This is a genomic window from Deinococcus hopiensis KR-140, from assembly GCF_900176165.1.
Lineage (GTDB): Bacteria > Deinococcota > Deinococci > Deinococcales > Deinococcaceae > Deinococcus > Deinococcus hopiensis.
Map to the genome: position 1 here is coordinate 2,713,215 of NZ_FWWU01000009.1, position 112,964 is coordinate 2,826,178.

Consider the following 112,964-nt stretch of genomic DNA (forward strand, 5'->3'; position numbering starts at 1 on the left):
GAACTGGAGATGTGGCAGGCGTCGGAAGACCTCGACTTCGAGCGGGCAGCGAACCTGCGGGACCAGATCCGCGCCATCGAGGCCAAGCTGCAGGGCAAGGAGTTCAAGCAGGCGACGGTTCCGGGGCAGAAGGTGCGGAAGAAGGGAAGGCGATAAGGAGGCGAAGGGGCCGGGAGCAAGAGGGCATGGACGAACTGTCTACGGCCTTATTCTTCCGCCTCTTTTCCTCTAACGCCGCGTGAGCGTGCAGGTCCCCAGCCGAAGCTCTGCCGCAGCCGCCTTCAGGTCCGTGGGAGTGCGGGCGACGCTTGCCACCCCGAAGGCGTCTCCCAGGCGGGCCGAGACTTGCGCCAGACCACCGCTGACGAGGACACCCGGCCAGGAGGTCTGGCCCTTCGCGGGCGACAGACTCACGCAGGCGAGGGCCAGACCTCCGGCTTTTGCCTCCACCGTATCCAAGGCCACCAACGAGGGCACCGACGCGTCATACAGCAGGCTTCCCCGGTCGGCGCGGTAGGTCCAGGGCTGGCCTTTCGGGGCCTCGCGGGTCAGGCGCAGTACGCTCCGAAACTGCTCGCCATCGGCCGTCACGCCGGCCAGGATCCAGACCTGACCGGACTGCACCGGCGAGGGCTGTGCCTGGGCCAGCGCGGGCGAGGAAAACAGGAGCAGCGAAAGGAGCAGGGCGCGCACACTTCAGGTTACGCCCCAGCGGGGAGGACGCAGCGTCCTCCCCGCCGCACCTGTTGGCGCGCTTGTCCTCGCCCACGTGCAGGTCACGGATTACTGCACCCACGACGCCCTGCACTTTCCCCCTGGTTTCTGGGACGGCGTGACCGAGGAGAAACGGGCCGCCGACTGACAGGCGTGGCGAGGGGAACACCCGGACGACGCCCTGCGGACCGGGACGAAAAGGCGCGTGGTGGGCCACGTGCTGCCGCAAGCGCGGGGCCAGGGGCATGGAGCGGCCCTGCCGCGGCGGTTCGGACGCCCCGAGAACAAGGTGCGGCGAGCGCCGCCCTTTTCACACTGCAGGAGAGCCCGGTGTGGAGCGCTGGGCGGTCAGGAAGTCGCCACGCTGGAACAGGACGTGGTGGCTGGCAGGTACGGGGGGTGGTCTCCCTGTGGCCCGGCTCCGGCCCGACGCTGACGCACTGCTGGAGCGCCTGACCGGGCACGCACAGGAGGAGGGGCCCGCGCTGTACCCTACCCCCACGGCGGAACCTGCCTTCCAGTGAATCACCGAGAAAGAGGACCTGCGGACCGAGGCCAAAAACCCCTACAAGCGTGAGGATGGGGCGGGCTTCGTGTACCGGCTGCACCCGCAGGCCCGGGACAGTGAAGAACGCTCCTCTGGTTGCGGGCAACATTGTCGCGGCCCTTCACGCTGACGCTCCCAAGCATGCAGGCCGCCTCTTCCCCTCCGGCGTGAAGCGCTCCGCTGAGGAGGGCGCCACAAGCAGCGAGCATCTGCCTCCATGCGGCGGAGCGGGGTGGGTACTCAGGGAGTTGATCGGTCACGGCGAGTTCTTTCTGCCCTGCCTGAACCGTACGCTGACCACCGACGGAATGTACGGCGGAGTCCTGTGGCCTGTCCCAGACGCTACCCTACCCCCATGAACGCCAACGCCAAGGGAGACCTGATCGCGCGCCTCCTCACGCTGGGGCTGGGCACCCCCACCTTCGAGGCGGTGGCCGAGGGACCGCCACACGACCGCCACTTCCAGGTCACGGTCCTGACGGGCGGGCATCCGCTCGGACAGGGCGAGGGCCGCAGCAAACGCGACGCCGAACGTCAGGCAGCCGAGGCGGCTCTGGAGCGGCTGGACACACCGGGCATGCTCCCCACCGCTCCGGCAGGACGCTGGCCCATCTACGCGGCTGTCCTGGAAGGAGCGCTGGAAGTGGCCCTGGACCTCGCCCCCGAGGAGGCAACGCTGGACGACGTGCGCCGGGACGCGGCGCGGCTCTACCGGGAGCTGCTCGCGGACCTGGGGCATGGCCCGGAAGGAGGGGAAGCGTGACCCTGCCTCTTCCCACCCGCCCAGCGGGCGTGCTGTTCGACATGGACGGCGTGCTGACCGCCAACAACCTCTTTCACCGCCAGGCGTGGCAGGAGGTGGCCGCCGAGGTCCTGGGCCTGCAGCTTACCGAGCACGATCTGGACACCAAGGTGGACGGGGGCCGCAATCCCGAGATCATCGAGCGCCTGACCGGGCGGTACCCCAGCGAGGCGCTGGCCGCACGCTTTCATGAGGTCAAGGAGGGCCGTTACCGTGACCTCGCCCGTGGGGCGCTGCGCGAGGTGGAGGGCCTGAGCGCTTACCTAACAGCACTGGAGGAACGGGGCATTCCCTTCGCCCTGGTCACGAGTGCGGACCGGGTAAATGTGGAATTTGGGATGGAGGCGCTGGGCCTGGGCCACCGTTTCGGGCCCCGGATTCTGGGCGAAGACGTGACGCGCGGCAAACCGCACCCCGAGCCCTTCGAGCGCGGGGCGGCGCTGCTGGGCCTCAACCCCCACACCTGCCTGGCCCACGAGGACGCCGTCAATGGAGTGCGGAGCGCGGCGGGCGCGGGCTGCACGGTGGTGGCGCTGACCACCACGGCCACCGCCCCAGCCCTGCTGGCCGCCGGAGCCGTTCAGGCCGTCCCAGACTTCACGGACTGGACATCCTGGCTGACGTGAGGGGTAGGGCATGCAGGGGGCAAGACCGCCCTCGTGACGCGGGAGGGCGGGGTACTGGCGTTCACCGAGGTCCGCCGCTGAGGCCCCGCGCTGCCCCGACCCACCTGGTCCGTGAGCACGGCCGTAACGATTTGCCCTGCCGCCTGGAAGTGCTGACCACCGGCGGCCCGCCCCAGAGAGGCAGGTAAAATCGTCGCCGCTGGAGGGCTAGAACGCCGGGGGAGGGTCCTGCTCGCCGCCGCCGTCCTGTGAAGCGGCACCGGGAACGGTGGAGTCGTCGGCTCCGCCTGCGTTCTCCGGCTCGGGTTCAGGGAGCGGCTGGGGGTCCTCGGGCTGCACCTCCGTTCCGCCCAGGGGCACGGGCGTGGGGAGCGGCTCGGGTTCGGGGGTTTCCGGGGGCAGGACCGAGGGGTCTGGGCTTCCCTGACCCGCGTCCGCTGGCGTGGATGGCTGCGACGCTGCGGTGGAAGGAACCTCCTGACCAGCGTCCTCGACCGCAGCCCCAGGCGCGGCCTCCGGGGTAGAGGTGTCCGGCGTGGGATCCACCTGAACCGGAGTTGCCTGATCCTGCGCCGGGTTCAGTCCTCCTGCGCTTACCCCTCCCGCGCTCACCCCTGCCGAGTCCGGCCCTTCCGAGTCCGGCCCTCCCAAGTCCGGCCCTTCCGAGTCCGGCGCGGGCTGCTGCGCGGTTCCGGGTTGCTGGGCGGAGGGCTGGGGTACGGGTTCGGGCTCGGGCGTGGGGGCTGGGTTGGACCGGCGGCCAAACAAGCCTCCGCCGCCCGAATCCCTGCGGGTGCCGTCGTGCGCAAGCTGTTCCTCGCCAAGCTGTTCCTGCCGGAAGGCCATGTTGACCTGCCGCACCACCTTGTACCCGATGCCCGGCGGTTCCAGGAAGGTCTGCCGGGGTTGTCCAGCGAGCGCACCCGCCACCGCCTGCTGCCATACGGGCGTGGGGACGTCGCCGCTGTAGGCCCAGCTCGGCAGCGAGCCGCCGCCCTGCTTGCCCACCCACACGGCCCCCACCACCATGGGCGTGACTCCGGCAAACCACAGGTCCTTCACGTCGTTGGTGGTGCCGGTCTTGCCGCCCACGTCCCAGCCGGGAATCTGGGCTTTCGTCGCGAGGCCGCCCTGGGCAGGCGTGAGGTCATTCACCACGCCGCGAATCATGTCCAGCCCCAGCCACGCGGCCCGAGCGTCCCACACGCGCTTGCCTGCAGGAGCAGAGCGGGCGTACAGCACCTGCCCGCGCGCGTCCTCCATGCGGCGCACCAGTGAGGGCGCGTAGTACAGGCCGCCGTTGGCAAAGGCGGCATAGGCGGCGGCCATCTGCAGGGGGCTGGCCTCCAGGGTGCCGATGCTCAGCGACAGGCCCGCGTCGGGGGGCGGCGTCAGGCCCAGCTCGCGCAACTTGGCTCCGAAGTCGTCCATGCCCACTTCCTGCCCGATGCGGACGGTGGGCAGGTTCAGGCTGTGGTCCAGGGCGTAGCGCATGGTAACGAAGCGGCCCGTCCAGCGTCGGTCATAATTCTGCGGCTGATAGCTGCCGGTCAGGGGCGAGTCGAGCACGGTATCGCTCTGCTTCCAGCCCTTTTCGAGCGCCAGCGTGTACAGCAGCGGCTTGATGGAACTGCCCACCTGCCGCCGCGCCTGGGTGGCGTTGTTCCAGTCGCTGGGCCGCCCGCCCACCAGCTTCTGCCCCACCAGGGCGAGCACTTCGCCATTTCTGGGACTGACCAGCGCCGCGCCGAGGGTGGCTCCACCGGGCAACTGTGCGTTCAAGCTCGCCTTCTCGGCGGCCTGCTGGGCCTTCAGGTCCATGCTGGTGTAGATTTTTCCGCCGCCGTACAGGGCCTTGCGCCCGATTTTCGGCAGCAGTTCCCGCTCTACGGCCTGCATGTAGTGGAGGTACTGGTACCGGTTCACGCCCTGGGCCTGATCCGAAGCGGCGATGTTCTCGCGGATGCGTTCGGGGCGCTCCAGCCGTGCACTGGTGACGGTGCCGTCTCCCTTCCAGGCGATGCGCCAGCCCGCCGGGTAGATGGGCGTTTTCCACGCGGCTTCGGCCTCGGCCTGGGTCACGCGGCCGTCCTCCACCATGCGGGCCAGGAGGTTTTTCATCAGGGGCCGGTACGCCTCGAAGTTCTTGTACCGCCGGTTGGGTGCCGGCACGATGGTGGTGAGGTACACGCTCTCGGCGAGGTTGAGTTCCGACGCGCTCTTCTTGAAATAGGCCCGCGCCGCTGTCTCGGCGCCGATAATGTCGCTGCGTCCCCCGTTGCCCCAGTAGATGACGTTGAGGTAGGCGTTCAGAATCTGGTCCTTGTTGAAGTTGCGCTCCAGCTGGTAGGCCAGCACCGCTTCCTTGAACTTGCGTTCGGCGGTGCGGGCGCTGTGCAGGTCCGAGAGCAGCGTGTTTTTCACCACCTGCTGCGTGATGGAAGAGCCGCCCTCCAGATCGTTTTTCAGTACGCCTTTGATCAACCCGCGCGCGATGCCGATGTAGTCCACGCCGTGGTGCTCGTAGAAGCGGCGGTCCTCGCTGGTTACGATGGCCTTTTGCAGCCAGGGGCTGACCTCTCCGAGTTTGAGCAGATGGCGGTTCTCGCTCGCGCCGCTGCCCAGGCTGGGCGTCAGGGTGCCCACGAACGTGCCCTGGCGGTCATACACCCGTGTCTGGCCGCTAAACTCCAGCACATCGAGGTCCGAAACGCTGGGCAGGTCACGCCCCCAGGTCCACCACAGGCCGCCCGCGCCGCCCACACCCAGCAGGAGAAGAACACCCAGGCCCGTGAAAAACCGCATGGCCCTCATCTTACCGGCCGGGCGTGTGGGGCCGGGCGGTCCGGGTCACGGTGGGGGCAGCGAACGGGTGGGAGACACATCTTGCTCCGCAGCGTAGCTGCGCCGGGCCGGGCCCGCATCCACCCTTTGCATGACTTCCAGGGTCCCCTCTCTGCGGGCTGTTCCAGCCGCCCCTGCGCTGCGCGCAGGGGCCTTTTCCAAGCCAGCAGGACGCGCAGCCGCGCCTTCAAGCGTTGGAGTCAAGCAAATTGACGTTCCCCGCCATCCTGGCGAGCGCAGCGACAAGCTCTTCCCTGCCCTTACGCCTCCTCGTCCTCCTCCCCTTCCCCCGAGGGCACTGACGCCGCCTGCACCCGCCGGTTCTTCCCGATCTCCCGCACCCGCCCCGAAAACCGCCCCTTGATCTCCTCGTACATGGGATGGGCGCGGATATCACCGGGACGGCCGGGCGCTGCCGTTTGCACCGGGGCTGGAGCCGCCGCCCGGGGAGCCGGAGCAGTCCGCATAGGCACGGCGTCGGCAAAGGGCGCGTCTTCCAGGGTGGGGGGCGGTCCCCCCACCTCCCCACCGATGTCCCCCCAGTCGGGCTCCTCGCTGATTGCCTCCACGATATACAGATCGCGGACTGCACCCAGCGGGGAGAGGCGGTCCCCCCCCTGTGCGTCAGCGGGCGCGGAAGGACCAACCGCGTGTTCCCCCTCCCAGGGCGCGTCTCCGGCCTGGGGCAGCGGTGCGGGAGCCACGTCGTCCGGGCTGGGCGGCGGAGCGGGACGCAGGGGCGCGGGCGAGTCGAGGACAGCGGCAACGGCGCGGACCTGGGAGCGCTCGGGCTGGGCAGCGGACGTGGTCCTTTCCAACGGCTCGAACGCCGGACCCCGTGAGGCACGTGGGCGGCCCGTCGGCTCAAAGGCGGGAATCTCGGCCGCGACCTTCTGGGCAAGTGGCGGGGCGGCGGGTTGTGGCTGGGACCGGGTGGGCGCAGGCGCAGTCTGAAGAGGCGCAGCCTCGGCCACCGGAACGGGTCGTCCCCCTCCCCCACCGCCCGGGCCGTCCAGGTTTACCCGCCGTCCACCCTCAGGGGCAACCAGCTCGAAGGTCACGGGTCCAAAGACTTTCAGTACCAGTCCGGCCACCTCGTCGAACTTTCCGGCGATCTGCTTGGCGTGGAAGCTGCTCTTCTCGTCGTAGGACAGGCTGACGTAACCGGGCTCGGCGTGCATCCGGGCGGGCTTGAGAAAGGCGCGCAGCTGCATGCTCGCCTGCCGGGTCACGTCCGCCCAATTGCCGGAGACGTGGGCCAGGGGTGAAGCCGCTGCACGGGTGGAAGGAGGCGCAGGATCGGCTTCCGGGGCAGGCGCACGGCCGCGCGCTGGCGGGGGGAGGGGCCCATCGGCAACCGGGGCCCGGGTCCCCTCGGCGCGCAGTCCGGCGACTTCCTTTTCCAGCCGCGCGAGGCGCTGCGCCACATCCGCCGGAGCGCTGGCACTCGCCGCAGCCCCTCCCCCATCCATCCCCGCCTCGGCGGCCAGGAGCGCGTGCGTCAGGGCCAGTTCGAGGCTGAGCCCATCCGCCGAACGGGCAAAGCGCGACTCCTGCTGGTCCAGGGCGGCCTGCAATTTGAGGAGTCGGGGCACGTCGGCCCCCTCCAGCCCCTGGCCTTCCAGGCCGAGTTCGGCGTGCAGGGCGTCCGAGAAGGCGGCCACCAGGCCCTCTACCACCGTGCGGGCCGCGAAGCCCTCGCGGTAGAGGGTGGCCGCGCCCGTGATCGCCGCGCCCGCGTCCCCCAGCACGAGCGCCCCGGCAATGCCGCGTACCCGTTCGCCGGGCGGTAGGCCGAGCGCCTCCTCCACCGCCGCCTTCGTGACCGCAGTGCCCGCCGCGAGCATCCGTTCAAGCAGGCTCTCGCCGTCGCGCATGGCTCCGTCCGCAAGGCGGCCGATGAGGTGCAGCGCGTCGCTGTCGGCGCGCATCCCTTCGCGCTCGGCCAGGCCCGCCAGTTTCCCGGCGATCTCCTCGGGGGTCAGGCGGCGAAAGCGGTAGTGCTGGCAGCGCGACAGGATGGTGGGAATGATCTTTTCCGGCTCGGTGGTGGCCAGGATAAAGATGACGTGGCCGGGCGGCTCCTCCAGCGTCTTGAGGAGGGCGTTGAAGGCCGCGCGGCTCATCATGTGCGCCTCATCGAGGATATAGATCTTCTTGCCGCCGCGCATGGCTGCCAGCGATACCTTCTCGCGCAGGTCCCGCACGTCGTCCACCGAGTTGTTGCTGGCCGCGTCGATTTCCAGCACGTCGGGGTGCGATCCCGCCCGCACCGCGAGGCAGCTCTCGCACTCGCCGCAGGGTTTGGGCGCGGGCCCCGAGCAGTTGGCGGTCATGGCGATCAGGCGGGCGGTGGTGGTCTTGCCGACGCCGCGCGGTCCGGAAAAGAGGTAGGCGTGTCCCACGCGCCCGGCTTCCAGCGCCGTCCTGAGAACGTCCTTGACGTGTTCCTGCCCCACCACCTGCTCCCAGCGGACGGGCCGGGCGCGCTGGTAGATGGCGCTCACCTTGGCCTCCGGGCCAGCAGGGCGCAGAGGGCGGAGGGCCGAGGGCCGACAGCCTCTCCCCGTGGCGTTTTTTCTGCCTGTCGCCTCGCCCTGACCATGCCTGACCCGTTCACCTGCCCAGTGTAGCGGCGCGCGGGCGCAGCCTGCCGTGAGGCAGAACACCCGGGGCCTGCTACGTTGAGGACATGTACCGGTTGGGCGGGGGGCCATACGCGAGGGGCATGTTGAGCGGAACGCTCGCCGGAGTGGGTTACGGTCTACTCGTGTACCTGTGGCTGCACCGGCTCAATGGGAGCGTGGGCGTGATGGTGGCGACGTACCTCTTCGCCGTACCGTTCGTGCTCGGCCTCCTGTCGGCGCAGTTCGTTTCCCGGACGCTGACCGTGCCTTCCCCGCCCGCCCCCGCGGAGCGAGAGTCCAGGGGAGACGCGCCGCCAGCGAGCGGCGCCTGGGGAGAGACGCCCGCGCCGCCAAGTCCCTTCGTGGAAGCCCTGAAACTCTCCGCCGTGACGGTGACCTTTTTCCTGGTGGTGGCGACGGTAACGGGCTTTGAAGGCGTGCTGTGCGCCGTACTCGCCGCGCCTGCCATGTACGTGATGGCTGCACCGGGAGCCCTGCTGGGAATGGCGCTGAGGCAGTGGCGGCAGGGGCCCCGGACCGGCGCGCTGCTGTTTGCCCTCTCGCTGCCCGCCGTACTGGGTCCTCTGGAACAGACGCGGCCTCTGGGCAGTGAGTACCGCACCGTCGCCAACGACATCACCATTCAGGCTCCGCCCGGCGCGGTGTGGACGCAGATTCGCTCCGTACCCCGGATTGAGAACCGCGAGATTCACGCGGGCTGGGCCCACCTGATCGGCCTGCCGCGTCCGCGTGAGGCGGTGCTCGTGGGCTCGGGCGTCGGCGCTGTGCGCATCGCCACCTTTGACGGGGGCCTGCGCTTTCGCGAGACCGTGACCGACTGGGCCCCCGGACGGCGGCTCTCCTTCCGAATTCAGTCGCAAGACCCCGGTAACCTGGACCCCCACGTGCGGGTGGGCGGACGATTCTTCGATGTGCTGAGCGGCACCTACACCCTGGAAGAAGTCCGGCCCGGCGTCACACTGCTGCATCTCAGCAGCACGCAGCGCGTCAGTACGCATTTCAATGGATACACCGCCTTTTTCACGCGGGCGATCATGCACGATCTCCAGCGCACCATTCTGCACGTGATCAGGACGCGGACCGAGGACGACGCCAGGACCGCCTCAGCGCCCGGCCGAGCGCCCGACACCGCCAGCGTCCCAGCACGGCCCCTGTAGGAGGGACGGCGCAGGCGGCCCGCAGTTCGGGCAAGACGTCGGGAGTCACGCGGGCCGCCCAGCCCTCCAACCGGAACAGTTCAGCGGGCCGGGCGCCATGGGACAACAAAGCGAATTCGCAGGGAAGGGCGGCGCGAGGACGCCCGCAGTTCCCCGTCGCCATTCCTTGAACTTTGCTCCCCCTGCCCTCTCCATGCCCGTACACTCGGAGGATGGACCCCCTAGCCACACGTTTCGCCATCACCTATACTCAGGCGAGGTTGTTATGCTCCTAGCAGAAATTATCAGTGTAGGAACAGAGCTGCTGTTTGGCGAGATCGTCGACAGCAACGCCGCCTACCTTGCGCAACAACTCGCGGCGCGCGGCGTCACGCTGCACCGCAAATCCGTGCTGGGGGACAACCTGGCGCGGGTCACAGACGGCATTCACCTGGCCCTCTCCCGCGCCGATCTCGTTATCCTGGGCGGCGGCCTCGGCCCCACCGACGATGACCTGACGCGCGAAGCCATCGCGGCAGCCCTGAATGAAACGCCGCACGAGGACCCCGGGCTGCTCACCTGGCTGGAAGGACTGTATTCCAGCCGGGGCCGCGCCATGCCGCAGGTAAACCGCAAGCAGGCGTGGTTGATTCCCAGCGCCGAGGCCCTGCCCAACCCGGCAGGCACTGCGCCGGGCTGGTTTGTACGCACCGCAGGCAAGATCATCATTGCCCTGCCCGGCCCACCCCGCGAGATGAAGCGCATGTGGCAGGAGCAGGTGCTGCCCCGGCTGCCGCTGCCCACGCAGGCGCTTTTCACCGTCACCCTGCACACCCAGGGCATTGGTGAGAGCAACGTGGCCGAACTGCTGGGTGACCTGACGAAAGCCGCCAACCCCAGCGTCGCCACCTACGCGCGCAAGACAGGCGTAGACGTGCGGGTGGCCGCGAGTGCGGCCACGGCGGAGGAGGCGCAGGCCCTCGCTGCCCCCGTGCTGGACGCGGTGCGAATCAGGCTGAAGCGCTGGACCTGGGGCGAGGACGGCGATACGCTGGCCGGAGCCGTCACCCGCGCTCTGGCCGGACGCAGCCTCGGCGTGATCGAGGCCGGAAGCGCTGGGGCGCTCTCGCTGCTGCTGGCCGACGAGCCCGGCTTTCTGGATGCGGCGGTTACCGTGGATCACGCCCGCCTGATCACCCTGGGACTGACCCCCGTGACACTGCGCGATCAGGGCGTGGTGAGCGAGGCGGCGGCGCTGGAACTCGCGGTGGGTGCGCGGGAACACCTGGGGGCGGATGTGGGCCTCGCGGTGGTGACTGCGCCGGGCGGACAGGGCGCTGGGCAGACGTATGCCGCCATCTCGGGGAGAGGCGTGGAGCACGTCATTCACGTCAACTGGCCCGGCGACGCGGCGCAGATCCGGGAACGCGCTGCCGTGGCGGCCCTCGCGCTGGCCTTGCGCAGCCTGCGTCCCGCAGAGGTGCAGGCATGAAGATTCGCAAGACGCCGCGCCCGACGCAACAGGCAACGGGTCAAACCGTGGAACGTCCGGCGGTCAGACCGCAGCGGCCAGGGCCCGAAACCCCCGCCGCCTCCCCCGAAGCGCGGGAAGCCTATACGCCCACCCTCCGCCTCTTTTTCGCGCTCAAGGTGCCCAGTGAGATTTCCGCCGCGCTGGCCGAGGCGCAAAAGGGCCTGCGTGGCAACTGGCGGGCGGTCCGCGCCGACCAGCTTCACATCACCCTCGCCTTCCTGCCTGGCGTGCCACCAGAGAAGGTGGATGATCTCAAGCGGCTGGGCGCGGCGCTGACGAAAGGCGTCCCGCCCATGCAGGTCCGGCTGCGCGGTACCGGTTACTTTCCCAACGAGGGCAGCCCCCGCGTGTGGTTTGTGAAAGTGGAGGCCGAGGGGCTGACCGAACTGGCCGCCGCCCTGCGCGTGGGCCTGGCCGAGCTGGGCATTCCCACCGACGAGCTGCCCTTCAAGGCACACGTCACGCTCGCGCGCAAGAAGGGGCCCGCTCCCCGGCTCTCGCCCCTCACCTTCGATCTGGGCTGGCAGGCGGGGAACACTGTGCTTATCCGCAGCACCCTCCGTAAGACTGGACCGATCTACGACACCGTGAGTACATTCCGCTTTCGCGGAGCGGTCAGTGACCAGCGGTCAGCCAGCAGCGAAGAAACCACAACCGACTTCCCAGAATCCACCCCCCTCACCCAGGAGACGCCATGAGCAAGGACAGCACCAAGGAATTCGGCACCCCCGCGGACAGCAAGGAGCGCACCAAGGCCATCGAGACGGCCATGAGCCAGATCGAGAAGCAGTTCGGCAAGGGCAGCATCATGAAGCTCGGCGCCGAGAGCAAGCTCGACGTGCAAGCGGTCAGCACGGGCAGCCTGAGCCTCGACCTCGCGCTGGGTGTGGGCGGGATTCCGCGCGGGCGCATCACCGAGATTTACGGCCCCGAGTCGGGTGGCAAGACCACGCTGGCGCTCTCGATCATCGCCCAGGCCCAGAAGGCGGGCGGCACCTGCGCCTTTATCGACGCCGAGCACGCGCTGGACCCCGTCTACGCCCGCGCCCTGGGGGTCAGCACCGATGAACTGCTTGTCTCGCAGCCCGACAACGGCGAGCAGGCGCTGGAAATCATGGAACTGCTCGTCCGCTCGGGCGCCATCGACGTCGTGGTCGTGGACTCCGTCGCCGCATTGACCCCCCGCGCCGAGATCGAGGGCGAGATGGGCGACTCGCTGCCCGGCCTCCAGGCCCGCCTGATGTCGCAGGCCCTCCGCAAGCTGACGGCGATCCTGTCCAAGACGGGCACCGCGGCCATCTTCATCAACCAGGTGCGCGAGAAGATCGGCGTGATGTACGGCAACCCCGAAACCACCACGGGCGGACGGGCGCTGAAGTTCTACTCCAGCGTGCGCCTGGACGTGCGCAAGATCGGCCAGCCCATCAAGGTGGGCAACGACGCGGTGGCGAACACCGTCAAGGTCAAGACCGTAAAGAACAAGGTGGCCGCGCCCTTCAAGGAAGTTGAGCTCGCGCTTGTCTACGGCAAGGGCTTCGATCAGCTCTCGGACCTCGTGACGCTGGCGGCCGACATGGACATCATCAAGAAGGCCGGCAGCTTTTACTCCTACGGTGACGAGCGCATCGGCCAGGGCAAGGAAAAGGCCATCGCCCACATCGCCGAGCGCCCGGAGATGGAAGCCGAGATTCGCGCCCGGGTTTTGAACAGCATCAAGGAAGGCCGCGTGGGCGACGTGGCGAGCGTGGCGGCCGTCGCGGAGTAATGCCTCCGGGAAGGGGACCCCTCCCGGCACGCCTCCACCCGTTGGGGGTAGAGGCGTGCTTTACATTGGGCGGGTAAGGAAAACGAGAGGCTGGGCGTGCCATCTTCGGTTCATCTCAGTTCACGGAGGTCTTCCCCATGATTCAACCGCGTGCCCCCTGGTCCTACACCGAAGCGCAGAGCCACCTGCAAGAGCTGCTGGAACGTGCCGCCGACGGCGAGCCGCAGCGCATCGTACAGCCTGACGGCAGCGTCATCGTCGTGCTTGCCACCCGCACTTCGCAGGGTGCCCGGCTGATGCGGAGCACCACGGTCAGCCCCGCCACACCGCACGTCTCGGACGAGTAACCCGACGAACCGCCCGGGAGAAGCAGGAGTCGCGCTTTCGGGCGCGATTTTTGCGTTCCCGCTCTGGAGCGGGCTACGCTGCCCGCACCTGATTGCGCCCGGCAGCCTTTGAGGCGTACAGGGCCTCGTCGGCGCGCCTTAGCAACCCGCTCACGTCCTCGCCGGGGAGGGCCTCGGCGACGCCGAAGCTGGCAGTGACGTGCAGGCCCGGCCCATAGACCACCTCGGCGACAGACAGCCGCAGCCGCTCGGCCACCACCGCGCCGTCTGCCAGGCGGGTGCTGGGCAGCACCACCAGGAATTCCTCACCGCCCCAGCGGCCCAACAGGGTGTCCCGGCGCAGGGCCGCCATGCCTGCCGCGACCGTTCCGCGCAGCACCTCGTCGCCCGCGTCGTGCCCGAAGGTGTCGTTGACGCGCTTGAAATGGTCCAGATCGAACAAGATCACCGTCAGGGGTTCCTGGCGCTCAAGGCCCGCCGCCAGCCCCTGCATCAGGCGGCGGCGGTTGGGTGCGCCCGTCAGGGGATCGAGATAGGCGGTGCGGGCCTCGCTCTCGGCCTCGCTGATGGCCGTGACGTAGCGGTCTTGCAGCACGCCGAACAGCACGAAGAAGCTGATAAAGGTGACGTGCGCCAGAAACACCTGCACCAGCAGCGCCGACTGGTCCCGCTTGACGTCCAGGGGAATCTGGTCCGAGAGGCCAAAGGCCACCCCCACGCCCGTAAGGACGGCCAGCAGCGACGCCGATGCCCCCAGCGCCACTCGCCCCGGAAACGCCAGAAACGCCACGATGTAGGCCAGCGGCAGCCAGTACGAGTAGATGCCCAGGCCGTTGGCCGCCTGCTCGAACAGCAGGGACCGGGCCAGCTTCCAGACCCCTGCCCCCGACAGAATCAGGAAGTACAGCCCGCCCACCAACGCCGTGTGCCGGGGAAAACGCCGCAACCACAGCAAAAAGAACAGGTTTTTGACCGCCAGAACGAACAGCCCGATTTGGTCCACCACGCTCCAGCCGATGGGAAAGGCCACCAGCACGGCGAAGACCGAGGTCGCCAGCGAACTGAACAGGATGGCCGTCAGCGCTGCGTGCCGGAACTTCTGCTCGTGCGGAGCCTGAGAGGTGGTGCGGCGCGGAGACCAGAACACGTTGCCTCAGGGTAGGGCAAGGCCCCTGACAGAACCCTCGCAGCTCCCCAACAGTCCCAGATCCAGCAAAAGGGAGGGCAAGTGAAACCGGAGGGGCCTCAGCAGTCTTGCTGGCCTGCAGGGAACACCGGAGCCGGGGCAGACCCCCATGATGCGCGAGAACGCTCTGGCCAGGTGGAAACAGAACAGCCGGTTCATCTGTGCCCCGGTCTCCAGGAGGGCCGCCTCGACGGGCCAGGCCTTCTTGTCCGGACGCTCGCTGGTGAGGGCACCGAAAACGCCGCACACGGAAAACGCCCGTGCCAGGAAGGGGATGCTTTCTCCCGCCAGCCCCAGGCGATACCCGGGGCCGTCCCACCATTCGTCATGAAATCCGGTCACGTCCAGCGCCGGCGCGGACATGTTTGGAAGGCGCAGGCCCCACCAGGCACGGGCCCTGCGCCTGGTCCCGCTGGAACCCTTCGAGATAAACGAACAGACCGTCCACACGGGGCGCGACCACCGCGCGAAACCAGACCTGCGCCTGAGAAGTGAACGGGACGGTGTCCAGGGGCTGTTCGGCGGCGAGGGCCTGCTGCGCGGTCAACGCGTCGCCAAGGGCGCGGCCCAGCATGGCAGAAGCCTCCCGCCGCAACGTGGCCGCATTGGCGAAGGTGACGCGCAGGTCGCGGTCCAGACCACAAACCGCCTCCGGGAGATGCTGGGGGCGCCCCTCAAGGGCTTGAAGGGCCGAGGGCTGCACACCCACTCCCGAAAAAACGGCTGGGCTTGCGGTGCTGGGGAGCCCCGGACTGGCGGAGCGGTCCTCAACAGGTCTACAGCAGGGGGGCCGGAAACCGCAGCGGCCCCGTGGGAAAGCCGCTGGAGGCCCCTGATCCGCGCCGCGCCCAGCAACCCTGTTGATGTTCTTGCGCCCAACACATCAACCTTTGGGCGGACGCCTCCGCCGGGAGACGGCGAGCAGAATGGGGCTCTACGCTCCGGGGAGGCCCCCGCACGTGAGCGCACCAACAACCCACAAGGCGACAAGGCCCCCTGTCAAGAAAAGGGGATAGGTTTGAAGCTCTTTTTCAAGTCGCTGAATTATTTTAGAGCATTGGTTCGAATGGCCCCCCGGGTGGAAGGGCAGCCCTCACGGCGTCATTCTCCCCCATGCCCATTCAAGTTCGCTCACCGGGCTCGGTCAAAAAGAAGTCCACCCCTGGACACCTGCTCGAACTGTACTTCGGGGAATATTCACAGGCCGCGCAAAAGCCAGCCGAGACGGAACCCGGCCTTGTCGGCCTGAGCTCTCAGGAGCAAATGGTGCTGTGTTAAACCCCCGGATCTGGGTTTCACGATTGGCGCCGTGACTCCATTCCTCCGCCAGGCGGAGGTGGACGACGCATCGTGGCCCTTCACCGCCAGTCCCTGCCCTCACGGACAGAGGGCGGCGGCAGCTCAGCGAATGGGCGCGGGGCCTTGCGACGCGAGCGAAAGTCGTCCTGCTGAGTGCGGAGAAACCGGCGGCCACCCTGGGTGAGACCGGTGCAGTGGTGGAGCTGTGTGATGACACGGCAGGGATGCGGCGCAAGAGGTCCGCGCAGGACCGACGCGCCGGTCTTCCAGATGCACCGAAGCGTGGTGCCCCTCGGACCAGAGGAGACGCAGACGTCGGGCGGGTGGTCCGACTCACGCTGGACACGCTCCCGGAGAACGCCACACACTGGAGTACGCGGAGCATGGCGAAATACAGGGGACGGACGCAAAATGCGGTGTTCCGGATCTGGAAAGCGTTTGGGCGCCGTCCTCACCTGTGTCTTCGTTCAAGCCGTCAAAAGATCCGCTGCTGATCGAGAACGTGCGGGACATGGTCGGCGCCACCCGACCCGGCCGTGCGGTGTGTGGACGAGAAGCCCCAGAGAGCGGGCAAGTCTGACGTTCCCAATGCGTCCTGGGCAAGAGGAGCGGACGGGGCACGACTCTGTCCGTCATGGCACCACAACCTTGATTGCTGCGCCAGGTGCCAAAGTTGGAACGGTCATTGCGCAGTGCTCTGGCAGACACCGTGCCCCCCAGTTCAGGAACTTTCCCGATGTCGTCGGTACTCGGCGAGGTTCACGTCATTCTCGACGATGACGTCACACAAGGCCAAAGTGATGCAGGACCGGGTGCTTGCCCATCCCCACTTTCACTTCCATTTCACGCCCACGGGCGGTTCCTGGCTCAATCTCGTGGAGTCCTGGTTCTCGTTACTGAGCCGCTTGCGGCTCAGACGGGGACACTTCAAATCGAAAGGCGAACCCGAACGAGCAACTGAGGCCTTCGTCGCCCAGAACAGCGAGCACCCGACATCTTCCGTATGGACCAGGTCTGGCGGTGACATTCTTCAAAGCGTCAAGCGCTTTTGTGAGGGCCAGCTTCCCCTGCAAAACACCCAGGAAACCTCCCCATCAAACCACCGAGTACGTATCTTTACAGAAGTAGAGCAACGCGCTATATGCCATTGGATCCGGCGTTTCTCCTCCACCGGGCCTGTGAAGGGCCTTCCTCAGTGCCAGGTGCTGGACTCGCACATTTTCTCGTGGGGGTTTCATTCGCTCAGCTTTTCCGCCCTCCAAGCTTCCCCACCACCTCTACATCCCCGCCATACGCCGTCACCCTCTCCCCTGCCGGCGTCCGAATCAGCAAACTCCCCTGTCCATCCAGATCCATGGCCACGCCGCGCAACTCTCCGCGCGGGGTGCTGACCTTTACTTCGCGTCCCAGCGTCACGCTCGCCGCCTTCCAGGCATCCAGCACCTCGGTGGCGGGGGCGGAGAGCCAGCGCTCCAGTTCGGCCAACAACCGGCCCAGCAGGGCAGCGCGGGTGAGGCCGGGCACCCATTCGGTGAGGTGGGCGGCGTCCATGGGGGCAGCGGAGACGTTCACGCCGATGCCCAGCACTGCCCGCCGCGCTTCCTCACCGCGCAGATCGGCCTCCAGCAAAATGCCCGCCAGCTTCCGGCCATCCGGGGCCAGCAGGTCGTTGGGCCACTTCAGGCCGCTGGGTGTGCCAAACGAAGCGCAGGCGGCGTGCAGGGCCACCCCGGCTGCCAGCGGCATGAGGGAGAGTTCCGGCAACGCCAACGGCCCCACCAGCAGCAGGCTGAAAGCGAGGGTGCCGTGTGTGGTGTCCCACACCCGCCCCCGCCGCCCGCGCCCGGCTGCCTGCCGCTCGGCCACGACGACAGCGCCGTGGGGCGCAGGGTCTTCAGGATCGTCCGCCCACGTCCGCGCCTCATCCTGCGTGCTGCCCAGGGTCCCCCGGTAGCGCAGCGACCGCCCGAAGGCGCCCGTGATCGGCACGAGGCCCGGAGCCGGCGTGCCCGGCGCGAGCGCGTACCCGCCGCGCGTGGTCACGATGGGCACACCTTCCTCGCCCAGACGCCGCGCCAGCGTGTTCACCGTGACCCGGCCCACGCCCAGCCGCTCGCCCAGCGCCTCCCCGGACTGAGGCAGATCGGTCAGCAAGGGCAGGAGTCGCTCGGGCATCCCCCAAAGTGTGCGCGGAGGTGAGGCCAGGAGGCAAGCAGGTCTGGGACGAAGGACCCAGGCTGTGGGATCAGCGGGGCCTCGGCGAGAAAGGCGCTCCCCGCGTCGTCGAGGTGATCGGGCCCCGCAGTCTCCTCTGCGCGGAGGAGGCGAACGCCCTCGGCGGCCTCACCCACGTTGCGCCGCGAAATGGCGAGCTGAACCGCGGCCCGCCGTTCGCCGGTCAGCCCCAGGTCCAGCGCCTCACGGCAAAGGCCAATGGCCCGGTCCGGGTGGCCGGTGGAGTCGAAGGTGGCGCCCGCCCCCAGAAGGCCACAGCACTGCCTGCGGACAACTCGGTCGCCAGCACATTCATGCGCTCCAGAACCGCGGAAGCATCGAGTTGATCCAGGGCGCTCCACAGGGCCGCGGGGCGCGGTCAGGAGGGGTTATGCCTTCACCGTGCTGGTACATACCCGGAAACGCAGCCGCTGGGCGCCCCATTCCCCACCCCTCTTCCAAACCGTGACCGCCGCGTCAGGCACGCGCCGAGGCGTCTGCTATCCTCGCTTCATGACGATGCTGCGCCAGACCCGGCAGAGACAGGCCGTCATCGAGGTGTTGCGCGCGTCGCGGGCACACCCAGATGCCGCCTGGATTCACAGCCAGGTGCGCGGCGTGCTGCCCAGCGTAAGCCTCGGCACCGTGTACCGGACCCTGGACGCCCTCGTGCGCGACGGGGTGGTGGTCACCCTGGAGCGCGCCGGGCAGGCCACCCGCTACGACTATAAGCGCGCAGGCGAGGACCACCACCACGCCGTCTGCCGCACCTGCAGCGCGATTTTCGATGTGGACGCGGCCCTGGTGCCGGCCATCTCGCCTGCGGGCCTGCCGCCCGGCTTTCAAGTGACGGCCGTGCGGCTGGAATTTATGGGGGTATGCCCCGAATGCGCGGGGATGGGGCAGGGAGTCAAACCATCTGAGGGTCACACCATCTGACCGCCAAAAGTGGTGGCATGTCCTCACTGTAAAAGCCGGATCTCCTCGTTGGCCCAGTTGCCCACCACAGCCAAGCCGCCCACATCCCGGGGCACCTGACCTGCCCCCCCCCGCGCTAGCCTGCCGGCATGACCGCACCCGCCGCGACGCGCTTCTCCCTGCTCCCGTCTTTTCTGCTCGGGTGGGCCCTGGGGGCGGGGCTGTTCCTGCTGGTGCGTGCGGCTGGGTTGGCCCTGCTGCAGGGCCCCTGCCAGGGGCGCACGATCCTGGCCCTGCTGATGCCGCTGCTGCTGGGGCCGGGCGGGCTGGCCCTCACGGCAGCCAGCTGGACGCGGGGGCAGGCGCGGGGGGCCGTGTTCGGCCTGGGCCTGGTGGTCGCCTCCCTGTTTCCGGCGCTGGGTGTGGGCGCGCGCGACATCGGGCTCCTGCGCGCCTCGGGATGTGCGGGAGGGTACATGCTCGTGCTTCCGCAAGGAGGCGGCCGTTCGCTCAGCGAGGTGAACGTCGCTCCGGGAGGAACGCTAAACCTACGGCTGCAGGTGGGCGGATATACTCCGCAGTCGCACCCCGGCTCCTTTGCCCTGCGGGCTGCCAGCCCCCAACCGGGCCTGACCCTGACCCTGCCCCAGGCAGAGGCGCAGGCCGGGGAGAACGTTCCGCTGCAAATCACGGCGGCGCGGAGCGTTCCCGTCAACACCTACACCCTGGACCTTGAGGGTGTGCAGAAACGGGCAGGCCAGACCTACCAGGCCTCGGGGACCATAACGGTGAACGTGCGGCCCTGACTCCGGGAGGGGGACGTGTGCCCGCCAGGAGGGGTGGTACGGTGGACGGTGTGCCCGGCCCGCTGCTCTCCCCCACCATGACGCGCCCCCCCCTCTCCGTGGGGAGGTTACGGCCATGAGCAGCCTGGCGCAGCAGGTGATCGCCACCACGTCCCAGACCTTTTTAACGATGCTGGTGGTGATGGACCCGGTGGGCCTCGCCCCCCTCTTTATCGGGCTGGCGGGAAACCGGCCCGCGTTCGAGCGGCGTCGGGTGGCCCTCAAGGCGACGCTGGTGGCCGGAGGCATCATTCTGTGCTTCGGGCTGTTCGGGCGGGCGCTGCTGGAGCACCTGGGTATCAGCCTGAGTGCCTTCCGGGTGGCGGGCGGCATCCTGCTCTTCCTCATTGCGCTGGACATGGTGTTTGCGCGCCCCAGCGGCAGCAAGGAAACGCCGGAAGAGGAGCAAGAAGCCCACGAGCGCCAGGACATCAGCGTGTTTCCCCTTGCCATTCCGCTGATCGCCGGACCCGGCACGCTGGCGAGCATCATGATTCTGGCCGCCGACGCCCATGGGCAGCCGACGCTGCTGGGCGTGGTGTTTGCCGTGACCTTCGGCGTTCTGCTGCTGTGCTACCTGGCCCTGCGCCTGTCGGGGCAGATCGCGCGCGTGATCGGCGTGACGGGCGTGCACGTGGTCACCCGCGTGCTGGGCGTACTGCTCGGCGCGCTGGCGGTGCAGTACATCGCCGACGGTACCCTCGAATTCCTGCGCGGCAGCGCGGCGGCGAGCGTGCGGGGCGGGGGCCTCTAGCCGTTTGCCTTCAGCCCATCTAAGCGAACTGGCTCAACATTGACCTGACCCCCGCGCCGTAGACTGCCCCTTGTGAACCCGTTAGCGAGCGTGACGAGAGAGGAGGCGCGCGGCCTGCGTGTGGTGCCGGACCTGAACGCGCCGCGCGTGCTGGTGCTGAACGCGTCGTACGAACCCCTACACGTGACGAGCGCCAAACGGGCGATCACGCTGCTGCAGTACGGAGTGGCCGAAACGCTGGAATACAGCAGCGACGTGATGCGCTCGCCCAGCACCATTCTGCGCGTGCCGTCCGTCATTCGCCTGCGGCGGTATGTACGCCGCCCCCGCGTGCATCCCATTCCCTTCAACCGCCGCAACGTGCTGAGGCGCGATACCTTCACCTGCCAGTACTGTGGCTCCGCCGAGGACCTCACCCTGGACCACGTGATGCCCCGGTCCCGCGGTGGGCGGCACAACTGGGACAACGTGGTGACCGCCTGCCGCCCCTGCAACCAGCGCAAGGGCAACCGTACCCCTGACGAGGCCGCCATGCCCCTGAGGACCCGCCCCCACGCTCCCTCCTTCGGCGTGTATGCCCACGGCCAGTTCGCCTACTGGCAGCCCGAGTGGAGCCGGTACATCGGGCAGTAAAAGCGCAGGGAGCAAGGGCAGAGGGCCTATGCACAGGCCCTCTGCCCTTGCTCCCCCCACCTGCGCTCCCCGCAGCCACGCCCAACCCCAGAAGCTCTGGCAGGACCGGTGCAGCAGCGTCAGCAGGGCCAGTAGGGTCTGCACGCGCCGCTGAGCGTTCGAGCGCATGTGTCCAAGTGCGGACTTCTTTCTGACCGGGCCCGGCGAGCGAACTTGAATGCCTATGGGACTGATCACGCCGGGGGCCATGCGCCCGCCACCTTGCCTACAGCCGCACCGCTCGGTCCTTACCACATCCTCCTGACTTCCCGCAGGACGCCTCGCCCCTCCCCTACACTGCCGCCATGAACCGTAATCAGGCCTATGCATTGATGCTCGAACACACGCCCTCGGCGTCGCTGCGGCGGCACATGCTGAATGTGGAAACGGCGATGCGCTGGTATGCCCGGCACTGGGGCGAGGACGAGGAACAGTACGCTGTGACCGGCCTGCTGCACGACTTCGACTACGAGCTTCATCCGGATGAACACCCCACCTGGGGCGTGGCGTACCTGCGCGAGCATACCGACGCTCCGCCCGAGGTACTGGACGCCATCCTGGGCCACGCGACGTACACCGGCGTGCCCCGGGAAACGCGGCTGGCAAAGAGCCTCTTTGCGGTGGACGAGCTCACCGGACTGGTGCAGGCGGCGGCGCTGATTCGTCCGGACCGGGACGTGCGAGGAGTTGAACTGCCGAGCCTGAAAAAGCGCTTCAAAAACCGCGCCTTCGCGGCAGGCGTCAACCGCGACGAGGTGGAGCAGGGCGCGCGGGAACTGGGCGTGGACCTGGACGAACACCTGGGAAACGTATTGAGGGCCATGCAGGAGGCCGCAGCGGTGGAAGATGAAGGCCCCGGGCAGGCCACATGAAGGGCACCTGGGCCCAGCGCTCAGGAGACTGCCATCTGGGGAAATCAGACTGGCGTCAGTAGATGCGCCGCCCTGGCGGGCGCCTCAAGGAGACCCCATGAACAAGACCCTTCTTAGCCTGGCCCTGATCCTCGCTGCACCCACTGCCCTCGCCACTGCACCCAGCGGACAGTACCTCCAGGTGCAGGACACCAGCACCAGCAGCACCGACACGACGGGAACGGACACCACAGACACCGGCACGGCCGACGACACCGGCACCAGCGACACCACGGACACGGCCAGCACCACCACAGACGCGCCCACCGATGCCAGCGGCACCACAGACACGACGGGAACCACGGGTACGGACGGCAGTGGCAGCACGGCGGCCAGCGGCTCCACCGATGCGAGCAGCACGGACACGGGCTCTACTGACGCCAGTTCCACGGACGCGAGCACGACGGACACCAGCAGCACCGACGCGTCGAGCACGGACGCCAGCACCACAGACGCGAGTACGGCCACGAGCAGCACCACGGTGAACAACGACAACGGCCCCGGCTTCCCCTGGGGCTTACTGGGCCTGCTGGGTCTGGCCGGACTGGCGGGCCGCAGCCGCCCCACCCCCACGGTGCACACCACCACGACGACCACCGGCAGCACCCACAACAACGCAGACCGCCGCTGAGAGGCGAGAGGCAAGGTGCTCCGGAACAGATCTGTTCCGGGGCACCTTGCCTCTCGTCAATTCTGCGGTGGAGGCCTTCAGGCGCGGGGCGGAAAGCGCACGAAGGTCAGCCAGAAGTCCTCGAAGGCGCGGATGGCCTGAAGGAAATTGTCGAAGCCCACGGGCTTGACCACGTATCCGCTGGCGTGGCGGCTGTAGGCTCCCACGACGTCATCTTCGGCCTGACTGGTCGTGAGCATGACCACGGGAATGGTGGACAGCTCGGAATCGGCCTTGATCTCGGTCAGCACCTCCAGGCCGTTCTTGCGCGGCATGTTGATGTCGAGCAGGATCACGTCCGGGCGCGGAGCCTCGCGGAATTCGCCTTCACAACGCAGGAAGCGCAGGGCCTCCACGCCGTCGCGCACCACGTGAACCCGGTTGGGCACCCGGGCATCCGCAAAGGCTTCCTGCGTCAGCAAGACGTCCGGCTCGCTGTCCTCCACAAGCAGAATTTCGATAAAGGGGCGGGAGACGGGCGAATTACCGGGCGACATGAGCATCACGGGGAAAAGGGGACACGACCATTAGACGGGCCCATGGTACGGCCTGTCCCCAGGTGTCCACCCAGATGGGGGCAAAAAGACCTCTGCCCCACGTCATGCTTAGCCTCGCAGCGCGTAACCGACCCCACGGACGGTCCGCAGCAGGCCGTAGCCGTCGAGGTCGCGCAGCTTGGCGCGCAAGTTCGCCATATGCACGTCCACCACGTTACTGCCCTCGGGAAGGCGGCCCTGCCAGATTTCCTGCCCGATCTCCTGGCGCGAGTACACCCGGCCAGGCTGGCGGATCAGCAACGCCAGAATGTCGAACTCCTTGGGCGAGAGCCGCAGCTCCTCGGCCTTGTAGGTCACCAGACGCTTTTGCGGATCGAGCGTCAATTCACCCATGGTCAGGCTCTCGGAGATGCGCTGACGCAGCTGCACCTTCACGCGGGCCAGCAGCTCGTCGGGGTGAAAGGGCTTGATCAGGTAGTCGTCGGCCCCGAGGCCCAGCAGCCGGACCTTCTCGTCGATGGTGTCGCGGGCGGTCAGCACGATGATAGGCACGGCGCTGTTCTTGCGCAGCCTCTGCACCACGTCGCCACCATCGAAATCGGGCAGGCCGAGGTCGAGCAGCAGGAGGTCCGGGTGGTCTTCACGCGCCCGAATCAGGCCGTTCATGGCCGAGTCGGCGTGTTCGACGGTGTATCCGGCGTCGGTCAGGTCCATCCTCAGCACGTTGGCAATGTCGAGGTCGTCCTCAATCACGAGAATCCGTTGGGCAGTCACCCGTTCATGATAGCCGCCCCAAGCCTCCATTTCCGTCTCACGTCTCTGATGGGCACCAAGGAAACGGGCGCACGCCGACGCGCACACGCCGCGCCGCGCGTTTTCCCGGGGTGATGGCGCGCGGGCAAGGGAACGGCACGGCCCGGAAGCCCTTGTGCTACCCTGGGTGCACTGCGCCCACACGCGCCTCAGGTGCCTGGGTGACACAATCCGCTGACCTGGGCTGCGCCACCGCGCGCGGCTGCACCATTCAAAACGCACCGCCCAACGCGCAAGACATTTCTATTTCTGCACGAGGCACCTCGCACAAGGCACTCCCAGCGCTGGTCTTCAGCCCCCGTCCGAGGTGCCGTGCCCCCGGAGAACCACATGACCCAACCCGGCAAACCCTCCCAGAGCCGCCCGAACGGCGGGGCCACGCCCGATACCGCCCCGCACCTCGAAGTCATTCCGCTGGGCGGCATGGGCGAGATCGGCAAGAACATCACCGCCTACCGCTACGGCGACGAGATCATGGTGGTGGACGGCGGCCTCGCCTTTCCCGACGCGCACCAGATGGGCGTGGACCTGATTATCCCCCGCATCGACTACCTCCAGCAGCACGCCGGACTGATTAAAGGCTGGATTCTGACCCACGGCCATGAGGACCACATCGGCGGCCTGCCCTACATCCTGCCCCGGCTGCCCCGGGTGCCCGTCTACGGCGCGCCCCTCACGCTGGGCCTCGTGCGCGAGAAGTTGTCGGAATTCGGCATCAAGCCGGGTGACGTGGACCTGCGGGAGGTAGACCTCGACGCCAACGTCAAGATCGGCAAGAGCTTTCAGGTGCAGTTCGTCCGCATGACGCACTCCATCCCCGACAATGCGGGCTACATTCTCACCACCCCGGTGGGCCGGATCGTGCACACGGGCGACTTCAAACTCGACGAGGAACCCAGCGACGGCAGGCTCAGTGATCTGGCGCGCATCGAGCAGGCGGGCCGAGAGGGCGTGCTGCTGCTGATCTCCGACTCCACGAACGCCGAGCGCCCAGGCCGCACCGTCAGCGAGGCGGAGGTGGCCAGGAACCTGGAAGACCTCATCAGCAAGTGCAAGGGACGCGTCTTCATGACGACCTTCGCGTCCAACGTCCACCGCATCGGCAACGTGATCAAAATTGCCCACCGCCAGGGCCGCCGCGTGGTGATGGAGGGCCGCTCCATGCTGAAGTACGCGCAGGTGGCGCAGGGCCTGGGGCTGATGGAGCTACCCGAGCCGCTGCTCGCCAACGACGAGGTGGGCAGCCTGCAAGACCAGCAGGTGCTGTACGTCTGCACCGGTTCGCAGGGCCAGCCCATGAGCGTACTCAGCCGACTTGCCTTCGGTAACCACGCCAAGATCGCGCTGCGCCGGGGCGACTCCGTGATCCTGTCCAGCAACCCGATTCCAGGCAACGAGGAAGCGGTGAACCTCGTCATCAACCGGCTGTACGAACTGGGCGTGGACGTGTACTATCCGCCCGCCTACCGGGTCCACGCCTCCGGCCACGGCTCGCAGGAGGAGCTCGCTACGGTGCTCAACTTGGCGCGGCCCAAGTTCTTCCTGCCCTGGCACGGTGAGCCCCGGCACCAGATCAATCACGCCCGGCTGGCGCAGACCCTGCCTCGCCCGCCCAAACGCACGCTTATTGCGCGCAACGGTGACGTGGTGCGCCTCGGGGCCGACGAGTTCCGCGTGACGGGGACAGTCCCCGCAGGCGGCGTGTATGTGGACGGCCTCGGGGTGGGCGACGTGGGCGACGATGTGCTGCTCGACCGCTCCAGCCTCAGCCAGGAGGGCGTGGTCATTATGACGGCGGTGCTGCACCCCACGCCGCACGTCGAGATCGTCTCGCGCGGCTTCGTGCGCGCCAACCGCGATCTGGACGCCCAGATCCGGCGCGTGGCTCTGGAAGCGGTGGAGGGTGGCGTGCGCGAGAAAAAGCGCCTGGAGGACGTGCGCGACGACATGTACGGCGCGGTGCGGCGCTTCCTGCGCAAGGTCACGGGGCGCAACCCGGTCCTGATTCCAATGATTGTGGACTAAAGAGCGCACAGAGCAGGAGGCCGGGAGAGCAGACGCTCTCCCGGCCTCCTGCTCTGTGCATTGCGGGCAAAGAGCGTGGAAACAGCGCTGCGCGCTGTACTCCCGCGCTATTCCTCGACGATGGTGGTGGTCGTCGTGGTCGTCGTCTCCGCGACGGGCGGCGGAGCGGGACGCTCCTCATAAACCTCGTGTTGCTCGGTGCGGGTGTGCGTCTCGCTCGCCGTGCCCCCATTCGAGGAATGCGACTCGGTGACTTCGTGGTGCTCGGTAACAGTGCGGTCATCCGTCATGGTCTGGACCTCCTGAAAGTTGGACTGGACCTCCAGGGTAGCCCTGAGCAGGGCGGAGAGGCGGCCAAATTAACTTTTGGGCAAGTAAGACGGCTGCGCCGCAGCGGCGAGACCTTGCCCACCTTCCTCTCCCCGGCCCGTGCGATAATGGCCTTTATGAGCGTGATCCCGTATGTGATCGAGCAGACCGGCCGGGGCGAGCGGATGTACGACATCTACTCGCGCCTTCTCAAGGACCGGATCATTTTTGTGGGCACGCCCATCGAATCTCAAATGGCCAACACCATCGTGGCGCAACTGCTGCTGCTGGACTCGCAGAACCCGGAGCAGGAGATCCAGATGTACATCAACTGCCCTGGCGGCGAGGTGTACGCCGGCCTGGCGATCTACGACACCATGCGCTACATCAAGGCCCCGGTCAGCACCATCTGCGTCGGCATCGCCATGAGCATGGGCAGCGTGCTGCTGATGGCGGGCGACAAGGGCAAGCGCCTCGCGCTGCCCAACAGCCGAATCATGATCCACCAGGGCTCGAGCGGTTTCCGGGGCAATACGCCCGACGTGGAAGTGCAGGCGCGCGAGACGCTGTTCCTGCGTGACCGGATGGTGGACCTGTACCACACCCACACCAGCCTCCCCCACGACAAGCTGCTGCGCGACATGGAGCGCGACTACTTCATGACGCCCGCCGAGGCGCAGAAGTACGGCCTCATCGACGCTGTGATCGAGAACACCCGGGAAATCGAGGCCGTGCAATGACCGGGCGCAACACAGGCGCAGACCGCTGCTCGTTCTGCGGGCGACAGCACCCCCAGATCGCCCAGCTCATCGAGGCCCCAGGCCGCGCGGCCTTTATCTGCAACGAGTGCACCGAGCGGGCGCACGATCTCGTCAAGCAGAACAAGAAGGCGGGGAGCGAGTTCTCTATCGAGGAGCTGCCCAGCCCCAAGGAGATCAAGGCCTACCTCGACGAATTCGTGATCGGGCAGGACGAGGCGAAAAAGGCGCTTGCCGTCGCCGTGGTCAGCCACTACCAGCGCCTCGCGCACCCGGACGTGAACCTGCAAAAGAGCAACATCTTGCTCGTGGGGCCCACGGGCACGGGCAAGACGCTGCTGGCCTCCAGCCTCGCGGAGATGCTGGAAGTTCCTTTCGCCATCGCGGACGCCACCACGCTGACCGAAGCCGGGTATGTGGGCGACGACGTGGAGAACGTGATCGTGCGTCTGCTCCAGGCCGCGGAGTACGACGTGGCCGCTGCCGAACGCGGCATCATCTACATTGACGAGATCGACAAGATCGCGCGTAAATCGGAAGGCACCTCCATTACCCGCGACGTTTCGGGCGAGGGCGTGCAGCAGGCGCTGCTGAAGATCATCGAGGGCACCGTCGCGCAGGTTCCGCCGCAGGGAGGCCGCAAGCACCCGCAGCAAGAACTCGTACAGGTGAACACCAAGAACATCCTGTTCATCGTGGGCGGAGCGTTCGAGGGCATGGCCGACATCGCCCGCAGCCGCACCAACGTGCGCGCCGTGGGCTTCGGAGCCGAGCATAAAGGTGAGGAAAAGGCCGAGCTGCGCTTCCTGCCGGAAGACCTCGTGAAGTTTGGGCTGATTCCCGAATTCGTGGGCCGTCTGCCGCTGGTGGTGCAGCTTCAGGATCTCGACGAGGAAGCGCTCGTCCGCATCCTGACCGAGCCGCAGGGTGCCATCGTCACCCAGTACCAGGCGCTGTTCGGCTTTCAGAACGTGGACCTGACCTTCACCGACGCCGCGCTGCGAGAAGTGGCCCACCGGGCCAAGGAACGCAAGACGGGCGCCCGGGGTCTGCGCGCTGTGCTGGAAAAATCCATGACCGATCTGCTGTTCGAACTGCCCATGGACGGACTCAACGAGCTCCGCTTTGACGCCGAACACATCGAGAATCCCCTCAGCCTCCTTGAGTCTAAGGGACTCAAGAAGTCTGCTTGAACGCAACATAAATTACAACCTTCTTCCGCCTGCGCCCCTAGAATCTGGGAACATCGCAGGCGGAAGGTTTGCTGAAGGGGGATACGCCAGATGGGTGTGTCCCCTTACGCGCCATCCGCGTTAGACTCACCCCTATTCCTGGCCCCCTTGGGGACCAGTTTCAAGGAGCAAGCATGATCTGGGAACTTCCCGTTGTCGCCCTGAGAAACATCGTGATCCTGCCCGGCATCACCATGAATGTCGACGTGGGCCGCCCCAAGAGCAAGCGCGCTGTGGACGAGGCCCAGGCTTCTGACCGCCGCGTGCTGCTGCTGACCCAGCGTGATCCCCGCACCGACGATCCCACCCGCACCGAACTGTACGACGTGGGCGTCCTGGCCGTGGTCAAACAAGTGGTTCGTATGCCCGACAACACCTACCAGGTGCTCGTGGAGGCGCAGGAACGCGCCCGCGTGACCGACGAGGTGCCTTCGGCTTACCTGCGCGTGCGGGCCGAGACGCAGCCCATTGAAACGCCCGCCACCGATCTGGAAGGCCGCGAGATTCAGGTTATCGCCGGTGAGGTCAAGGCTGCGTTCGAGGAGTACCAGCGCCAGAACAAGAACCTGCGTCTGGACAACTACCAGCTCGAAGGCCTGAAAAATCTCAGTGACGCGGGCGCGCTCGCCGATCAGGTGGCGCACCACGCGACGTGGACACCCGAGGAGAAGCAGGAAGTGCTCTCGGCGGTGGCGGTTCGCGCCCGCCTGGAAGCGGTCCTGAAGTTCCTGACACGCGACACCGAGCGCTTCAACATGGACAAGAAGATCGCCGGGCGCGTCAAGGAACAGATGGACGCCAACCAGCGCGAGTACTACCTGCGCGAGCAGATGAAGGCCATCGGCAAGGAGCTCGGCGGCGGCGAGGACGGCCCAGCGGAAGTCGAGGCCCTGCGCGAGAAGATCGAGGCGGCGGGCATGCCCGACTCGGTGAAGGACAAGGCCCTCAAGGAACTCGCTCGCCTGGAGCGCACGCCCGGCGGCAGCCCGGAGAGCACGGTGGTCCGCAACTACATCGACTGGCTGGTGGACGTGCCGTGGAGCAAGCGCGATGAGGAAATCCTCGACGTGAACCGCACCCGCGAAATTCTGGACGCGGACCACTACGCCCTGGGTGACGTCAAGGACCGCATTCTGGAATTCCTGGCCGTGCGTCAACTGACCCACAAGGAAGGCGAGACCGAGGACCAGCGCCGCGAGCGCACCGCCGAGGAGCGCACCGACGACGCCGAACTGCGCGCGCCGATCCTGGTGCTCGTGGGTCCTCCCGGCGTCGGCAAGACCTCCCTGGGCAAGAGCATCGCCCGCAGCCTCAACCGCAAATTCGTGCGGATGGCGCTGGGCGGCGTGCGCGACGAGGCTGAGATTCGCGGACACCGCCGCACCTATATCGGCTCCATGCCTGGGCGCATCATCCAGGCGATGAAGACGGCGGGCGTGACCAATCCCATCATCCTGCTTGACGAGATCGACAAGATGAGCAGCGACTGGCGTGGCGACCCCTCCAGCGCCATGCTGGAGGTGCTGGACCCTGAGCAGAACCACACCTTCCAGGACCACTACCTTGAAGTGCCCTACGATCTGTCGCAGGTCATGTTCATCACGACGGCCAACAGCCTCCAGACCATTCCCCGCCCGCTGCTGGACCGCATGGAAGTCATTCAGATTCCCGGCTACACCCAACCCGAGAAGGTGGAGATCGCCAAGCGCTACCGCGTTCCCCGGCAGATCAAGAGCCACGGCCTGCTGGGCCGCCTCGAGATCACCGACGCCGCGCTCAACCGCATCGTCGAGGAGTACACCGCCGAAAGCGGCGTGCGAAACCTCGACCGCCAGATCAGCAAGTTGGCCCGCAAGGCCGCCCGCGAGCTGCTGGAAAAGGCCTGGGAAGGCGTGCGCGTGATCGACGCTGCCGACGTGCCCAACTACCTCGGCGTACCGCTGCACCGCCCCGACAAGATGGAGAAAGAACCCCAGGTGGGCGTGGCGCAGGGCCTGGCGTGGACCTCGGTGGGCGGCACGATGCTGCTCGTTGAAGCGCTCGCCACCCCCGGCACCGGCAAGATCAGCATGACCGGCTCGCTGGGCGACGTGATGAAGGAAAGCGTTGGCGCGGCCATCGCCTACCTGCGTGCCCACGCCGCTGAGTACGGTGCAGACCCCGATTTCCACAAGAACCTGGACCTGCACGTACACTTCCCCGACGGCGCGACGCCGAAGGACGGCCCCAGCGCGGGCATCACGATCGCCACCGCCGTGATCAGCGCCGTCACGGGCCGCCCGGTCCGCATGGACGTGGCGATGACCGGTGAGATCAGCCTGCGCGGACGGGTGCTGCCCATCGGTGGTCTAAAGGAGAAACTGCTCGCCGCGCACCAGGGCGGCATCCGCGAAGTGATCTTTCCCAAGGACAACGAGCCGAACCTTCAGGACGTGCCCGAGAGCATCCGCGGTGACCTGCGCACGCACGCGGTGGAGCGTGTGGGCCAGGTGCTGGACCTGCTCCTGCTGCCCGCGCCGCAGCCTGCGCCCACGCCCATTCCGCCCAGCCAGGGCCGGGACGTGACGCAACCGGGAGCGTAAGGAAGCCCTCAACGGTCAGCTTTTGGCCCTCCGAAAGAACGCCTCCGGGAGACTGGGGGCGTTTTTCGCGCGGTGGATGTCGCGCCATTTTCCCCCATGCCCATTCAGGTTTGCTCGCCGGGCCCGGTCAAAAAGAAGTCCGCACCTGACCCACACGCTCTCACCGGACCGCTCCCCAACGGAACGCACCCCCTTCTACCGCTTTCTCCGCGCGCTGACTGCCGCGGAGTGGGACGAGGCCAAGCTGGAGGAATGGCAGCGCGGCAAAGCGGCAAACTCCTGGACGCGGTCGCCGGGGCATTTTCAGGAGCGGAAGGGACGCCAGGAAGACGGAAAGACACCGCAACTTCTGGGAGGTCCTTTGGCTCGAGCTGGCGGCTGGGCGCCCCTCAATCCCGCGCGTCGGCCGCCTTGCGCAGGGGCAGGTACTTGGGCACCCATTGGCGGCGGCGCACGAAGGCTTCGAGCTCGGCGTCGGTCAGGTTGCGGATGCGGCGCTCGGCACAGACACCCTCGTTGATCGCCTGCCGGGCCACCCGCACGGCCACCCTGAGGCTGATCTCACGGATGGCGCTGACGGGTGGGTACACGCGCTCGCCGTACTGCGCCGTCTCGTCAGCCAGGGTCTGCGCCGCTTCCATCACCATGCCGTCGGTGATCTCACGGGCGCGGCTGATGACGGCTCCAAAACCCAGACCGGGGAAGATAAAGGCGTTGTTGCCCTGGCCGACGGGGTAGCGCTCGCCGCCGTATTCCACATCTGCGAAGGGACTGCCGCTCGCGACAATCGCCGCCCCGTGGGTCCAGCGCACGAGATCGGCGGGCTGCGCCTCCACGTTGCTCGTCGGGTTGGAGAGGGGAAAGACGATGGGCCGCGCCGTATTCACCAGCATCGCCTCGACGGTGGGCTGACGGAAGAGGCCGGGCACGCCGGTCAGGCCCAGGAGAGAGGTGGCGCGGGCATTCACCACCACCTCGTGAAGGGTGGGCCACTCGCCCGCCACCTCCCAGCCCGCCACGTCCTGGGGGGAGCGGGCGAACGAAAGCTGGAACGCCTCCAGCCCCGGCTGCCCGTGCATCAGCAGGCCGTGACGGTCCACCACAAAGATGCGGGCGTTCGCGTCCGCGTAACTCAGGCCCGCGCGCATGAGCCCCTGGCGGATCGCCATCGCCACGCCCAAGCCGCCCGCGCCCGCGCCCACCACCACGAACACCTGATCGGTCAGGCGCTCACCCTTCAGGCGACTGGCCGAGATCACGCCTGCCAGTGCCATCGCGCCCGTGCCCTGAATGTCGTCGTTGAACGAGGGGACCACCTTGCGGTAGCGCTCCAGCACCCGGAAAGCCGTGCCGCGCGCAAAGTCCTCCCACTGGATGATCGCCTTGGGGTAACGGGCGGCGACGCCCTCCACGAAACGGTCCAGAAATTCGTCGTATTCGGATCCCGTCAGGCGCTTGTGGTGAACGCCGAGGTACAGCGGATCGTCGATGAGGTCCTGGCGGTCCGTGCCCACGTCCAGTTCGACGGGCAAGGTCTTGTCCGGCCCCACACCCCCAGCTGCCGTATAGAGGCTCAGTTTGCCGATTGAAATCGCCATCCCCCCGAAGCCCTGGTCCCCGATGCCCAGGATGGCGCTCGAATCTGTCGCCACGATCATCCGCACGTCGTTGAGGGGCACGTTCCCCAGCAAGTCCTCTACCCGGCCGATGTCTTCGGTACTGACCGCGAAGCCGCGCGGATAGCGGTAGATGTGCGAAAAGACGCGCACCGCCTCGCCCACGGTGGGGGTGTAGAGGATGGGCAGCATTTCCTCCAGATGATCGGCCAAGATCGCGTAGAACAGCACCTCGTTGCGGTCTTGCAGGGCGCGCAGGTACTCGTGCCGACCGAGGTCCGTGGTCTGTTCGAGGTAGCGCAGGTAGGTGCGGTCCTTTTGCTCCTCCAGCGTGCTGGTGTGCGGCGGGACCAGGCCCTCGATGCCCAGCGCGAGACGCTCCTCACGGGTAAAGGCGGTGGTCTTGTTCAGCAGTGGGATGTGCAGCAGCGAGAAGCCGGTCACGTTCACGTCGAGGAAACGGTGGCCGTCCTCGCCGCGCCGAACGTCGTAGTAGCGGGAGACGCGGGGTGAAACGGGCATGGTCCGGGCAGTTTATCCCGGCCAGGCTGCCACCCCACCGCGCACACAACGCACGAAAAGCACGGCTGGCCCAAACGGCCGGGGCTCAGCCGCCCGGCCGCTCCCCCCAGCGCTCCCGCAGCCGCTCGAAGCCCGCGTCGATCTTTGCCTGTGGGAGCGCCATCTGCCCGGTGCTGCCGTGCCCAATCTCATCGCCCAGCTCGGACACGGCGCGCATGGCGCATACCACCCGGCGGCCCTCCATCCGCTCGAAGGTGGCGGTAACGGTGACGGTCATGCCGGGCAGGGCCGAGGCGGTGTGGGTGACCTGCACCTCGGTGCCGATACCGCCCTCACCGTCTTCGAGAAAGGGCAGGATGATCTTGCGGCCCGCTTCCTCGAAGTGACGGGCCATCCAGTACGTGGCGTACACAGGATGTACCGCGCCGAGTTCGCCAAACTCCACGGTCATCTCGCCCGTCACGGTCACGGTAAGGGTCTGCGTAAAGCCTTCGGGGATGGAGCGCATACAGACAGGCTACGGCCGCGAGCGTGAAGAAAAGGCGGGGGTCTGTCCAGCATGAAGGGCCGGAGGGCGCCCCTACACTGCCGCTATGAAGCTCAAGCTCGCGGACCTGTTTCCTCTGATCCGGGAGGCGGCGGTGGCCTTCGGCCAAGACAAAGCGCCTCGGTTGGCGGCGGCCATCGCGTACTACGCCCTGTTTTCCATCGCGCCCCTCTTGCTGTTCGCCGTGGCGGTGGCCGGGTTTTTCCTGACGGACCAGACGGTCATCAACAACCTCTTCGGCCCCGGGGGCATCGTCCGGGAAAACCTGGGCGAGAAGGGGGCGGCCTTCTTGCAGGACATGATCAAGTCCGGTTCGCTGAACAAGGGCTCGGTGGTCGCCACCGTCGTCGGCTTCGTGACGCTGTTCATGGGCGCGACGGGACTCTTCGTGCAACTTCAGGACGCGCTGAACAGCCTGTGGGGTGCAGAACCCGCTCCGCGCCAGGGCGTGGGGCAGATGGTCCACACCCGCATCGTGTCCTTTTTAATGGTGATTGGCATCGGGCTGATCCTGATCGCGTTTCTGGGCCTGAACACCTACCTCTCGGTGTTCGCGCAGCATCTGGGGGACACCATTGGGGCGGGCGCCTTTTTCGTGCGGCTGGGCACGGCCGCCCTGTCGGTCCTGCTGCTGACTCCCGTATTTGCCCTGATCTACAAGTTCCTGCCCTCGGTCAAGCTCCAGTGGCAGGAGGTCTGGGTGGGCGGAGCCGTCACTGCCATGCTGTTCACGCTGGGGCAGCTTGCCATTGGCGTGTACCTGGGCCGCACCGCGCCAGGCAGTGTGTTCGGGGCCGCCGCATCGCTGGTCGCGCTGATGCTCTGGATCTACTACAGCGGCATGATCTTTTTCTTCGGGGCAGAAGTGACGTGGGTGTACTCGCAGAAGTTCGGTACGCACGCGGGCGGGGCCGTGAATGCGGCCAAGAAGGAAGCGCTGGCGGCCCGTGGACTGGGAATCGATCCCACCCCCAGCGGACAGGAGGTGGCGGCTCAGGCCCAGGCGGGACCGCAGGACATGGGACCAGACGCCCGCCGACGCCTGGGCTTGCCGAGACGGCGCGGCGCCCCAACTTCAGCCCCTGGTTTTCAGGTCCGGGCCTACAGCCCCGGGGAAACGGTGCCGGGTGTGGGCGCGGCCCTGTGGAACGCCCTCACGGCCATCCTCGCTGTGCCCGCCGTACTCGCGCTGCGGCTGCTGGGCTGGAAGGGCACGCGGTACGTGCGGCGCAAATAGTCCAACGGAAAGTGGCGGCGCAGATGCTCACTGCGCCGCCACTTTCCGTTGGGGCGCTCCCCCGCCAATCCCTGCCGCTCCACTTCCCGCCTCACGTGGGCCAGGACGGCCGCTTCCTGTTCCTCGGGAGACGCGCTGGTCAGGAGGGTGACGGCCCAGCCTTTCTCACGCACCATTTCCGCGAGGTGCAGGTGGGCCTGGATGAGGCGTGGGCGCCGACCTCGGGCACAGAGAGGGCCGCCGCTCCAGGGTCAGGAAGACGTTGCCCCGGTTCTCCCCGATGTACCTGTGCACGCCACGTGCGGGGGCGCACGTCAAGACCAGTCGCGCCGTCAGGTGGCCAGCCGCACCACCGCCGGTGGGTACCCGGCTCCATTCCCGGCAGCGACGGGACAAGCGTCCAGAAGTGGCGCACAGCCATGTCCAGCTCGCGGCGCAATTCTCCGGGAGGGGTGGATGCCTCCGGCTGAATTTTGACCGCCCCGTTCCGGTCCCAAAGCAGCAGTGGACGCCCCCCGGGCAGCTGGGCAGTGTCGAGAAACAGGTTCAGGCCGGGCAGTTGATCAGGGCCGGTTTGCAGCAGGGCCGTGTTCATACGGCCGCAAGACAGGACGCCAGGGCGGACCACCGAACGGAGCTGGGGGACAGCCATGCGGGCCCCCGGGCGCGAAACGCCTCGGCGTGTTCGGGCTCCAAACCGGCGTGCAGCTCGGGAGCATGCGTCAACGTGCGGACTTCTTTTTGACCGAGCAGGGCGAGCGAACTTGAATGCGCATTGGGGAAAATGGCGCCACGCGAACTTCGGTGCTGGGTCACGCCGTGAAGCGCGGCGCAGGGCGTGAAGGCTGGACCCTCACACCGGCAGCATCAGGCAGATGGGGTGGAGGGTGGGCGTAGGAGCTGAGTTGTGCACCGCCAGAAAGCCTCACCTCCGGTTGGAGCAGGGCAGCACTCCACCCGTCTGACCTTCCCTACACCTGCGGCACTGGATACGGCAGGGTGCCCTCGTAGATTGCCCGGCCCACGATGGCCCCCTGAATGCCTTCCTCGGCCAGCAGGCGCACATCCTCCACGTTCGCCACACCGCCGCCCACAATCAGGGTGCTGGTCCAGAGTTGCCGCACCTGCCGCATGAGCTCACGGTCCAGGCCCTTCAGGGTGCCGTCACGCGTTACGTCTGTGAAGATCAGGGTTTCCAGGCCCACCTCCGCCAGCAGGGGCGTGAGGTCCGCCACCGCAAGGCCACTTCCCTCGGCCCAGCCGTGGATCGCCACCTCAAGTCCCCGCGCGTCCAGGCTGACCACCACGCGTTCGGGGCCGTGGGCGCCGATAAGGTCCCGGACCAGTTCGGGATTCTTGACGGCGGCGGTGCCGATCACCACGCGCGACACGCCCGCTTCCAGGAGCACCTCGGCGGCGGCGCGGTCCCGGATGCCGCCGCCCACCTCCACAGGCACCCCAAGCTCGGCGGTCATCCGGTGAATCACGGCGCGGTTCTCGCCCCGGCCGGTGGCGGCGTCGAGGTCTACCAGATGCACCATTGCGGCCCCGAGGCCCACCCAGTGGCGGGCAGCGTCCAGGGGTGACTCGAAGTACACCGTCTCGCGGTCCGGGTCTCCCTCGTACAGGCGCACGGCGCGGCCCGACTGGATGTCCACGCAGGGAATGACGAGGGGCGGCGCAGGAAGGCGGGAAGCGGTCATGCGGTTCAGGATAGCGGCCCTGACCCGGCATTCCGGGGGGTAGACTCAGGCAACGTGCGAATCGGGATCGTGACCGCCACCTACCTGCCCTCCCGCAACGGGGTGGCGACGAGTACGGCCCTGTACGCGCGGGGTCTGCGGGCACTCGGCCACGAGGTCCGCATCTTCGCCCCCCGTCACCCCCAGGTCACTGGACGCGAGGAGGGCGTGTACCGCCTGAACTCCTCGTTTGCGGGCGCAAGGGCGCTGGGTGCTCCCGCCGACTACCCGGTGATGCTCGCACCGGGGCCGCTGCTCACCTCACGGTTGCCGCTGCGTGATTTGGACGTGCTTCACACCATGCACCCCTTCCTGGCCGGGCAACTGGCCCTGAAGTGGGGGCGGCTGGTGGGTGCGCCCGTGGTCTACACCGCCCACACGCAATATGACCAGTACCTGCACTACGCCCCCATGCCCAAGCGGGTGGGCCGCGCAATGCTGCGCCCGCACGTGGTGGCCTTCGCCCGGCGGGTGGACACGGTGCTGGCCCCCGGGCAGGCCATGGTGGACATGCTGCGCGAGTACGGCTTCCGGGGCGAGGTGACCCTCTTTCCCAATCCGGTGGACCTCACGGCCTTCCGGGAAGCGCGGGGAGAAGACTTCCGGCAGGAGTTCCATATTCCTGCGGACGTGCCCCTCGTCATGTACCTGGGCCGCTTGGCTCCAGAGAAGAACCTGGACGTGATGATCCGCGCCTTTGACCAGGCCCGCGCCTCTCGCCCGGACCTGCGGCTCCTCGTGGTGGGAGACGGTCCCAGCCGCGCCTCCGCGCAGGCGAGCGCCCCCGAGGGCATTACCTTCACCGGACCCGTGCCTTACGCCCGCGTGCCGGAGGCCCTCGCCGCCGCCGACGCCTTCCTGACCGCCAGCACCTCCGAAGTGCTGCCCATGAGCATGATTGAGGCACTGGCGGCGGGCGCACCCCTCGTCGCCGCCCGCAGCCCCGCCGCCCTGGACCTGATCACGGAAGGCGTGAACGGCACCGTGCGCGGCGCCACCCCACACGACCTGGCGGCTGGGTTGCTGGACACCCTGGACCCAGCCCGCCTGCCTGGGTTGCAGGTGGGAGCGCGGGCAAGTGCGGGGCAGTATGCGCTTGGCACGCGGGCGAGCGCGCTGGAGGCGGTCTACCGGGGGACACTGGCGCGGGTGCGGAGCCGGTAGACCCCTGCCCTGTGCCGTCCACCCTTTACAAAGCAAAAACCCCCGCCATTTTGCGGGGGTTTTTGCGTGTTGGTGCCGAAGATGGGACTTGAACCCACACGCCTCGCGGCGCTAGTCCCTGAAACTAGTGCGTCTACCAATTCCGCCACCTCGGCAACCTCGGGGTGCTGCGCCTCCCTTGCGGGGACGCGTTTCAGGGCTTGCTTACTTTAGCGGCGACTCCCCAATCTGTCAACAGGCGCGGCAGGGAGACGTACGCCTCTGCCCCACGCGGGCCCTTCAGCCTTTCAGGCGGCCCTCCAGAAAGGCCCACACGTCGGCCGCCTCGGCGATCGCGAGGGAGGTCGGCATTCCAGCTCCATGTCCGGCACGGGTCTGAATGCGAATGAGCACCGGAGCCTCGCCCACATGGACGCGCTGCAACTCAGCGGCGAACTTGAAGGAGTGGGCGGGCACCACGCGGTCGTCGTGGTCCCCGGTGGTGATGAGCGTGGCGGGGTAAGCGGCGCCTTCCCTGAGGTTGTGCAGCGGCGAGTAGCCCAGCAGGGTTTCGAGCATCTGGGGATCGTCCGAGCGCCCGTAGTCCGAAGCCCAGGCCCAGCCGATGGTGAAGTGCTGGTAGCGCAGCATGTCCAGTACCCCCACCTGAGGCACAGCAGCAGCGAACAGGTCCGGGCGCTGCGTCATGCACGCGCCCACCAGCAGGCCACCGTTGCTGCCCCCCTGAATCCCGAGATGCGCGGGCGAGGTGATGCCCGTGTGGATCAAATGCTCGGCGCAGGAGATGAAGTCATCGAAGACGTTCTGCTTCCGCTCCAGGGTGCCCGCCTGGTGCCAGTCCTCACCGTACTCGCCGCCCCCGCGCAGATTGGCGTAGACGAACACGCCCCCGCGCTCCAGCCACGCCAGCCGCGAGGGGCTAAAGGCGGGCGTGAGGCTGATGTTGAAGCCGCCGTAGCCGTACAGCAGGGTGGGGTTCGCGCCGTCTCTGCCCAGCCCCTTGCGCGACACGATGAACATGGGCACGCGCGTACCGTCGCGGCTCTGTGCGAATTCCTGCCTCACCTCGTAGCCGTCCGCGCCGAAGGGCACGGCGGGCGCGGCCAGCGCTTCGGGCGTTCCGTCCGGCAGGGTCAGCGCGTAGGGCGTGGTGGGGTGCAGGAAGGACGTGAAGCCGAGAAAGACCTCCGGGCTATCGGGGCGCGCGCTCAGGGCGACGATGGAGCCGAGGCTGGGCAACCCGATCTCGCGCTGAGGAACGCCACTGCGGGCCCGCAGGGTGAGGCGGTGGCTGGCGTTCCTCAGCGTCAGCGTCAGCAAGCCGTCCGGCACGAGGGTTGCCTCCTGCAGCGCGTCTCCAGCCTCGGGCACGATTTCCCGGCGCTCGCCCGTCTCCAGACTCCAGGTCAGGAGGCGGCGGCGGGGCGCGCCGTCGTCGGTCAGGACGAACAGCAGCGGGCCGTCGCTCCCGATCACCTCATAATGGGCGTGAAAGTCGCTCACGAGTTCGCGGAAGGGACCGTCTGAGCCGATCTCGCGCACCCACAGCAGGTTCTTCGGGCTGGTGCCCATCCAGACATGAATGAGGAGGTAGCGCCCATCGTGCGTAACGCTGCCCCCAAAGCCCCAGTCGGGCTGGTCCGGGCGCTCCATCACCACCGCGTCCAGCGTCTGCTCGGTGCCGAGACGGTGGAACATCAGCCGCTGGTTGCGGTTGCTGCCCGTCAGCGCCTCGCCCTCACCGGGGGCACTGTAGGCGCTGTAGTAAAAGCCGCTGCCGTCCGGATGCCAGGCCGCGCCGCTGAATTTGCTCCACTCCAGGCGGTCCGGGAGGTCCTCGCCGCTCTCCACGTCGCGCACCCGCCAGGTCAGCCAGTCGCTGCCGCCGCTCTGGGTGCTGTAGGCCAGCCGCTCGCCGTCCTCGCTGATGTGGTTGCCCATCAGGGCCACGGTGCCGTCTTCGCTGAGGGTATTGGCGTCCAGCAGGGTGCGCCAGGGGCCGCGCGGGCTGTCCGCCACTTCCAGCACGTTCTGGTTGAGCAGGCCCGGGTTGAACTGCCGGAAGTACCGCGCACCGCGCTTCCACGGTGTACCTGACTTGGCGTAATTCCACAGCTCGGTCAGGCGCCCGCGGTAGGCCTCACGGGCAGGCAGGCGCGCGAGAACTTCCTCCGTCACGCGGTTCTGCGCCTCCACCCAGGCGCGCGTCTCGGGCGCGTCGGGGTCTTCGAGCCAGCGGTAGGGATCGGGCACGCGCACTTCCGAGCCCGACGCGTTCGTGTACACGTCCACGTGTTCACCGCGCAGGGCGTCTGGGTAGGTCAGCGGGGAGCCGGGTTGTGAGGTCACGCGTCTATCCTGACACGGGCGAGGATGGGTCGCCGGAGAACCTGCGTTCGGTGGGCGCCCGTTCCAACTGCCGGGTCAGGGCACGTGCTTCTCGGCCAGCCCTGCGTTGGCCTCACGCGTGCGGGGAGGGCCACTTCGCGCAGGGCGGGCAGTTCACCGGAAGGCGGAGCTTGAGCGGAAGGACACCTCTATCGCCCGGCCCCGCCGCAGCTGCGTGACAAAGGCCGTCGCCCGGGCGCCTTCCGGCCCCGGCAGCAGCATACCCGCGGGTTACTGGGCCTGAAAGAAGGCCGTTTTCCCCAGCCCCCCGCCCGCGCGCCGCCACTGCCCGATGCCGCGCAACCCAATCACATTGAGGGCGAAGAACTTGAACGTGGGGTTGACCCCGTTGGGCGTGAGCAGCTCCTCGCGCAGGAAGTGGTGCACCGCCGTGGGGAAGCGCGCGCCCATCAGCTCAGCAAAGCGGCTGATGCCGAGGCCAGGCGGGGTGAGCAGGGCGTCCAGCACCTCCTGCCCCCGCACAAGATGGTGAGGGCAGCCGCAAATTCGGAGGTGGCATCCAACTCCGCCCGGAACTTTGCCACCGCTCCCCACAACCGCGTAGGCCGGAATGGAAGTCAAGCGGTGCCCGCGCTCCATTCCAGCCGCGCGTGTCGCCGGGGCAGGCGCAGCTTCCAGCCCCACGGGCGACCCTGACCCCAGCCGGTGCTGGCGCCCGATTCCGGCTTCACGGTGCAGGGCGGCGAGGTGGTAGGCGGCGTGCAGGTGGCCGCCTTTGGAGCTGAACACGGCTTGTTCCCCTTTGCCTCCAGGGTGCAGCGTGCAGTTGGAGACGCGTCAAGACCTTGCGCCTGCGTTTACTTCACCAGACCGAGCTTGCGAACCTCGTCGCGCTCCTCGGTCAGTTCCTGCGCGGTGGCGTCCATCTTGCCCCGGCTGAAGTCGCCGACCTCCAGGCCCTGCACGATCTCGTACTTGCCGTTCTGGCAGCGTACAGGGAAGCCGTAGATCAAACCCTCGGGCACGCCGTAGCTGCCGTCACTGGGAATGCCCATGGAGACCCACTCGCCTTCAGCGGTCCCCAGCGCCCAGTCGCGCATGTGGTCAATCGCCGCGCTCGCCGCCGAGGCCGCGCTGCTCGCTCCACGCGCCTCGATGATGGCCGCGCCGCGCTTGGCGACAGTGGGGATGTAGGTGGTCTCGTACCACTCGCGGTCCACCTGTTCCAGGGCGGGCTGGCCGTTCACGGTGGCTGCCGACAGGTCCGGGTACTGGGTGCTGCTGTGGTTGCCCCAGATGGTGAGGTTCTTGATGGCGCCGACAGGCTGCCCGGTCTTCTCGGCGAGCTGCGAGATCGCGCGGTTGTGGTCCAGGCGCACCATCGCCGTGAACTGCTTCGGATCGAGGTCTGGCGCGTTCTGCTGGGCGATCAGGGCGTTGGTGTTGGCCGGGTTGCCCACCACGAGCACCTTCACGTCGCGGCTCGCCACGGCGTTGAGCGCCTCGCCCTGCGGCTTGAAGATGCCGCCGTTTGCGCCGAGGAGGTCGCCCCGCTCCATTCCGGCCTTGCGGGGCATGGCTCCGACAAGCAGGGCGTAGTCGGCGTCCTTGAAGGCGGCCATCGGATCATCGCTGGTCACGATGTCCGCCAGCAGGGGAAACGCGCAGTCGCGCAGTTCCATCACGACGCCCTGCAAGGCCTTGAGGGCAGGCGTGATTTCCAGCAGTTGCAGGATGACGGGCTGGTCCTTGCCGAGCATGTCTCCCGCAGCGATGCGGAACAGCAGGCTGTAGCCGATTTGCCCTGCAGCGCCGGTGACGGCCACGCGGACGGGTTGCTTATTCGTCATGGGTATCCCTCCTGAGGATGGTTTTACGGCTCACAATAACGCGGAGGGACCGGGGCAGGCGGGAGCGTTCCCCAGGAGGAGACAGGCCGTAGACTTCCCCCCTCCTCCCTGACGTACAGTCTCTCACCCTTGTCAGCCCATGCCCTTATCGCTTGTGACTCCATGGGGGCCTTCTCCGGGTCCCTGCAGCGTGCCTGAAGGCGGGCGGGCGCCTCCTTCCTCATCCGGCGATCTTTGAAACCAGGACCCAGGGTCGAGGTGTTTTCACAGTTCCCGTCCCCCAGGAGGAGCCCATCAACCGCTCGCTGCGTCCATCTTTGCCACCGCTCCCGCTGCCGGGACCCAGTGCATCTCGACGCCCTCCTTTGCCTTTGCGGAGCTGTTCAGGACCGCCTGTCCCAAGCCGGGCGGGATGGCCCCTCTGATCCGGTTGGGCGGTGCCCAGACCGCCCAGCTGAAACAGGACGGCATCTGGCAGACCCGGTCATCGGGATTCACGGGACCGGGGCGTATGTGGTGCACAATTGGGGGGCCACGCTCTTATTCCGGCAGCTCTCCGCTGCGCAGCAAGGGGCCTTGAGCAGACCAACTGCAGGAAGCCCAACGGAGCCCACCGCGCGTACGAACGCCGGGCAGCAAAGAAGTTCGTCGAAATGATACGGGTTCCGGATCATCCGTTCCATCTCCTCCGCTCCGGTGATTCCACGCCTCTTTGTCACCGTTTTTCCTGCCCGCTCGGGCTGGCCGGTTATTTCACCACTGCGCAACCCGCAATCCTCATCACTCCCCGGCCCGTCTCCTCGGCCAAGAGCGCCACCCTGTTCGTGCCGTACGGCAACGGAAGGCGGGGCCACCGCCCTTGCTGGCCCCACGCCACCCACCTCAAACTGGTGCGTCCGCCTGAAACTGCGGCTCGCGCTTCTCGCGCAGGCTGCTCAGGCCCTCGCGGACGTCTGGACCAGTAAAGCCCAGGAATTCGAGGGCGAGGCTGGTGTCGAAGATCGGCCCAGCCTGACGCAACCAGTTGTTCAGGGCGTATTTGGTCCAGCGCACAGCGGTGGGGCTGCCCGAGGCGAGCTTGCGGGCGACGGCCCACGCCCGGTCCAGCAGTTCCTCGTCGGGTACGCAGAGGCTGACCAGCCCGATACGCTCGGCTTCCTCGCCGCTCACAGGCTCGCCGGTCATGAGGTGGTACTTGGCCTTGTTCAGGCCGCACAGCAGCGGCCAGATGATCGCGGCGTGGTCCCCAGCAGCCACCCCGAGGCGCACGTGGCCGTCAAGCAGCCGCGCACTCCGGGCGGCCACACTCACGTCGGCGAGCAGGGCCACCGCCAGCCCCGCGCCCACACAGGGGCCGTGAATGGCGCTCACGATGGGTTTGCCACAGTTGATTACGTTGTACACGAGGTCACGGGCCTCACGCCACACCCGGGCGAGGGCCGTGAAGTCCGACGCCATCTCCTCAATCAGCCTGAAGTCGCCGCCGGAGGAAAAGCCCCGGCCCTCCCCCCGAACGAGCACGCACCGGATGCCGGGAGCGGCGTCGACGTCGCGCCAGATGTAGGTGAGGGCGCGGTGGGCGTCGGCATTCACCGAATTGAGAGTTTTTTCGCTTGAAATGACGATTTCGAGGATGCCGCCCTCGCGCAGGGCGAGGCGCAGGCCGGGGTACGCGCCCGGCGCGAGGAGTTGTTCAGGGGTCATGGGGAGCAGGCTAACACCCCCTTCGGAGAGGCAAGGAAGTTGTGCCAAACCTGCATGAGTGGGGAACGTAAGCTGGAGCAACTCTCCGCCTTTCCCCGAGGTTTTGCTATGCGCTTACTCCTGCCCGCCCTGCTGCTGTCCCTCGGTCTGCTCGCCTCATGTGGCAACACGTCGTCCGGCTCAGCGCCCTTGGATGGCTTTTCCACGGTCTACGTCACCGATCCCGATTTCGGCGACACCTTTGAGTACCGCTCCCCCGACAGTTTCACCTACGCTCCGGGCCCCCTGGCCGGAGACAGCGTGTCGACGGCAGAAACGGCGATGTTCACGGCCATCAACGCCGAGCGGCTCAGGGGCGGCACCTGCTCGGACGGCCAGAGTTTTCCGCCTGTCCCGGCCCTGCAGTTCGAGGGGCACCTGCATAAGTCTGCGAGCGGCTACGCGGGGGTACTTGCGGTGAGCGGCAGTGCGGCCCTGCCGCACAAGACCGGCGACAGCACCCCGGTGCGCCGGATGATCGCCGCCGGATTTGTGCCCGCGCCGCCCAATAGGGCTGTGCTGAGGTTCGAAGAAAGCCTGGCGATGGGCATGACCGACCCGGCTGCCGTGATCGCGGCCTGGAAGACCAGTTCGCGCCACTGTGCCGCCCTGTTCAGTACCGTGTCCCACGGCGCGGTGGCGCGGGCAGACGGCCAGCTGGGCGCGTACTGGGTGCTGAACACCGCCGGGTGGTAAGCCTCAGGGCCGATCCCAGCGCCACGTCAGCGTGCCCGTGAGGGCGGCCAGAACCATACTGGCGACCACCAGGCGGGCCACGGCAAACCAGCCCCCGCCCTCGAAGGTGTGCCCGGCGACCACACTCGCCGCAGCCGCTCCGCCGTAGTAGGCCAGGTGATACAGCCCTCCGGCGAGGCTGCGTCCCCCCGTCACGCTCCGCTGCACGGCGGTCAGGGCGGCGGACTGCGCCAGAAAGACCCCGCACGCCCCGGCGGCCACCCCCACAATGATGAGGGGCAGGGGCGCGGCCAGGGTCAGCAGCAGGCCCGGGACGCTGAGGGTGGCCGCCACCTGCAAGGTGACGCGCGGCCCCCGCGCCGCCAGAAACGGCCCTGCGACGGGCGTGACCACCACCCCCAGCAGGTACACGGCGAACACGCTTCCCGTCTGCCCCGAATCCAGGCCGTAGGGCGGCGCAGCCAGGCGTAGGGTGAGGGTGTTAAAGGTGCCCACCAGCGTGAACAGCAGCAGGAATCCGGCGGCGCAGGTGGCGAGCAGGGTGGGATTTCGCAGATGCGTCACCAAACCCTTGAGGACTGCGTTCGGACCGCGGTGGGGCCGGAACGCCCGCTCCAGGGGCAGTCCCCGGGCAGCCAGGCCGAAGCCCAGCAGGGAAGCGGCGGCCAGCAGCCAGAATGCGGCGTGCCAGTCGCTCCGCGAAGCGATCAGGCCCGATAGAAAGCGGCCCAGGAATCCGCCCAGCACGGTGCCCGTGACATAGGCAGTCAGCGCCTGGGCCCGCCGCACTCCGGTCACCTCCTCGGCGATATAGGCGTTCAGCGCCACCATCACGCCAGGGATGAGGAGGCCCTGGGCGAACCGGGCGAGGTTGAGCAAGGCGAAGCTCGGCGCAGACGCGGCCAGCGCAGCGGGCAGGGTCAGCAGCGCGAAGGCGCCCACCACCGTTCGCCGCCGCCCAATGCCGTCGGCCAGCACCCCCACCAGCGGCGAGGCCACGCTCATGGCGAGCATGGTGGCCCCGACGACGCTTCCCACGGCCGCCGCACCAAGTCCGAATTCGCGTTCCAGCAGGGGCAGCAAGCTCTGGGGCGCGTATACGTTGAGGAAGACCAGCGTGCCCAACGCGGCGAAGGTCAGGGGGTGCGCTTCCCCGAGAATGGGCTTCAGGGCAGGCCCACCAGTCCCAACGGACCCACGAGCGCCGCACCCACGCCCAGCGCTGCAGCCCGCGCCGCGTCCGGCACCCCTGGAGGCCCCGCCAGCACCAGCGTGGGGCGGGCCTCCAGGCCGATACTCCCCGCGCCGTCCAGCCGGGCGAGCAGGGCGTCGAAGGTCCAGTCGCGCGCCCACAGCCGCTTGAGGGCATGCAGGGCCGCCGTGCCGGGCGGAACCACCAGCGCCGTTTCGGCTTCGCGCTCGCCGGGGCGGCGCAGATGGACCTCGCCGAGGTTCAGGCCCGCGTTGCCCAGCGCGCGGTAGAGCAGTTGCACCGCGTCGTCCAGCAGCGAACTGGTCCGCACCAGCGTCTGCGCCTGGGTGGCCAGGGTGTCCAGCAGGTCCTCGTCCAGGCGAGCGGGGTTGACCGGCGACAGCAGACGCGAGAGCTGCTCGGGCAGGTTGGCGCGGCGGTAGAACTCTTCCTCGAAAGTGGCGGGGACCAGCATGGCAGCGGGCACTTCGGCCGCGTGCGCCGCGAGGCGGTGGGTTTCCGCCTCCACCGACGCAACGGGCAGGCGGGCCGCCTCAGCAAGGGTCAGCATGGGGGGGAGCTTACCGCATGTCCGCCGGTCCTACACCGGCCTCCAAACGCTACGCCCGACTGTGCGGAAGCTTCCACAGGACGACACACTCCGGCATCAGCGGCGTCTTCTCTCAGGGCCAGTGGTGGCCTCAGGCGAGCGTCCTCGCTGAGGGCAGACTGCGCCACGACCACGAGGATCACGGCATGGCGCAGCGCGCTCCACCGCTCCGGGGAGTTGGCCAAGGAACAGGTGAAGACCTGCAAGCTCCAGGACAGCCAAACCGGGGCGAGGCGGGCCCACCCGTCTCACCACACCCACCGGCGTTCCAGGCTGAACGCCTGCGGTTGAACGTGGAGCAGGGCCGTGGCGAGGAGGCAAACCAACGCGGCGTCGGCAGCAACACGGTCCACGTGGCCAGGGTATCCCCTTGAGCCAAGCCGTGCCGCACCGTTCTCATCACGGCCCGGTACAGGACTGCGCGCAGCGCCGGCCGGTCTTCCCCTTACGCCTGCCCCAACCCAGAGCGGTCGGCGCGTAGGCGATCCTTCCAGCGTCATCCCGCTCCCCCAACACCGCGCCCACCGCCCGCACCTGCTTTTCCCTCTCGCCCCGCTCCTTCCCGGTCAGCCGGTCCTCACGCCGGGTGCACCCGCCCACTTCCTGCTGCGCGCTTGACCAGGCCCTCAGCCGCCAGCGTGTGCCGGACCGCGGGGAGAGCGTCCCCTCCCGGGCCGTCAGCAGTCCCCCGGACCGGGCCCGGATTACCTGAGCGGTTCGGGTTGCCGCCCGAGTACAGCCAGAATCAGCAGGCACAGCCGCTCTCAGGTGTTCACGAAAGGGGCGCGCATCCATTCCCGATATATCCAAAGTCGATGCGCCGAAACAGGAGGGAACGAGGACGGCGTTACCGGGGCATGATTCCACCCCGGAGACCAGGCGTTTTCCCACCGGCCCCCACCGCGGACCCGCCCACGCAGAACCGGGAGACTCTGGAGGAGGGGGCGGCCCACATGACGGATACGGTGGAGGCGCGGCGCACGTTGCTCGGCGGCCTGCACAGCTCAGCGCTGGCCCGCACCTACCGTCCCGGCGCCCGGAGGGTAGGGCAGCTGGCGCAGCACGCGGCGCAGGGCCATAGGCATGGACTCAATTGCGCTACGGCCTGACCACCGAGAGATACGTGATTGAGCCCTTCGATCAGGACGCCTGGCTGGCACTTCCCGGGAGGTAGGCTTGGCCTTGATGGACGTCGCCAATAGCCATTGGGCGGCCCGGCTGCAGGGGGTGGAGCCCGCTGAGTTTCGTCGGGGCGTCGCCCACCCGCGCGAGGGCAAGCAGGACCTGCGGCGGCTGACGGCCAAGCGCGGCCGGCACTGGAGACGTAAACCCGCTACGCCGCTCCACCTGCAGCGTCCACCTCACCTTCCGCCTTACCCTCGGTGGCCTGCTCGGCGCGCTTGACGTCCTGCTCGCGAATATGGCGCTGCTCGGTGTCGTGCTCAAACAGTTCCCGCCGGGCACGCAGCTTGGCTTCCGGCTGCTGGAGGTCACCGCCCTGGCCCCGGTGAACCCGCTGGAAAAACACCAGGGCGCCCCCCGCCAGTGCGAGCGACGCGGCGAAGTACAGGGTGTCTTGCGGGTCTTTCCAGGCAATGAAGTGCTCCAAAAAGGTCACGCCCAGAATCACGATGACCACCGACACCACCTTCTGCTCCAGGTCTGAGAGGCTCTCGACACCCAGGGCGGAAGTCAGGTTGAGGGGCCGGATAAACAGCGAGTACAGCCCCACGCCGATCAGGTAGAACACCACCGCCTTGAGCATGGTGCTGACCACCTCGAGAAAGGCGACGGCCACCTCGCCCGTGCCCTGGTCCACCCCTTCGCGCAGCATGTCGCGCCAGGTCTCATAGATGGTGTACAGCGCCAGCAAGGTGCCCTGGAGAAAGAGGCTGAAGGCCACCAGCAGCACCGCCACCACGGCGATCAGCACAACGAAGCGGGTGCGGCCGATCAGCTCGCTGAACCACTCGCGTCTGGAGGGCCCGCGGGGGGAAGAGGAAGTCACGCCTCCCATGATGCCCGCCTACCGGCTACGCTGGGCGCCAGATGAAGCCTCTGCCCCATTCTCGTGAGTGGTACGCCCGGCTTGCTCGTGACCTCGGCGGCTACCGGCACCCCTGGTCACGCGAACTGAACGGCCCGGACCCCGAACTTACCTTCGGCGCGCTGCTGGCCGAACGCCTGGGGCCAGCCGTCCGCGTGCTGGAGGCTCTGGCTCTGGACACGGCCCGGACGCCACCCGCTTCGGGCCGGAGGTGGCGCGATGGGTGGCCTATGACCGCGAGCCGCAGTTGCTCGAACAGGCGCGCAGGAATGCGCCGCACGCCGACTTTCACCTGTGGGATGGACGCGGGGAGGTGCCACTGGGGCTTCGTGGCCCCTTCGATCTGATCGTGTCCCGTCGTGGGCCCACAAGCGTGATCCTGCACCTCCCCGCCGTAACCGCGCCAGGCGCCCGCTTTCTGTACGTGGGCCCGGAGCTGGAGGTGCCCCGCGTGCCCGAACGCCTTACGGCGGTGGGCTGGCGCGTCCTTGCCGAATACCGCGTCTCCGTGAGGGCCTGGGCGCCCATCTGGGAAGACTGGGCCACCCACTGCGAGTGGCAGGGCGAGGCCGCGCGGCGCGAGGACTGGGAGCAGCGGGCCGCTGCGCGGGGGCTGGCCTACCGCGAGGAACGGTACGTGGTGCTGGCAGGAACCTCCTGACCGTGCCACCCGGTCTGGCTTGCCCCGGCCGAACGGGGTAGACTGAACGGCTGCGCGCCCCGGCCCTTCTGCTGCAGAGGGAGGGGTGAGGCGAGACCTTCCGGCCTTCCAGGCACGGCAGGCGGAACGAAAAGGGGTCCAAATATGGCGGAAAAAGACATTGACAAGTTGCTCTCTCTGACCGACAGCAAGTACCGGCTCTCGGTGGTCACGGCCAAACGGGCGCTGCAACTGCGCTCGGGTGCGCCCAGCGTGCTGCCGGTGGAACAGCGGGTGCGGACGCGCAACCTCGTGACCCAGGCGATGCGCGAGCTGGCCACCGACAAGCTGACCATCGGCACCGAGCTGATGGACGAGGGCCGCTTTCACCAGGATTACATGCGCCAGAAGCAGGCGCAGCTGCAGGCCCAGCTCAACGCCGAGCGCGAGCGCGAGCGCGACTGAGCGGGCGGGCGGTGGATTCGGGGCGGTCCTTCAGGGGGCCGCCCCTTCCCTTTGTCCCCCTATAGGATGGGCCCCATGCTGAGCGCCTTTGCCGTCTTGCTGTGCGTGACTGCCGTGCTGGCGTACCTGAATGAGCGGCTGCTGCAGCTGCCCACCACCGTGGGCGTCACGCTCGCGGGGGCCCTGGCGAGCATTCTCCTCACCGCGCTCGACGCGCTGGGCACTGGCGGGCTGCGGGGTTGGGCGGCGGGGGTGTTGCAGACGCTCGACTTTACCCAGTTCGTGCTGAACGGCATCCTCAGCCTGCTGCTGTTTGCCGGGGCCCTGAGCCTGGACGCCCGGCAGATCATGGCGCAGCGGGTAACCATCCTGACGCTCGCGGTGCTGGGCACGCTCATCAGCACCGCCCTGATCGGCCTGGCCGCCTACGCCGTCTTCGGACTGGTGGGGCTGGCCGTGCCGCTGACCTGGGCCCTGCTGTTCGGCGCGCTCATCAGCCCCACCGATCCCGTCGCCGTGCTGGACCTGCTGAAGCGGGCGCGCGTTCCGGCCAAAATCGAGGCCCTGATCGCCGGGGAGAGCCTCTTCAACGATGGCGTGGGCGTGGTCGTGTTTCTCGTGCTGCTGGGGCTGGCAGGCCTGGGCGAGGGGCACGCCGCACCCACGCTGGGAAGCGCGCTGGCCCTGTTTGCGCGCGAGGCGCTGGGCGGGGTGCTGCTCGGCGGTCTGCTGGGGGCGGTGGGGTACGCCATGGTCCGCACCATTGAGCAGCACGCGGTGGAGGTGCTGATTACCCTGGCGCTGGTGATCGGCGGGTACGTGGCGGCCGCCTCACTCGGGCTCAGCGGGCCGCTGGCGATGGTGGTGGCGGGGCTGATCCTGTCGGCCACCAAGGACCAGACCTTCAGCCCGGAGACCCGGCACCACGTGGAAGGCTTCTGGGAGACGGTGGACCAGGTGCTGAACATCGTGCTGTTCGCCTTTATCGGCCTGGACGTGCTGCTCGCCCACATAACCGGGCGGCAGCTGATCGCCAGCGCGCTGCTGGTGGGGGTGGCCCTCGCTGCGCGCTGGATCAGCGTGGCGCTGCCCTTCTGGTTCGTCCGGGAGCTGCACGGGTACGGCGCTTACACGGTGCGGCTGCTGACCTGGGGCGGCTTACGCGGCGGCATCGCCATCAGCCTGGCGCTGGGCCTGCCCGAATCGCCCTACCGGATGCACCTGATCACCGCCACCTACGTCGTCGTGCTGTTTACCATCGCCGTGCAGGGCCTGACCATCATGCCGCTGGTGCGCAAGGTCAGCGTGGCGGACCCGTCCGGTGGCCTCTGCGGAAAATGAGGAGGCCGAGACTCGAAAGACCCAGGGAAACGCCCCCTACGGGCCGGGCGGAGCGCCACGTACAGGGCGAGGAGACGGGCCCGGCGTCCCAGAGGCAACTCCCCTCCCGGAGCGATTTCGGAGGGCCTCTTGGGGCAACGCAGCAGGGAGCGTGACGTCGTCCCGCTGGTCTGTGGGACCTCTTCCTCCCGCTGGCCTTTCGCGCGGCGGCCAGAATGGCCAGCGCCAAGCGTCAAGAGAACGCGAAACCGGGCCCCATCCGCCCCCGCTGCCCATGGCCCACCCTGGGGTATGACGGACATTCGAGACGTCGGCCGGCAGGCGGAGGCCCGCCTGCGTCAGGGCGCAGCCCAGGCTGCACCGGGCATCGAGGCGCTCGCGCGTTTTGGGTACGCCAGCAAGGGCGCCGTGTACCTCGCCATCGGGGCCCTCGCGCTGGGCGTGGCGCTGGGCCGGGGCGGAGCCACCACCGATCCGCAGGGCGCGTTGTTGCGGCTTCAGGACCTGCCGCTGGGCACCCCGCTGACCGGACTGCTGACCCTGGGCCTGCTGGGCTATGCCCTGTGGCAGCTGGTGCGCGCGGTGCTCGATCCTGAGCGCCAGGGCCACGGAGCAGCCGGGCTGGTCAAACGTGCGGGTTACCTGCTCAGCGCGGTGGCCAATCTGGGCGTGGCCCTGTTCGCAGGGCGGCTCGCCCTGCTCGGCCACGCCTCCCGGCAGCAGGACAGCGAGGCGCGGGCGGCAGGACAGGTGCTGGCGCTGCCGGGCGGCGGGCTGCTGCTCGCCCTCGCGGGGGTGGCGCTGCTCGGGGTGGCGGCCAACGCCCTGTACAGCGCCTACGGAGCGCGCTTTATGAAGCGGGTCGCCCTGACCGGTGAGGGCGTTCGGTACGCCGAGACGCTCCAGCGGGTGGGGCAGGTGGGCCTCGGCGCGCGGGGCGTGGTGCTGGGGCTGATCGGCGCGTTTTTGCTGCTCGCCGCGTGGCAGCGTCAGCCGGGGCGTGCCCTGGGCTTGTCCGAGGTGCTGACCTGGTTGCGGGAGCGGCCGGCCGGCGGGCTGCTGCTCGCCCTCATCGCGGCGGGCACCGTCTGCTACGGTCTGTGGTGTGGGGTGCAGGCGCGTTACCGCCGCGTGCAGGTCCAGAACTGAATTTCCCCGCCCATCTTCCGGAGGTCTCCGGCGTGACTTCTTCTCCCCGTCCCCCACCCGCGTCCCGTTTTTCCCACCCCCGGGTGGGCGGGCAAAAGTCCTTCCCTTATATTGTTCACATGCGGCCAACCGCAATGCCTCCCCTCACGTCCGGAATCATGACGGATGTGGGGCGCTCGCGCCGTGTAAACCAGGACGCCGCGCTCGCGCTTGACCTGCCGCGTGGCGGCCTGTATGCCGTTGCCGACGGCATGGGAGGCCACGCGGCGGGGGAACTGGCGGCGAACCTGGCGGTGGACAGCCTCAGCCAGCACTACCTGGAGGGGCGTGGCCTGCCGCCCATGCGTCTGGCAGAGGCGGTGCAGGCCGCCAACCGCACCGTGCTGGAGCAGGGGGTCGGCCAGTACGCGGGCATGGGCACCACCCTGCTCGCGCTGCTGGTCGACCGGGGCGCAGCCATCGTGGCGCATGTGGGCGACTCACGGGCGTACCTGCTGCGGGGCGGCGAGCTGCACCGCCTGACCGAGGACCACTCCTGGGTGGCCGAACAGGTCCGGCTGGGCAACCTGACGGAAGAGGAAGCCCGGCACCACCAGTGGCGCAGCGTGGTGAGCAACGCGCTGGGTGGAGAGGCGCGCGTGCGCCTGGAACTGTTCGGGCTGCAGGTGCGTGCCGGAGACCGCCTCCTGCTGTGCAGCGACGGCCTGAGCGGCGTGGTGCCCGAAGAAACCCTGCTGGGACTGCTCGCGCAGCCGCTCAGCCCGGACCGCACCGTGCGCGCGCTGATCAACGCTGCCAACGACGAGGGCGGCCCCGACAACATCACGGCGGTGGTCGTGGACGTGGAGCGCGATCAGCGTCTGCCCGCCTACCCCCTGCCTGCCCGCGACGGCAAGGGGCCGGTGTACGTGGACCTGATCCTGCGCGCCCAGCGCGGCAGCCAGTCGCTGACCTACGGCCTGCTGCTGCTGGCCTACTTCACGCTGCTGGGCGTGATGCTCGTGCCGGGCGCACGCGTGTTCGTAGGGCTGATCGGCATCACGCTGATGCTGAGCGTGATCGCCGCGCAGCGCCTGACCTACGCCCGCCTCAGCCGCCCGTCGCCGCCGCCCGCACCCCTGCAGGTGCGCCCTACCGCCGCCGAGCGCGAGACCCGGGAGGCGCAGCGTGAGAGCCGCAATACCCTGAGCTAGGTGCGGCGGGGTGAATCTGAAGATCCACCGAGCACAACGGGAAGAAAGTGCGCCGCACCAGGAGGGGAGCGGGTACAGTAGGCCCATGAAAGACATCGTGGAAACGCCGAATGCTCCCGCTGCCATCGGTCCGTACAGCCAGGCCACCACCTTTGGGGGCCTGGTCATTACCAGCGGGCAGATTCCCCTGCGCCCCGACGGCACCCTGGTGGAAGAGGGCATCGAGGCCCAGACCCGGCAGGTGCTCGAAAACCTGGTGGCCGTGCTGCAGGCGGCGGGCAGCGACCTCAGCCGCGTGGTCAAGAGCACCGTCTTTCTGGCCGATATGAACGAGTTCGCCGCCATGAACGCTGTCTACGCCGAATACTTCCAGGCCCCCTACCCGGCGCGCAGCACGGTGCAGGTGGCCCGCCTCCCCCGCGACGTGCGCGTGGAGATCGAGGTGATTGCCGAGCGGGCGTAATTTCGGACCGCTGCGGCGCTCCCATTTTGAGAAGCACCCGTTTGTTCCTGGAAAGACGGCCTGCGTCCGTTCCCGCTGCCTTCCCAGGAACGAACAGAGGAAGGGCGAGAACCTCCGCTTGCATAGCGGGCCGAAGGTTCTCGCCCTTTTCAGAAGTTCGGGTTTCAACTGAAATTTGGGACGCGCACAATGCCGGCATGCGTGGTCTTCAGGCCGCCTCCGTTTCATACGCCCGCCCAGGCTGAGACCCTGCTATACCCCTCACACCGGGCGCGCCTGCTGGAGAAGTTCATCAAACCCTGCACCCCAGTCGGGCGGCGCACGCCCTGGGAGCGCCCGCCAACTGCGTCACGTCCGCAAACCCACCGAAGAGCGGTCTCCTGCACGTCGCCGAACATCAGGGGGAACGCACGCTGTACCAGACCGCCGCGCGGACCTTGCGCATCCCGCGGATTGAACTGACCATGCGGGAAATCACGAATGCTTACGCCCACGCCCTCCTCGGGTGGCGCGCGCAGCGTGACCCGGGCAGGCCGGAGGGGACACCGCGCACCTCACGGTAAACCTCGGCGTCGGTCGGCTGGCCCACGCCGGTGGTGAGCGGGCCGAAACGGCGCAAGAGCGGTCGCCGGCCACGCCTATCCGCACGGTGCGCGACACCCCTGCGCAGTGCCGGCGGGCCCAGGGCGCGCTGGACCGCATTCTGACGGAACTCGGCGCGGAAGAAGCTCCCGGTGCCCACAAGAGCACCTTCGTCCTGATGGCCTTTACGGGGAACCCGCACGAAACCTGAGCGGCGTGCGGCGTGCGGTGCCGGGGTGCAGGCTGCTCTTCCAGCACGCCTCCACCGCAAGTCTGACCCACCTCCACCCCCCTCGTTCCAGTCGGGCCCAGTGGCCCGCCGGGGAGGAAGCATGTTCTCAGAAACACGCCATCAAGCCGCTCTCGACCGTCACGCCGCCCTGCTGATGCGGGCCACCACCGAACGGACCCTGCAGGGCTTGCGGCCCGGTTCGGCGGTGGCAGCGGGCCGTGACGTGGCGGGCCGTGCAGTTCACGCTGCGTCTGCCGGTCCTGATCCCCCATCGCCGGAAGGACGGGGCACCTGAGGCGTGGAAGGCGCCCGTCCCTTCGTAACCCCACTCCCCACGCCTCCGGCCCGGACGTGACATCCTGCAGGGCGTGGTTGTCCTTCCTGTCCGTTTCGAACGCAGTCCCCGCCTGCACCCCATGCTGAGTGAGGTGGCGCATGCGGTGGACACGCGCGTCGTCGTGCAGGGCAAGCGTGGCCCCGAGGTGGCGACCGTGCGCGGCGAGGCCGCCGGGCCGGACCCGCAGGCCCGCTACGGCAGCGTGCTGCGCGCCGCGACCGCCGACGACCTGACCCACTGGGACGCACTGCACCGCCAGGGGGAAGACCTCAAGTGGCTGCTGCGTGCCCGTGCCCGCGAGCGTGGCCTGCCCGTCAAGATCGTGGCGGTGGAGTTCACCCTCGACGAGAGCCTCGTGACGGTGAGCTACAGCGCCGACGAGCGCATCGAGCTCGGCGGCCTGATCAGCGAGTTGCGCGCCCACACCCGCGCCCGGGTGAACTTTGCCGCCGTTGGCCCCCGAGAGCAGGCGCAGATGATTGGTACGCTGGGGGCCTGCGGACGCGAGAACTGCTCTTCGAACCACCTTCAGGAGTTCGCACCTGTCAGCATCCGTATGGCGCGCGATCAGCAACTCCCGCTCAACCCCGAAAAGCTAAGCGGGCCGTGCGGCCGCCTGCTGTGCTGCCTGCAGTACGAGCATACGCAGTACCTGGACCTGCTGGCCGATTTGCCACGCAAGAACGCCCGGGTGTGCCACACAGAAAGCGGCGCGTGCGGCAAGGTGGTCAAGCTCAATCCACTGGCCGGAACCGTGGACGTGCATACCGAGGGAGGCATGCTGACGGGCGTGCCTGCCGCCCAGTTGACCCGCGCGCCTGAGCAGGCGGGCGGCAAGAGCAAACGCGCCGAACCGTAGGCCAGCCTTCGGCCGCCGGCGACTTCCGGTGAGGTGCAGCGGCGAACACCAGGGGGAAGGGTCTACGCAGGCAGAGGCGCCCGCCTGCCGTCCACCACCGCCCCCAGGCACCGCTCCAGATCGGACCACGTGTGGGCAGCGCTCAGCGCAAAGCGGATGCGCGCCGTACCCGCCGGAACGCTGGGCGGGCGAATGGCGATGGCCCCGAACCCCTCGGCCTGAAGGGAGGCCGCGAGGTCCAGGGCAGCCCCATCCTCCCCCACCACGAGGGGCACCACCTGTGACTCGCTGCCCGCAAGGCCGTGACCGGCCGCCAGCAGGCGGGCGCGGAAGTTGGCGGCGTTCGCCTGTAATTCTCGCCGCGCAGCGTCCATGCCCTGTGCCGTCAGCACGTTGAGCAGGCTGACCGCCACGTTCGCGGGTGGCAGGCCAGTGGAAAAGATGAAGGGGCGGGCGGTATTCAGCAGGTAACGGATCAGCACTGTGTCCCCGGCGATATAGGCGCCGACGCTGCCATACGCCTTGCCCAGCGTGCCCATCAGCACGTCCACGTCGCCTGAAACGCCCTGGGCGTGGGCCAGCCCCGCGCCTCCCCCGCCGTATACGCCCCCTGTGTGCGCCTCATCGATCATCAGCCACGCTCCATACCGCCGTTTGAGGGCCACGAGTTCGGCCAGCGGTGCGAGGGTGCCGTCCATACTGAAGAGGGCGTCGGTGACGATCAGTTTGCGGGGCGCGGAGCAGGCCTGCAGCAGTTGGTCCAGATGCGTAAGATCCCGGTGGCGGTAAACGTGACGCTCGGCCCGGCTGAGGGTAATCCCGTCGATGATGGAGGCGTGGTTGAGCGCGTCGCTGAACACGGCGTCTCCCTTGCCCACCAGTGCCGGAATGACGCCCGTATTGGCGGCGTAGCCGCTGTTCAAGACCAGCGCCGCCTCCCGGCCCTTCAGCCCCGCGAGCTGGCGTTCCAGCACGCCGTAAATAGGATCGTTGCCCGTGACCAGCCGGGAAGCCCCCGCTCCAAAGCGCGTCAGGGCGGCGAGGACAACGTCTGCCTCCTGGGTTGGGAAGTTGCTCCGCAGCAGGTCCGCCGCCGTGTCCAGCGTCCATTCTTTGCGCCCCAGCCCCAGGTAGTCGTTGGAGGCGAGGTCCAGCAGGGTGCGGCCCTCCACCTCAACGTGGCCGGGGGCTGGCGCAGGGGTCCAGTCGCGCAACCGGCGTTCACGGTGCTGGGCGCGTAGACCTTCGAGGTGCGCTTCCAGGGGGGCCCAGCCGCTCACGACGGACCCCCGAACGTCTGGGCGGCGTCCAGCACCGCGCGGTACGCCGCGTCCAGATGTTCGTCCTCCACGCAGTAGGGCGGCAGCAGGTACAGCACGTTTCCGAGGGGTCGCAGCAGCAGGCCGCGTTCCAGAAAGAACTGCCGCAGGCGCAGGCTGGTGTCTCCGCCGTACCCCCCCGCGCCGCGGAGGTTCACGGCCGCCACCGTCCCCAGCCCGCGGGCGTGTTCGAGGTTCGGGTGGGCCGAGAGTTCGGGCTGCCAGCGCGCGTGCGTTTCCCCTATCCGGGCGACGCTCTGGCGCGTCTGGGCTGTCTCCAGCAGTTCAAGCGAGGCGAGGGCCGCCGCACACGCGAGTGGATTGGCGGTGTACGAGTGCCCGTGGGCAAAGGCGCGGTCAAAGGTATCGCCCTGGAAAGCTTCGTACAACGGCTGGGTACAGGCGGTGATGCCCATTGGGAGGAAACCCCCGGTCAGCCCCTTGGAAAGGCACACCAGGTCGGGCGTCTCGGTCAGGTGCTCGGCGGCCCACATCCGGCCCATGCGGAAAAAGCCCGTCATCACCTCGTCGAAAATCACGAGGATGCCGCGCGCCCGCACCCGCCGCACCACTTCATTTAAGAAGGCGGGGCGGCACAGCCGCATACCGGTGGATCCCTGAAGCAGCGGTTCGAGGAGGAGGGCCGCTGTCTCTCCACCCTGCTCGTCCAGCACACGGTTCAGGGTGGCGAGGGCCTGCGCCTCCTTCGCTTCCACATCCGCGTCGTCCGCCCAGGTTTCGGGGTAAGGCAGGAAGGTCACGTCGAAGAGCTTGTCGGCGAAGGGCGCGTAGAAGCCGGACGACTGGCCCGCGCTCATGGCCCCGAAGGTGTCGCCGTGGTAGCCGCCCTCCAGCGCCAGGATGCGCCGCCGCTGCCCTTCGCCCCGGTTGTAGCAGGCTTGCAGGGCGATCTTGAGGGCCGCCTCCACCGCCGTCGAACCGTTGTCGGAAAAGAAGATGCGGCTCAGGCCCCCGGGCAACCGCTCCGCCAGCCGGGTGGCGAGGGTGACGGCGGGCGCGTGGGTAAAGCCCGCGAAGATGACCTGTTCGAGCGTCCCCGCCTGCCGCGCAATGGCTGCCGCGATGTGAGGGTGAGCGTGGCCGTGGAGGTTTACCCACCACGACGAGATGAGGTCCAGCAGGCGCTCACCATCCGCCGTGATGAGGTACGGCCCTTCCCCACGCGCAATGGCGATGGGCGTGGGCGCGGTGGACGCCTGGGTAAAGGGGTGCCAGACGTGCCGCGCGTCCTGGAAGAGGAGGTCTTCAGCCCTCATGCGGTCACTTTCAGGTCGGGCAGCAGGCCAGCGAGGCGGGCCACCTCAGCGGGCGTCACCTCGTCCAGCCTGGGGAACTCGGCCAGCACGCGCACTCCACCGTGCCGCTCGATGGCTTCCCGGTTGGGGGCACTTGGCGGACCGCTCATCACCACGCCCAGCAGGGGCAGCCCCCGGGAGCGCAGGGCCTCGAGCGTCAGCAGGGTGTGGTTGATGGTGCCCAACGTGGAGCGGGCCACCACGACGGCGGGCAGACCCAGCGCGGCCATCAGGTCCGCCATCGTCTCGTCGGCGTTGATGGGCACGAGCAGCCCGCCTGCTCCCTCCACCACCAGGGGTGCGGAGGTCTGGGGGGGCGTGAGGGACGAGATTCGCACCTCGGTTCCCTCCAGGGTGGCAGCGCGTTCGGGAGCGGCAGGTTCACCGTACACCCGCCCAGGCGCAAAGACCTGTTCCGGGGACAGGGCAGCGAGGTGGGTCACCGCGGCTGTGTCGTCGTCCCCGTCCACCGCACCCGTTTGTAGGGGCTTCCAGTACGCCGCACCCCAGGCCAGGCACAGGGCCGCGCTGACCACCGTTTTGCCCACGCCCGTGTCCGTCCCCGTGACGAAGACGCCCCTTAACAAAGGGCCGCCTCCACCGCTTCCGACTGGCTCGTTCCAGGGGCAGCCCGCAGGCCCAGGTCCGCGAGCATGGCCCAGTCCGCGCTCGCCTCCTGCCCGCCTTCCGTCAGGTAGTTGCCCAGAAAGATTGAGTTGGCGATCATCAGCGCGAGCGGCTGAAGGCTACGCAGGTGAATCTCACGCCCGGCCGAAGCCCGCAGTTCGGCACGGGGGTTGGTGAGGCGGAACAGCGCCAGCACGCGCAGGCAGGACCACGGCGTGAAGTGGGCGGTGGTCTGCACGCCGTCCAGCTCGGTGCCTTCGATGGGAATCAGGAAGTTGACGGGGATGGAATCGGCGCGGCGCTCCCGCAGCCGCAGAGCGAGGTCCACGATCTGCTCGTCCGTTTCACCCATGCCGATAATCACGCCGCTGCAGGTGCTCATGCCGGTGCTCGCGGCGTTTGCCAGGGTTTCCAGGCGGTCGGCGTAGGTGTGGGTGGAGCAGATTTGACCGTAATGGTCCTCGTGGGTGTTGAGGTTGTGGTTGTAGGCGTCCACGCCCGCTTCCCGCAGGGCCCGCGCCTTCTTCTGCCCTTCCTCGCCCAGCAGCAGGCCCATGCAGGCGCAGACTTCCAGCTTGGTCTCGGCCTTGATCAGCCGGGTGGCCTCGCCCACGGTCTCGACTTCCGGCCACGTTCCCCCGCGCCCCGACAGCACAATGCAGTAGCGCTGGGCTCCGGCTTCAGCGGCTTTCTTGGCCTGCTCCAACATCTCGCGGGGGTGCAGCACGCGGTAGCGGGGAATCTCCGTGTCGGCCCCCTTTGCCTGCGAGCAGTACGCGCAGTCCTCGGCGCACAGGCCGCTTTTGGCATTGAGCAGCACGTTCACCTTCACCCGGTCCCCGAAGTGATGGCGGCGTACCTGCCACGCGGCGTCCACCACCTTCAACGTGTCGTGGTCCGGCACGCGCAGCAGGGCGAGGGCATCCTCACGGGAGAGGGGGTGGTCTTGCAGGGCGGTCTGGGTCAGGGCACCGAGGTTCAGCATGGGTAGATTCCTTTCGGGTGAGGGGAAGACTGTTCTCCCCACATCATTTCGTTCGGTGCTCCAGCCTACCTGCTGAACGAGTCCTCTCGACGTGGGTTTTGACCGGGTACAAGGAGGAGGCGTCGGGCTCGGCTGGTTTGGGGCAGTGGCGGGGTCCTTTCAGGAAATGTGGGGCAGGGGCCCTGCTGCGGTTTGCTCCAGCCTTGTCAAGCTGCGCAGCAGAGGGGACGGGGGAGCAGCGCCGCGCTCGGCAGGACCGCTTGAAGGTATGGGTGACGGTCCCATTCGGTTGGAAAAGGCCGTGCGCTTCGCGTGGCGGCGGCGTTGGTGGATGTTGGTCAGGAGGGGCAAGGATCTCAAACTCTCCTCCTCACGGCGGAGGCTGGGACCCGCAGAGCTCTGCAAAAGAGGGGGGTGGCGAGCGCCACCTCGCCCCGAAGGTGTCTTCCCTCGTGGGACCTGGAGAGCCAAGCAGTGGAGGGGGGAACGCGCCCGTCCCAGACCTGACAAGGAAAAAGCCCCTCCCACAGGGGGAGGAGCCTTCTGCCATGCGCCTTCTGCGGCCTTACTGCCGGACCAGCACCACCTTGTCCACTTCGGCCTTGCCCGTGTAGCTCGTGGTGGGGTTGAGATAGCCCTTCAGAACCACCTTCCAGTTTCCAGCGGCAGGGTTGGGAATGCTGACGGCCTCGCCCGTGCTGGTGCCCTGGGCGCTGGAGCCGACGAGCTGCCCGGCGGGGTTGTAGACCTCCAGGTCCAGGTCATAGGCGGGGTTGCCCCACTCGGTAGACACCCGCAGGACGCTGGAGCCCGAGGGCACGCTGAGGGTATGGGCGTCTTGCGACTGGGAAACGCAGTTGACCTGGGGCCCGCACACGCTGGTGCCCACACTGCTGCTCCAGCCGGGCAGGGCAGTGGTGCTGACCGAATAGCGGGTGGGGTTCAGGCGCACGGCCTCGCGAACGGCGGCATTGGCGTCCACGTAGCCGTAGCCGACCTCCCACAGCTCGCGGCGCTTGACGGTGACCTGGTTGGGGTCCAGGCCGCTGGTGGCGGCGACCGGGTAGTACATGGGGCGGCTGGTCTTCTGGAAGATCGCCAGCACGTCGTCGAGCTTGAGCTTGGGGTTGGCTTCCAGCATCAGGGCCACCACGCCGCTGATGTGGGGCGTCGCCATGGAGGTGCCACTGATGGTGGCGTACTGGGGGTTGTCCACGTCGGGCACGGTGGTGGCGGCCAGGCCGGTCTTGGCACGGGCGGCGCTGATGTCCACGCCGGGGGCCGTCACGTCGGGGTGAACAAGGGGGTCACCCGCGCGGCCCCGGCTGGAGAAGTCCGCGAGGTACCCCTTCTTGTCGCCCGCCGCCACACTGATCACGCAGGGGCTGGCCGAGTAGGGGTTGAGGGTATTGGCATCCGGCCCCTCATTGCCTGCTGCGAAGGTCACGATGATGCCCGCGTCGTAGGCACGTTTGGCGGCGAGGCTGATGGGATTGTAGGGCGCGAACTCACCGCTTGATCCCCAGGAGTTGGAAATCACGCGCAGGTTGTAGGTTTCGCGAATTTCAGGCTTCATCAGGTAGTCGAAGCCCTGGAGGGCGTACAGGATGCTCAAGCCCTCGCCCGCGCCCACGCCCAGCAGGGTCACGCCGGGAGCCACGCCGCGCCGCATCCGTGCCGAACCCGCCGAGGCCGCGCCGCTGCCGCCGATGGTGCTCGCCACGTGCGTACCGTGGCCACTGGTGGTGTCGCTGTCGGGGACGTCTACATACAGGTAGCCGCCCGCACCCACATCCGTGATGGGCCCGACGAGCTTGACGTTCTTGGCGACGTTCTGCAGGTCTGGGTGCGTGCCGTCAATGCCCGAGTCCAGCACCGCCACGGCCACGCCCTTGCCCGTGACGTTGTAGGTGCTCCGCGCCACGTCCGCCCCGATGAACTTCACGCTCTCGGCCAACTTGTACTGCAGCGGCGCGTCCTGGTAGATGGACTCCAGGCCGGGCAGATTGGCCTTCAGCAACTGCACCAGCTCGGGCGTCACCACCGTCTTGACCGCCACCATCGGCAGGTTCTCAAAGGCCCCCAGTCCCTGACCCGGGTCCACGGCCAGGTTTGAGTCCATCCACGTCACCGCACGGCCCTTGGCAGCGTCGTCGGCGAAGGACAGGATCAAGGTACCCACCTGGCCGTACCGCATCGAGCTGTCCACCTGAACGCCGGTAGGTGCCGTGGCGTAGAGCGCCTGGCAGGCCGTCTGCGCGGTGGCCTGTGGGCTCAGGCTGCGGCTGGACTGGCCGCCCACGGGAGTCTGGGCAGAGGGCGCGTTGCCCTGAGGTACGCCCTGACCACAGGCGGCGAGGAGGACGGTGAGGGTCATGAGGACGGGAGACTTGTTCTTCATGGGGGACTCCTGAAGGGATGGGATAGGGCTGTCGGGCTTGAGGTCATTTCATCAAACCCCGCTCAAAAAAAACGCAAAGGGAACTCGAAATTTCCCGAACCGCGCAACGTTAAAGGATCTCTTTATACTGACTCATGCCTCTCTCGGCCCGGCTCCAGGCCCTGCTCGCATCCAGCCCAGCGCGGGTCATTGCGCCGGTGGACATCGGCACTGGGCCGGAAGCGCTGCAGGCATGGGCGGAAGAACACGGGCGAACGGTCACGTGCGGGCCTCCCCCCGCAGAGCTGGAGCGCTGGCTGTGGTTCCCACGCAAACGAGGCGAGGTGGTGGCCTGGGCAGAGACGAACCCCACGGCGGAGTCTCCCCTGGTTCTGACCGGAGCAGACACCCTCCTGGACGCCGAGGCGTGGCGCGCCGCGCTGGGTGGGAACGGGCGCTGGGCTGCCAAGACCTACGCCCTCGCGCGTGGGTGGCCCGCTGCGTTACCGCTCGCGCGGGGCCTTACCGGGCGGGGAGCCGCGGAGGAGTGGTACCGCCATCCCCTCGCCGCCGTGGCGCTCACGCCGCTGCTGCCTCCTGAGGCGTTGCGGAGCGCTTACCGCGCTCTGGCCCTGTCTCCCCTCGTGACGCCGGGCGTGGCTTCGGTGCTGGAAATCACGCCGGAAACGGTAGAGGCGCTGGCTGAAGGTGGGTGGCTGTGGCCCGTCCCCGGGGGCTGGGAGATTCCCGGCGTGTTGCGCCGTCACCTCTGTCCCCTGCCGGACCCCGCGCAGGCTGGGCGCGTGGCCGATGAACTGCACCGCGGCGGCCACACGCTCGCCGCCCTGACCCTGCTGCGCGAGGCCGGGGCGTGGAAAGCGCACCTCACCCTGCTCGCCGGACACCTGCGGGCCACAGCGGGAACAGACCTGCTGCGCGCCAGCCTGCGCGTCCTGCCGCCCTACTGGCGTGAGCGCCCCGAAGCCCTGTACCTCGCGGGACTGCTCGCGCGGGCCTCGGGCGATCTGCCGCGCGCAGAAGACCTCTACACCCGGGCGCTGCCCGGCCTGCCCCCGACGCTGGCGCCGCTGGCCGCCAATGCGCGCGGGGTGGTGCGGGCCATGCGGGGAAACGCCTCCGGGGCGTTGGCCGATTTCGAGGCCGCGAGCTGTGCGGGCGGGCTAACGGGCGGTGAGGCGGCGCACAACCGCGCCACGCTGCTGGTGCAGCTGGGCCGGCACGCCGAGGCCGAGCGCAGCCTGGACGACGCCATCGCTGCCTTCCGCGAGGCCGGCGACCTGCGCCGTGAGGCCCGCAGCTTGGAGACGCTGGGCGCGTTGCAGTTCGGCCGCGGCCTGCTGGCTGAGGCGTTGACTCCTTATGAACACGTGCTGCGCCTGCAGGCGGAGCAGCCCCAGGAGACGGCCCTCACGCACGTGAACCTCGCCGAGGTCCACGCCCTGCTGGGCGATGTGGGCGCGGCGCGGGGGCATCTGGAGCAGGCGCGGGACCTGATCTCCCGCTTTGGGCTTGCGGGGGTGGAGGGCTGGATGGGGCGGGTTCAGGCCCTGCTCGCCCTGCACGCGGGGCTTCCAGCCGTGGCCCGTGACCTGCTCACGGCAGAGGCGGGGGGGGACCCCGCCCTGCAGGCCGAGACAGCGCTGCTGCTCGCCCGGACCCAGCGCGAGCTGGGCGAGGCGGAGGCGGCGAGCGAAGCCCTGGCGCAGGCCCGGTCCCTGGGCCTCCGGGCAGACCTCGAAGCCGCGCTCCAGGGCGGCGATCCCGGCGAGGTGATCGCCGCCGCCCGCGAGGAAGACGCCCGCCTCGAACTGGCGACGGCCCTGCTGCACCGGGGCACGCCCGGCGACCTCGAAGAGGCCCTGAGCCTGATACGCACCCACGGCTACCGCACCCTGCTCGAAAGTCCGGCGGCCCACCGACTCGTGGAGCACGCTGGAGACGAGGCCACCCGGACGCTGTTTCCCCTCACCCTGCGCGTGCTGGGCCCGCTGCGCGTGACCCACGCGGGGCGCACCTGGCGCTCGGAGAACTTTCCCACCCGCAAGAGCGCGGCGCTGCTGGTGGCCCTGGCCCTCTCGGGCCGCTCACAGCCGCGCGAGGGGCTGGCCGAGCGCTTCTGGCCTGGGGCGAAAAATCCGCTTGCCAGCCTCCAGACCGCCGTGTATCACCTGCGCACCACCTTCGGCGTCAACCTGATCAGCAGCGCGCGGGGCCGCCTGACCCTGACCTTTCCGGTGCAGAGTGACCTGGGACGCCTGCAAGACGCCCTGTCAAGCCGGGACCCGGACCAGCTCGCGACCCTGCTCCGGCAGGACGCCGGCCCTCCGGCCGTGCTTCCGGACCTCTCCAGCGAACTGCACGAGGAACGCGAATTTGCCGAGCGCCTGCTGCACGACGCCCTGCAGGTCTACGCCGACGCACAGCCGGGAGGCAGCCTGGAGCGCCGCGACGCCCTGCGTCAGCTGATCGCCGCCGATCCGCTGAACATCACGGCCCGTTCGGACCTCGTAGAGTGGCACCTCGCGCAGGGCGACGCCGAGAGCGCCGGGCAGGAGCGGGCGCGGATGGAGGACATCTTGCGGGAGCTCGGTGAGGGGGGGCGCGGATAGGGCGCGCCCAGCCTCCGGCCACCAGCGAAAAAAACGCCCGCCCAGGGAGGCCGGGCGGGCGCAGTCAGCCGGGTAGACCCCCTACTGGGCTTCCTTGCGAACCAGCACCACGTCGTAGGTGGTGGTGCCGGGGCGCTGCTTGACCGTCAGGTTGGCGGTGCTGTCGTCGGCCAGGATGAACTTGCCGGTCATCTGCGCCTTGCTGGAAGTCACCTCGTCGGCCTCGTAGCCCTGGCCCTTGAGCTGGTTGGCGTAGAAGTCGTACACGCGCGCCAGGCCGAGGCTGGACTTGAAGCTGGACTTCCAGGTGGAGGTCGTGGTGGTCACGGTCGACACCACGGGCACGGGCGGCGTCGCCACGGTGCTGGAAATCTGGTACTGCGCCACGTCCGTCACCCAGTCCTGCGAGGCCAGCGGCTTGACGATGATCGAGAGGGCCTGGGCCAGTCCGGTCTGTCCGCCCTTGACGATCACGGTGGCAAAGCCGGTCTGCTGGTCTTCCTTGAACTGCGCGATCTCATCGAGGTCGAGTTCGCTCTTGCTTGCCAGTGCCAGAACCTTGTTCAGCCCAGCGGGACCGGCTATGTCGAAGGTGAACTTGTCGTTTTTGTCGGGAAAGCTCTTGGTGGTGTTGGCCTTCACGAAGTTCTCGCCGCTGGAAAATTTGTTGGGCAAGATCAGGTTGATGCGGCCCTTCTGGTCCACGTTAAACAGGTACACGTAGGCGTCTTGCGTGGTCTTGACGTTCAGCGTAATGCGGTCGCCCGCCACATAGACGGGCGTCTTGCTACCCGTGGTGTCTTTCGACGTCCACACGCTGACCTTCAGCGGCGAGACCACCGGATTCACGATGATGCTCTGCGAGGTGATCTTGGGCGAGTTCTGCGCCTGGGCCGTGCCGAGAGCCGCCGCCAGTCCGAGGGAAACGAGAACGTATTTCATGCCTCTACCGTGCCACGTTCCGCATGATGGGGCCTGAAAACTTCCTAATGGTTTCGGAAGAGCTCGGACAGCTCCGCATCAGTTTCGGCGGCAGGAAGACGCTTCTGCGCGTCTGATACGGCGTCTTAGCTTATTGTTTACGAAAGGAATCAACCCCACTTGCAAAGAGCCAGATAACCGTGAGCGCGGCGAAGCGGAGCAGGACAAAAGCACCGGAGCGACGCGGAGGGAAGGGGCTGTCACGGATGATCCGGAACACGGACCACTCCGTGCGGGAGGGCAAGGCGCACCGAAACGAGGTGTGGGCCAGAGACGCCCGCCCCCAGCCCACCTTTCGCTCCACCGCCCTCTGTCCTCGGCGCGGTGTGCCCCGCCCTCAGCCCCGCTCCTCCGCCTCCCGCACGATTCCCAGCACACGCTCGCGGATGACGCGTTCCTCGCGCAGGTAGCGGCTGGCGCTCATCTGCACGCCGATGGCCGCCACCACATGTCCCCCGTGGCGGTAGGGCACGCCCAGGGTGCACTGCCCCGGAATCCACTCCTCGATGGAATAGGCGTAGCCGCGCCGACGCACCCGCGCGACCTCGGTGCGCCACTCGTCGGCGGTGGTGATGCTGCTCTCGGTGCAGGTGGCGAATTCCCGCGGCTGCGTCTCGTGATGGGCGTAAAGGATCTTGCCGCTGGCCGTCGCCGTGGCGGGCAGGTAGATGTCGAGCGGCAAATCGATATCCGCGTCTGGATGCCGCTCACGGATAGCGCACACCACTTCTTCTCCCTCCAGCAGGCACAAAAAGGCCACCGAACGGACCTCCAGCGCCAGACGTGTAATCAGCGCGCGGGCTTCTGGGAACCACGGCAGCGCGGAGGTCAGGTGCGCGCCCATCTCGGCGATATGCCAGGACAGACGGTATTTGCCCACCGGGGTGCGGCGCAGGAAGCCGGCTTCGGTCAGTCCAGCGAGGTAGGCGTGGGCGGTGGCGCGGGGAATGCCGAGTTGTGCGGCCAGCGCCCGCACGCCCCACTCGGGTTGCTCGGCGCTGAACGCCCCGAGGATGCTCGCGGCTTTCTGAAGGGACAGCACCTGTCCAGGCTACACGGACGTGGCCAGATTGTATACAGGCCTGCCGGGGGAGGCACGGCGGAGCAGGACGCGGGGACCCAGGCGCCGGCCCGCCTCAGCAGTTCCCGGGCCGCCGGCAGCCCGCAGGTACAGGCGTGGCGGTCACTGCCCCTCACGCCGAAGTGGTCAACAACAACTTTGGGAATGAAAGCCAGGGCCTGCTGGGCGCGGCCTTTTCGGTTGTGAAGCGGCTGACCGGCATCTTGCCCGGGCGCGGCGCAGAGACGGGCGTGTTTCCGGCCTCCTCGCCTGAGGTGGGGGGCGTACGGGGAAAGTCCTTCGGCAGGAAGCGGGCGGTGAACACGAGCAAAGAGTCCTGCGGTGAGGGCGAGCCCCGCCACCTTGGACCGAGCGCGAGCGCCCGACGGGTCCAGGCCGACGGACCTCGCCTGACCGCCTGCCTACCGGACTACACCCGCAGCACACTGTAGTCGCCCACCACGAGTTGCAGCCCCGCACCGGTGGGTGGCCCCACCACTGCCCGCCGTCCGATGACCGCGCGCGTCAGGGGTCTGGAGGGGAAGAGGATGCTCGCGCCCTCGTCGATCAGGCTGTCCTGCACGGTGGCCCCCTCGATCCTGACCCGGGGACCGACGCTGACGTTTGGCCCCACGGTGCTGTTCTGAATGCTGGCGCCAGCACCGATGAGCACCGGGCCGATCAGGGTGGTGTTTTCCACCACCGCGCCCGCCTCGATCACCACCGGGCCGCTTAGCGCGCTGCGGCAGACCTGGCCCTCCACGCGCGGGGACAGGCTCAACAGAAAGTGGGCGTTGGCGGCGAGCAGGTCTCCCGGCGTGCCTGCGTCGCTCCAGAAGCCGTCCAGTGTCACAGCCCGCACGCGTCCGCCCGCCGCCACCACGCGCAGCAGGGCCTGCGGAAACTCGATCTCGCCGCGTTCGCTGGGCACCAGCTGAGCCACCTCATCCAGCACATGGCCCTGAAAGGCAAAGACCCCGCAAGCCGCCAGATCACTGGGCGGACGGCGGGGTTTTTCAATCAGCTGCGTCAGCCACCCTTCGCTTACCACAGCCACCCCGTAGGCGCTCGGGTCCGGCACCTGCTTGACGGCCAGTGCGGCGTCAGCGTCGCCCAGGGCGTGCGCCAGCGGGGTCAAGGCGTCGCCGAACAGATTGTCGCCCAGGTACAGCAGGGCGGGGCCACCTTCCAGAAAGTCACGCGCCATCAGCACGGCGTGGCCAGTGCCCAGGGGTTCGTGCTGGGGCACGAAGGTCAACGGTCCCTCGTTTCGCGTGGCGTCCCGCAGGGCGTCCTGGTGGCCGGGCCCCATGACCACCGCCACCTCCGCTACCCCCGCCGCACGCAGGGCCCGCACCGCCCGCGCCACGATGGGCACCCCCGCCACCGGCACAGCGGGTTTGGGCCGCCCGGCACTGACGGGAAAAAGACGGCTGCCACGTCCAGCAGCGAGGATCACACCTTTCATAAGGGTGAGGGCAGTTTAACGATCAAGTGGGCGGTCTGGGAGCGGAAATGGTGAGAAGGGACAGGTTTGGCGCAATCGTGCTCAGGCGTTGGGCGGTCAGTCGCCGCCCTCAGACGGTCTACCGCGTCAGCGCCTCTTCCAGGGCTTCGGCAAAGGCGTCCTCGTCGTCCAGCCAGGGGTAGTGTCCAGCGTCCAGCACGGTCACGTCGGCTCCTCCCAGGTCCGCAAGCCACTCCACCTGCTCTGGGTAGCTCGTGCGGTCGTGCACTCCGGCGATCACGAAGAGGGGACGGCGGAGTTCTTGCAAGAAGGGCACGTACTCGAATTCCCACAGGCCCTGGTTGACGAGCGCCTGCTGCACCTCGCCGCCACCAGTCAGTTGCCCCTCGGCGTCGGTGAACTCCAGGTGCATCCTGCTGGCGGCGTCGCGGAACTGCAGCGCATTGAGCAGGTCGCGGGCGTTGAGCAATGCGAAAGCCGCCTCCACCCGCGCCTCGCCCACTGCCGGGTGCTGTCCCTCCGGGGTCTGGGCACGCACCTCGGCCGCGGGATCCTCCAGCGCCTGCCCGCGCAGGGCCGAGGCCTCGCGCAACAGCGTCAGGGCCAACTCCGGGAAATGGACCCAGGGATTGACGACCACAACGCGGGCGGTATGGGTGGGGTGCCGCCGGGCGTATTCCAGCGCCACAAGTGCCCCAAAGCCGTGGCCCAGCGGAACGATCCGCTCCAGGCCCAGGTAACCGCGGACCGCCTCCAGGTCGGCCACCAGCGTGTCCAGGTCCAGGGTCTCGCCGCCCTGCTGGGTGTCTTCCAGCGCGCCGCTGCGGCCCGAACCGCGCTGGTCCAGGTACACCACCCGCCGTGCCAGGAGACGTTCCCCGAACAGCTCCTGAAAGGAAAGGCTGTTGTAGCCGGGACCGCCATGCAGGAAGATCAGTGCGGGTACGTCCGAATCCTCGGGCCCTGCTACGTCGAAGTACAGGTCTGCGCCGTTGAGGTGCGTTACTTGGGTCTCGTCCGGCCAGGTCATACGCTCCATTGTACGGAGTGCCCACCCCGCTTCCCCGCCACGAAGCGCGTGACTGCTGACCTTTCGCTGACCCGCGTGAGGGCAGCATGGAGACTGCGGCAATACGCCCTGGCCAGGCCTGCCTCTACCCTGGTGGAATGACCGACCCCGCTGCCCTCTCGGGACCCCAGGGCATTGCCTTCTCGCTCGCGGGCGTGGACGAACTCACCTTCGTCCGTATTCTGCGCGACGTGGTGGAGGACGCCGCCTTTGCCCGGCCCCTGCGGCTAGAAGCCCAGGAACCGCGCGCAGGCGTGCCGGGGCGGCTCACCCTGGTCTTCTGGCCACAGGAGCGCACCCGCGCGGTGGCGGCCATGCAACGCCTCAAAACGGTCCTGCTGCGCCACGGCGTGCAGGTGGACTCCATTCACATCCCCGGCGAAGCAGGACCGGGCCTTAAGGGAGCCTAAACCGTGTTCGTTACCCGCCTGACGGGCCTCGCCCCCTACGATGAGCCGCAAACAGGCGCACGCCAGGAGACAGAGGCAGACCGTATGGACCAACGCATACTCCTTATCGAAGACAACCCGGACATCACCCGCGTGGTGCAGTACGAGCTGGAACAGGCCGGGTACCGTGTCCTGACGGCTCCCGACGGCGTGACCGGCCTCACCACCGCCCGCGAGAACAGCCCTGATCTGGTCATTCTCGACCTCGGTCTGCCCGACTTCGACGGCGCGGAGATCGCCCGACGCCTGAGAAAGACGAGCAGCGTGCCTATCATCATCCTGACCGCCATGGACGCTGTGGACCGCAAGGTCAACCTGCTGGAAGCGGGCGCGGACGACTACATGACCAAGCCCTTTCACCCTGAAGAACTTGTGGCCCGCGTCAAGGTGCAGCTGCGCCACCAGCAGCACGGCGAAGTGATCTCCATCGGGGCGCTGGAGATCCACCCGCAAAAGCGGCTGTGCCACTACAACGGCCACGAGGTCCGGCTCTCGCCCAAGGAGTTCGATCTGCTGACCTTCCTGGCCCGCCAGCCTGGCCGGGTCTATTCCCGTCAGGAAATCGAGCGCGAGGTCTGGAACGGCGAGCTGCCCAGCAACTCCAACGTGGTGGACGTGCATATGGCAAACATGCGCGCCAAACTGCGGGATCTCGACGGGTACGGAATTATTCGCACGGTCCGTGGGATCGGGTATGCGCTGAAGACGCCGTGAGGAACGGCCAGCGGCCAGCTTCCAGTCGCCGGCCAAAGCACCAGTACAGGGCTCCGGGTATGTAACTCGGGGCATTTTTGCTGAACGTTAAGCGCTTTTTTCCCCTGTGGTCCAATGCCCCCATGACCGCCCCCAACACCACCCTCACCGCCATTCCCGGCTTTCGTGTGGGCCACTGGACAGACCCTGTGGGCCAGACCGGCTGCACGGTCATCCTGTGCCCAGACGCGGGGGCCGTCGCGTCGGCCTCCTTTCTGGGGCCGAGTCCGGGCACGCGGGAAGGGGTGCTGCTCGCTCCCGAGAAGAAGGTCGAGCGCGTTCACGCCCTGCTGCTGACGGGCGGTTCAGCCTTTGGGCTGGCGGCGGCGGCCGGAGTCGTTCGGGTACTCGAGGAGCGCGGCGTGGGGCATGAAACGCCCTGGGCGCGGGTCCCCATCGTGCCCGCCGCCGTGATCTATGACCTGGGGGTAGGCGATCCGGGGGCCCGGCCCGGCGAGCGGGAAGGAGGACTCGCCGCCCATGCGGCTTCGCGTGACCCGGTGCCGCGCGGACGGGTGGGGGCAGGCACCGGCGCGACGGCGGGCAAATATCTCGGCGCGGGCGCGGTGCCGGGCGGACTGGGCAGCGTCGTTGTAGAACGGCATGGCGTCCGTGTGGGTGCGCTGGCGGTGGTCAATCCCATCGGGGACGTGCTCGATGAGCGCGGCGAGGTGCTGGCCGGGCCAGGTGTGGGACCGGGGTCCGTGGCCTTTGCCCCCGGTGATGTGGAGAGCACCACCCTCGTCGCCGTCGTCACCGAACGCGCCCTGGCCAAAAACGACGCCCGCCGGCTCGCCGACGCCGCCCAGACTGCCCTTGGCCGGGTTATCCATCCCAGCCACACCTTCTGGGATGGCGACAGCGCCTTCGTCCTCAGCGCATGTACCCTTCCACCAGCTGATCCGCTGCTGATCGGCACACTTGTGCAGGAGGCCGTCTGCGCCGCCGTCCGGGACGCTGTGCGTCAGGCTGCCATAGGCTAGCGGCCAACAGCCAATAGTAGATGTGTACCTTGCTCACATAAGTACGCAGGACCGCGTGCGTGAGCTGCGCCATTCTCGGTCCGCGACCGGGCAACTTTGTGGGGGCAGCGGGGCTGATCCAGAATGCGTCGGGCGAGGTCTGGCCGCTGCGCCGCGAGATGGAGGAAGAGGTCAACCTGAAGCTGCACGGGGCCGAGTTGCTGGAGATGCTCAGCTCCGCAGGACCCAGCCGGGTGGCAAACGGCGACGGGTCCTACCGGTACACGGCGCTGTTCCGCGTGTTGGAGTGAAGCGGCGAGGTTGAGGCAGACGGGGTGGAGGCCGCACAGGCGCGGTTCTTTTTCCCCAAAGCACCTTCCGCCCCTCACGCGGCTGGGCGAGAAGGCCCTGGAAATGTTGACGTGAGTTGCGTCCGTGACCTGCGCGTAAAGCTGGGGCCTGCCCCGGTAAATCCCGCGGGCGCGTGTGCCCTCGTGGTCAATGCGGCGGGCGAGGTCCTGCTGCAACGGAGAGCCGGCACGGGAGCCTGAGGTACACCGGGCGGCATCGCCGAACTGGGCGAGGCGCTGGAGAACACCCTGCGCCGCGAAGTGCAGGAGGAAACGGGCCTGCTGGCGCTGACCCCGAACTCCTGACGATCATCAGTGGCCCGGACACGTACCGCGAGCTTCCCAATGGCGACGAATTCTATCAGGTCACCGCGGTGTACCTCGTCCGCATCTGGGAGGGCGTCTTCCAGCCTGACCGCACCGAGGGCGTGGAACTGCGTTTCTTCCCACTCCATGCGCTGCCATCGCCCCTAGGGCCGTGAAATACGCGTGCGACGGCTCTTTTGCGCGGGTCACGGGCGTGAGGCACGGCGCCGCCCAGCGGCGTCTGTCCCTTCTGCCTGCCCGCCGACAGGAACGGGCACGTGCGGAGCCGGGTGCCGGACGTGGTCTACCGCGGCCATCAGGTTATGGCATTGATCGCGGCGGAGCCGTTCTCGGTCCGGCCCGGTTCACCCGGCCACATGCTGATCGTGCCCGTGGCGCACTTTGAAAACCTCTACGAACTGGGAGCCCGCCTTCACGCCCTGTCCCGACGGGTGGCCCTGTCCCTAAAGGCGGTGAGCGGGTGCCACGGCACCAGCACCGAGCAGCGCAACGAACCCACCGGAAATCAGGATGTGCGGCACCACCACCTGCACGCGTTCCCGCGGAAGGCGACGCGCTTATTCGCAGACCCGCGTACAGGTGGGCGAGGAAGTGCGGGCGGCACAGGCCGCGAGGCTGAAGCCTGTTGTGCAGGATGTGCTGGCCCGGTTGCCCCTCACTCCCGGGTAAACGTCAGCCGCATTCCAGCAAGCCCGAAGCCTGCCCGGCAGACGTTGCGCTCGCTGCCCGTGCCAGGCGTCACGAACACGCTTGCCATGTCCGCCCCCAGCCGGGCGGCGAGGTGCAACCGGGCCGCCAGGAGAGCGGTTTGCGCCCCACAGCCCCGGGCTGTGGGCAGGGTGGCCGTGCTGTAGAGGGCGGCGACGCCCTGCTGGGCCCGCAGGGCCGCCACCCCAGCGGGCGTTCCGTCCACCTCGGCGGTCAGAAGATGGACACCCGGCAGATGGGCGTTCAGCCGCATGATTGCCTCGCTTCCGGGACCAAAAGCGCGGGACGCCAGATCGGCCCAGGCTGGCGCGTCCGCCGCCTCACGCACCGGCAGGGCAGGTGGGGGCGGCAGAGGGGTCAGGGGGCGGGTGTACAGGTGCAGGGCGGTGGTCAGGGCGTAGCCACGTGGGCCGAGCCGGGACAGCAGCGTCGGCGCGGTGTGCGACAGCACGTGCAAAACGGTGGGCTGACCATGGGCGCGGCAAAACGCTTCGAATGCGCTCAGGTCTGCCTCGCTGAGCGGGCCTTTCCCGCTGTGCCATCCCGTATTAACGGGCAGGTCCAGCCCCGCGTGGACGGCCACCAGGGGTCCGAAGTGGGCGGCCTCGCCCCAGGCGGCATATGCGGCGTGGGCCTCGGCCTCCACAGCGGCGATTCGGGGCAGGAGGTCCGGCGTCATTGCCCCAGGGTATTCCTTTCGTCTTGCTCAATCCGCTCCAAGCCACGCACACGCCGCCGCCCGGTAGCCTGCCGGGCATGTCCCGCTCTTCGTCCCGCCTGCGGTGGCTCGCGCTGCCCGCCGCCGCGCTCGCCGCCTACGTCCTCAAAGGACCGGCCGATCCCCTGCAGCCCTCTGGTCCCGAAGACGGCGTGGGTCCCATCACCCGCCGCCGCTACTGGGTAGAGGTGGAGGGGGCCGCCCACACGCCGGAGGACGTGGCTGAGCACTGGCGCAACCACCTGCCCGACCACGCGCCGAAGTGGCTGGCGTGGTTCCGGGGCCTGGACCATCCGGTGCCGCCCGTGAACCGCGGGGACCGGCTCCGCATCCTGATGCTGGGGGTGCGCCGGGGCCGCGTGGTGGTGGAACACGCGGACCCCCTGGGCTTCCGGGTGCGGACGCTGCGCCTGCACCCGGATGCCGGGACCTCGGACTTCCGCGTCTACCCGGGCGAGGAGGCGGGGCGAATGGTCCTCCAGATTGAGTCGCTGCTGCGGACCAACTCGCAATTTGACCGCTTGGCCTACATCTTTGGCGTTCACGCCGCCCAGCGCCGCAACTGGGAACTCACGCTGACCAGCGTGGCGGCCTATGCGGGCGGGAGGATCGTCAACCGGGGGCACGAGTCGCTGGAGATGCCGCAGCTCGCCCACTCGTACACGCTCCCGGAAGTTCCCGAGGCGCCCGTGGGCGCCAGCGCGGAAACGGCCTCGCACGCCTGAGGGCGGCTCCCGCTCAGGGCCATTTCACCCAACTTTGAGTCAGCGTTGGCCCAAGGGTCAAAAGAGCTTCAGGCTGTGTGAAAAGCTGCCCTCTCGCATGGGCCGCACCCGGCACAGTGGGGCATGTCGCTTGCCTTTCACCCCGAAATGTTTGTGCGCATTGAGCAGCTTGAGGGTCCGCGCGCCCCGCTGCCCCGCCCCCTGGAAAGCGGCTTTACGCCGGGCCGCCTCTACCGCGTGGTGGGCGTGTTCAATCCGTCGGAAACGTCGGACGCCTACTTCATCTTGCCCAACGACCGCGACGAGCTGTGGTTTATCTGCCAGAGGCACCTGCGCTTCGCCGGCCTGCATGCCACCTCCGCCCACCATCTGGACCTTGAGGGCGCGGACGTGCTGCACGCCAGCGCGGCAGACTGAGTCCGGCGGCCCAGGCCAGCTTCTCGCGCTAGCCTGAAAGTATGTCGCTGCCCGAGGTCTCGCCCACCTCCGAAACCGGTCCATCGCGTCCGGTGCGGTTTGGGGAACGCGCCCTGCTGCCGGACGTCTTGCGGGGCCTGGCGCTGCTGGGCATCCTCGTCGTGAACGTGCAGGACTTCGGGGGCTTCCGCGAGTGGACGCAGGTGGGCGTGGACCGTGCGGCGCAGGTCCTGACCGACGTGGTGTTCAACGGACGCTCGATCAGTCTGTTCGCCATGCTGTTCGGCTGGGGAGCGGCGGGACTGCTCGCGAGGCACGGCCCGGGGCGACTGCTGCGCCGCCTGGCGGTCTTGCTCCTGATCGGCACGCTGCACTACGTCTTCGTGTGGCACGGCGACATCATCTCGCTGTACGCGGTGCTGGCCGCAGCGCTGCTGCTGACGGGCCGGCTGGAAGCGGGGGCCCTCGTGCTGCTGGCGTCCGGGCTGGGCGGCTGGTGGCTGCTGACCACGCTGCAACAGGGCTTCGCGCGGCTGGGCAGTCCGCGCGGGCGGTTCGACGGGCTCCCGGACCTGACCCCAGGCATGACCTACGCGGACGCGCTGCACCCCCGCGCCGCCGAATTCACGAACGGCTTGATTGTCAGCGCGGTCTACAACGGGCCCTGGCTGATCGCGCTGTTTTGCCTGGGGGCTGCCGCCCACAGAACGGGGCTGCTCACCCGCCCGCAGGCACACCGGCCGCTGCTGCGCCGCCTCGCCGTATGGGGCCTGGGGCTCGGCCTGCCCCTGGGCCTGCTGCTCGCCTGGCTCAACACGCGCGGAACGCTCCCCGCTGGGCTCCTCGCCATTCCCGTGCGCATGGGGGGCGGGCTGGCCACCGCGCTGGGCTATGTCGGTGTGCTGGGGCTGCTCGCCGCGCGGGGAAGGCTGGGACCGCTGCGGGCCTTCGCGGCGAGTGGACGCCTCGCCATGAGCAACTACCTGGCCCAGAGCCTGCTGATGACCACCTTCTTCTACCCGTATGGCGGCGCGTATTTCGGGCGCTGGGGCGCAGCATATTCGGTGCTGCTTGCCCTGCTCGTGGGCTTCTCGCAGCTTCCGGTCAGCGCCTGGCTTCTGGAGCGCTTCGGCACGGGACCGATGGAATGGCTCACGCGGCGGCTGGTGTACGGCGGGAACGGGCGGCAGCAGGGCACTTGACGCCTTGGCCCTTGCTCTCACAGAAGGGGCGTTACGGTCGAGTTCCCGGCCTCTGGCACAGAGAAAGCGGAGCGGAGAAACCCCCAACAGGACGGGAAGAACGTGATCCGACAGTCAAGTGAGTGCGGATGACCATTTCTCACCGCCCGGCGGGTCAATATAGAGGCCCATGAAGCCGCAGGTCATGTTGCTCTCATCTCTGGTGTCGTATGGCCTCCTCTGCGCCCTGCCGGGAACCTGGGCATCGGCGCAGGCGGACCCCTTTCAACGCGGCGCCCCGCCGCAGGTGTTCCCCAGCGTGCGTGCGGGAACGGCGGCCGTCACGGTGCCCGGAGCCGCCGCTCCCACCTCCCAGACAGGCACCGTCTCGGCGGGGGCCTCTACCCCGGTGGGCGGTGTGTTCGCTGCGCCCCGCGCCAGCAGTGACGGCAGCCAGACGCGGGTGGTCTTTGACCTGACGCCCGGCGTGACCTACACCCTCACGCCCACCTTCGGGGGCCTGCGGCTGGATGTGAAGGGGGCGCGGGTGGTGCCCACCGTCCGCAACACGCTGGGGCCGAGCGTGACCGAGTACCGTGCGGGCGGCGGGCAGGTCACGCTGGTCACGCCCTTTCCGCTGGGCCTGACCGAGGGCTGGCGGGCCAGTGAGGCGACGGTGGCCTCGGGGGCGCGGGTGCTGATCCTGGAATTCGGCCCGACGCTGGCGGGCGGCGCGAGTGCGGCGCTGCGGGGACTGGTGCGTCCCACAGCCCTGCCGCCGACGCCCGACGAGCGTCAGGCCCTGAGTGCGCCCATCGGCACGGCGCTGGCCCAGCAGTTGCCTCCCGGTGACACGGTGGCCCCCGTACCCCGGAGCGCCCTCCCCGCCCCGGCCCCAGCGCTGCCGGGCCACGATCCCGAAAAACCCAGCGCCCTGTCGGGGCGAGCGCCGGGGAACCCACAACCTGGAGCCAGCCTGGTGCCTCCGCGCCTCGGCAAGAATCCGGGCATGACCCGGGTGGTGCTGGACCTGCCGCCCGGCACGGGCTACCGCCTGGTGCCGGCCGGACTCGGCCTGCGCATCGAGCTGACCGGCGTGAGCGCCGCGCCGCTCTCCGCGCAAAATGTGAGCCCCGAGGTGCGGTCCTGGCGCTACGACCCCGTGACGGACGGGGTCAACGTGACGCTCAACGCGGCCGGGCCCCTCACCGAGCGCAGCGGGTGGCGTGCACAACTGGTGCCCCCCACTCCGGGCAGCGACCGCTCGCGCCTCGCCATCGACCTCTCGCCCGCCCTGGCAAACCTGACGCCGCTGAATCCACGCGAGAAGGTGGTGGCCGCGGTGCCCCCCATGCGTTCGCTGGGGGGTACGGCGCTGCTCGCCCTGAGCGCCACGCTGAGCCAGCCCCGGGTGGTCATCGATCCGGGGCACGGGGGCCGCGATCCGGGTGCCCAGGGCTCAATCTCCGAGAAGCAGGTGACGCTGGCCGTGGCCCTGCGGGTGCGTGATCTGCTGCGCGCCGCGGGGGTGGACGCGGTGCTCACCCGCGACACGGACCGCGAGCTGAACCCGGTGAAGAACACGGACCTCGTGATGCGGGCGCAGATGGGCACGCCGGGCACACAGCTATTTCTGAGCATTCACGTGAACTCGATGGAGCCTGTCAACGCCCTGCGCGGTTACGGCGTGGAGACGTGGTGGAACCCCAACCACCCCCTGTCCAGCACCCTGGCCGGCATCATCGAGAAGAACGTGGTGGGCGCGACGGGCGCGTACGACCGCGGCCTGCGCAGCAACCGCTCGCTCGCCGTGCTGCGCAACAGCCGCATTCCGGCGGCCCTGGTGGAGATCGGCTACACCAGCCACCCGGTCGACGGCCTGAACCTCAAGGACGACAACTACCTCGACCGGGTGGCGCTGGGCATCGCGCAGGGCATCCGCGAGGCGCTGGTCAGCGGCGTCGCGGCCGGCGGCGCAGCGGGCGGCGCAGAGAACTAACGGGAACGGCCAGTGAACGGCTCCAGGCGCATCCTCGGCGTGGAGCCGCCTACTCGCCCGTCCGCGCCCGGCGTTTCTGGTACGCGCCCGTCAACAATTCGGCGATGTACTCGCGGGTAAAGGGCATCCCGCTGGCCTCGGCGGCCGCGATCTCCGCGTCGCGGTTGTAGGTCAGCCGGACGAAGGTGGCGCTGTGCGCCGGACCGTGCGGATCAAATTCCAGAATCAGGTAACTGGGCAGTGTGCTGTCGAGGGGGTTGCCCACCGAGCCGCAGTTGATCAGGGGGCGGCCCTCCACATCGAGCATCAGCGTCTCGTGGACATCGGCGTACACGAGGGCGTCGGCGTGCTGCCGCAGGGCGAACTGCGGGTTGGGGGCGTAGGCGTCGAGCTGCTCGGCCAGGCTGGAATGCGGGTACAGGCGGTGAAAGAGGCCCTTGGAGCTCGCGTGGACAAACCGCCACCACGCGCCTCCAAACTGCTCCTCGATCCCGTAGGGCAGGGCAGCGAGGTACGAGAGCTGCTCGGGCGAGAGCTTGGAGCGCGGCCACAGGTCCTGCGGGCGGTTGGTGGCCCCGGCCACCCGGGCGTCCCAGTTGCCCTGAATGACGCGGGTGGCGTTCGCCTCGGTCCACTCCAGCACCTCGCGCGGACGCGGCCCCTTGCCCACGAGGTCGCCCAGCACCCACAGTTCGGTAATGCCCCTGCGCTGTACGTCCGCGTGTGCGGCCAGCGTCGCCTCCAAGTTGGCGTGCAGGTCCGCGAGTACGGCGAGACGGATCATGGGGGGCAGTCTAGCCCAGAGGAACCGGGGCGCGCGGAAAAGCGTAAGGAAGGAATTAGGCGGACGGGCTCAGGGCCAGCGTTTCTCGAAAGCCCGTTTCGTCTCGCCCGCGTAACCGCAGCGGCGATAGAAGGCGTGCGCTTCTGGAAGGGACGCGCCGCTCTGCAACATCACCTTGTAGGCCTTCACCGCACGGGCCAGCCGCTCGGCTTCCGCCAGCAGCGCCCGGCCGATGCCCTGTTCCCGGTAGGCCGCGTGGGTGACCACGTTCTCCACGACCCCGTAGGGCCGTGCGCCGCGCGTGAGGTTGGGGATCAGGGCCAGCGTCACGGTCCCGACGATCTGGCCTTCCATCTCTGCCACCAGGACTTGCAGCCCCGGCTGGGCCTCCACGGCTTCCCACGCTTGAAGGTGGGCAGGCTGGAGGTCAGCCGAATTTCTGGCGCTGAGTTGGCCGTACAGGGCGAGGAGGGCGGGCAGGTCCGGGCGCCGGGCAGGACGGATGGAGAAGGAGGCCACGACGCCCAGTATTTTGCCTTTCCGGACAGCAGCGGGCTTTACAGTGCAGACGTGAAACGCAAGGGCAGCGACTTCCTGTACTTTTCCCAGGCGTGACCGGAACCCAGTGGGCGACCGAACGAAAAGACGGCTGACTGGTTGCCTTTCATCAGGGTTGCGGTTCATCCGTGATGAAATCACGGGCCAACCCGAGCAGAGCGAGCAGGAAAAGCGGCGACGCAGAGGCGTGGAATGACCGGAGCGGACGAAACGGATGATCCGCAAACGCATCAGACACCAAGCGGCGTTTGACTGCGGTGCGTCGCCGAACGGGGGGGTGGCCTCCCTCTGGCCGGGCCACCGCTCTGGCCGTACTGGGCACCCAGAAGCGGCGAGTCCACCTGCCTGGTCTCTCGCGGCGGGCAGGACCGGCCCGTCTGGCGCCACGCGGACGTGGCCGCGGCGGAGGGGCACGGTTTCCTCCACACCGCAGACCTGTACCTCGGCGCGCTGGCCCTATGCGGCATCAGGGCGAGGAATTGGGCGCCGCCCCTTGCGCGGAGATCCTCGCTGGAGAAGACCTGGCGCGGGCGCCCGCTTCCGCTGCCGTTTGACGCGCGCAGGCGGGGCGAGCGCAAGGGGCGGCGCCGCAGGTCCAGACCTCCCCGAACGCTTGTGCCTACGCGCTCCACCTGATGGAGACGCTCTCCGGTCAACACGGGCAGAAAAGGCCGTTCCTCACGCCTGTCGCCTCACCGCTATCCTTACAGCCCTCCGCGCGGGTTCACGTCCACCCGCACCCGGGCCTTCCAGCTGCGGTCCAGCGTGGCGAGCAGTTGAGCGAGCCGCACGTCGTCGCGGGCGCGCAGAAAGAGGTGGTACGGGTACACGCCGCGCAGCCGGGCGACGGGCGCGGGCGCAGGGCCGAGCACCTCCGAGGCGGTGGCCCCGGCCCCGTGCAGGGCGTCGAAAACTTCCTGGGCGGCGATCTTGGCCCGCTCCGGGTCACGGGCGGCAATCTCGACCTGCGCCAGCCGGGCGTGCGGCGGGTAGCCCAACGCGGCGCGGGCGCGTTCCTCAGCGGCGGGGTAGGCCAGGGCGTCGCGGCCCTCCACGAGGACCTTGAGTGCTGGATGCTCGGCCTGGAAGGTCTGCACCACGAGCAGCGGCGCGCGGGTGGGGTGCCACTCGGCCAGCGAGCGCAGCAGGCGGTGGTAGCGCTCCGAGGCGCGAAAGTCTGAGACGTTCAGCCAGGTATCGGCCAGCGTCACGCCGATGAGGGCGAGGTTGGGCGGAGCCTCCTGCGAGAGGAGCAGCTGTGTGCCCACCACCACGCCGCTCTCACCTGCGTAAAGGGCCGCAAGGTCGTCTTGGCGGTCGCGGTCATAGCGGTAGACGGGCAGGCCCGGCGCGAGGGTCGCCACCGTTTCCGCGATCCATTCGGTGCCGGGGCCGCGCGCTTTCCACATCTGCTCGCCGCAGCGGGCGCAGCGGTCGGGCATGGATTCGTGGTAGCCGCACTGATGGCAGGTCAGCCGCCGGGTGTCCCGGTGAAAGCGGAGCGGCACGTCACAGTTGCGGCAGCCGGGGGTATATTCGCACGAGGGGCACCGCAAGAGTGCCGAGTACCCACGCCGGGGCGCGAGCAGGACCGCCTGCCGTCCGCGCTCCTGAACCTGGCGCAGCAGCTGCGCGAGGTCATGGCTGAGCGGGTAGCCCAGGTCACCCGGCGTGAGGTGAACGCCCGACAGCGGGCCGAGTTCGGGTTGCTCGGGTGGATTGGCGTAATCCACCACATGCACGCGGGCCCGTGGCGGGGGCAGCACCGCGCCGGGCAGGGGCACGCTCTCAGCAGCGGGGGTACTCCCCACCAGGGCCAATGCAGCGTCCTGGGCGGCGGCCACCCGCGCAGCCACGTCAGGCACGAAGGCGTGCGAGCCGGCCTGGAGCTTGTGGGCGTCGCTGCCCTCCTCCAGCACCACAATCAGCGCCGGGGCTTCGAGGGGCGCACTGAGGGCGAGGTAACTGCCGATCACCAGCCGCGCCGCCCCCGAGCGGATCAGGTGCCAGGCGTGTTCGCGCCCCACGTCGTTCAGCTGGCCGCTGAAGGGCACGGCGCGGGTGCCAGCGGGCGCGGCCAATCCGGACAGGCCTTCCCAGGCGCGGTGCAGTGTGGCGTGGTCAGGGGCGAGGACCAGCACCCCCCTCCCCTGCCCCAGCAGCCGGGCGATGCGCGGAGCGAGCGTCTGGAAGCGTGAGGTCGGCCGCCCACCGTGAAGCCGCCACGCCGGGCCCTCGGGCAGGCGGTCCGGGTCCAGGGTGGTCCAGGGAACTCCGGGCTCGGGCAGAGGGGGGGGCGGGGCCGCCTCCTGCGTGATGTCGGCCCAGCCCCGCGCGGCGAGGGTGGAGGCGGCGGTGGGCGAGAGCAGCACTCCACCCGCCGACGCGCCGCTCGCCCAGGCGCTCAGGGTCTCGGCGGGGCCGTGCTCGCGCAGCCACGCCCAGGCTTCCGGAGTCGGCGCTTCCTCGGCGACGTGCCGGGCCCCTCCAGCCTTGAGGACATTCGCCACCACGCCGCTTCCCACCTCCGCGCCGCGTGCCCAGGCGCTCAGGGTCTCGGCGGGGCCGTGCTCGCGCAGCCAGGCCCAGGCGGCGTGTCCCTTGGCCGTCAGGCCCTCGGGCGGTGCGGGAACGGCACGCAGGACGGTCTTGGTCCGCGCCGAGACGGGCACCCGGTCCAGCGTTCGGGCGCGGACCACCTGGCGCAGTCGGGGGAGCGGGGCGAAGTCCTCTTCCAGCAGCCCCTGTTCGCGGACGGCATCGAGAAGCTTGGAGGGAAACCCGCCCGCGTCCGTCCACTCGGGGGGGGGGACATGGCGGCCAAAGGCGCTGAGATCCGCGTCGGCCACCGCCCGGACCCGGTGGCGCACCCTCGCCTCCCAGCCCACGCCGATCAGGTCACACCAGACCAGACCGGCGGGCAGGTGGGCATCCCCCGCCCAGGCAGTCACGGCGGCCACAGTGGCGGGCGGGACCCAGGGGCCTTCCTCCCCGTCGAGAACGTGGACAGCCTCGCGCAGGCGGTGGGCCCGGGCAGGGTCGCCCTCCCCCACCACCAGCCCCACGGCGAGTTCGCCTCGCCACGGCACCAGCACCCGGCAGCCCACCGGAACTGCCCCGCCGTAACCGTGTGGCGCGGCAAAATCCAACGCTGGAATGGGCAGCGCCACCGCCACCTGCCAGGGCGCCGGGGGAGAAGGGGCAGGGGGGGCACTCACAGGCCCAGACCCTACCTCACCCGCCTCACAGGCCGGGGTGTGGCGCGTGCCAAACTCATTCTCGCGCCTGTGCCTTGATCCTCGGGAATGACCGCCCCGCCCACCAGCGCCACCCCACCAGGCGGGACTGGGCACTGCTCGCCGCCCGGTGCTTCAGTACCCCGGGCATCCTGGGCAGGCTGGCGGGTCAGGTGGGGCTGGATTCCTCCCCGGTCCTCGCGTGGCGCTCCGGGTTGGTGGTGGGGGAGGGCGACCCTGCTGGGCGCTGGGCCGATCTACACCCTCGTCACCTTCTGCTATTTCGGGGCCCTGACGCGCGTCACGGCGGGACTGCTGCTGTACCTCGTGCCTGCCTTCGTGGTCCTGTCCGTCTGGCTGACCGGGCACCGGCCCGACGCCGCCCGGTTGGGAGCGCTGGCCCTCGCCACCCTGGGATTGGGGCTGGTGATCGGCATTCCAGGTGCGGGGGACCGCGGCCCAGGGGGTGTCGTTCGCGGCCCTCTCCGCCGCGCGGAGCACGCTGCACCTACCCAGCACCGCGACGCCATGGAGCGTGATGCTCGGCATGGCCGTCATCGCCACCGTGCTCGCCGTGCCCTCCCAGTACCGCGCGGCCCACCTGGTGGCCGAGCCCTTGCGTGCGCCTGTGCTGCTGCTGGAGAGGGCGTGCACGGTGGCGGGAGCAGTGCTGGGGGGTGGGGCGCTCCCGGTCAACCCCTCTCTTCGGGCTGCAGCTGTCACTCCCCCCTGCCCGGGGCCCTCTCTGCTGCGCCAGCTCCACGGGTCTCTCCGGGGGAGGAGGTCAACAACCGCCGGCACAGGCCTTAAACAGAGCGGCCGCTCCGCGCGGCGGAGACGTGGTCCCGGTTGAGGAACGCGTAGGGCTACTCGCCGAGGGGACTGGGGAAAGCTGGAGTCGGGTCCCCCACCCTATCCTCCCCCACACCCGCCGCCGTATCCTGAACCCAGTTCAAGAAGGAGGCAAAAATGAGACTCCTCGCTCGCCTGGGACGCGGCCTGCTCTGGCTGCTGCTGCTCCTGCTGGCCGCTGCCCTCGCCCTGGTGCTGTGGCTCAAAGTCACCTCCACCCCTACCACGTCCGGCACCATTCGCCTGCAAGGACTCTCCGGCCCGGTGACCGTTACGCGCGACGCCTGGGGCGTGCCCCATATCCGTGCCCAGGCGTCCGACGAGGACGCGATGTTTGCCCTCGGTTTCGTCCACGCGCAGGACCGCGCGTGGCAGATGGACTTTCAGCGCCGGGTGTCGCAGGGGCGGCTCTCGGAGGTGCTGGGCAAGCCTGCACTCCCGCAAGACCGCTTTCTGCGGACCTGGGGCTTTTACCGCGCGGCCCAGTCGGCCCTGCCCGCCCTGTCGGAACGTTCGCGCCTGATGGTGCGGGCCTACACGGCGGGCGTGAACGCGGGCTTCGCGTCTGGAAAGGCGGCCCCCGAGTTCCGCATCCTGGGCTACACCCCCGAACCCTGGACCGACGTGGACTCCATTGCCTGGAGCAAGCTGATGGCCTTTGACCTGGGCGGCAACTGGGAAGAGGAAGTGCTGGGCAGCCGTGTGGTGGGGCGTCTGGGCGAGCGTGGGCTGAACGAGGTGATGCCGCCCTACCCGGAGGACGCCCCCACCGTCCTCAGCGCCGACGAACTGAAGCGGACGGGGCCGCGGGTGCAGGCCAGCCGTCCAGCCGCTGTTTCCCTACCGCCCGCCACCCTCCGCGCCTTTCAGGCCCATCTGGACGCCGCCCGCGCCCTGGGCATGCAACCCGTTCCCGGCAAGGGCAGCAACGACTGGGTGATCGGCGGAACGCACACGGCGAGCGGCAAACCCATCCTGGCCGACGATCCGCACCTGGCGCTCACCAGCCCCATGCTGTGGTATCTGGCGGATGTACAGGGACCGACACTGAAGGCCATCGGCGCGAGCATTCCGGGCCTCCCCGGCATCGTTATCGGGCGCAACGAGCGCGTGGCCTGGGGCGTGACGAACGTGAATCCCGACGTACAGGACCTGTATGTGGAGCCGGACGACGCCAGATTCACCACCCGCACCGAGGTCATCAAAGTCAAGGGCAGTGCGGACGAGCGCCTCACCGTCCGCGAGAGTGCCCACGGTCCGGTCATCTCAGACGTGGGGGCGGGCGACGTGGGGCCGCGGGTGGCGCTGAAATGGACAGCCCTGCAGCCCCGCGATACCACCCTGGACGCCTTTTTAGGCCTGAACTACGCGCAGAACTGGGCGGACTTCACCCGGGCCCTGTCGCGCTACGTGGCCCCCAGCCAGAACTTCGTGTATGCGGACGTGGACGGCAATACGGGCTACTATGCGCCGGGCCGGATACCCACGCGCAAAGGCTGGGACGGGAGCCTCCCCGTTCCTGGCGACGGACGGCACGAATGGACGGGCACGGTTCCCTTCGCCCGCCTGCCGCACACCTACAATCCGGCAGACGGCCTGGTGGTCACGGCCAACAACAAGGTGGTGCCCGGCAGTTTCCCCTTTACGCTGGCAAACGACCGCAACTGGGCCGAGCCGTACCGCGCCGAGCGCATCACGCAGCTCCTGACCGCTCAACCCACGGGCCTGACCGTGGAAGACGTGAAGCGGGTGCAGCTCGACACGGTCAGTCTGGTGTGGCGGGACCTGAAACCGCTGCTCCTCGCCACGCGGCCTGACGGGGACCCCAGCCGCCAGATGCTGCAGCGCCTGAAGACCTGGGACGGCAACGAGCGGGCCGACCGCGCGGAACCCGCCATCTTCGAGGCGTGGCTTTCCGAGTTGCAGGGGATGGCGGGCGACGAACTGGGCGAGGGCACCCGGATCAACAGCCTCGCCGTGCGGAACATGCTCCGGGCAGACGGCGAACTGTGCCGCAACGAGGCCGCCACTGGGGAGAATTGCGCGGACCTGCTCACCGCCTCCCTCAAACGCGCCGCCGACACCCTCGGCGCTCGCCTCGGCTCCGACGTTTCGGGTTGGACCTACGGCAAGGTGCATACGGTGGCGTCCAACCACCGCGCCTTCGGCGGCGTGAAGGCGCTGGCGTGGCTGTTCAACCACTCGGCCCCCACCAACGGCGGCACCAATACCGTGAACGTTGCCCGGCCGGAGCCCGGTACCCTGCGGCAGACGCACGGCCCGAGCTACCGCCAGATCGTGGACCTCTCGGACATGAACCGCAGCGTGTACGTAGGCAGTCTGGGCCAGAGCGGCAGCCCTTTTGGGAACCACGTCACCGATCAGCAAAAACTCTGGGTGGCGGGGGGGTACATCCCCATGAGTACGGCGGCGCAGGACTGGGGCAAGGCGAGCACGCTGACGCTGACGCCGGAACGGTAAGTCGCTGGGTGATGTCGGCCTACCCCTCCTCGCCCTGCAGGGTCAGCACCAGGCGGCGGGACCCACCCCCGTCCCGGTGCTCGCACAGATAGATGCCCTGCCAGGTCCCCAGCGCCAGCCGCCCGCCCTGCACGGGCAGCGTCAGCGCGGGGCCGAGCAGGGCCGCCTTGATGTGCGCGGGCATATCGTCGGGACCCTCCAGGGTGTGCTCGAACGCGGGCCACCCGTCTGGCACGAGGTGATTGAAGTACCGCTCGAAGTCGCGCCGCACGTCGCCAGAGGCGTTCTCGTTCAGGGCGAGGCTGGCCGAGGTGTGCGTGATGAAAACGTGCAGCACACCCACCCGCACGCGGGCGAGTTCGGGCAGGGCCCCCTGCACCTCACGCGTGATGAGGTGAAAGCCGCGCGAGAAGGGCCGGAGGCGGAGGTCACGTTGCGCCCACATGCGCTGAGGGTACGGCACGGCGGGGAACTCGGTTTCGGATAGCCGCGTACCTCGTCTCATGCGCTCCCCCTCATTCGGCCCCGCTAGCCTGGGCCAGACGCCATGCGACGCCTCCTCCTGCCCGCCCTGCTCTCTGCGCTGATGACTGCCCCTCCTGCTGGAGCCCTCTCCACCATTACCCTGCCCGTCACCGTACCCCTCGCCGGGGTGCAGGCAGCGGCCAACGCCCGCGTGCCCTCCGAGTTCGCCCGGCTGGAAGAGACGCGCACCTTCCTGGGCGGCCTGCTGAGTGCGCGCCTTACCGGCACAGTCACGCGCGCCGCGCACGTCAGCGTGCAGCCCACCCCAGAAGGTGACGGCCTGACCCTCAGCGTGCCCATCACGGCCAAGTTCCGCGCCGAACCCGCTGGGCTCGGTCAGGCCCTGGCCCGCGACTTCGGCGGCAGCGCCGTGATCCGCCTGCGGGTGAGGCCCACCGTCACGCCTGACTGGGAGGCAGACGTGGGGGTGAGCGGCACGTACACTTGGACCGATCCGCTGAGTGTGGACCTGGGGCAGGGCGTGAAAGTCAGCGTGCAGTCGCTCGTGGACGGACAGGTCCGGGCACAACTCGACCGGGTGGCAGCGGACGTGGCGCGGGCGGTACGGGAAGGTGCAGATCTGCGGCGACGGGCCGGAACCCTGTGGGCGCGGGTGCAGCAGCCCTGGACGCTGCCCTTGGCCGAGCCCACCTACGCCCGCGTCCTGCCCCGCAGCCTGACGGTCACGCCCTTCCGCTTTACCCCGGAAGCGCTGAAGTTGACGGTGGGAGCCGCCCTCGACCTCTCGGCAGGGCTGGGGCAGGTGCAGGCGTCCCCGCCCACGCCCCTGCCCCCGCTGAAGATCGCCCCCCTGCCAGCCTCGGGCGTGGACCTTCAGGTTCCCGTGCGCCTGCCCTACGCCGAACTGTCGGACCTGGCTTCCCGCCGTGCGACCCAGCAAACGCTCACGCTGGCGGTGCCCCTCTCCCCCACCCTGAGGGTGAGCCGGGTGGTCGTCTCGCCCCGGGGAAGCCAACTCAACGTCGCCGTCGGCGTGGTGATCTCGGGTCCCCTGGGCCTGAGCGTACGGGCCACGGCCGACGTGACCGGAACGCCCACCGTGGACGCAAGTGGGCACCTCGTCACGCTGGGCGGCGTTACCGTTACCACCCGGCGCGAGGGTCTAACCGGGCGGGTGATCGGCTGGCTGGCCGACGAGCGGGCGCAGGCGTACCTGACCCGCGCAGCGCGTTTCGACCTGGCCCCCAGGCTGGCGAAAGTGCGGGCGCAGGTTCAGGCCAGGCTGCCCTTTACGCCCGCGCCCGGGGTGCAACTCCTCGGCCACGCCGGCCCGTTGCGTCTCAGCAGCATTCGGGTCACGCCGCAGGCCCTCGTCGTCACCGGGGCCAGCACCGGGGACCTCACGGCGTCGGTGGATGTGGGGGCGCTGCGGTAGCGGGCCGGGGACAGCATCGACAACACCAGCGTCAGGGCCTGTCGATGAGGTTCGGAAGTGCGCTCAGTCCTCCGCCTCGCGCCGGGTAGACCGTGTCCTGGGGGTGACGGGCGCGCATCACCTCGTCCGGCAAGAGGCCGAGCAGGTGCGCCCGCAGCAGTCTGCCCGTCATCCCGTACGGCACGGCCGGTACGTCCCCGGGCCCGTCGTCCGCGATCCATTCCAATGCATGGCGAACCCAGGGGCGAGGCCGGTTCGCAGCTCTCGCCCCTGGGAAAGGGAGCGCGGTACTTGTCCTGCGCCCGGGCAGCGCCAAACGCAGGAAAGTGGGCCTGCCGCTCGGATTCAAGCAGCCCGGCCACCTCGGCCAACCCCGGCAGGAGCGCGCTCCACAGGCCCAGATAGCGGCACCCTCGCGGGGGTGCCGGCCTGCCGGCGACCCAATGCGGTCAACGTGGCGGGCCACCCGGTCTGGCCGTGGCGCAGCCACCACCCACCACAGGCGAGGTCTGTCCTCAACGTCGCCCGAGGGGCGGCGTGGAGCCCGTTGCGGGCGCGGCGCGGCCCGTGCCGTCCCGGCCTCCCGCGCCGTAGTTCGCCTGCGGCTGGGCTGGGGCAGCGGCGGGGGCCGTATACGAGGCTCCACCCGTGCCCGCGCTGGGATCGTTGGCGAGGCGGGCGAATTCCTTGGGGTCCACCGCGCGCGACACGCCGGTGTCGTAGGAGATGATGCGGCGGCGGTAGAGGTTGGCCATGTAGGCGTCCATCGTAACCATGCCCTCGCGCGCGCCGGTCTGCATGGTGGACACGATCTGGAAAGTCTTGCCCTCGCGGATCAGCGCCCTCACGGCGGGGTTGGCGATCAGGAGTTCGTAGGCCAGCACGCGCCCAGGGCCGTCGGCACGCGGGAGGAGCTGCTGGGTCATCACGGCGACGAGGTTGTTGGCGAGCTGCACGCGAATCTGTTCCTGCTGCTCTTCAGGAAACACGTCCACGATGCGGTCGATGGATTCGGGAGCCGAGTTGGTGTGCAGGGTACCCATCACGAGGTGCCCCGTCTCAGCCGCAGTGACGGCGGCCTTGATGGTCTCGTAGTCACGCATCTCGCCCACCAGGATCACGTCGGGGGCCTGACGCAGCACGGCGCGCAGGGCGTCGCTGAACGTCATTGTGTCCGCGCCGATCTCGCGCTGGTTGATGATGCTTTCCTTGTGCACGTGCATGAACTCTATGGGGTCTTCGATGGTCACGATGTGCAACTTGCGGTTGGCGTTGATGTAATCGATCATCGCGGCCAGCGTGGTGCTCTTGCCCGAACCCGTTGGGCCGGTCACCAGCACCAGGCCGCGCGGCGAGTTGGCAATGTCGATGACCTGCTGCGGCAGGCCCATCTCCTGCGCGCTCTTGATCTGCGTGGGGATCAGACGCATCACTCCGCCCACATAGCCGCGCTGCATAAAGGTGTTCACGCGGAAGCGGGCCTTCTCACCAAGGGCGAAGGAAAAGTCGAGTTCACGCTTTTCCTCGAAAATGCGCTGCTGGCGCTCGTTCATCATGGAGTACATCAGCTTGCGCGTCTCGGTCCCGGTCAGGGGCGGTGAACCGGCCGTCTCGTACACGCCGTGCAGCTTGAACTGCGGCGGCAGCCCCACGGTGAGAATCACGTCGGACGCGCCCTTCTCGGCGGCGTAACGCAGGATGTCGGTGATGTCGGGGCCGGGCTGGGTCATGGGGGTCCTCCGGGGAAAGGTGGGGCGAAGACGTGAACGGGGAGCGGGCAGGAAACGGGGCAGGTGAGGGAAGCGAATTTCATTGTGCCTCCCCAACCCTTAACTGCTCGTCACAGCCAGCACTTCCTCCAGGGTGGTGATCCCCGTGAGCGCCTTTTCGATGCCGTCCTGGCGCAGGCTCCGCATGTTGCTTTCCCCGATGGCCACGTCGCGCAAATCGGCGGCCGTCTTGCCGGCCCCGATGGCGCGCCGCAGCGGCTCGTCGATCACCATCAGCTCGTGGATGCCCATACGGCCCTTGTAGCCGGTACCGCCGCAGCGGGCGCAGCCCGAGCCGCGCATCAGCGTCGCGCCGCGCACCTCGGCTTCATTGACGCCCAGGCGCCGCAGCACCTCGGGGTCGGCGTTGGTGGGCTGCTTGCACTCGGTGCACACCCGGCGCACCAACCGCTGGGCCAAGACGCCCGCCACCGAGGCCGCGATGTTGAAGTGCTCCACGCCCATCTCCTCCAGACGGGTGATCGCGCCGGGGGCGTCGTTGGTGTGCAGCGTCGCCAGCACCAGGTGACCGGTCAGCGCCGCCTCGGTGGCGATCTTGGCCGTCTCGGCGTCGCGAATCTCGCCCACGAAGATAATGTCGGGGTCCTGCCGCAGAAAGGCGCGCAGCGCGCGGGCGAAGGTCATGCCCGCCGCCATGTTCACCTGCGACTGGACGATGCCCGGGATCTCGTATTCGATGGGGTCTTCGATGGTCGAGGTGTTCTTTTCCGGCTTGGCAATGCGCTTCAAGGTCGAAAAGCTGGTAAAGGACTTGCCCGAACCCGTGGGCCCGGTCACCAGAAAGATGCCGTTGGGCCGGTCGATCACGTCCAGGTAGCGCTGGAAGTTGTGGCCCGAGAAGCCGAGCTGCTCGACTTCGGGAATGTTCTCGGCCTTTTGCAGGAGGCGCATCACGGCTTTTTCTCCGTACACCGTGGGCAGCGTGCTCAGGCGCAGGTCCATATCGATGCTGCCCTTGCGAAAGCGCACGCGGCCGTCCTGGGGAATACGCCGCTCGGCGATGTCGAGGTTGCCCATGATCTTGATGCGCGCCAAGACGCTCTGGGCGCTGCCCTTGGGCAACTCGGGCTGCTCGCGCAGCGCACCGTCCACCCGGTAACGCACCCGCAAGGAGGTCTGGGTGGGCTCAATGTGGATGTCGGACGCTTCTTGCAGCGCGGCCTCGCGGATCAGGTTGTCCACCACGCGCACCACGGCGTTGTCGTCGAGCCCCGCGGAGAGGTCGATCTCGGCTTCCTTTTGCGCCTCACGGCTCTTGCTCTCGGCCACCAAGCGCTGGTTGAGGTTCGCCATGTCCTTGCTGCCGAAATAACGCTCGATCAGGCGCACGATGTCCTTTTCGGACATCACGGCCGGAACGATGTCGCGCCCGGTCAGCAGCTTGAGGTCGTCGAGCGCGAACACGTTGCGCGGGTCTTTCATCGCAACCACGAGCGAACTGCCCTGCATCCGCACCGGCACGACCACGTAACGCCGTGCCGTCGCCTCCGGAATCAGCAGGGCCACCTGGGCGTCAGGCGGGTTCTGGACGGGATCGAGGTACTCGTAGCCCAGCTGCGTGGCGAGCGACCGCGCCAGCATCTCCTGGCTGAGCTTGCCCGACTGCACCAGCGTGTCTTCCAGGCGGCCGCCCCCGGTGTTTTGCTTGCGCAGCGCCGTGTCGATCTCGTCCACCGTGGAAAAGCCAAGCTCCACGATGACCTCGCCGAGCGGTTTGACCTTGCCGCCACGCGCCTGCACCTGCAGCGCCTCGCGCAGCTGCGCCCGGGTCAGGGTGCCCTGCTGGACCATCTGCTCGCCCAGACGCACGCGCTGCGGGTAGTAACGTTCGATCAGCGCTTCCACGTCGCGGGGCTTGGCCAGCACGAGGTTGACCGGCTGCCCGACAAGCGCCTCGATGTCCTCCCGGCGGCGGGGATCGGAGGCTGCCACCGACAGCCCCTGCGGGGTCTCCTCGAGGGGCACCGCCGAGAGCCGCAGCGCGTCGGCACGCAGCATGCTGCCCAGCACGTCCTCACCGGGATGAACGCTCCCCGGCACGCTGAGGTAAGGCACGCCGGCCTGCTCGGCCAGCACCTCGTACAGCTGGTCTTCGGTCAGCAGCCCCCGCGCCACCAGGACCGCCTCCAGCCCCTCACCGCTCTGCTGCTGCGCTTCGACGGCCTCCTGCAGCTGCGCCTCGGTCAGCAGGCCCTTGCCCAGCACAATCTGCCCGAAGGAACTGAAGCCGCGCCGGTCCTCGCTGGCCTCCGCGGGCGTGACCGGGGTGAGCCCCAGTTCGGGGTAGTAGGTGGCGAGCGACCACTGCACGTGCTCGCGCAGCGCCTGGTACGGCTCGATCTCCAGACCACTGTCGTCTTCCAGCGCCTCAATGGCGGCGTTTGACAGGGGATCGACGAGCGCCACGCGCAGGGTGCCGTTCTCGAGGGCAAAGGGAAACGCCTGCATCTGCATCGCCGTTTGCGCCCGCACCGCCGCCAGCGCCTGGGCCTCGGGGATCACGACGAGCAGGTTGACAAGCGGAATGCCCAGCGATTCCTCGATGGCGCGGGCAATGCGCTTTTCGGCCACCTGGCCGGAATCGATCAGGATGTCGGCCAGTCGCCCGCCAACTTCGGCGTGGCGCACCAGCGCTTTTTGCAGGTCCGTGTCGCTCACGTACCCCTGTTCGAGCAAGATGGCGCCCAGGCGCCGGTCACCGATGGAAAGAGCCACTTCATGTCCTCCGTATGCGCTGCCAAAGTCTGTGCAGGTGTGATGGGTGCGGCTGGCCGAACTTCAGGGCGTCCACCTCAGGTTCTCCAGTCGTGGCCGTAGCGTTTCAAGACCGCGCGTTCGAGCCGCCGGGCCGCGCGGGTGTGCGGCAGGGCATTGACGGCCAGGGGACGCACGAGGATGGTGTGCATCCCTGACAGGTTGCCACCCAGCACGTCGGTGAATAGTTGATCGCCCACCATCCCCACCTGGTGCGCGGGCAGGCCGATCCGCTCCAGCGCCTGCCGAAAGGACCGGGGATGGGGTTTGCCCGCCATCCCGACGCCTTCAAAGCCCAGCCGCTCCAGCCAGAAGCGGGCGCGCGAAGTCGTGGCGTTGCTGAGCAGGTACATCCGGGTACCCGCGCGGCGCAGTTCGGCGGCCCAGGTCATCACGTCCGCGCGCTCCTCGTAGCTGCCGTAGGGAATCAGCGTATTGTCGAGGTCCAGCAGCAGCCCGCGCAGTCCGCGCGCCGCCAGAAACTCGGGGGTGATGGCGCGCACGTGGTCCAGCACGTCCGCCGGGCGCAGCAGGCTCACGCCTGGTCTCCGGTCCGGGCGGCAGGCACAGGCCGGCCAATCACGGCCCACATCCGCCCCGTGCGCCCCGCGTCTCGCCGGTACGAGTAGAAGTCGGGTTCGGTGGAGCAGCGCCCGCTGAGCCAGATGGACTCGGGGCTCAGCCCCGCCTCCAGCAGGGCAGTCCGGTTGGCCCCCGCGAGATCAAGGTGGGGCTGACCGTCCCGCTCCAGCACGTGGGCGCCCAGCCCGGCTTCCCGAAACTGCCGCGCCACGTCACCTCCCACCGGGTAACGCTCGCCGCAGATGCCGGGGCCAACGGCGGCGCGAATGCAGGCCACGTCTGCTCCGCGCGCCACCATCGCCTCCACGGTCCGCGCCGCAATCCGCCCCAGTGTGCCGCGCCAGCCTGCGTGCGCCGCGCCCACCACACCCGCCGCCTCGTCGGCGAGCAGCACGGGAAAGCAGTCGGCCGTGCCGATGGCGAGCAGCAGCCCGGCCTGGGCCGAGACGAGCGCGTCGCCCTCCTGCACCCCGGGGCGGGCCTCCCGCACCTCCAGGCCGTGAACCTGGTTCAGCCGGGCCACCCGCTCAGGCCCGAAGCCCAGGGCCTGCGTCAGTCGGCGGCGGTTCTCGGCCACGGCCCGGGGATCGTCCTCACGGTCATCGAGGTTCAGACCGCCTTCAGTAGACGCGGCGTAAACACCGGTAGAAACGCCACCCGAACGCGTGGTGAACGCGTGCGGCAGGGACAGCACCGGGGCATGCAGCAGCATCAGGGAGGCAGTATCGCGTTTCATCTCTCACCAGATTCTGACGCGTCAATCCCCCACCGGGGGTCACCCCCATCACGCCTTAAGGTCTCCCCTTTTGCACCCGCTTCAACATCGCTCCCCGCCGCGTTGCTACAGTCGCCCTCATGAGCGTAACAGTGGACCTTTCCGGCAAGACCGCCCTGGTGATGGGCGTCGCCAACGCCCGCAGCCTCGGCTGGGCCATCGCCGAACAACTCCTCGCAGCGGGCTGTCAGGTGGGCTTTTCCTACCAGGGTGAGCGCCTGAAACCCGAACTCGACAAGCTCTTGGTGGGCCGCGAAGGCGTGTGGTCCCAGCAGGCCGACGCCACAGTGGAAGAAGACCTGACGTCCCTCTTCGGCCGCGTGAAGGAAGAGTTCGGGCACCTGGACTACCTGGTTCACTCCATCGCCTTTGCGCCGCGATCCGCCATGGAAGGCCGCTTCGTGGACACCACGCCTGAGGACTGGAACACGGCCCTCACGGTAAGCGCCTACACGCTGGTCAGCACCGCCCGGCATGCCGAGCCCCTGCTGCGCTCGGGCGGCTCCATCATCAGCCTGACGTACCACGCCTCCCAGAAGGTGGTGCCCAAGTACAACGTGATGGGCGTGGCGAAGGCGGCGCTGGAGGCCGCCACCCGTTACCTCGCGGCCGAACTGGGCGGGGCGGGCATCCGGGTGAACACGGTCAGCGCCGGACCGATGCGGACCATTGCCGCGCGCTCCATTCCCGGCTTCGGCACGATGTACGAGAAGGCCGCCGCCAGCGCGCCCCTGGGCCGCAACGCGACGCCCGAGGAGGTGGGCAAGCTCTCGCTCTTCCTGCTCTCGGACCTGGGCAGCGGCGTGACCGGCCAGACGGTGTATGTGGACGCCGGATCGAGCATCATGAGCATGAAGCTGGACTGAGCGCCCCTTCCCTTCTGGAAGAGCCGCGAAAGACAGCGCCGGTTAAGCTGTCACCCATGAACAACCCCTCGACAGCGCTCGTGCTGCTGACCACGCAGCGCCATCATCTGGAGTCCCGGCCGGACGAGCGGGCCGTGGCACGCCTGTGGCGGATGCGGGTGGAGGCGGCGCGCGCGGTGGGGCAGGTGATCGTGCACGTGCAGTGGGACGGCGCGCCCGGGACCCTCGGCGAGACCTTTTCTCGCGGCTGGGTGCACCATCCCGACTTCCGGGTGGAGGAACGCGACCTGCGGGTGCGGGCGCGGGGGGAAGACGCCTTTGCGGGCAGCGACCTCGACACCGACCTGCGCCGCGCCGGGGTGCGGCACCTCGAACTCCTCGCGCTGCCGGGAGCGGAGGTGCTGGACGCCACCGCCGAGTCGGCGCGCGAGCTGGGCTACGGGGTGACGGTACCCGGTGACCTGCCCCGCGTGCCGCCCGTCCGCACGGTCCGCGATCAGCAGGAACCCGGCGCGTAAACGGCCATCCCGCAGGCAGCGGCAAGACAATCTCTTTTTGGAAAGTGCTTTAAGCGCTACAGTGGCCGGCGTGACGTGGCTGAAGCCGGTGGGCATCGACGAGAACGCGCAGGAGGCGTTCAGCGACTTTTTGGGGCAGCTGGAGACCCGTCTGGCCGACCCGGCCACGGACCGGTACAGGCTGGTGAGGGACGTGCTGGCCGAAGTGATGTATGGCCGTGAGTACGCGCAGCTCCTCGTGGACGCGCCGATGGCCGCGCTGAATCTCGACGCCCGCAACGTCACCTTTGAGGCCGAGTACTACATGGCGACGGACGAGGCGAAGTTCGGCGCCGTCAAGCCGCTGCTGTGGCTGTGGAAGAACCTGGACCTGACGCCGTTCGGGCAAAACCCGGTCACCGGCATTCCAATGCGCCGCATCCTGGCCGGGCACATCTTCAGGCGGGTGGGCCGCAACTTCAAATGCTGGCAGAACGTGGAGTTCTCGGTGGGCTACAACATGGACGTCGGCGACGACGTGGTTATCCATCGGCACGTCCTGCTCGACGACATCGGCGGCATTGAGCTGCACGACGGCGCGTCGGTCAGCGACTACGTGAACATCTACAGCCACACGCACTCGGTGCTGGACGGCCCCGACGTCACGCTGCGCAAAACGGTCATCGGGCGAGGCGCGCGCGTCACCTACCACGCCACCATCCTCGCGGGCAGCGTGGTCAGCGACGACGCCATGCTCGCCACCCACGCCCTGCTGCGCGGCGATATTCCGCCCCACGGTATCGCCATGGGCATTCCCGCCAAGGTCACGCGCTACAAGCTGCGGAGCGAGCAAGAATATGGGGTGGACGCCCGAACCCACCCGCACGGGCCCGGGCGCAAGGCCAACCCCTCCTTTCCCGAACCCACCCCCAATCAGACGCGCAAGCCGACCCTGGAGGAGATGGGCGAGGGTTAAGCGCCATGTGCCCGGTGCCCCTGGCCTGTTTTACACTCGGTTCATGACCAAGCGCAGCAAGGTGTTCGTTCCGGTCCTCGTCACGGCGGCCACCGTGGGCGTCGCGGCGGGAACCGTATATGTGGTCCGCCACCGGGGTGACGAGGTGAAGGGCTTTTTTGTGGGGCAGGCGCTGGAGCGCCCCGCTGAACGCCTGAGCTACGCCGACCTCGGCCAGCGGCTCGAACGCGCCGGATTGCGGCTGGCTGGACGGGCCGCTCGGGCGGCGGACACCGGCGCGAACCGGGCGGTCCTCACCCACGTGATTGGCATCGAGCGCTGGGGCCAGAATCGCCTGCGGGTCGCCCTGGGGCAGCGCGGGTACGTGCGCGACGAGCACCACCCCTACAAGCCCGGGGCGGGCGCGACGCTGCGCGAGTTGCAGGATGTCCTCTCGCAAACGCGCTCGCAGACGGTGGACCTCGCGCGCCAGCTTCACGCTGCCCCGCCCGCTGGGGGCACCACCGTGGAACACAACGGCCTGGGCCCGTTGACCCCCAAGGCATGGCTGCGTTACCTGACCCAACATGCCGATCTCGAAACGCGGCGGCTGCGCGGCGAGCGTTGAGCACGGCGCACCTCGCCCAGCCGGGTTGAACCGAGGATCAACGGCGAGAGGCTGAGGGCCGCAGAGGAAGAACCCCGGGATAACCCCCACCATGCTGCAAAGTTGTAAGACGCGCTGAACTAGAGTTTAAGGCGATGAGCGTCTTACAGGCATTACTCGGATTCATGGTGAAGACGGGAGCGAGCGACATCCACCTGCGGCCTGGGAGCGCGCCCGCTGCCCGCGTCAACGGCGAGATCACCCGTTTCGGTGAGGACCGGCTGACCCCAGAACACGTCCAGGCCTTCGCCCAGGAAATGATGAACCGCCCTGGCCAGTGGGAAGACTTCATGGCCCGCCGCGACGCCGACTTCGCCTACGGCATCGCGGGCCTGGCCCGCTTCCGCGTCAATGCCTACTTTCAGCGCGGCACGGTCGGGCTGATTATGCGCGTGATCGAGGACAAGGCCATTCCCTCCTTCGAGGACCTGGGCCTCCCCATCCCCACCTTCGAGCATCTGGCCGTTCAGGAGCGTGGGCTGGTGCTGGTGACCGGTCCCACCGGCTCGGGCAAGACCACCACGCTGGCCTCGCTGATCGACCACATCAACGCCACCTCCGCCGTGAACATCGTGACGCTCGAAGACCCCGTGGAGGTGCTGCACCGCGACAAGAAGGCCATGGTCTCGCAGCGGGAACTGGGCCAGGACACCCTCAGCTTCACCGCCGGGCTGCGCGCCGCCATGCGTCAGGACCCCGACGTGATCCTGATCGGCGAGATGCGCGACAAGGAAACGGTGGAAGCCGCCCTGTCTGCCGCGCAGACGGGTCACCTCGTGTTTTCTACCCTGCATACCCAAGACGCCGTACGCACCGTCAACCGCATCATCGATTTCTTCGCGCCCCACGAGCGCGAGCAGATCCGCCTCGGCCTTTCCGAGAGCATCGTCGGCATCGTCTCCCAGCGCCTGCTGCCGCGCAAGGGTGGGGGCCGCGTGCTGGGGATGGAGGTGCTGCTGGGCACACCGACGGTCCGCGACTGCATCAAGGACCCGGACCGCATCGACGAAATCAAGCAGGCCCTGCTGGAAGGCGGCGCGCGGGGGATGCACACCTTCGACCAGCACCTCGCCGAACTTGTGACCCAGGAGCTGATGACCCAGGAAGAGGCCATTCAGTCGGCCACCAGCCCACACGAGCTGAAGATCATGCTGATGAAAAATCAATTCGCGTAGGGCAGGGAGGAGGGGGTCCGCGCTTTTTTCATGCTTCTGCGCTTGGCTTCTGTTCAAGGGAGGTGAGGGTGAGGTGGGCGGTCACCCCATACGGTTTCCGGATCATCCGTTCCCTTCGCTTCGGTGATTCGGCTCCTCTCCGTCGCCGTTTTTCCGGCTGCCTCCGCTCGGTGAATCAGTTGTGAAGGAACTGATTCACCGGAACCCTGATGACACGGGCTGAAGTCTATTTCGCTCCTTCCCGCTTGCTGCGCGCCCCATCCACCCACTCGGATGAAATTACTGCGCCGCTGCCGCTGGTTCACCTGGCGCCCGGATCATCCGTTCCATCCCCTCCGCTTCGGCGATTGCGCTCCTCTCCGTCCCCGTTTTTCCTGCTCGCTCCGCTCGGGTCAATCCGGATCAGGCACCTTCCCTCCGAGATGAGGGGGAAACTGAACGGGCGGGCGCAGAGGCCGCTGGGGCTCGGTGCCGGTTGGAGCGTGGCCGGCCCAGCCCTCCAGAAACTTCCGCACCTCGGCCTCCACCTTGGAAACGGGAATATAGGGCAGTTTGGCGGCGAGATGCAGCTGGGCGTCCAGCATATCGATCCTGTCCTTGACGCCCTTCGGCGCCTCGTCCTGACACGCCAGGCGGTGCAGGGCGCGGGTAACAAAAAACAACTGGGCCGGTTCCGCCCGCAGCAACGAGAGCAGCCAGGCCGCGTAAAGCCCGAAACCCGCTTCGCTCAACTCCCGCGGCCCCAGTTCACCCAGCGCCGTCAATATCCTTTCTCGGTGGCCGCCCGAAAGGCTGAGGTCCACCAGCGCCTCCGGCAATGCCCCCAGGTTCAGAATCTGGCGGTCTGCCCAGGCCACGACGTCTTGGGGTGTGATCAGGCCGCTCAGCAGAAGCTGACGGTAAAGACCCGCCTCATCCTTCAGGGCTGGGACTCCGCTCAAGCCTGCATTCCCCGGCCCTTGTTCATCCACGCTGGGGGCTTGGGCGCGAATCGGCCCAGGATGGTCCCCTGGTCGTAGGCGAGGTAGGCGCTGGCCCAGGGAAAGGTGGCGTTCAGCGCGCGGATGGCCTCGGGACTGCCCATACCGTGATCGAGCTGGTACATCACGAACTGCTCGGGCGTTTCCAGGCGCAGGTAGGTGGGCATGGCCCCGGCGTGCTCGTCGAGGATGCTCTGGAAGTCGCTCACGGCGTCGGGCGTCGCCGTTTCCAGATCGATGGTCACGTACATGACCTTGGGCACCTCGGCCAGTTGCTCCACGCTGACGACTTCCTCGGCAATCGCCCGCAGGCCGCCGTCCTCGGATTCCAGCTCCACGATCACGAGGGCAGGGGTGTCGTTGACCAGCTTCTCCTGAATCCGGTCATAGGCGCGCGAGAAGGCCACCAGCTCCGTTTGCCCCGACTCGTCGGCGAGGATAAAGCGGGCCATCATGCCGCCCGACTTGGTGGGCTTCTTGACCACGCTCTCGATCATGCCCGCCAGCACGGCCTTGACCCGCTTGCCAGGCGCGACGTTCTGGGTGGTGAACCAGGCGTCGAGGTCAGAGATGCGGCAGCTCGCCGCCTCGCGCAGTCCCTCGTGCTGCTCCAGTGGGTGGCCGGAGATATAGAGGCCCAGGGCTTCTTTCTCGATCGCGAGGCGTTGGAGGTCCGTGTAGGGCGTGACGTTCTGGCGCAGCTTCGGCTCGGGCGCGACTTCCTGCGCGCCGAAAAGGGCGTCCATGCCGCTGTTCGCCAGTGCCGCCGTTCCCTGCGCCCAGACCATCGCTTCTTCGAGGCTTTCCATCAGCTGGCAGCGCTCGCCGAAGCGGTCAAAGGCCCCGGACTTGACCAGGCTTTCCATCGCCTTGCGGTTGCACACCTTGTTCCCGAGGCGAGAGCAGAAGTCGGCCAGCGACTTAAAGGCCCCCGCCCGTTGCCGTTCCTCCAGAATCTTCTGCACGGCGGCTTCGCCCAGGCCCTTGATGGCGTACAGGCCGAAGAGGATCTCCTCGCCCTGTACGGCGAAGTCAGGGGCCGAACGGTTGATGTCTGGCGGCAGTACCCGCACGTCCATCTTCCGGGCGTCGCTGACATACTCAGCGACTTTATCGGAATCCCGCCTCTCGACGGTAAGGAGGGCGGCCATGAATTCAACGGGGTAGTTGGCTTTGAGCCAGGCCGTTTGGTAGGTGATTACACCGTAAGCTGCCGAATGTGATTTATTGAACCCATAGTTCGCAAATGCGTCCAGCAAATCGAATAACTTATTCCCCTCTTCTTTGGGCACGCCATTCTTTTCCGCGCCATCCACAAAGATTTGCCGCTGACGCTTCATTTCCTCGGCGTCTTTTTTCCCCATTGCGCGGCGCAGCAGGTCGGCGCCGCCCAGTGAGAACCCGGCCACCTCGGAAGCGATCTGCATAATCTGCTCCTGGTAAACGGGAATGCCGTAGGTTTCTTCCAGAATCTTTTCCAGCCAGCGGGCACTGTTGGGAAAGCCGTCCTTGACGTAGTCAACTTCTTCGGCGCCGTGGTGACGGCGCACATACGTCGGGATGTTTTCCATCGGACCGGGGCGGTAGAGCGCAGAGAGGGCAATGATGTCAGCCAAGCGCCGGGGCTTGAGGCGGCGGGAAGCGTCCGAGATCCCTGCGCCTTCCAGCTGGAACACCCCCTTGGTGTCGCCGCGCGACAGCAACTCGAACGTCTTCTCGTCGTCAAAGGGGATGTGGTCGAAGGTGCTGTACCGCGCCTCAAAGTCGGTGCCGGACTCCCGGAGGATGCGCTTGGCCTCGTCCAGAAAGCTCAGGGTCCGCAGGCCCAGGAAGTCCATCTTGATCAGGCCGATGTCTTCCACGGCCTTCATGTCGTACTGGCAGACCACGCCCTCACCGGAATTGTCGCGCATGATGGGCACGAGGTCGGTGAGCTGCTCGCGCCCGATGACCACCCCCGCCGCGTGGACGGAAGCGTGGCGGGTCAGCCCTTCGAGCTTCTGCGCGAATTCATAGGCTTCGAGGAGCTGGGCGTCCTCAGCGAGCATCTGGGCGATGTCAGGCACCGATTCGCGCGCCTGTTCCAGCGAGTACGACTTGCCGAACTTGATGGGGATGAGCTTGGAGACCTTGTCCACCTTGGCGTATTCCAGGCCCATCACGCGGGCCACGTCCTTGAGACACGCCTTGGACGCCATCGTTCCGAAGGTGGCGATCATGGCGACCTTGTCGTCGCCGTACTTCTGCTGCACGTACCCGATCACTTCCGTGCGCCGCGCGTCGTTGAAGTCGATGTCGAGGTCCGGCATGGAGATGCGGTCGGGGTTCAAGAAGCGCTCGAACAGCAGGTCGAATTCGAGGGGATCGAGGTTGGTGATCCGCATCGCGTAGCACACCAGCGAGCCTGCGCCCGAACCGCGCCCTGGCCCCACGGAGATGTCGCGGTCCTTGGCCCAGTTGATGTAGTCCGCCACGATCAGCAGGTAGTCGGGAAAGCCCATGTTGTTGATGACCGACAGCTCGTACTCGGCCCGCCGCAAGATGACCAGGGCGTGCCTATGGTGCGCGCGGGTGGTTTCCTCATCGGGGGGACCGGTTTCTATGCTCGTGCCGCCGTCCTTCTGACGGGCCTTGCGGCAGTCCCCGTGGGCGGAGGCGGGCAGCGTTCCCGCCTCGGCTTCCGCCTCCATTTGTTCGAGCGCCGGGTAGGGCGTGTACTTCTCTCCCGCCGCCTTGCCGCGCGCCTCCCACTCAGAGCCCATGAAGGCGAGCAGGGTAAGCAGCGTTTCGAGGTCGCAGGTCCGGGCGTCGCAACCGTTCACACGGGCGATCACCCTCGCCGCGTCTGCCTGTCCCAACGCCTCCAGCGAGCGCACGGCGTAGTCGCGCAGCAGATTCTCGGTGGCGTGCCCGGGGTAGCGTTTGACCGTGCCCCGGTACGTCTGCACGCGCAGTTCCTCGGCCATCGTGCGCCCCTCGGGGATGGGCAGGGCGGGCATCTGGTACACGCGCTTCTTGCCCACGGGCAGGTCCACGTTGCAGATGGAGGCGATGTGCGCGGTGTTGTCGAACGGCTCCTCGCCCCATTCGGCCACCGGCAGGGCCTTTTGCATCTCGTCCAGGCCCTTTACGTAGAACTCGTCGCAGGGAAACTTGAAGCGGTTCTCGTCGGCCAGCGTCGCCTTGGTCTGGATGGCGAGGAGCGTCTCGTGGGCGGTGGCGTCCGTCTTCTTGACGTAGTGACCGTCGTTCGTCGCCACCAGACCGATGCCGAGTTCCTGCGCCCACGCTTTGAGAATGGGGTTGTTCTTCCGCTGCTCGGCCAGGCCGTGGTCCTGAATTTCGATGAAGTAGTTCTCGCCGAAAAGGTCCCGGTACCACAGGAGGCGCTGCTTGGCCTCGTCCTCGCGGCCCTGCAACAGCAGCTGCTGCACTTCACTGCCCAGGCAGCCGGAAAAGGCAATCACGCCCTTGTGGTGCTCCCGAAGCAGTTCGTGGTCGATGCGCGGCTTGTAGTAGTAGCCCTCGGTGTAACCGCGCGAGCTGAGGCGGCAGAGGTTCTGATAGCCCCCGAAGTCACGGGCGAGCAGGGTAAGGTGGAAGATGCCCTTCTCACCGCTGACGCCGGGCTTCTTGTCGCGCCGGGTGCCGATGCCGGGCACCACGTAGGCCTCGTAGCCCAGGATGGGTTTGACGCCCATGCCGGTGGCGTAGTTGTAGAAGTGCACCGCGCCGTGCATGTTGCCGTGGTCCGTCATGGCACAGGCGGGGTCCGTGGGCGTGACTTCCTTGACCCACTTGAGGAGGTCCTTGAGCTTGGCCGCGCCGTCCAGAAGGCTGTACTGCGTGTGCTGGTGCAGGTGCGCGAATTTGCGTGGTCCGCAGCAGGAGCCGTCCGGCAGGTGAATGTGTGGAGCGTTTTCGGCGGGCGCGGTCATGCAGTCAGGATATGGTGGGAGCAGAACAAGCGGTGTGGGCTGGGGGGTTGACGACGCCCACCCCGCATATGTCCCCCCCGCCGCCCGCTAGCTTGGGTCCATGACCGCCGACCCTTCCCCCACCTCCTCCCGCGCCTTCGTCTCTCTCATCGGCGCGGGGCCGGGCGACCCGGGGCTCCTTACCCTTAAGGGAGCCCAGGCTCTGCGCGGGGCCGACGTGGTGCTGTTCGACTACCTCGCCAATCCCGAACTGCTGCGCCACTGCCCCGGTGCCGAGACGATCTACGTGGGCAAGAAGGGCTTTTCGGAGTACATCAGCCAGGAGGCGATCAACGCCCTGCTGGTGGCCAAGGCGCTGGAAGGCGGCGGCAAGCGCGTGGCCCGGCTCAAGGGTGGCGACGTGTTCGTGTTCGGACGCGGCGGCGAGGAGGCCGAGGCGTGCGCGGAGGCGGGGGTACCCTTCGAGATCGTCCCCGGCGTGACGAGCGCCATCGCTGCCCCTGCTTACGCGGGCATTCCCGTCACCCACCGCGAACTGGCCCGCTCCTTCGCGGTGCTGACGGGCAACACGAAGGAGGGCAGCGCGCAGTACGAGAAGCTCTCGGGGGTGGACACGCTGATGCTGCTGATGGGCGTGCGGAACCTGGAGGGGATCAGCGCCGAGTTGATCGCGGCGGGACGCTCCCCCGGAACGCCCGCAGCTACAATCCAGTGGGGCACCACCGAGCGGCAACGGGTGGCCACGGGCACGCTGGAAACCATCGCCGAGCGGGTGCGCGAGGCCGGGCTGGAAGCCCCCGCCGTAACGGTGGTGGGCGAGGTGGTGCGGCTGCGAGAAACGCTGCGCTGGTTCGAGGCGCCGGGCAGCACTGAACCGAGAGGGCCCCTGGCGGGCCGGACCGTGGCGGTGACGCGAACGCGCGAGGGAAACAGCGCCCTGTCCGGGCTGCTGCGCGAGCGGGGCGCGCGGGTGCTGGAGGTGCCCCTGATCCGTTTTGCACAGACGGGGGACGAAGCGGCCCTGCACGCCCGGTTGCGTGATCTCGGCGGTGTGGCCTGGCTGCTGCTCACCAGCAATCAGGCGGTCACGGCGCTGTTTGAGCATCTGGAGCGGCTCGGACGGGACGCGCGGCATCTGGCCGGGGTACGGATCGCGGCGGTGGGCCCCAGCACGGCCCGTTCGCTGGCCGAACGTGGGGTGCGGGCCGACTTCGTACCCTCCATCCCAGGCGCGCGGCACCTGGCCGCCGAACTGCCCACCCAGCCAGGAGCGGCGACCCTGCACCTGACCAGTCAGGCGGCGGAAGGCGAGTTGCAACGGGGCCTGGAAGCGCGGGGCCTGCGGTACGAGCGCGCAGAACTGTACCGCACCGAGGCGGCCGAACTGGATGAGGAGGCCCGTGCGGAATTGCGGGGGGCAGACGTGGTGACGCTCGCCTCAGGCAGTGCGGCCCGCCACTTGGCGGCGCTCGCCGGGACAGATTTTAACGTGGCGGCAATGGGACCGCAGACGGCGGTGGCGGCGCGGGCGGCGGGCTTTTCCCGCGTCACGGTGGCGCGGGAGGCGACGCTGGAAGCGCTGGCCGAGGCGGCGGGGATGCTCGCGGCGGAACGAGCGGACGGGAACTGAGCCGTACCCAGACCCTGGTTTCACGGCAGGCTTGGCGCGCGGGGAAAGTGAACCTGTCAGACTGAAGGCATGGAGCAACGGGAGGGGCACCGGCCGGAGGTCGCGGAAGCCGCTGACCTCGCCGCGCTGCTGGAACTCAGCCGGGCCCTGCTCGCCACCACCAGTGCCGGAGAAGTCGAGGTGGTACTCACCGAACTCAGCGTCAAGCTGCTGGCGGTACGCTACGCCTCTTTCCTGCGGTACCGGCCTGCCGAAGACGATCTGTGCGTCACCGCGCAGGCCGGAAAGCACGCGCGGGAACTCGGCGTCGTGCTGCCGCGCGGGCAGGGCCTGTCGTGGCGGGCCACCGACGCCCCCACGCCCGTGCTGCGCGTTCACCGCGACGCGATTCCGCCAGGTGCGGTCCGGCAGCCCGGCGCGCCGGACCAGTTCCTGCTGTTCGCCCCACTGCGGACGACGGGGGGACAGCTGCTGGGCGTCCTGGCGGTGGGTCGGGTCGCCCCGGATTTCTCCCTGCGGGACGAGACGCTGCTCGCCACCTTCGCCAACACCGGCACCGTGACCCTGGAGCGCATCGCGCAGGCGGCCCAGGCCGTCGCGGCCCGCGAGGGCGCGCTGCTCGCCCTGGGGCTGGCCCTCGAAGCCCGGGACTACGAAACGCGCGGCCACACCGAGCGCACCGTGGCCCTCGCCGAACGTCTGGGCCGCGCCCTGCACCTCTCGCTGGGGGACCTCGACACCCTCCGGCAGGGAGCGTACCTGCACGACATCGGCAAGCTCAGCGTGCCCGACGAGATTCTGCTCAAACCCGGCCCCCTCACTCCCGCGGAACGCCTGCTCGTGCAAGAACACGTGCGGACCGGCGAAGCGCTGGTCAGGCGCATTCCCAGCGTATCGGGAGACGTGCTGGGGGTGATCCGCTCCCACCACGAGCGCTGGGACGGCGCAGGCTACCCGGACCGGCTGCGGGGCGAGGCCATTCCGCTGCTCGCGCGCATCTTCGCGGTGGTGGACGTCTTCGACGCCCTTACCAACGTGCGGCCCTACCACGCGGCGCGCCCGGTGTCGGAGGCGCTGGAGATTATTCGCGCCGAGGCGGGACGGCACTTCGATCCACTGGTGGCGGCGGCCTTCCTGCAGCTGTTCGGGGCCTCGCTGGACGATGTGCGGCGGGTTTCCCCGACGGGTTGAGTGGCGAGGGAAACTTCGTCCTCCACGCACTTCTGACCGTTCGGTAGGGGACGCCCGCCCCGGGGGGTCCGCGCTATGCTTTGCTCCATGAGTCTGGCGGCCCTCCTCAATCTGCGCGGTGAACCGGCCCTTGTCGTGGGGGGCGGAGGGGTGGCGCTGCGCCGCACCCGGACGCTGCTGGACGCGGGGATGCAGGTGCGCGTGGTCGCCCCGGCCCTGCATCCCGACTTTGCCACCCTGCGGGTGCAGGCCGAGGACCGCCCCTACCAGCCTGGCGACGCGCGGGGCATGCGTCTCGTCGTGGCTGCCACCGGCAACGCCGACGTAAACGACACCGTGGTGGCCGAAGCCCGCGCGTATGGAGCCCTCGTCAACCACGCGGGCGACGCGGGTCGGGGCAACCTGCGCTTTCCGGCCGTTACGCGCCGGGGCACGTTGCAGGTGGCCGTCGGTACCGGGCGCGATCTGCCGCTGCTCGCGCAGGCGCTCGGCGAACGGATCGGGGCGCTGCTGCCCTCACCGGAAGCGGTGGAGGCCTGGAGCACCCGCCGCGCGGCGGCCCTGCCCCTGCCCCACGCAGAGCGGGAACGGTCCCTCGCGGCGCTGCGGGCCGAGATCCGCGCCGCCCTCGGCCTGCCTGCAGAAGGAGCCGCATGACCCTCGCCTGCCCCACTGCCCGCGCCCTGCTCTCGCGTGGCCTGGCCCTGCCGCCCGCGCCACTGGACTTTGCCGTCGTGGGTCTCAACCACCAGACCGCGCCCGTCGAGGTCCGCGAGCGCGCCGCCGTCCGTCCCGGCGAGGAAGACGCCCTGCTGACCCACCTGGCCCGGCACGCCCGCGAAGTTACGCTGCTGGCGACCTGCAACCGCACCGAGGTGTACCTCTCCGGTATCGAGGGCGATCCGGTCAGCGCCTTCGAGGGGGCATGGGGACACGGTCTGGACGGGCACCTGTACGTGCATACGGGCGAGGACGCGGTGGCCCACCTCTACCGGGTGGCGGCGGGCCTGGACAGCCTGGTGATCGGCGAAACGCAGATTCAGGGGCAGGTCAAGCGGGCGTGGCAGGCGGCGAGTGCGCGCGGGCTGTCGGGCACATTGATGAACAAGGTGGCCCAGGGCGCCCTCGCGGCCGGCAAGCGTGTGCGGTTCGAGACCGGCCTCAGCGACAAGGTGGTCAGCGTATCCAGCGCCGCCGTCGAACTCGCGCAAGCAGCGCTGGGGGACCTGAAGCGGCGCACGGCCCTGATCCTCGGCGCGGGCGAGACGGCCGAGCTGACCCTGACGCACCTGCGCGCGGCGGGGGTGGGCGAGGTGATCGTGGTCAACCGCACCGCCGAACGTGCCCGGCAACTCGCCGAGAAGCTGGGGGGCCGCGCGTGCGCCGCCGAGTACCTGCACGAGGTCCTCCCCGAAGCCGACGTGGTGATCGCCTCCAGCGCCGCGCCCCATTACGTCTTGCACGGGGCGGGCGTGGCGGCGGCCCTGGGTCAGCGTCCGGAGCGCGACATGTTTCTGATCGACATCAGCGTGCCGCGCATCCTCGATCCCAATATCGGTGAGGTCCCCGGCGCGCACCTGTACAACCTCGACGACCTGACGGCCATCGTGAGCCGCAACCTGCAGAGCCGCCGCGCCGCCCTGCCCCGAGCGGAAGCGATTGTCCGCGAGGCCACCTCGGACCTGCTGCGCTGGCACCTGACGCGGGAAGCGCAGCTGGCCCGGCGGGAACTGGCGCTCGCGAGCGACTGAGGACAGGCGCGAAGCGGCGTGTACCCCGCGCCACCCACCGCCTGCTCCTTTTCCCGTACCCTGCTTTCCATGTGGACCCGCCTTCCTTCCAGCGCCCTGCGCCTGACTGGCCCGGACCGGGTGGATTTCGTCCAGGGGCAGATGACGAACAACCTCAAGGCCGCCCCGGCCCCCGGTATGGTGCCCTGCGCCTTTCTGAACGTGCGCGGCCAGATCGAATTCTTCGCCCGCGCCTACAAGCGGGAGGCCGACGTGTACCTGCACCTCGACGCCGGGCAGGCGCAGGGACTGGCAGGCCGGCTGCGGCGGTACATCATCTTCGATCAGGTGGAGGTGGGGGACGTGACGGACACGCTGCGGAGCGTCCACCTCTGGCAGGAGGGCGCGCTGCCCGGCTGGAACGCGGCGGGCGGGGACGTGCAGCGCCTGGAACTGGGGAGCGGCACGGTGCTCGCCGGGCGGGTGAACCGGACCGGGACACGGGGCCTGGACCTGCATTTCCTTGCCGCCCATGAGGCCGAGGTGCTGGCGGCGCTGGGTGGAGAGGAGCGGCCGCTGGACGAACTGGACGCTGCCCGTATCGCAGCCGGGATTCCCGATGTGGTGCGCGACGGCCTTCTGGGCACCCTGCCGCAGGAGATCGGACTGGACGTGGGTGGTCCCCTGCCCGCCATCAGCTACCGCAAGGGCTGCTACGTGGGTCAGGAGATCATGGCCCGGCTGGAAGCGCGCGGCAACGCCCGGTACCACCTCGCCCGGCTGGTGGGCCAGGGCCTGCCGGACCATGCTGAGGTCACCCAGGGCGGCAAGGTGGTGGGCCAGACCGGGCAGCACGCAGCTGGCCTGAGCCTCGCCCGGCTGCGCAAGGAACTGCTTCCCGGGCAGGAAGTTGAGGTGGGCGGCATCCCGGCCGTCGTGGAAGTCCTCTCTCCCCTGACCGCCAGCGCCCCGCCCACCGATGCTTGAGGCCCTGGCCCGCGACCTGCGCGGCCCTTCCCACGCCGACCTGACGCGGGCTGCGCGGCGGGCGCAGGCCCTTGCCCTGCTGGCCCTCGCCGCGCCCGGCCTGCCGCTGGGCGGCCTGTATACGCTGACCCGGCCTGCGCCCCTGACCCCGCCCTGGGTGGGGGCCGTGACGCTGCTCGCCGCGCTGCTCGCCCTCGTGGCGCTGCGGCTGGCGCACCTGGCGGCGCGTGACCCAGTTGGTCCGGCCCGTGGGGTGGTGCTGAACGCGTCCATGCGCGCCGCGACGGCGCCCGGCGTGCCCTTCTTGCTGGGCTGCGTCTTCCTGAGACAACCGGCGGCCCTCCTCGCCCTGTGGGGCATGGCCGCGCTGGCCCTGCTCGCGGCGTGGAGCCTCGTTCCCGGCTGGGTCCGGTCGGCACAGGGGCGGACAGAGGGGCTGGGTCAGCCATCCGGCGAAGGCCGACAGGCGGCCCCGCCTCTATCCTGAAAGCGAATGAACACCGAAACCCCGCGCCTCCTCCTCGTGCCCCTCACGCCCGAAGTGATCGGGGCCCGACTGCGGCAGGAGCGCTTCACGGCTGCAGTGCCCACTTCCCGGGGACCCTTGGCCGTGACCTATCCGCCCGACTGGCCCGGTGACATTCTGCCGCTGTTCTCCGTGTGGCAGCGCGACTTTCCTCAGGGGGAGGCGCAGCGGCACCTCACCCTCGTGGAGCGGGCCACGGCCACCGCCATCGGTCAGATGGGGACCAAGGGCTTGCCGGACAAACGGGGAGACGTGGAAATCGGCTACGGCCTGAATCCCGGGGCCCGCGGTCAGGGGTACGCGACCGAGGCGGTGAGCGCCCTCGTGGCTGACCTGCTCGCTTATCCGGCTGTGCGGCGCGTGACAGCACAAACGGCTGTCACCAACACGGCCAGCGCCCGCGTACTGCAGAAACTGGATTTCACGCAGGTGGGCGCCGCCTGGGATGAGGAAGACGGCGACCTGCAGGTGTGGGCGCGCACCCGGTAGGCGCAGGACCAAAGAACAAGCCCCCGGCGCGGGGGCCAGGGGCAGCGGGGGCAAGAGGCCGGGTTCAGCGGCTCTTGGGATCGTAGGCGTCACGCAGGGCGTCGCCGAACAGGTTGAAGCCCAGGCTGAACAGCACGATGAAAATGGCCGGGAAGACCATCACGTACCAGAACTGGGGCTGCAGCCACGCGCGGGCGAAGTCCACCAGTTGGCCCCACTCGGCGTACCCGGTGGGATACCCCAGTCCCAGGAAGGACAGCGCCGCCACGTTGAGGGGCACCGTCGCCAGGTCCAGCACGGCCACCGTCAATACGCTCGCAAGGCTGTTGGGAACCACGTGCCTCAGGATCAGTCTCCAGTCGCGGGCACCCAGCGAGCGGGCGGCGTCCACGTATTCGAGCTGCCGGGTCCGCAGCACCTCACCGCGCACGATGCGGGCGTAAGAAGCCCAGCCGGTCAGGGTAAAGGCCAGGATAATCGGTAGCGACGGGTCCACGCTGGGGTTGCGCGCCTTGAGGAAGGTGATCAGCACGATGGTCAGCACCAGGCCGGGCAGGGCGAACAGGACATCGATAAAGCGCTGAATCAGGTTGTCGATCCAGCCACCGTAAAAGCCGCTGATCGCGCCGATAACCACCCCGACCGCGAGCGTGATGCTCACGACGATCAGGGCCAGCTTGAACATGCTGCGCGTGCCCCACACCAGGCCGTAAAAGATGTCGTATCCCTGGCTGGTGCCGAAGCGGGCCTCGGCGCTGGGCGCGCTGGGCGTGGGCGAGAAGCTCTCTCGCTCGATGGAGTAGCAGCTGGGCGGCGCGGCAAACAGGGCCCGCCAGAAGCCGCCACCCGCGGGATTATAAATCTGGTTGGGACTGCTGAGGTTGAGGTCACGCAGGCAGTTGCCACCGGCTTCGGCCGAGGGCCTCGCGATCATCGGCGCGAACATGGCCGTCAGGATGAACAGCGACATGATAAACAGGCCGAACATCGCCAGCTTGTTGCGCCGCAGCTTCATGACGGGACGGGAAGACAGGAAGGTCTGCAGGCGGCTTTCGCGGCGTTTGGGCGGAACCTGGAGCGTCGTCGTCATCAGTCGAACCTCACGCGCGGGTCCACGACCCCGTAGAGAATGTCAGTCAGGGTGCTGACCACAACCACGATCAGGGCCGAGAGCAGCGCGAAGCCGAGGACGGCAGACACGTCGAGCTGCAAGGCCGACTGCACCACCCATTGCCCGATCCCCGGGTAGGCGAAGATGGTTTCGGTAATCACCGAACCGCTCAGCAGACCGATGATCAGGAAACCGCCCAGCGTGATCACCGACAGCAGGGCGTTTCGCCGCGCGTGCTTGAGGTTCACGGCCTTGTCGGGCAGGCCCTTGGCCCGGGCGGTCCGCACGTAGTCGCTGGTGAGCGATTCCAGCATGCTGTTGCGCATCACCTTGAGGATGGTGGCGCTGTTGATGATGATCAGGGTCAGGGCGGGCATGACCATGTGCCGGAACACGTCGAGGGCGACCGCGAACTTCCCGTTGAGCAGGGCGTCAATGCCCAGCATACCGGTGTAGCGCTTGATGTCACCCACGCTGAACTGGTTAATGACCTCCAGTTGTCCCGCGCCCGGCAGCCAGCCAAGGTACCCGTACAGCACGGTCAGCAGCACGATACCCAGTACGAAGGAAGGCAGGCTGTTGCCCATGACCGCGAAGACGCGCAGAAACTGGTCCAGCAGCCGGTCTTTGTGCAGGGCGCTGAGGGTGCCCAGCCACACCCCAATCAGAATGATGGGAATGGCCGTGACCAGGCTCAGCTCGATGGTGTTGGGCAGCCGCTCGCCGATCGTATCCAGCACAGGCTTGCTGCTGGCCTTGGAAAAGCCCAAGTCGCCCGACAGGGTGCTTTTCAGCCACTTGCCGTATTGCACGGGGAAGGGCTGGTCCAGGCCGCGGTCCCGGATGATGCGGTCCATCTGCGCGGCCTGCTGCTCGCTACGGATGTAACCGGCGGCCCGCTGTTGCGGCGTGAGCAGCATGGTAAGGCCCACAATCAGGACCGACAGGGCGAGCATGACGAGGGGAATCTGAATGACGCGGCGGACGATAAAATTGAGCATGCGAGACCTCTAGGCAAGTGGATATGTGGCCCTATTGTTCATGAGGGTACCCGACTTGTGAAGGGGTGCGGACCTTTCTGAGAAACGCAGCGTCTGGAAAGGCGAAGCACCCAAAACACAGATGGGCGGGGGGGCCAAGTGCGCCCCCCCGTCCTGGGTGGTCCCGCTTACTTCTTGCTGAGGTCCTTGAAGAAGGTGCCCGTGCCGAAGAAGCTCGTCATGGGGTTGTAGGTCTTGGCCGAGGCCCCCACGAGGTTGTCGCGCACCACGTTGAGGTTGACGCCGCCGGGAATCAGGATGAACGGAGCCTGCTCGTAGGCGCGCTGGCCGACAAGGGCGTACAGACGGTTACGCTCCGCCTGGTTGGGCGTGGAGCGGGCCTGCTCCAGCCACTTGTCCACCTGCGCGTCCTTCCAGTTGCTGCGGGGGAAGTAGTACCCGTTGCTGGAGTAGAAGGTGTACAGGAAGTTGTCCGCGTCGGCATAGTCGGGTGCCCAGGCCAGAAGGATCATGGGCTCCTTGCCAGCCTTGGAGTCGTTGAGCATCGCCGACCATTCCTTGGCCTGAATGTTCACGCGGAACTTGGGGTTCAGCCCTTCGACGTTCTTCTTCAGGATCTCCATCGCCGTCTGGGCCGCAACGCTTCCCGCGCGGTAGGCCACATTCAGCGTGAAGCCGTTCTTCCAGACGTTCCCACCCCAGGCACGCTTGAAGTAGTCGGCAGCCTTTTTGGGGTCGTAGGTGTAGGTCTTGACCTTGGTGCTGTACCCCGGGAAGGAGTCCGGCAGAAGCATGGTGCGCTGCTTGCCCTTACCGTTCTGTACGTCCTTGATGTACTGGGCGTAGTTAAAGGCGTAGGAAAAGCCGCGGCGCACGTTCACGTCGCTGAAGAAGTTGGCGGGGATGCCCCTACCGTCCAGCTTGCCGCTGCCCAGACGGCCCGCATCCTTGATGTTCTCATTCATGAAGATGGCCGTCGAGTTCACGTTCGCGAGGTCGTCGACCACCACGACGCCAGGCTTGCCCTTGAGCTGCTCCTCCACATTGGCGCGGCTGCCTGGCTCGACGATATCCGCGTCACCGCGCAAGAAGGCCTGCTGACGTGCCGCGAGTTCAGGCACCTTCTGGATGACCACATTCTTGATCGCGGGCTTCTTACCCCAGTAGCCGTCAAAGGCCTGCATCAGGATGGCGTTGGCGTCCTTACGAACGAGCTTGTACGCGCCTGTGCCGCTCGGGGCCGCGCTGAGCTTGCTGCCCTGCAGGTCCTTGCCAATCCAGTTCTTCCAGTCGGCCTCGGTGCCTTTCCACTCACCAAGACCAATGGCGTACTTGCTGTCCACCACGCTCTGGCCCACGAAAGCCAGCTTGGCGAGGAACGCCGGGTCCACTTTAGGCAGCGTGAAGACGAGCTGGCCATTGCTGTTGCACTCCACAGCCTTGTCGATCTTGGCCCAGGTAATGGACTTGTCGTCGCCCGCGTTGCTGCTGGTTCCCAGCAGGGACTCGGACAGGAACCAGTTGCCCGACTCGGCGGAGTTGGTCACCAGGTTGCGCTCGAAGGTGTACTCGGCATCACGGCAAGTCATGGTGTTGCCGGAGTGGAACTTCACGTTCTTGCGCAGATCGAAGGTGTAGGTCTTACCGGCGTTGCTGATCGCCCACTTGGTTGCGAGCAGGGGTTCAAGTTCACGCAGGCTGCTGCCCTTGTAGGTCAGCAGGGTCTCATAGATGTTTTCGACGATCATGCCGCTACCGGTGTCATACGTTGCGCCGGGATCGATCGTTGGCGTATCGGAGGACTGCTGAACGACGAGGGTATCCTTGGGGGTGGCGGCCA

105 protein-coding genes, 1 tRNA gene and 1 pseudogene (2 of these 107 cut by a window edge) are annotated in these 112,964 nt (G+C 68.3%); 61 read left to right on the plus strand and 46 right to left on the minus strand.

The annotated features are described in order from the left end of the window. A protein-coding gene (gene uvrB, locus B9A95_RS26615) for an excinuclease ABC subunit UvrB (RefSeq protein ID WP_084050001.1) crosses the window boundary here: on the plus strand, positions 1–156 show its 3' end. Its footprint begins 1,860 nt before the window's first position; 156 of the gene's 2,016 nt are visible here — the last part of the coding sequence; the start codon falls outside the window, past its left edge; the stop codon is at positions 154–156. Positions 157–228: 72 nt separating this feature from the next. On the opposite strand, the gene B9A95_RS26620 is transcribed toward uvrB, so the two are convergent. Continuing rightward, positions 229–693, minus strand: coding sequence for a hypothetical protein (locus tag B9A95_RS26620; protein WP_084050002.1), 465 nt, complete (start codon positions 691–693; stop codon positions 229–231). 645 nt (positions 694–1,338) lie between these two features. Between B9A95_RS26620 and B9A95_RS32730 the strand changes: the two genes are divergently transcribed. Genes B9A95_RS32730 through B9A95_RS26630 form a run of 3 tightly spaced genes read left to right on the plus strand, consistent with a single transcriptional unit; the run spans position 1,339 to position 2,689 of the window. Further along, on the plus strand, positions 1,339–1,620 hold the full coding sequence (locus B9A95_RS32730; RefSeq protein WP_139806994.1) for a hypothetical protein: 282 nt from the start codon (positions 1,339–1,341) through the stop codon (positions 1,618–1,620). Further along, positions 1,617–2,024: a putative dsRNA-binding protein gene (locus B9A95_RS26625; RefSeq protein WP_084050003.1), complete on the plus strand. Its 408-nt coding sequence runs from the start codon at positions 1,617–1,619 to the stop codon at positions 2,022–2,024. Before B9A95_RS32730 ends, B9A95_RS26625 begins: the two co-directional genes overlap by 4 nt. Beyond that, positions 2,021–2,689, plus strand: coding sequence for an HAD family hydrolase (locus tag B9A95_RS26630; protein ID WP_084050004.1), 669 nt, complete (start codon positions 2,021–2,023; stop codon positions 2,687–2,689). Before B9A95_RS26625 ends, B9A95_RS26630 begins: the two co-directional genes overlap by 4 nt. Positions 2,690–2,896: 207 nt before the next feature. Here the strand turns inward: B9A95_RS26630 and B9A95_RS26640 are convergent, their stop codons facing one another. Continuing rightward, positions 2,897–5,494: a transglycosylase domain-containing protein gene (locus B9A95_RS26640; protein ID WP_084050006.1), complete on the minus strand. Its 2,598-nt coding sequence runs from the start codon at positions 5,492–5,494 to the stop codon at positions 2,897–2,899. Between the two features lie 299 nt (positions 5,495–5,793). Beyond that, entirely contained in the window at positions 5,794–8,040 is a 2,247-nt protein-coding gene (gene dnaX / locus B9A95_RS26645) for a DNA polymerase III subunit gamma/tau (protein ID WP_084050008.1), read from the minus strand. A gap of 221 nt (positions 8,041–8,261) precedes the next feature. Between dnaX and B9A95_RS26650 the strand changes: the two genes are divergently transcribed. The 5 genes from B9A95_RS26650 to B9A95_RS26670 all read left to right on the plus strand — a co-directional run bounded on the left by B9A95_RS26650 (position 8,262) and on the right by B9A95_RS26670 (position 12,963). Continuing rightward, positions 8,262–9,338: an SRPBCC family protein gene (locus B9A95_RS26650; RefSeq protein ID WP_170928780.1), complete on the plus strand. Its 1,077-nt coding sequence runs from the start codon at positions 8,262–8,264 to the stop codon at positions 9,336–9,338. A gap of 265 nt (positions 9,339–9,603) precedes the next feature. Next, a complete protein-coding gene (locus B9A95_RS26655; RefSeq protein ID WP_084050011.1) occupies positions 9,604–10,809 on the plus strand; it encodes a CinA family nicotinamide mononucleotide deamidase-related protein in 1,206 nt (401 codons plus the stop codon). After that, complete coding sequence (gene thpR / locus B9A95_RS26660) at positions 10,806–11,549, plus strand: RNA 2',3'-cyclic phosphodiesterase (protein ID WP_084050014.1); 744 nt, start codon at positions 10,806–10,808, stop codon at positions 11,547–11,549. Before B9A95_RS26655 ends, thpR begins: the two co-directional genes overlap by 4 nt. Continuing rightward, positions 11,546–12,616, plus strand: a complete 1,071-nt coding sequence (gene recA, locus B9A95_RS26665) for a recombinase RecA (protein ID WP_084050017.1) — start codon at positions 11,546–11,548, stop codon at positions 12,614–12,616. Before thpR ends, recA begins: the two co-directional genes overlap by 4 nt. Before the next feature lie 137 nt (positions 12,617–12,753). Next, positions 12,754–12,963 (plus strand): type II toxin-antitoxin system prevent-host-death family antitoxin, encoded by a 210-nt coding sequence (locus tag B9A95_RS26670; RefSeq protein ID WP_084050020.1) that lies wholly within the window; start codon positions 12,754–12,756, stop codon positions 12,961–12,963. Positions 12,964–13,036: 73 nt separating this feature from the next. Here the strand turns inward: B9A95_RS26670 and B9A95_RS26675 are convergent, their stop codons facing one another. The 3 genes from B9A95_RS26675 to B9A95_RS26685 are packed head-to-tail and all read right to left on the minus strand — an operon-like array spanning position 13,037 to position 14,852. Next, entirely contained in the window at positions 13,037–14,110 is a 1,074-nt protein-coding gene (locus B9A95_RS26675) for a GGDEF domain-containing protein (protein ID WP_084050022.1), read from the minus strand. 6 nt (positions 14,111–14,116) lie between these two features. Next, on the minus strand, positions 14,117–14,512 hold the full coding sequence (locus B9A95_RS36625) for an HD domain-containing phosphohydrolase (RefSeq protein WP_084050025.1): 396 nt from the start codon (positions 14,510–14,512) through the stop codon (positions 14,117–14,119). Beyond that, complete coding sequence (locus B9A95_RS26685; protein ID WP_084050028.1) at positions 14,475–14,852, minus strand: PAS domain-containing protein; 378 nt, start codon at positions 14,850–14,852, stop codon at positions 14,475–14,477. The genes B9A95_RS36625 and B9A95_RS26685 overlap by 38 nt, the downstream gene beginning before the upstream one ends. A gap of 410 nt (positions 14,853–15,262) precedes the next feature. Here B9A95_RS26685 and B9A95_RS34200 point away from each other — a divergent pair, with 410 nt between their 5' ends. After that, the gene (locus B9A95_RS34200; protein WP_170928781.1) at positions 15,263–15,427 is read left to right on the plus strand and encodes a hypothetical protein; all 165 of its coding nucleotides are present in this window, start codon (positions 15,263–15,265) and stop codon (positions 15,425–15,427) included. A 1,263-nt stretch (positions 15,428–16,690) separates the two neighbouring features. Here the strand turns inward: B9A95_RS34200 and B9A95_RS26690 are convergent. Next, positions 16,691–17,623, minus strand: coding sequence for a biotin--[acetyl-CoA-carboxylase] ligase (locus B9A95_RS26690; RefSeq protein WP_084050031.1), 933 nt, complete (start codon positions 17,621–17,623; stop codon positions 16,691–16,693). Beyond that, the gene (locus B9A95_RS37310; protein ID WP_212648387.1) at positions 17,596–18,024 is read right to left on the minus strand and encodes a tetratricopeptide repeat protein; all 429 of its coding nucleotides are present in this window, start codon (positions 18,022–18,024) and stop codon (positions 17,596–17,598) included. The genes B9A95_RS26690 and B9A95_RS37310 overlap by 28 nt, the downstream gene beginning before the upstream one ends. Before the next feature lie 151 nt (positions 18,025–18,175). On the opposite strand from B9A95_RS37310, the gene B9A95_RS26700 reads away from it, so the two are divergent. The 6 genes from B9A95_RS26700 to B9A95_RS26725 all read left to right on the plus strand — a co-directional run bounded on the left by B9A95_RS26700 (position 18,176) and on the right by B9A95_RS26725 (position 22,393). Next, positions 18,176–18,601 carry a Fur family transcriptional regulator gene (locus B9A95_RS26700; RefSeq protein WP_084050998.1) on the plus strand — a complete coding sequence of 142 codons (426 nt, stop codon included), beginning with the start codon at positions 18,176–18,178 and terminating at the stop codon, positions 18,599–18,601. A 128-nt stretch (positions 18,602–18,729) separates the two neighbouring features. Then, positions 18,730–19,386 carry a hypothetical protein gene (locus tag B9A95_RS26705; protein WP_084050037.1) on the plus strand — a complete coding sequence of 219 codons (657 nt, stop codon included), beginning with the start codon at positions 18,730–18,732 and terminating at the stop codon, positions 19,384–19,386. 115 nt (positions 19,387–19,501) lie between these two features. Further along, positions 19,502–20,179, plus strand: a complete 678-nt coding sequence (locus B9A95_RS26710) for a MarC family protein (RefSeq protein WP_139806997.1) — start codon at positions 19,502–19,504, stop codon at positions 20,177–20,179. A gap of 72 nt (positions 20,180–20,251) precedes the next feature. Then, the gene (locus B9A95_RS26715; RefSeq protein ID WP_084050040.1) at positions 20,252–20,812 is read left to right on the plus strand and encodes an HNH endonuclease; all 561 of its coding nucleotides are present in this window, start codon (positions 20,252–20,254) and stop codon (positions 20,810–20,812) included. Between the two features lie 344 nt (positions 20,813–21,156). Further along, positions 21,157–21,723 carry an HD domain-containing protein gene (locus tag B9A95_RS26720; protein ID WP_084050043.1) on the plus strand — a complete coding sequence of 189 codons (567 nt, stop codon included), beginning with the start codon at positions 21,157–21,159 and terminating at the stop codon, positions 21,721–21,723. A 97-nt stretch (positions 21,724–21,820) separates the two neighbouring features. Next, entirely contained in the window at positions 21,821–22,393 is a 573-nt protein-coding gene (locus B9A95_RS26725) for a WGxxGxxG-CTERM domain-containing protein (RefSeq protein ID WP_084050045.1), read from the plus strand. Positions 22,394–22,470: 77 nt separating this feature from the next. On the opposite strand, the gene B9A95_RS26730 is transcribed toward B9A95_RS26725, so the two are convergent. Together B9A95_RS26730 and B9A95_RS26735 are read right to left on the minus strand one after the other, a co-directional pair. Continuing rightward, positions 22,471–22,935: a response regulator gene (locus tag B9A95_RS26730; RefSeq protein ID WP_425429983.1), complete on the minus strand. Its 465-nt coding sequence runs from the start codon at positions 22,933–22,935 to the stop codon at positions 22,471–22,473. Positions 22,936–23,037: 102 nt separating this feature from the next. After that, the gene (locus B9A95_RS26735) at positions 23,038–23,733 is read right to left on the minus strand and encodes a response regulator transcription factor (protein WP_425429970.1); all 696 of its coding nucleotides are present in this window, start codon (positions 23,731–23,733) and stop codon (positions 23,038–23,040) included. A 339-nt stretch (positions 23,734–24,072) separates the two neighbouring features. Between B9A95_RS26735 and B9A95_RS26740 the strand changes: the two genes are divergently transcribed. Continuing rightward, entirely contained in the window at positions 24,073–25,767 is a 1,695-nt protein-coding gene (locus B9A95_RS26740; RefSeq protein ID WP_084050048.1) for a ribonuclease J, read from the plus strand. Between the two features lie 107 nt (positions 25,768–25,874). Here B9A95_RS26740 and B9A95_RS26745 read toward each other — a convergent pair whose 3' ends face one another. After that, positions 25,875–26,057 (minus strand): hypothetical protein, encoded by a 183-nt coding sequence (locus B9A95_RS26745; protein ID WP_084050051.1) that lies wholly within the window; start codon positions 26,055–26,057, stop codon positions 25,875–25,877. Positions 26,058–26,204: 147 nt separating this feature from the next. Here B9A95_RS26745 and clpP point away from each other — a divergent pair, with 147 nt between their 5' ends. The 3 genes from clpP (at position 26,205) to lon (ending at position 30,648) form a co-directional block, all read left to right on the plus strand. Then, positions 26,205–26,816, plus strand: coding sequence for an ATP-dependent Clp protease proteolytic subunit (clpP, locus tag B9A95_RS26750; protein WP_139807102.1), 612 nt, complete (start codon positions 26,205–26,207; stop codon positions 26,814–26,816). Continuing rightward, positions 26,813–28,027: an ATP-dependent Clp protease ATP-binding subunit ClpX gene (gene clpX, locus B9A95_RS26755; RefSeq protein WP_084050053.1), complete on the plus strand. Its 1,215-nt coding sequence runs from the start codon at positions 26,813–26,815 to the stop codon at positions 28,025–28,027. Before clpP ends, clpX begins: the two co-directional genes overlap by 4 nt. 173 nt (positions 28,028–28,200) lie before the next feature. After that, positions 28,201–30,648, plus strand: a complete 2,448-nt coding sequence (gene lon, locus B9A95_RS26760) for an endopeptidase La (protein WP_084050056.1) — start codon at positions 28,201–28,203, stop codon at positions 30,646–30,648. A 389-nt stretch (positions 30,649–31,037) separates the two neighbouring features. On the opposite strand, the gene B9A95_RS26765 is transcribed toward lon, so the two are convergent. Both B9A95_RS26765 and B9A95_RS26770 read right to left on the minus strand, forming a co-directional pair. Continuing rightward, positions 31,038–32,786, minus strand: coding sequence for an NAD-dependent malic enzyme (locus B9A95_RS26765; protein ID WP_084050059.1), 1,749 nt, complete (start codon positions 32,784–32,786; stop codon positions 31,038–31,040). An 85-nt stretch (positions 32,787–32,871) separates the two neighbouring features. Then, entirely contained in the window at positions 32,872–33,294 is a 423-nt protein-coding gene (locus B9A95_RS26770; protein ID WP_084050062.1) for a thioesterase family protein, read from the minus strand. Positions 33,295–33,379: 85 nt separating this feature from the next. Here B9A95_RS26770 and B9A95_RS26775 point away from each other — a divergent pair, with 85 nt between their 5' ends. Next, positions 33,380–34,570 (plus strand): YihY/virulence factor BrkB family protein, encoded by a 1,191-nt coding sequence (locus tag B9A95_RS26775; protein WP_084050065.1) that lies wholly within the window; start codon positions 33,380–33,382, stop codon positions 34,568–34,570. Positions 34,571–35,541: 971 nt separating this feature from the next. On the opposite strand, the gene hisA is transcribed toward B9A95_RS26775, so the two are convergent. Then, the gene (gene hisA / locus B9A95_RS26780; RefSeq protein ID WP_084050067.1) at positions 35,542–36,273 is read right to left on the minus strand and encodes a 1-(5-phosphoribosyl)-5-[(5-phosphoribosylamino)methylideneamino]imidazole-4-carboxamide isomerase; all 732 of its coding nucleotides are present in this window, start codon (positions 36,271–36,273) and stop codon (positions 35,542–35,544) included. 54 nt (positions 36,274–36,327) lie between these two features. On the opposite strand from hisA, the gene B9A95_RS26785 reads away from it, so the two are divergent. After that, on the plus strand, positions 36,328–37,476 hold the full coding sequence (locus tag B9A95_RS26785; RefSeq protein ID WP_084050070.1) for a glycosyltransferase family 4 protein: 1,149 nt from the start codon (positions 36,328–36,330) through the stop codon (positions 37,474–37,476). A 70-nt stretch (positions 37,477–37,546) separates the two neighbouring features. Here the strand turns inward: B9A95_RS26785 and B9A95_RS26790 are convergent. The 5 genes from B9A95_RS26790 to B9A95_RS26810 form a co-directional block, all read right to left on the minus strand. Then, positions 37,547–37,631 (minus strand) — tRNA-Leu (locus B9A95_RS26790). 124 nt (positions 37,632–37,755) lie between these two features. Continuing rightward, on the minus strand, positions 37,756–39,825 hold the full coding sequence (locus B9A95_RS26795) for a prolyl oligopeptidase family serine peptidase (RefSeq protein WP_245808506.1): 2,070 nt from the start codon (positions 39,823–39,825) through the stop codon (positions 37,756–37,758). Between the two features lie 270 nt (positions 39,826–40,095). After that, positions 40,096–40,614 (minus strand): hypothetical protein, encoded by a 519-nt coding sequence (locus B9A95_RS26800; RefSeq protein ID WP_084050072.1) that lies wholly within the window; start codon positions 40,612–40,614, stop codon positions 40,096–40,098. A gap of 68 nt (positions 40,615–40,682) precedes the next feature. Beyond that, positions 40,683–41,675 (minus strand): malate dehydrogenase, encoded by a 993-nt coding sequence (locus tag B9A95_RS26805; RefSeq protein ID WP_084050074.1) that lies wholly within the window; start codon positions 41,673–41,675, stop codon positions 40,683–40,685. A gap of 882 nt (positions 41,676–42,557) precedes the next feature. Then, positions 42,558–43,379 carry an enoyl-CoA hydratase/isomerase family protein gene (locus tag B9A95_RS26810; protein ID WP_084050076.1) on the minus strand — a complete coding sequence of 274 codons (822 nt, stop codon included), beginning with the start codon at positions 43,377–43,379 and terminating at the stop codon, positions 42,558–42,560. A 108-nt stretch (positions 43,380–43,487) separates the two neighbouring features. Between B9A95_RS26810 and B9A95_RS26815 the strand changes: the two genes are divergently transcribed. Further along, a complete protein-coding gene (locus B9A95_RS26815) occupies positions 43,488–44,114 on the plus strand; it encodes a CAP domain-containing protein (protein WP_084050078.1) in 627 nt (208 codons plus the stop codon). A 3-nt stretch (positions 44,115–44,117) separates the two neighbouring features. On the opposite strand, the gene B9A95_RS26820 is transcribed toward B9A95_RS26815, so the two are convergent. Further along, entirely contained in the window at positions 44,118–45,239 is a 1,122-nt protein-coding gene (locus tag B9A95_RS26820) for an MFS transporter (RefSeq protein WP_245808507.1), read from the minus strand. Positions 45,240–45,280: 41 nt separating this feature from the next. Beyond that, entirely contained in the window at positions 45,281–45,877 is a 597-nt protein-coding gene (locus B9A95_RS26825) for a hypothetical protein (protein ID WP_084050080.1), read from the minus strand. A gap of 992 nt (positions 45,878–46,869) precedes the next feature. Here B9A95_RS26825 and B9A95_RS34205 point away from each other — a divergent pair. After that, complete coding sequence (locus B9A95_RS34205) at positions 46,870–47,025, plus strand: hypothetical protein (RefSeq protein WP_170928782.1); 156 nt, start codon at positions 46,870–46,872, stop codon at positions 47,023–47,025. 224 nt (positions 47,026–47,249) lie between these two features. On the opposite strand, the gene B9A95_RS26840 is transcribed toward B9A95_RS34205, so the two are convergent. Further along, entirely contained in the window at positions 47,250–47,924 is a 675-nt protein-coding gene (locus B9A95_RS26840; protein WP_245808508.1) for a YqhA family protein, read from the minus strand. Between the two features lie 41 nt (positions 47,925–47,965). Here B9A95_RS26840 and B9A95_RS35810 point away from each other — a divergent pair, with 41 nt between their 5' ends. The 10 genes from B9A95_RS35810 (at position 47,966) to B9A95_RS26880 (ending at position 55,224) form a co-directional block, all read left to right on the plus strand. Next, positions 47,966–48,310 carry a hypothetical protein gene (locus tag B9A95_RS35810; RefSeq protein ID WP_245808509.1) on the plus strand — a complete coding sequence of 115 codons (345 nt, stop codon included), beginning with the start codon at positions 47,966–47,968 and terminating at the stop codon, positions 48,308–48,310. Positions 48,311–48,312: 2 nt separating this feature from the next. Next, the gene (locus B9A95_RS35815; RefSeq protein ID WP_245808510.1) at positions 48,313–48,624 is read left to right on the plus strand and encodes a hypothetical protein; all 312 of its coding nucleotides are present in this window, start codon (positions 48,313–48,315) and stop codon (positions 48,622–48,624) included. A gap of 144 nt (positions 48,625–48,768) precedes the next feature. Then, entirely contained in the window at positions 48,769–49,068 is a 300-nt protein-coding gene (gene rpoZ / locus B9A95_RS26850; protein ID WP_084050088.1) for a DNA-directed RNA polymerase subunit omega, read from the plus strand. A gap of 75 nt (positions 49,069–49,143) precedes the next feature. Next, on the plus strand, positions 49,144–50,409 hold the full coding sequence (locus B9A95_RS26855) for a cation:proton antiporter (RefSeq protein WP_084050091.1): 1,266 nt from the start codon (positions 49,144–49,146) through the stop codon (positions 50,407–50,409). Between the two features lie 291 nt (positions 50,410–50,700). Then, on the plus strand, positions 50,701–51,558 hold the full coding sequence (locus tag B9A95_RS26860) for a DUF1206 domain-containing protein (RefSeq protein ID WP_084050094.1): 858 nt from the start codon (positions 50,701–50,703) through the stop codon (positions 51,556–51,558). Between the two features lie 119 nt (positions 51,559–51,677). Beyond that, a complete protein-coding gene (locus tag B9A95_RS26865; RefSeq protein ID WP_084050096.1) occupies positions 51,678–52,751 on the plus strand; it encodes a PP2C family protein-serine/threonine phosphatase in 1,074 nt (357 codons plus the stop codon). An 85-nt stretch (positions 52,752–52,836) separates the two neighbouring features. Then, positions 52,837–53,214 carry a RidA family protein gene (locus B9A95_RS26870; RefSeq protein ID WP_084050099.1) on the plus strand — a complete coding sequence of 126 codons (378 nt, stop codon included), beginning with the start codon at positions 52,837–52,839 and terminating at the stop codon, positions 53,212–53,214. A 649-nt stretch (positions 53,215–53,863) separates the two neighbouring features. After that, positions 53,864–54,007, plus strand: coding sequence for a hypothetical protein (locus B9A95_RS34210; RefSeq protein ID WP_170928783.1), 144 nt, complete (start codon positions 53,864–53,866; stop codon positions 54,005–54,007). Between the two features lie 121 nt (positions 54,008–54,128). Then, on the plus strand, positions 54,129–54,323 hold the full coding sequence (locus tag B9A95_RS26875) for a hypothetical protein (RefSeq protein WP_084050102.1): 195 nt from the start codon (positions 54,129–54,131) through the stop codon (positions 54,321–54,323). A 121-nt stretch (positions 54,324–54,444) separates the two neighbouring features. Then, the gene (locus tag B9A95_RS26880) at positions 54,445–55,224 is read left to right on the plus strand and encodes a PSP1 domain-containing protein (RefSeq protein WP_084051005.1); all 780 of its coding nucleotides are present in this window, start codon (positions 54,445–54,447) and stop codon (positions 55,222–55,224) included. 62 nt (positions 55,225–55,286) lie between these two features. Here B9A95_RS26880 and B9A95_RS26885 read toward each other — a convergent pair whose 3' ends face one another. The 5 genes from B9A95_RS26885 to B9A95_RS26905 form a co-directional block, all read right to left on the minus strand. Beyond that, complete coding sequence (locus tag B9A95_RS26885) at positions 55,287–56,504, minus strand: aminotransferase class I/II-fold pyridoxal phosphate-dependent enzyme (protein ID WP_212648388.1); 1,218 nt, start codon at positions 56,502–56,504, stop codon at positions 55,287–55,289. Continuing rightward, positions 56,501–57,820: an adenosylmethionine--8-amino-7-oxononanoate transaminase gene (gene bioA, locus B9A95_RS26890; RefSeq protein ID WP_084050105.1), complete on the minus strand. Its 1,320-nt coding sequence runs from the start codon at positions 57,818–57,820 to the stop codon at positions 56,501–56,503. Before bioA ends, B9A95_RS26885 begins: the two co-directional genes overlap by 4 nt. Continuing rightward, on the minus strand, positions 57,817–58,446 hold the full coding sequence (gene bioD / locus B9A95_RS26895) for a dethiobiotin synthase (RefSeq protein ID WP_084050107.1): 630 nt from the start codon (positions 58,444–58,446) through the stop codon (positions 57,817–57,819). The genes bioA and bioD overlap by 4 nt, the downstream gene beginning before the upstream one ends. Then, complete coding sequence (bioB, locus tag B9A95_RS26900) at positions 58,440–59,471, minus strand: biotin synthase BioB (protein ID WP_084050109.1); 1,032 nt, start codon at positions 59,469–59,471, stop codon at positions 58,440–58,442. The genes bioD and bioB overlap by 7 nt, the downstream gene beginning before the upstream one ends. Before the next feature lie 565 nt (positions 59,472–60,036). Next, positions 60,037–61,872, minus strand: a complete 1,836-nt coding sequence (locus B9A95_RS26905; protein ID WP_084050112.1) for a S8 family serine peptidase — start codon at positions 61,870–61,872, stop codon at positions 60,037–60,039. A gap of 134 nt (positions 61,873–62,006) precedes the next feature. Between B9A95_RS26905 and B9A95_RS26910 the strand changes: the two genes are divergently transcribed. After that, a complete protein-coding gene (locus tag B9A95_RS26910) occupies positions 62,007–64,481 on the plus strand; it encodes a tetratricopeptide repeat protein (RefSeq protein WP_084050114.1) in 2,475 nt (824 codons plus the stop codon). A gap of 81 nt (positions 64,482–64,562) precedes the next feature. Here B9A95_RS26910 and B9A95_RS26915 read toward each other — a convergent pair whose 3' ends face one another. Further along, complete coding sequence (locus B9A95_RS26915; RefSeq protein WP_084050117.1) at positions 64,563–65,423, minus strand: DUF4384 domain-containing protein; 861 nt, start codon at positions 65,421–65,423, stop codon at positions 64,563–64,565. Between the two features lie 376 nt (positions 65,424–65,799). After that, entirely contained in the window at positions 65,800–66,504 is a 705-nt protein-coding gene (locus tag B9A95_RS26920) for an IclR family transcriptional regulator (protein ID WP_084050120.1), read from the minus strand. Positions 66,505–66,638: 134 nt separating this feature from the next. Between B9A95_RS26920 and B9A95_RS26925 the strand changes: the two genes are divergently transcribed. After that, positions 66,639–66,974 carry a hypothetical protein gene (locus B9A95_RS26925; protein WP_084050123.1) on the plus strand — a complete coding sequence of 112 codons (336 nt, stop codon included), beginning with the start codon at positions 66,639–66,641 and terminating at the stop codon, positions 66,972–66,974. Here B9A95_RS26925 and B9A95_RS26930 read toward each other — a convergent pair. Both B9A95_RS26930 and B9A95_RS26935 read right to left on the minus strand, forming a co-directional pair. Next, positions 66,953–67,990: a sugar phosphate nucleotidyltransferase gene (locus B9A95_RS26930; RefSeq protein ID WP_139806999.1), complete on the minus strand. Its 1,038-nt coding sequence runs from the start codon at positions 67,988–67,990 to the stop codon at positions 66,953–66,955. The genes B9A95_RS26925 and B9A95_RS26930 overlap by 22 nt on opposite strands. Before the next feature lie 118 nt (positions 67,991–68,108). Next, a complete protein-coding gene (locus B9A95_RS26935) occupies positions 68,109–69,020 on the minus strand; it encodes an alpha/beta fold hydrolase (RefSeq protein ID WP_084050128.1) in 912 nt (303 codons plus the stop codon). Positions 69,021–69,157: 137 nt separating this feature from the next. Between B9A95_RS26935 and B9A95_RS26940 the strand changes: the two genes are divergently transcribed. From B9A95_RS26940 to B9A95_RS37315, 6 genes and pseudogenes are all read left to right on the plus strand, one after another. Further along, positions 69,158–69,469 carry a hypothetical protein gene (locus B9A95_RS26940; RefSeq protein WP_084050131.1) on the plus strand — a complete coding sequence of 104 codons (312 nt, stop codon included), beginning with the start codon at positions 69,158–69,160 and terminating at the stop codon, positions 69,467–69,469. Between the two features lie 84 nt (positions 69,470–69,553). Further along, the gene (locus B9A95_RS26945; RefSeq protein ID WP_084051007.1) at positions 69,554–70,222 is read left to right on the plus strand and encodes a response regulator transcription factor; all 669 of its coding nucleotides are present in this window, start codon (positions 69,554–69,556) and stop codon (positions 70,220–70,222) included. Positions 70,223–70,344: 122 nt separating this feature from the next. Further along, positions 70,345–71,244 carry a P1 family peptidase gene (locus B9A95_RS26950; RefSeq protein ID WP_084051008.1) on the plus strand — a complete coding sequence of 300 codons (900 nt, stop codon included), beginning with the start codon at positions 70,345–70,347 and terminating at the stop codon, positions 71,242–71,244. A 59-nt stretch (positions 71,245–71,303) separates the two neighbouring features. Then, complete coding sequence (locus tag B9A95_RS34215; RefSeq protein ID WP_084050134.1) at positions 71,304–71,534, plus strand: NUDIX hydrolase; 231 nt, start codon at positions 71,304–71,306, stop codon at positions 71,532–71,534. Between the two features lie 276 nt (positions 71,535–71,810). Beyond that, positions 71,811–71,879 carry a hypothetical protein gene (locus B9A95_RS35820; protein WP_245808561.1) on the plus strand — a complete coding sequence of 23 codons (69 nt, stop codon included), beginning with the start codon at positions 71,811–71,813 and terminating at the stop codon, positions 71,877–71,879. Positions 71,880–72,202: 323 nt separating this feature from the next. Next, positions 72,203–72,439 (plus strand): annotated as a pseudogene (locus B9A95_RS37315) (HIT domain-containing protein); the annotation flags it as partial. Positions 72,440–72,555: 116 nt separating this feature from the next. Here the strand turns inward: B9A95_RS37315 and B9A95_RS26970 are convergent. Beyond that, entirely contained in the window at positions 72,556–73,287 is a 732-nt protein-coding gene (locus B9A95_RS26970) for a GNAT family N-acetyltransferase (RefSeq protein WP_084050139.1), read from the minus strand. Positions 73,288–73,364: 77 nt separating this feature from the next. Here B9A95_RS26970 and B9A95_RS26975 point away from each other — a divergent pair, with 77 nt between their 5' ends. The 4 genes from B9A95_RS26975 (at position 73,365) to B9A95_RS26990 (ending at position 77,648) form a co-directional block, all read left to right on the plus strand. Continuing rightward, entirely contained in the window at positions 73,365–74,051 is a 687-nt protein-coding gene (locus tag B9A95_RS26975; RefSeq protein ID WP_084051009.1) for a DUF1990 family protein, read from the plus strand. A gap of 123 nt (positions 74,052–74,174) precedes the next feature. Further along, positions 74,175–74,468, plus strand: coding sequence for a hypothetical protein (locus B9A95_RS26980; protein ID WP_084050142.1), 294 nt, complete (start codon positions 74,175–74,177; stop codon positions 74,466–74,468). A 41-nt stretch (positions 74,469–74,509) separates the two neighbouring features. Then, positions 74,510–75,670: a DUF418 domain-containing protein gene (locus B9A95_RS26985; RefSeq protein WP_084050145.1), complete on the plus strand. Its 1,161-nt coding sequence runs from the start codon at positions 74,510–74,512 to the stop codon at positions 75,668–75,670. A 184-nt stretch (positions 75,671–75,854) separates the two neighbouring features. After that, the gene (locus B9A95_RS26990) at positions 75,855–77,648 is read left to right on the plus strand and encodes an N-acetylmuramoyl-L-alanine amidase family protein (RefSeq protein ID WP_245808511.1); all 1,794 of its coding nucleotides are present in this window, start codon (positions 75,855–75,857) and stop codon (positions 77,646–77,648) included. Positions 77,649–77,697: 49 nt separating this feature from the next. Here the strand turns inward: B9A95_RS26990 and B9A95_RS26995 are convergent, their stop codons facing one another. The 3 genes from B9A95_RS26995 to priA all read right to left on the minus strand — a co-directional run bounded on the left by B9A95_RS26995 (position 77,698) and on the right by priA (position 82,208). Next, the gene (locus B9A95_RS26995; RefSeq protein WP_084050149.1) at positions 77,698–78,432 is read right to left on the minus strand and encodes a metallophosphoesterase family protein; all 735 of its coding nucleotides are present in this window, start codon (positions 78,430–78,432) and stop codon (positions 77,698–77,700) included. 69 nt (positions 78,433–78,501) lie between these two features. Further along, positions 78,502–78,951: a GNAT family N-acetyltransferase gene (locus B9A95_RS34220; RefSeq protein WP_084050151.1), complete on the minus strand. Its 450-nt coding sequence runs from the start codon at positions 78,949–78,951 to the stop codon at positions 78,502–78,504. Between the two features lie 743 nt (positions 78,952–79,694). After that, entirely contained in the window at positions 79,695–82,208 is a 2,514-nt protein-coding gene (gene priA, locus B9A95_RS27005; RefSeq protein WP_084050152.1) for a replication restart helicase PriA, read from the minus strand. 87 nt (positions 82,209–82,295) lie between these two features. On the opposite strand from priA, the gene B9A95_RS32750 reads away from it, so the two are divergent. Both B9A95_RS32750 and B9A95_RS27015 read left to right on the plus strand, forming a co-directional pair. After that, entirely contained in the window at positions 82,296–83,036 is a 741-nt protein-coding gene (locus B9A95_RS32750) for a hypothetical protein (RefSeq protein ID WP_139807001.1), read from the plus strand. A 159-nt stretch (positions 83,037–83,195) separates the two neighbouring features. Further along, the gene (locus B9A95_RS27015) at positions 83,196–85,559 is read left to right on the plus strand and encodes a penicillin acylase family protein (RefSeq protein ID WP_084050157.1); all 2,364 of its coding nucleotides are present in this window, start codon (positions 83,196–83,198) and stop codon (positions 85,557–85,559) included. Positions 85,560–85,578: 19 nt separating this feature from the next. On the opposite strand, the gene B9A95_RS27020 is transcribed toward B9A95_RS27015, so the two are convergent. Further along, complete coding sequence (locus B9A95_RS27020) at positions 85,579–86,004, minus strand: secondary thiamine-phosphate synthase enzyme YjbQ (RefSeq protein ID WP_084051010.1); 426 nt, start codon at positions 86,002–86,004, stop codon at positions 85,579–85,581. A gap of 102 nt (positions 86,005–86,106) precedes the next feature. Here B9A95_RS27020 and B9A95_RS27025 point away from each other — a divergent pair, with 102 nt between their 5' ends. Continuing rightward, on the plus strand, positions 86,107–87,480 hold the full coding sequence (locus B9A95_RS27025; protein ID WP_084050160.1) for a DUF4403 family protein: 1,374 nt from the start codon (positions 86,107–86,109) through the stop codon (positions 87,478–87,480). Positions 87,481–87,511: 31 nt separating this feature from the next. On the opposite strand, the gene B9A95_RS34225 is transcribed toward B9A95_RS27025, so the two are convergent. The 5 genes from B9A95_RS34225 to pgeF form a co-directional block, all read right to left on the minus strand. Continuing rightward, on the minus strand, positions 87,512–87,652 hold the full coding sequence (locus B9A95_RS34225; protein ID WP_170928784.1) for a hypothetical protein: 141 nt from the start codon (positions 87,650–87,652) through the stop codon (positions 87,512–87,514). 343 nt (positions 87,653–87,995) lie between these two features. Beyond that, a complete protein-coding gene (locus tag B9A95_RS27035; RefSeq protein WP_084050165.1) occupies positions 87,996–89,210 on the minus strand; it encodes a type IV pilus twitching motility protein PilT in 1,215 nt (404 codons plus the stop codon). Positions 89,211–89,309: 99 nt separating this feature from the next. Continuing rightward, a complete protein-coding gene (locus tag B9A95_RS27040) occupies positions 89,310–91,985 on the minus strand; it encodes a type II/IV secretion system protein (RefSeq protein ID WP_084050168.1) in 2,676 nt (891 codons plus the stop codon). A 77-nt stretch (positions 91,986–92,062) separates the two neighbouring features. Continuing rightward, positions 92,063–92,563 carry a YqeG family HAD IIIA-type phosphatase gene (locus B9A95_RS27045; protein WP_084050171.1) on the minus strand — a complete coding sequence of 167 codons (501 nt, stop codon included), beginning with the start codon at positions 92,561–92,563 and terminating at the stop codon, positions 92,063–92,065. Next, positions 92,560–93,342, minus strand: a complete 783-nt coding sequence (gene pgeF, locus B9A95_RS27050; protein ID WP_084050174.1) for a peptidoglycan editing factor PgeF — start codon at positions 93,340–93,342, stop codon at positions 92,560–92,562. Before pgeF ends, B9A95_RS27045 begins: the two co-directional genes overlap by 4 nt. Before the next feature lie 119 nt (positions 93,343–93,461). Here pgeF and B9A95_RS27055 point away from each other — a divergent pair, with 119 nt between their 5' ends. From B9A95_RS27055 to B9A95_RS27075, 5 genes are all read left to right on the plus strand, one after another. Beyond that, entirely contained in the window at positions 93,462–94,247 is a 786-nt protein-coding gene (locus B9A95_RS27055) for an enoyl-ACP reductase FabI (protein ID WP_084050177.1), read from the plus strand. 56 nt (positions 94,248–94,303) lie between these two features. Then, entirely contained in the window at positions 94,304–94,765 is a 462-nt protein-coding gene (locus tag B9A95_RS27060) for a cysteine hydrolase family protein (protein WP_084050180.1), read from the plus strand. 70 nt (positions 94,766–94,835) lie between these two features. Beyond that, positions 94,836–95,720 carry an acyltransferase gene (locus B9A95_RS27065; RefSeq protein ID WP_084051011.1) on the plus strand — a complete coding sequence of 295 codons (885 nt, stop codon included), beginning with the start codon at positions 94,836–94,838 and terminating at the stop codon, positions 95,718–95,720. 43 nt (positions 95,721–95,763) lie between these two features. Next, positions 95,764–96,327 (plus strand): DNA-binding protein, encoded by a 564-nt coding sequence (locus B9A95_RS27070; RefSeq protein ID WP_084051012.1) that lies wholly within the window; start codon positions 95,764–95,766, stop codon positions 96,325–96,327. Between the two features lie 134 nt (positions 96,328–96,461). Beyond that, positions 96,462–97,541: a PilT/PilU family type 4a pilus ATPase gene (locus tag B9A95_RS27075; protein ID WP_084050183.1), complete on the plus strand. Its 1,080-nt coding sequence runs from the start codon at positions 96,462–96,464 to the stop codon at positions 97,539–97,541. Between the two features lie 392 nt (positions 97,542–97,933). Here B9A95_RS27075 and B9A95_RS27080 read toward each other — a convergent pair whose 3' ends face one another. Next, positions 97,934–98,482 (minus strand): hypothetical protein, encoded by a 549-nt coding sequence (locus B9A95_RS27080; RefSeq protein WP_084050186.1) that lies wholly within the window; start codon positions 98,480–98,482, stop codon positions 97,934–97,936. Continuing rightward, on the minus strand, positions 98,479–102,459 hold the full coding sequence (gene dnaE, locus B9A95_RS27085) for a DNA polymerase III subunit alpha (protein WP_084050189.1): 3,981 nt from the start codon (positions 102,457–102,459) through the stop codon (positions 98,479–98,481). The genes B9A95_RS27080 and dnaE overlap by 4 nt, the downstream gene beginning before the upstream one ends. Positions 102,460–102,559: 100 nt before the next feature. Between dnaE and cobA the strand changes: the two genes are divergently transcribed. The 7 genes from cobA to B9A95_RS27120 all read left to right on the plus strand — a co-directional run bounded on the left by cobA (position 102,560) and on the right by B9A95_RS27120 (position 109,012). After that, positions 102,560–104,089, plus strand: a complete 1,530-nt coding sequence (gene cobA, locus B9A95_RS27090; protein WP_084050191.1) for a uroporphyrinogen-III C-methyltransferase — start codon at positions 102,560–102,562, stop codon at positions 104,087–104,089. A 69-nt stretch (positions 104,090–104,158) separates the two neighbouring features. Then, a complete protein-coding gene (locus B9A95_RS27095) occupies positions 104,159–105,280 on the plus strand; it encodes an HD domain-containing phosphohydrolase (protein ID WP_084050193.1) in 1,122 nt (373 codons plus the stop codon). Between the two features lie 87 nt (positions 105,281–105,367). Further along, on the plus strand, positions 105,368–105,937 hold the full coding sequence (locus tag B9A95_RS27100) for a precorrin-2 dehydrogenase/sirohydrochlorin ferrochelatase family protein (protein ID WP_245808512.1): 570 nt from the start codon (positions 105,368–105,370) through the stop codon (positions 105,935–105,937). Further along, entirely contained in the window at positions 105,934–107,031 is a 1,098-nt protein-coding gene (gene hemA, locus B9A95_RS27105) for a glutamyl-tRNA reductase (protein ID WP_084050198.1), read from the plus strand. Before B9A95_RS27100 ends, hemA begins: the two co-directional genes overlap by 4 nt. Before the next feature lie 69 nt (positions 107,032–107,100). Then, positions 107,101–107,997: a CAF17-like 4Fe-4S cluster assembly/insertion protein YgfZ gene (ygfZ, locus tag B9A95_RS27110; RefSeq protein WP_084051013.1), complete on the plus strand. Its 897-nt coding sequence runs from the start codon at positions 107,101–107,103 to the stop codon at positions 107,995–107,997. After that, positions 107,990–108,484 carry a hypothetical protein gene (locus tag B9A95_RS27115; protein WP_139807002.1) on the plus strand — a complete coding sequence of 165 codons (495 nt, stop codon included), beginning with the start codon at positions 107,990–107,992 and terminating at the stop codon, positions 108,482–108,484. Before ygfZ ends, B9A95_RS27115 begins: the two co-directional genes overlap by 8 nt. Positions 108,485–108,490: 6 nt before the next feature. Further along, the gene (locus tag B9A95_RS27120; protein ID WP_084050200.1) at positions 108,491–109,012 is read left to right on the plus strand and encodes a GNAT family N-acetyltransferase; all 522 of its coding nucleotides are present in this window, start codon (positions 108,491–108,493) and stop codon (positions 109,010–109,012) included. Between the two features lie 64 nt (positions 109,013–109,076). Here B9A95_RS27120 and B9A95_RS27125 read toward each other — a convergent pair whose 3' ends face one another. From B9A95_RS27125 to B9A95_RS27135, 3 genes are all read right to left on the minus strand, one after another. Next, complete coding sequence (locus tag B9A95_RS27125; RefSeq protein ID WP_084050203.1) at positions 109,077–110,102, minus strand: ABC transporter permease; 1,026 nt, start codon at positions 110,100–110,102, stop codon at positions 109,077–109,079. Continuing rightward, entirely contained in the window at positions 110,102–111,124 is a 1,023-nt protein-coding gene (locus tag B9A95_RS27130) for an ABC transporter permease (RefSeq protein ID WP_084050205.1), read from the minus strand. Before B9A95_RS27130 ends, B9A95_RS27125 begins: the two co-directional genes overlap by 1 nt. A gap of 167 nt (positions 111,125–111,291) precedes the next feature. Next, on the minus strand, positions 111,292–112,964 hold the 3' portion of the coding sequence (locus tag B9A95_RS27135; RefSeq protein ID WP_084050207.1) for an ABC transporter substrate-binding protein. The gene runs 49 nt beyond the window's last position; the window shows 1,673 of its 1,722 coding nt (coding positions 50–1,722); the start codon falls outside the window, past its right edge — the gene reads right to left on this strand; its stop codon occupies positions 111,292–111,294.

Excerpts from the sequence above, each read along its gene's own strand:
- B9A95_RS26625 (WP_084050003.1), top strand. The coding sequence starts at position 1,617 with ATGAACGCCAACGCCAAGGGAGACCTGATCGCGCGCCTCCTCACGCTG.
- B9A95_RS26640 (WP_084050006.1), bottom strand. The coding sequence starts at position 5,494 with ATGCGGTTTTTCACGGGCCTGGGTGTTCTTCTCCTGCTGGGTGTGGGC.
- B9A95_RS26650 (WP_170928780.1), top strand. The coding sequence starts at position 8,262 with ATGTTGAGCGGAACGCTCGCCGGAGTGGGTTACGGTCTACTCGTGTAC.
- B9A95_RS26655 (WP_084050011.1), top strand. The coding sequence starts at position 9,604 with ATGCTCCTAGCAGAAATTATCAGTGTAGGAACAGAGCTGCTGTTTGGC.
- thpR (WP_084050014.1), top strand. The coding sequence starts at position 10,806 with ATGAAGATTCGCAAGACGCCGCGCCCGACGCAACAGGCAACGGGTCAA.
- recA (WP_084050017.1), top strand. The coding sequence starts at position 11,546 with ATGAGCAAGGACAGCACCAAGGAATTCGGCACCCCCGCGGACAGCAAG.
- B9A95_RS26670 (WP_084050020.1), top strand. The coding sequence starts at position 12,754 with ATGATTCAACCGCGTGCCCCCTGGTCCTACACCGAAGCGCAGAGCCAC.
- B9A95_RS36625 (WP_084050025.1), bottom strand. The coding sequence starts at position 14,512 with ATGTCCGCGCCGGCGCTGGACGTGACCGGATTTCATGACGAATGGTGG.
- B9A95_RS34200 (WP_170928781.1), top strand. The coding sequence starts at position 15,263 with ATGCCCATTCAAGTTCGCTCACCGGGCTCGGTCAAAAAGAAGTCCACC.
- B9A95_RS26690 (WP_084050031.1), bottom strand. The coding sequence starts at position 17,623 with ATGCCCGAGCGACTCCTGCCCTTGCTGACCGATCTGCCTCAGTCCGGG.
- B9A95_RS26700 (WP_084050998.1), top strand. The coding sequence starts at position 18,176 with ATGACGATGCTGCGCCAGACCCGGCAGAGACAGGCCGTCATCGAGGTG.
- B9A95_RS26705 (WP_084050037.1), top strand. The coding sequence starts at position 18,730 with ATGACCGCACCCGCCGCGACGCGCTTCTCCCTGCTCCCGTCTTTTCTG.
- B9A95_RS26710 (WP_139806997.1), top strand. The coding sequence starts at position 19,502 with ATGAGCAGCCTGGCGCAGCAGGTGATCGCCACCACGTCCCAGACCTTT.
- B9A95_RS26720 (WP_084050043.1), top strand. The coding sequence starts at position 21,157 with ATGAACCGTAATCAGGCCTATGCATTGATGCTCGAACACACGCCCTCG.
- B9A95_RS26725 (WP_084050045.1), top strand. The coding sequence starts at position 21,821 with ATGAACAAGACCCTTCTTAGCCTGGCCCTGATCCTCGCTGCACCCACT.
- B9A95_RS26730 (WP_425429983.1), bottom strand. The coding sequence starts at position 22,935 with ATGCTCATGTCGCCCGGTAATTCGCCCGTCTCCCGCCCCTTTATCGAA.
- B9A95_RS26735 (WP_425429970.1), bottom strand. The coding sequence starts at position 23,733 with ATGGAGGCTTGGGGCGGCTATCATGAACGGGTGACTGCCCAACGGATT.
- B9A95_RS26740 (WP_084050048.1), top strand. The coding sequence starts at position 24,073 with ATGACCCAACCCGGCAAACCCTCCCAGAGCCGCCCGAACGGCGGGGCC.
- B9A95_RS26745 (WP_084050051.1), bottom strand. The coding sequence starts at position 26,057 with ATGACGGATGACCGCACTGTTACCGAGCACCACGAAGTCACCGAGTCG.
- clpP (WP_139807102.1), top strand. The coding sequence starts at position 26,205 with ATGGCCTTTATGAGCGTGATCCCGTATGTGATCGAGCAGACCGGCCGG.
- clpX (WP_084050053.1), top strand. The coding sequence starts at position 26,813 with ATGACCGGGCGCAACACAGGCGCAGACCGCTGCTCGTTCTGCGGGCGA.
- lon (WP_084050056.1), top strand. The coding sequence starts at position 28,201 with ATGATCTGGGAACTTCCCGTTGTCGCCCTGAGAAACATCGTGATCCTG.
- B9A95_RS26765 (WP_084050059.1), bottom strand. The coding sequence starts at position 32,786 with ATGCCCGTTTCACCCCGCGTCTCCCGCTACTACGACGTTCGGCGCGGC.
- B9A95_RS26770 (WP_084050062.1), bottom strand. The coding sequence starts at position 33,294 with ATGCGCTCCATCCCCGAAGGCTTTACGCAGACCCTTACCGTGACCGTG.
- B9A95_RS26775 (WP_084050065.1), top strand. The coding sequence starts at position 33,380 with ATGAAGCTCAAGCTCGCGGACCTGTTTCCTCTGATCCGGGAGGCGGCG.
- hisA (WP_084050067.1), bottom strand. The coding sequence starts at position 36,273 with ATGACCGCTTCCCGCCTTCCTGCGCCGCCCCTCGTCATTCCCTGCGTG.
- B9A95_RS26805 (WP_084050074.1), bottom strand. The coding sequence starts at position 41,675 with ATGACGAATAAGCAACCCGTCCGCGTGGCCGTCACCGGCGCTGCAGGG.
- B9A95_RS26810 (WP_084050076.1), bottom strand. The coding sequence starts at position 43,379 with ATGACCCCTGAACAACTCCTCGCGCCGGGCGCGTACCCCGGCCTGCGC.
- B9A95_RS26815 (WP_084050078.1), top strand. The coding sequence starts at position 43,488 with ATGCGCTTACTCCTGCCCGCCCTGCTGCTGTCCCTCGGTCTGCTCGCC.
- B9A95_RS26825 (WP_084050080.1), bottom strand. The coding sequence starts at position 45,877 with ATGCTGACCCTTGCTGAGGCGGCCCGCCTGCCCGTTGCGTCGGTGGAG.
- B9A95_RS34205 (WP_170928782.1), top strand. The coding sequence starts at position 46,870 with ATGACGGATACGGTGGAGGCGCGGCGCACGTTGCTCGGCGGCCTGCAC.
- B9A95_RS35810 (WP_245808509.1), top strand. The coding sequence starts at position 47,966 with ATGAAGCCTCTGCCCCATTCTCGTGAGTGGTACGCCCGGCTTGCTCGT.
- rpoZ (WP_084050088.1), top strand. The coding sequence starts at position 48,769 with ATGGCGGAAAAAGACATTGACAAGTTGCTCTCTCTGACCGACAGCAAG.
- B9A95_RS26855 (WP_084050091.1), top strand. The coding sequence starts at position 49,144 with ATGCTGAGCGCCTTTGCCGTCTTGCTGTGCGTGACTGCCGTGCTGGCG.
- B9A95_RS26860 (WP_084050094.1), top strand. The coding sequence starts at position 50,701 with ATGACGGACATTCGAGACGTCGGCCGGCAGGCGGAGGCCCGCCTGCGT.
- B9A95_RS26865 (WP_084050096.1), top strand. The coding sequence starts at position 51,678 with ATGCGGCCAACCGCAATGCCTCCCCTCACGTCCGGAATCATGACGGAT.
- B9A95_RS26870 (WP_084050099.1), top strand. The coding sequence starts at position 52,837 with ATGAAAGACATCGTGGAAACGCCGAATGCTCCCGCTGCCATCGGTCCG.
- B9A95_RS26875 (WP_084050102.1), top strand. The coding sequence starts at position 54,129 with ATGTTCTCAGAAACACGCCATCAAGCCGCTCTCGACCGTCACGCCGCC.
- B9A95_RS26880 (WP_084051005.1), top strand. The coding sequence starts at position 54,445 with ATGCTGAGTGAGGTGGCGCATGCGGTGGACACGCGCGTCGTCGTGCAG.
- bioA (WP_084050105.1), bottom strand. The coding sequence starts at position 57,820 with ATGAGGGCTGAAGACCTCCTCTTCCAGGACGCGCGGCACGTCTGGCAC.
- bioB (WP_084050109.1), bottom strand. The coding sequence starts at position 59,471 with ATGCTGAACCTCGGTGCCCTGACCCAGACCGCCCTGCAAGACCACCCC.
- B9A95_RS26905 (WP_084050112.1), bottom strand. The coding sequence starts at position 61,872 with ATGAAGAACAAGTCTCCCGTCCTCATGACCCTCACCGTCCTCCTCGCC.
- B9A95_RS26910 (WP_084050114.1), top strand. The coding sequence starts at position 62,007 with ATGCCTCTCTCGGCCCGGCTCCAGGCCCTGCTCGCATCCAGCCCAGCG.
- B9A95_RS26915 (WP_084050117.1), bottom strand. The coding sequence starts at position 65,423 with ATGAAATACGTTCTCGTTTCCCTCGGACTGGCGGCGGCTCTCGGCACG.
- B9A95_RS26930 (WP_139806999.1), bottom strand. The coding sequence starts at position 67,990 with ATGAAAGGTGTGATCCTCGCTGCTGGACGTGGCAGCCGTCTTTTTCCC.
- B9A95_RS26935 (WP_084050128.1), bottom strand. The coding sequence starts at position 69,020 with ATGACCTGGCCGGACGAGACCCAAGTAACGCACCTCAACGGCGCAGAC.
- B9A95_RS26940 (WP_084050131.1), top strand. The coding sequence starts at position 69,158 with ATGACCGACCCCGCTGCCCTCTCGGGACCCCAGGGCATTGCCTTCTCG.
- B9A95_RS26945 (WP_084051007.1), top strand. The coding sequence starts at position 69,554 with ATGGACCAACGCATACTCCTTATCGAAGACAACCCGGACATCACCCGC.
- B9A95_RS26950 (WP_084051008.1), top strand. The coding sequence starts at position 70,345 with ATGACCGCCCCCAACACCACCCTCACCGCCATTCCCGGCTTTCGTGTG.
- B9A95_RS26970 (WP_084050139.1), bottom strand. The coding sequence starts at position 73,287 with ATGACGCCGGACCTCCTGCCCCGAATCGCCGCTGTGGAGGCCGAGGCC.
- B9A95_RS26975 (WP_084051009.1), top strand. The coding sequence starts at position 73,365 with ATGTCCCGCTCTTCGTCCCGCCTGCGGTGGCTCGCGCTGCCCGCCGCC.
- B9A95_RS26980 (WP_084050142.1), top strand. The coding sequence starts at position 74,175 with ATGTCGCTTGCCTTTCACCCCGAAATGTTTGTGCGCATTGAGCAGCTT.
- B9A95_RS26985 (WP_084050145.1), top strand. The coding sequence starts at position 74,510 with ATGTCGCTGCCCGAGGTCTCGCCCACCTCCGAAACCGGTCCATCGCGT.
- B9A95_RS26990 (WP_245808511.1), top strand. The coding sequence starts at position 75,855 with ATGTTGCTCTCATCTCTGGTGTCGTATGGCCTCCTCTGCGCCCTGCCG.
- B9A95_RS26995 (WP_084050149.1), bottom strand. The coding sequence starts at position 78,432 with ATGATCCGTCTCGCCGTACTCGCGGACCTGCACGCCAACTTGGAGGCG.
- B9A95_RS32750 (WP_139807001.1), top strand. The coding sequence starts at position 82,296 with ATGACCGCCCCGCCCACCAGCGCCACCCCACCAGGCGGGACTGGGCAC.
- B9A95_RS27015 (WP_084050157.1), top strand. The coding sequence starts at position 83,196 with ATGAGACTCCTCGCTCGCCTGGGACGCGGCCTGCTCTGGCTGCTGCTG.
- B9A95_RS27020 (WP_084051010.1), bottom strand. The coding sequence starts at position 86,004 with ATGTGGGCGCAACGTGACCTCCGCCTCCGGCCCTTCTCGCGCGGCTTT.
- B9A95_RS27025 (WP_084050160.1), top strand. The coding sequence starts at position 86,107 with ATGCGACGCCTCCTCCTGCCCGCCCTGCTCTCTGCGCTGATGACTGCC.
- B9A95_RS34225 (WP_170928784.1), bottom strand. The coding sequence starts at position 87,652 with ATGACGGGCAGACTGCTGCGGGCGCACCTGCTCGGCCTCTTGCCGGAC.
- B9A95_RS27035 (WP_084050165.1), bottom strand. The coding sequence starts at position 89,210 with ATGACCCAGCCCGGCCCCGACATCACCGACATCCTGCGTTACGCCGCC.
- pgeF (WP_084050174.1), bottom strand. The coding sequence starts at position 93,342 with ATGAAACGCGATACTGCCTCCCTGATGCTGCTGCATGCCCCGGTGCTG.
- B9A95_RS27055 (WP_084050177.1), top strand. The coding sequence starts at position 93,462 with ATGAGCGTAACAGTGGACCTTTCCGGCAAGACCGCCCTGGTGATGGGC.
- B9A95_RS27060 (WP_084050180.1), top strand. The coding sequence starts at position 94,304 with ATGAACAACCCCTCGACAGCGCTCGTGCTGCTGACCACGCAGCGCCAT.
- B9A95_RS27070 (WP_084051012.1), top strand. The coding sequence starts at position 95,764 with ATGACCAAGCGCAGCAAGGTGTTCGTTCCGGTCCTCGTCACGGCGGCC.
- B9A95_RS27075 (WP_084050183.1), top strand. The coding sequence starts at position 96,462 with ATGAGCGTCTTACAGGCATTACTCGGATTCATGGTGAAGACGGGAGCG.
- dnaE (WP_084050189.1), bottom strand. The coding sequence starts at position 102,459 with ATGACCGCGCCCGCCGAAAACGCTCCACACATTCACCTGCCGGACGGC.
- cobA (WP_084050191.1), top strand. The coding sequence starts at position 102,560 with ATGACCGCCGACCCTTCCCCCACCTCCTCCCGCGCCTTCGTCTCTCTC.
- B9A95_RS27095 (WP_084050193.1), top strand. The coding sequence starts at position 104,159 with ATGGAGCAACGGGAGGGGCACCGGCCGGAGGTCGCGGAAGCCGCTGAC.
- B9A95_RS27100 (WP_245808512.1), top strand. The coding sequence starts at position 105,368 with ATGAGTCTGGCGGCCCTCCTCAATCTGCGCGGTGAACCGGCCCTTGTC.
- hemA (WP_084050198.1), top strand. The coding sequence starts at position 105,934 with ATGACCCTCGCCTGCCCCACTGCCCGCGCCCTGCTCTCGCGTGGCCTG.
- ygfZ (WP_084051013.1), top strand. The coding sequence starts at position 107,101 with ATGTGGACCCGCCTTCCTTCCAGCGCCCTGCGCCTGACTGGCCCGGAC.
- B9A95_RS27115 (WP_139807002.1), top strand. The coding sequence starts at position 107,990 with ATGCTTGAGGCCCTGGCCCGCGACCTGCGCGGCCCTTCCCACGCCGAC.
- B9A95_RS27120 (WP_084050200.1), top strand. The coding sequence starts at position 108,491 with ATGAACACCGAAACCCCGCGCCTCCTCCTCGTGCCCCTCACGCCCGAA.
- B9A95_RS27125 (WP_084050203.1), bottom strand. The coding sequence starts at position 110,102 with ATGACGACGACGCTCCAGGTTCCGCCCAAACGCCGCGAAAGCCGCCTG.
- B9A95_RS27130 (WP_084050205.1), bottom strand. The coding sequence starts at position 111,124 with ATGCTCAATTTTATCGTCCGCCGCGTCATTCAGATTCCCCTCGTCATG.